Raw genomic sequence first — 109589 nt, forward strand, 5'->3', positions numbered from 1 at the left:
ATCACGCCCTTGGCTCCGGTTTCGACCACCATCTGACCCAGAAGTTCGCCCATCGCGTTTTCCTTGAACGGGTCTTTCCCGTCGGGAAGCGTATAGACGATGAAGTCCGCGACCGAGCGATAGTCGCCGTTGCGGTTCAGATGATCGCGCAGATAGTCCGCCGTGATGACCTTGGCCGGACCGGACGACGCTGGCTGCGGTGCGGGTGCGGGTGCGGGCGTGCGTGCCTTTTCAAGGTAGATCGCGGTACATTCATCCGCTGCCCCCTCGACATAGGAATAGAACGCATCCTGCCCGTGCGTATCCCGATATTCGTGCCAAGTGCGCTTCATTTCGGCCGTCACCTCTTCATCGGTGAAGCTGGAAAGGCGAAGCCGTGCTTCGTAATCGATGGCGATGGTGTCAGGATCGACGGCATAGGGAACGCCGGTCGTCTCGGTCATCAGCATCAGCGCCATATTGCATTCGAGCACGGTGACAAGCGTTGCCAGCTCCTCGTCCCGGTCGTTTGCCGCAAGAGGCTGACCGATCACGACCGCAAGGGCGGCAGCGGCGGCGATACGGCGTTTCATCGGCACATATCCGGCCCGAATCACAAAGCGGTCAGAGCTGCTGGTCACAATCCTGTGCGCGGGCGATCATGCGTTTGTAGGTCCAGTCCGCGCCCATCTTCTTGGCGCTGCGTTCGTACTTCGCCTTGGCCTGGTGCAGGAAGGGCAGCGGGTCGATACCGGCCTTCTGGCTGACTTCGGCAAGGACCGACTGCCATTGCTCGCTGCCATAACGGATGCCCGCTTTTTCGGCGCCGACCTCGTGGACGACGTATGCGCATTCGGACAGAAGCTCGACCAGCTTTTCCGGTTTCATGTCCTCTGCCTGCGCGGCGCACGGCATGGCAACCAGTGAAAGGGCGAGCGATGCGCCGACAAATTTGTTCATTCCGGTAATCCCCCATCGGTCGTCGGGCAGCAGCACCGCCCCCCTGTCGGCACCGGCAGTCCGCACGCAAAAATCCCGCGCACAGAAAAGCCGCCGGGACACCCAAGGATCAAGTTACAAAGGCGGTAATTTACCGAGCGTCAGGACAAACCGGATCGATTTCGAGCCACGGCCAGCGTTCGCGATAGCTTTCCGCCTTCTTTGCGAACAGGTCCGGTTTGTAGTTCACCGGATTGGGGCGCAGCAGCCCGCGCGCAGTCTCTTCAAGTCCGTATGGCGCGAACAGTTCGCCGCCGGGCACCGCGATCCCGATGCAGGTGCACGGGATCAGGTACCGCTCGATCGCCTCTTTCGAAGAGGCCAGCGGCGGGTATTCCCCGCCGAAACGGTCGGCGTACCACAAGTGGACCCGCGCCTGATTGCGCACTTCCACCTTTACCCCAATGTCGCGCGTTTCGGCATCGACCTTGCGGATCACCTTGTCCTCCGCCTCGTAACTGAGATCGCTGTCGTCGAAGTAGAACACGTCGTAATCGGCGATACCCCAGTGCGGATCGCGGCCCGACCTCACGTTCCAGACGGTCTGGAACAGGCAACCCGCCGTCAGGTAACATTGGGGCAGGCCTATCTCCCCCAGTCGGTCCAGCAGCACGCGATTCACGCGGTTGCGCAGGGCAAGGTCCAGAAATTCGGCAGGGGTCACTGCGCTTCTTCCGTCGATCCCGCCGGGCCTAGATACCGGCCCACCACTGGTATCCGGCTCGATCTTCCCAATAACCGCCCTTCCCGCCCGCGATGGTGCGAAAATCCTCGATCACCTCGATGCCGGTCACATATTTGGCGTGCTTGTAACCGAGCTGGCGCTCCACCCTCAGGCGCAAGGGTGCGCCGTGGCGTTCGGGCAAAGGCTGCCCGTTCATGCGCCAGGCCATGATCGTTTGCGGATGCATCGCCTCGATCATGTCGATCGATTCGTAATAGGGCGTATCCCCGAAACTGTCGGCACAGCGGAACAGCACGTAACGCGCCTTCTCGCTGATCCGCGCAAGGGTCAGCAGGTGCGACAGCCGCGTTCCGGTCCACTGCCCGATCGCGCTCCACCCCTCGACACAGTCGTGCCGCGTAATCTGGGTGCGCGTGGGCATGGCCTGCATGTCTGCGATGGACAGCGACAGCGGCCGCGCGACCATGCCGCCCACCGTCAGCCGCCAATCGGCAAAGCCGTTCGCCAGGTGTCGCCGATATTCGGGCGTATCCACCGTGCGCGAACCGTTGGCGCGGAAATCGGGGCTGCGGTCCTCGGGCGCATATTCGCGGGCCAGTGCGTCGGGGCCTGTCACCAGCCGCTGCGCATCGCGCGTGAACAGGTCGAGCGAGGAGGCCAGCCGATCCGCCGGTTCGGTCTCCAGTATCTTCTGGCACCCGCCCAGCGCGATCCCCGCGCCCAGCCCCGCGATCAGCTTGCGGCGTCCGATAATCATGCCGCATCTCCCTTCTCTGCCGGCAGGCGGAACCGGCCCGTGATCATCGACCGGATTTCGTTCACCGGCCCCGCGACAACGACCATGACAAGGTGGACGACGATAAACGCGACCAGCAGGAACGCGGCGATGAAATGCACCGATCGCGCCGACTGTCGCCCGCCGAACAGGTCGAGTATCCAGCCCCAGCTGCTGTTCATCATCGGGCTCATCCCCAGCCCCGTCAGCACCATCACCGGCAGGATCACGAACAGGACCGACAGGTAGGCCAGTTTCTGCAGCGGGTTGTACCTTGCCGCCGCCTCTCCGCGCGGCAGGCGCAGGCGGGCATGGTTCTTGATGTCCTGCCACAAGTGGCCGGGCGTGATTTCCGTTTGGCGTGGCACGAGATCGCGACAGACATGCCGGTTGACCAGCGACCACAACAGGTAAAGCACGCCCGCGATTGCCAGCATCCACGCGCCAAGGAAGTGATACTTTCGCCCTTCGGAAAGGCTGTAGTGCGACGGCAGGGTCATCCAGTGCGGAAAGGCCCGCGTACTCGTGCGTCCGTCCTTTTCCCACACGCCCAGCACGCCCGTCGTCTCGACCGTCAGCGAACCGATGCGCAGGAACCCGTCACCCCCGCGCGTCGCGCCGATACGCAGCCACGCATAGTCCGGATTTGCCCCGTACTGCCCCCAATAGAGGCGCGGATGCGCGTTGAAGATCGTCAACCCGCTCATCAGCAGAGTAAAAACGGCAACGACGTTCAGCCAGTGCCACGCCCGTGTCGACAGGCGATGACGTTTGACCGTGCGGGGCAGCGAGCCCTTATCCGGCGATGATTTCAAGTCGGTAATCGGCAGTCTCCTCGCGCCGCGCGGCGCTACGCATCATATAGACCCTTATGCGGTAGTCCCCTGCCAATTCGGTCATACCTTCATATTGGTTACCCGATGTCGAACCGACGAAGAAGGCGACGTCCTCCTCCCCCGGAGCGATCAGGTTGAAATAGGTCGCGGTATGCTGCGTCGCCATCGAAACGTTGAGCGGCACCCCTGCCGGAAGTTTCAGGACGTAGTCTACTGTCTCGTAACCGGTGATCGAATCGGCGATCGTGATCGCGTTCTCCCCGTCCGCGAATTCGACCCGTTCGATCGGGATGTCGGCAACCTGCTGCGCCGGGACATAGTCGGCGTCGGCAGCCTTGGTTTCGGCAGGCGCCGGGTCTTCGGCCTGTGTGGCAACTGCGGCCGGTTCGTCGGACGCGGAACAGCCCGAAAGCGCGAAAGTCGCACAGGCCGTGACCATTACGAATTTAAGCATGACGGCCCCCTTTTCCATCATGGCTGACGCGGGCACGGTGCCCGCGCGGCAGCTAGGGGCACAGTGCATCACGGACATGGCCATCGCAAGACACTGCCCGAAACCCTGTCAGACCATGTGCGAATTTGCGCAAAATCGCCCCTGTTTGTGCAATAATGGATCGCTCCGAAGGGACGAATCATTAAACCGGGGCGAGGTATAAGTGGGGCATGACTTTACGCCACGATCATCGTTCACGGGTCAGGATACCCGCCGGATACCGGACCGACGAAGGTGCCGAGTTCGCAACATCGGTCATCGACATTTCCGAAACCGGATGCCGCCTGCGTAGCGGGGTCGAACCGCTTTCCCCCGGCAAGGGCCTGTCGATCGCGATCGGCAACCTTGCTCCGGTCTCGGCGTGGGTACGCTGGCAGTACGGGTCGTTCTGCGGCCTGTCCTTCACTCGCCCGCTGCACAGCGCGCTGCTGGAACATCTCGAACACGCCCATGCTCGCGGGGCGCTTCAAAAGCCGGGGCAGGCAAGGCCCTAGCCCGCGTCGGAACGGCCGCCTTCGTCGACGTCATTGAACACGGTTGCCCGCGTCTGCGGCGCAGGTTCCCCGTATTGGCGCAGGATTACGAAAGCACGCGCGGCAATTTCCGACAGGTCGGCTTCGTCGCCCGAAATAGCCGCCTTCATCCGCGGGTCCCAGAACTGTACGATGTGATCGGCAGTCGCCGCAGCAGCGGCCTCGTGGTCCAGCGCGCAGAAATTGCGCGCAATCTGGTTCGCCATGTAGATCAGGCGGGCCTTGGTATCGGACCGGTGCGTCTCGCTCATTCCGCAGCCTCGTGACTGATGCGGCGGGAACGTTCGGACAGGTCGGCGTAGTTTTCCTGCCAGTCGGTCGGCCCGTTCGACGCGGTGACCTGCACCGCGGTCACCTTGTATTCGGGACAGTTCGTGGCCCAGTCGGAGAAGTCCGTGGTGACGACATTCGCCTGCGTTTCCGGGTGGTGGAACGTGGTATAGACCACGCCCGGCGCAACGCGGTCCGTCACCTTGATGCGAAGCGTGGTTTCACCCTTGCGGCTGGCCAGCTTTACCCAGTCACCTTCGTTCAGCCCGCGATTTTCCGCGTCTGTGGGATGCATTTCCAGCAGGTCTTCCGGATGCCACGCGGTATTGGCGGTGCGCCGCGTCTGCGCACCGACGTTGTAGTGGGACAGGATGCGACCCGTCGTCAGCAGGAGCGGGAAACGCGGGCCGGTTTTTTCATCGGTCGGCACATATTCGGTGACGACGAAATGCCCCTTGCCGCGCACGAAGCCATCGACATGCATGACCGGCGCGCCATCGGGGTTGGCCTCGTTGACCGGCCATTGCAGCGAACCTTCATCGCACAAACGTTCCCAGGTCACGCCCGCGAAAGTCGGCGTCAGGCGAGCGATCTCGGCCAGGATCTCGCTGGGGTGGCCATAGTCCCAGCCCAGCCCCATCGCGTTCGCCAGAAGCTGCGTGACCTGCCAGTCCTCGTACCCGTTCGCAGGGTCCATGACGCGGCGGACGGGCTGAATCCGGCGTTCTGCATTGGTGAACGTGCCGTCCTTTTCGAGGAACGTGCTACCCGGCAGGAAAACGTGCGCGTAGTTCGCGGTCTCGTTCAAAAACAGGTCGTGGACGATAACAAGGTCCATCGCCTCCAGCCCCGCGGCGACATGCTTGGTATCGGGGTCGGATTGAAGAATGTCCTCGCCCTGTATGTAGATCGCGCGGAAGGTGCCATCGACCGCAGCGTCGAGCATGTTGTTGATGCGCAGGCCCGGCTCTGCATCCAGCGTCACGCCCCAGTCGCTTTCGAACAGGGCGCGGGTTTCGGCATCGGAAATATGCCGATAACCCGACAATTCGTGCGGGAAAGACCCCATGTCGCAGGCGCCCTGCACGTTGTTCTGCCCGCGCAAGGGGTTCACGCCCACGCCGGGGCGGCCGATATTGCCGGTTGCCATGGCAAGGTTGGCGATGGCCATGACCGTGCTCGACCCTTGCGAGTGCTCGGTCACGCCAAGGCCGTAATAGATCGCCCCGTTACCGCCAGTGGCGAACAGCCGCGCCGCAGCGCGCAAGTCCTCTGCCGGGACGCGGGTGACGGGCTCCAGCCGCTCGGGGCTGTGGCTCTCGTCCGCAACGAAGCGGGCCCAGTCCTCGAACGCATCGATCTCGCAGCGTTCCTGCACAAATTGCGCATCGACCAGCCCCTCGGTCACGATCACGTGCGCCATCGCGGTCAGCACCGCAACGTTGGTGCCGGGTTGCAGCGGCAGGTGATGTTCCGCCTCGATATGGGGCGAGCGGACAAGGTCGATCCGGCGCGGATCGATCACGATCAGCTTGGCCCCTTCGCGCAGGCGCCGCTTCATGCGGCTGGCGAAAACAGGGTGTGCGTCGGTCGGGTTCGCACCGATGACAAGGATGACGTCGCTGTGCTCGACACTGTCGAAGTCCTGCGTCCCCGCGCTCGTCCCGAACGTGGTTTTCAGGCCGTAGCCGGTGGGCGAATGGCACACCCGCGCGCAAGTATCGACGTTGTTCGATCCGAACCCGCCGCGAACCAGTTTCTGGACGAGGAACGTCTCCTCGTTCGTGCAGCGGCTGGACGTGATGCCGCCCAGCGCCCGTGCGCCGTGCTGTGCGCGGATGTCCTGCAGACGACCGGCGGTATGGCTGATCGCCTCGGCCCAGCTGACTTCGCGCCATGGCTCGTCGATGGAATCGCGGATCATCGGGGTGGTGATCCGGTCCTTGTGGTTGGCATAGCCCCAGGCAAAGCGGCCCTTCACGCAGGAATGGCCGCGGTTCGCCTTGCCTTCCTTCCACGGCACCATGCGCACCAGTTGTTCACCGCGCATTTCCGCGCGGAAGGTGCAGCCGACACCGCAATAGGCACATGTCGTGACGACGGAACGTTCAGGCTTGCCGTGTTCCTTCACGCTCTTTTCCATGAGCGCGCTGGTCGGGCAGGCTTGCACACAGGCGCCGCAGGATACGCATTCGCTGGACAGGAAATCGTCCTCTTGCGTGCCCGCGCTGATCTTCGATGCAAAACCGCGCCCGTCGACCGTCAGGGCCAGCGTGCCCTGCACCTCGTCACACGCCCGCACGCAGCGCGAACAGACGATGCACTTGTCCGGCGCGAAGAGGAAATAGGGGTTCGACAGGTCAGGCGCCTGCCCAAGGTGGTGCGCGCCGTCATAGCCATAGCGCACATCGCGCAGCCCCACGTCGGCCGCCGCGTCCTGAAGCTCGCAATCGTTGTTGGCGCTGCACGTCAGGCAGTCCAGCGGGTGGTCGGAGATGTAAAGCTCCATCACGCCGCGCCGCAGTTTTTCCAGCCGCGGGGTCTGTGTTTTGACTACCATCCCGTCAGTGACCGGCGTGGTGCACGATGCGGGCGTGCCGCGCATCCCTTCGACTTCGACCAGGCAGAGGCGGCAGGAGCCGAAGCTTTTCACCATGTCGGTCGCGCACAGTTTCGGAATGTCGCCGCCGATCTCGGCCGCCGCGCGCATAACGCTGGTGCCTTCGGGCACGGTAACATCGCGCCCGTCGATGGAGAGCGTGACGGTCTTGTCGCTACGGACTTCTGGCGTGCCGAAGTCGGGCTGTTTCGCGTATCCCATCAGGCCTCTCCCTCAAGCTGCAGAATGCCCTGCGGATCGCCGAAAACAAGCGCGGAATCGCGCCGCGCCAGCGCGACCAGCGCAAGGCCGGATTGCGCCGCACGGTCGACCGCAAGGCTGGTCGGTGCCGATATGGTGACAAGCAGCGGGCAGCCCGCTCGCACCGTTTTTTCAACCAGTTCGAAACTGCACCGCGCCGACAGCAGGATGAACCCCTCGCCCGCATCGCGCCCTTCGCGCGCCATCGCGCCGATCAATTTGTCGAGCGCGTTGTGCCGCCCGACGTCTTCGGCGGCGAGGATGATCGTGCCGTCCGGCGCGCAGAAGGCGGCAACATGCATGGCCCCGGTACGCAGGCCCATCGGCTGGTGATGGTGCAACCGGCGTAGCGCATCGGCGATGGCTTCGCGGGTCGTTTCGATCCGGGCGGTGATGCGCGGCATCGGGCGCAGAACTTCGGCGATGTTGTCCATGCCGCAAAGCCCGCAGCTCGATTCCGAAACGCGGGTGCGCGCCCGTGCAATCACCGGCTCCATCGCCTCTGGCGGAAGCGCGATACGCACGATCCAGCCATCGACAGTTTCGTGGACGTCGATCGCCTCGATCTTCGATGCCGCATCGACCAGCCCTTCGGACAGGGTGAACCCGCGCGCAAAATCTTCCAGACGGTCGGGCGTTGCCATCATCACGGCATAGCCCAGCCCGTTGTATTCGATGGCGACCGGCGTTTCGATGGCCAGCGGGCGGACAAGTTCATCGTCGCCCGCCTGTTCCAGACCCAGCCGCCGGACGCGTGCCTGTTCGGTGCCGATCATGCCGCGACCGTTTGTTTCGAAAGGCCGAAATCCTCGGGCCAGTGGCGCAGCGCGGAAAGCACCGGATAGGGCGTGAAGCCGCCCAGCGCGCAGAGCGATCCGAACTTCATCGTCTCGCACAGGTCTTCCAGCAAGGCGACCTGCTCCTCAAGGCTGCGCTCTGCCACGCGGACATTGTGCATCTGGGGCAGCTTTTCGACCGCATCGGCGCTGCGCCCACCGGCCAGGATCCGTTCGATGATCTCCATGCCGCGCACCGATCCGATGCGGCACGGCGTGCATTTGCCGCACGATTCCGCCGCGCAGAACTTCATCGCGAAACGCGCCAGCGATGCCATGTCCCCCGTGTCATCGAACACCACGATGCCGCCATGGCCGATCAGCGCGTCGGCAGCGGTATAGGTTTCGTAATCGAAGGCGATGTCGAACTGGTCGGGATGAATATAGGCGCCCAGCGGCCCGCCGACCTGCACGGCCTTGACCGGGCGGCCGGAAGCAGTGCCGCCGCCGATATCATAGACCAGTTCGCGCAAGGTGACGCCGAACGCGGTTTCATAAAGCCCGCCATACTTCACGTTGCCCGCGATCTGGATCGGCATCGTGCCCTTGGACCGGCCCATGCCGAGGTTTTCATAACGCACCGCCCCGCCCGCGGTCAGGATGTGCGGCACGGCGGCAAGCGTCAGGACGTTATTCACCACCGTCGGGCACCCGAACAGGCCCTTCAACGCGGGCAGAGGCGGCTTGGCGCGCACTTCGCCGCGCTTGCCCTCGAGGCTGTTCAAGAGCGACGTTTCCTCGCCGCAGACGTAGGCGCCCGCGCCCACGCGCACTTCCATGCGGAACGGGGCGATGCGCGGCGCGGCAAGCTCAATCGCGGCGTTCAGCTTGGCGATGGCGTCGGGATATTCGCTGCGCAAGTAGACATAGCCCTGCCCCGCCCCGACGGCATGACCACAGATCGCCATGCCCTCGATCAGGGCGAAGGGATCGCCTTCCATGACCATGCGGTCTGCAAACGTGCCGCTGTCGCCTTCGTCGGCGTTGCAGACGACGTATTTGCGCGAACCTTCCGCTTTCGCCACCGTCTGCCACTTGATGCCGGCGGGAAAACCCGCCCCGCCGCGACCGCGAAGCCGCGACTGGACCATTTCGGCCAGCACCCGTTCGCTACCGATGGCGCGGGCACGGTCGAGCCCTGCCCAGCCGCCGGTTTCGGCATAATCGTCAAGGCTCAAGGGTCGGGTCCGCCCAGCGCGCGCGAAAGTCAGGCGCTGCTGGCTGGCGATGAAAGGGTGCGCCGCGACCGGGCCGATGCAGATGTCGTCCGCGCCGCCCCCGGCGATTTCGGCCACGCGATCGGCGGATACGGGGCCCCAGCCGACGCCATTGATCTCAACCAGCGGCTCCAGCCAGTGCATGCCCCAGCTCGACACGCGTTCGACCGTCCAGCCGAGCTTTTCGAAAGCGTCGACCACGCGGTCCGCCCCGCAGGCGCGGGCGACGGCATCGTCGGATATGCGAACCGTGTTCATGCCCGTTCCACCAGTTTGGTCAGCGCGCCTTCATCCAGCCGCGCGTGAAGATCGTCGCCGATCCGGGCATTGGGTCCGACGCTGCAAAGGCCAAGGCAATAGACTGTCTCGACCCTCACCCGGTCACCCGCCGCGGCGGTCACGGCGGGCATCATCCCCTCGATCCCGCGAGCCTGGCAGGCCTCTGCGCGGCAGACCTGCACCACGGGGCGCGGGTCGGGTTTCGCCTTGAAGTCGTGATAGAAGCTGACGACCCCGTGCACTTCGGCGCGGGTCAGGTTCAGGAGATGCGCGATGCGGGTTTCCGCCTCCGCGTCGATCGCGCCAAGCGCGGCCTGCACGTCATGCAGGACAGGAAGCAGCGCGCCTTCGCGCCCGGCATGCCGGGCGACGATCTCGTCTATGGTCTTCGTCAACTGACTCACTCCAACGTCAGCATATACCATGCCGGCCCGGCCGTCGCCCTATGCCTTCAATCGTTCGGCATGCCACGCGACGTGTTCGGCCATGAAGGTCGAGATGAAATAGTAGGAGTGGTCATAGCCTTCCTGCAAGCGGATCGTCGCCGTCATCCCCGCTTCACCGACCGCCTTTTCAAGCAGTCCGGTCTTGAGCTGTTCTTCAAAGAAGTTGTCGGCCAGCCCTTGGTCGACAAGCAAGTCGGGCAAGCGCGCACCGTCTTCGATCAGGGCGCAGGCATCGTATTCGCGCCATGCCGCCTTGTCGGAACCGACATAGCCGGTCAGCGCCTTTTCGCCCCATGGGCAGTTCAGCGGGCTGACAATCGGGGCAAAGGCGCTGGTCGAACAAAACCGCCCCGGATTGCGCAGCGAAATAGTCAGCGCGCCGTGACCGCCCATCGAATGGCCGGTAATGCCCTGCCGCTCCATATCGGCCGCGAAGTTCGCGGCGACGAGTTCGGGAAGCTCTTTCTCGATATAGGAGCGCATCTGGAAATGCTTCGCCCAGGGCTCTTCGGTCGCATCGACGTAGAAGCCCGCACCCTTGCCGAAATCATACCCTTCGTCATCGGGCACGTCGTCGCCGCGCGGGCTGGTATCGGGCGCGACGAAGATGATGCCGTGCTTTGCACAGGCCGCACGGTACTCGCCCTTTTCCGTCACGTTGGCATGGGTGCAGGTCAGCCCCGAAAGATACCAGAGAACCGGCAGCTTTTCGTCCGGCGCATGGTCCGGCACGAATACGGAAAAGGTCATTTCGGTCCCGGTGGCGGCAGAGACGTGCTTGTACACGCCCTGCACGCCGCCGTGGGCCTTGTTCGTCGAAACGGTTTCGATCGTCATTGTCATCCCATGAATTTCAGCGCGCACAGCTTGTTGCCGGAGGGGTCGCGGACATAGGCGAGGAACAGTTCGCCCACCGCCTTGGTGCGAACGCCGGGGGCTTCCTCGATCCCGGTGCCGCCATTGGCGCAGGCGGTTTCGTACCACTTGCGGCCCATGTCCTCGTCCGCGACCTTGAAGCCGATGGTCATGCCGTTGCCCGGCGTCGCTTCCTTACCGTCCAGCGGTTCGCCTACGATCAGCATCGCGCCGTCGTGGCTGTAGATGTAGCGATTGCGTTCGGCATCGTAGGTCCCCGGACCCGCACCCAGCGTTGCCATGAGCGCATCGTAGAACTTGCGCGATTCTTCGACATCGTTGGCGCCGAGGTGGACGTGACTGAACATGATCGCTCTCCTTTGGTTTCTTCGATCTGCCGGCAGCTAAGCCCACCGACAGATCGAATACCACCAATACTTTAGAACACGACGACCGATCGGATCGACTTGCCCTCGTGCATCAGGTCGAAGGCGGTGTTGATCTCTTCCAGGCCCATGACGTGGGTGATCATCGGATCGATTTCGATCTTGCCGGTCATGTACATGTCCACGATCTTGGGAACGTCGGTGCGGCCCTTGGCCCCGCCGAACGCCGTACCGCGCCAGTTGCGGCCCGTGACCAGCTGGAACGGACGGGTCTCGATGGTCTTGCCCGCTTCGGCGACGCCGATGATGATGCTGGTGCCCCAACCCTTGTGACACGCCTCGAGCGCGGTGCGCATGACTTCGGTGTTGCCGGTGGCGTCGAAGGTGTAATCGGCACCGCCGTCAGTCATCATCACGATTTTCGCGATGGTGTCCTCGCGGCTCATGCCCTTGGTGTTGAGGAAGTCGGTCATGCCGAACTTGCGCCCCCATTCCTCACGGTCAGGGTTGATGTCCACGCCGATGATCTTGTTCGCACCGGCCAGCCGCGCACCCTGAATGACGTTAAGGCCGATACCGCCCAGGCCGAAGACGACGACGTTGTCGCCAACCTGGACCTTGGCCGTGTTGGTCACCGCACCCACGCCCGTCGTGACACCGCAACCGATGTAGCAGCTGGTCTTGAACGGCGCGTCCTTGCGGATTTTGGCGACCGCGATTTCGGGCAGCACGGTGAAGTTCGAAAAGGTCGAGCAACCCATGTAGTGGAAGATCGTCTCGCCCTTGTAGGAAAAGCGGCTGGTGCCATCGGGCATCACGCCCTTGCCCTGCGTTTCGCGGATCGCGCTGCACAGGTTGGTCTTGCCCGACAGGCACATTTTGCACTGCCGGCATTCGGGCGTGTAGAGCGGGATGACGTGATCGTCGGGCTTCACGCTCGTCACGCCGGGGCCTACTTCGCGCACGATGCCTGCGCCTTCGTGGCCGAGGATCGAGGGGAAGATGCCTTCGCTGTCAAACCCGTCGAGGGTGTAGGCGTCGGTATGGCAGATGCCGGTCGCCATAATCTCGACCAGGACTTCGCCTTCCTTGGGGCCTTCAAGATCGACTTCGACGATTTCGAGCGGCTTTTTCGCCTCGAAGGCGACGGCGGCGCGGGTTTTCATTTCGATTTGCTCCTTGATCGCGTGAATTGCTTTGACGACGCTCTAGCAATAGCACCATCCGGTGATAAACAGCGATTTTGGCAAAGCATTATCACTGTGAGGCAATAATCATGATCGGCGGTTGGGACGGGATCGAGGAATTCGTCGCCGTGGCGCGCGCGGGATCGTTCACAGCCGGCGCGCGGGCTTTCGGCGCCTCGGTCACGCATATGAGCCGCGCCGTCGCCCGGCTGGAAGCGCGGCTGGAAACGCAGCTTTTCAACCGGACCACCCGATCGCTTTTCCTGACCGACACGGGGCGCATCTTCATCGAACAGTGCCAGCGACTGGTGGACGAGCGCGAGGAGGCCATTGCCGCCATCGCATCGCAGGACCAGCCGCGCGGGGCGCTGCGCCTCACCTGCTCCTATTCGCTGGGCGAACGGTTCGTCGCCCCGCTCGTGCGTGAATTCGCGCAGGAGCACCCGGCGCTCGTCGTCACGCTCGATCTCGACAACGACGTGGTCGATATCGTCAGTCGCGGCTACGACCTTGCCGTGCGCACCGGGCATCTGGAAGACTCGCGCCTGATAGCCACCCGCGTGGCGCAGCGCGAGCTGGTGACGGTCGCCTCGCGCCACTACCTTTCGTCACACGGGGAACCGCGCGAGATCGGGGAACTGACCGCGCACGACTGCCTTGTCGGATCATCGTCGCAGTGGCACTTCCGGCGCGGCCAGACCTACCGCCCGCGCGGGCGCTGGAACTGCAACAGCGGGACCACCGTGCTCGAGGCCTGCCTTGCCGGAATGGGCGTGTGCCAGTTGCCCGCCTTCTACGTGCGCGAACATCTGGCCGCGGGGCGATTACAGGAAGTTCTGGAAGACGAACGGCCGGAGGACGAGCCGATCTGGGCGATCTATCCCACGCGGCGGCATCTTTCGCCCAAGGTCAGCGGACTGGTCACGCTGCTGCGCGCCAAGATGCAGGACAGGCTGGAAGCGGCCAAGTTCCAGTACGCCTAATCGGAGTCGGGCTGCCGGTCGGGATGCGCCGCCGCGATGGCGGGATGCAGCGCCGCCTTTTCATAAGCCGCCAGCAGGTTCGGATAGGTGGACAGGTCCGATCCGAACCGCTGCGCCGATTAGACTTGCGGCACGAGATAGCAGTCCACCAGCGTTGGCATATCGCCGTAGGCATAGCCCGCGCCATACTGCGCGATCATTGGCGTCCCTGGGCAGCAGCGGCGGTTCGGGATGCGTCTCTTCCATCCATTCGAGGATCGCCACGCTTTGCGGCAGGGCAACGCCCTCTCCGATCTCAAGCGCGGGCACCAACCCTTGAGGGGCAAGCGCGGTGTAGCTCGCCGTCTCATGCTCGCCCTTGCGCAAATCGTGCGTGATCTGCGCGTATTTCAGCCCTTTGAGGTTCAGCGCGATCCGCGTGCGATAGCTGGTGCCCGATCGCCAACAGCCATGCAGCGTGAGCGGCATCAGCCGACGACCCGGCCCCGGCACTCGCCAAACCCGATGGTGCGTGCGCCGTCTGCCTCGCCATGGGCACGCATGATGATCTCGTCCCCATCTTCAAGGAACGTGCGGGTTTCGCCATTGGGCAGTTCGATCGGCGTCTTGCCGCCGCCAGACAGTTCGATCAGCGAACCGAAACTCGAAGCATCCGGCCCCGACAGCGTGCCCGTGCCCAGAAGGTCGCCCGGTTGAAGGTTGCAGCCGTTCACCGTGTGGTGCGCGACAAGCTGCGCCGCGGTCCAGTACATGGCGGTCATCGGCCCCTTGCTGAGGCGGTGCGGCTCCTGCCCCGCCTCGCGCATCTTCGCGGTGGAAAGGAACACTTCCATCGAGATCGCATAGGCACCCGACTTCTGATCGCCATCATCCCAAAGGTAATCGAGCGGTTTGGGATCGCCTTCGGGCCGCTCCGGCTGTGCCGTTCGGAAGGGGGCAAGCGCCGCGCTCGTCACGATCCATGGCGACACGGTCGACAGGAAGTTCTTGGCAAGGAACGGCCCCAGCGGCTGGTACTCCCATGCCTGAAGGTCGCGCGCCGACCAGTCGTTCAGGATCGACAGACCCGCGATATGGCTTCCCGCCTCACCAATGGTGACCGGCTTGCCCAGGTCGTTCGACCCGCTGGTCCAGATCGCCATCTCCATTTCGTAATCCAGACGCGCGCTGGGCTGGAACGGCGGGGTTTCGCCGTCCGCAGGCTTCGTCTGGCCCGACGGACGGATGACGTCCGCGCCGCTTGCCCGGATGGAGGAACTCCGCCCGTGATAGCCGATGGGCACATATTTGTAGTTCGGCAAGAGCGGATTGTCGGGCCGGAACAGCGCGCCGATGTTCTTGGCGTGCTCGATCCCGGTGAAGAAATCGGTGTAGTCGCCGACATGGAACGGCACGAACAAGTCGCACTCGTCCGCCGCGAACAGCATCTTGCCCGCCTCTGCGGCCTTACCCTCGTCCGTCAGGAGTTCGAACAGGCCCAGCCGCAGCGCGTCGGCCATTTCGTTGCCATCTGCGAACAGCGCGTTGAGCGAAGTCGCATCGGCCAGCTTCGCCGCCTCTGCCGCCTTGCCGGAAAGCAGGCCTGCCGCACCGCGCAGGCACAGCACCTTGCTGCCGATCGCGACACCGCCGCGCCGGTCCCGCTCTCCCTTGGGCGAGAAAATGCCGAGCGGCAGGTTCTGAACCGGGAATTCGGGATGGTCGTTGACGTCTGCGACCCAGCTCCTGGCATGGGCGTCGTGAGTATGGTCGAGCATTTGTTTCCTTACCTTCCGGGGTCGGGCCCCGGATCAGCGCGGCAATTGCGCCTTCTTGAAACCCTTCCAGCAGGCGTCGTAATCGTCCTGCAGCGTCGGGCTGGTCAGCGCGAAAAGCGTGGGACGGATGACCCAGCGGCTTTCGAACATGAAAGCCATCGTATCGGCGATCTTCTGGGGCCGCAGCGCGGTCTGCATGGCCCGCTTCGTGCTTTCCGCATCGGGCCCGTGACCGTTCATCTGGTTGTGCAGGCTGGCGCCGCCGGGCACGAAGCCCCCGCCTTCCTTCGCGTCATAGACGCCCTGCACCAGTCCCATGAATTCGCTCATCACATTACGATGAAACCATGGGGGCCGAAAAGTATCCTCGGCAACCATCCAGCGCGGCGGGAAAATCACGAAATCGCAGTTCGCCGTGCCGGCCACTTCGCTGGGCGAGGTCAGCACGGTGAAGATCGAAGGATCGGGATGGTCGAAGCTGATCGTTCCGATCGTGTTGAAGCGCGACAGGTCGTAACGAAAGGGCGCGGTATTGCCGTGCCAGGCGACGACATCGAACGGCGAATGGTCAAGCATCGTGCGCCAGAGCTTGCCCTGAAACTTCTGCACCCATTCGGTGTCGCGGTCCGCGTCCTCGAACCAGGCGACCGGCGTTTCGAAATCGCGCGGATTGGCAAGGCCATTCGCGCCGATGGGGCCAAGGTCGGGCAGGCGGAAGGGCGATCCGTAATTTTCGCAGACATAACCGCGCGAAGGTTCGCTGAGCCGCACGGCAAAACGCAATCCGCGAGGGATCACAGCGACATGGCCGGGCGGCACGTCCATGCGGCCCATCTCGGTATCGATGTGCAGCGTGCCCAGTTGCGGGACGATCAGCAGTTCGCCGTCGCTCGACTGGAACACCCGCCGCTCCATCGAACGGTTCGCGGCATAGATGTGGACCGCGATCCCCGCACCCGTGCCAACGTCGCCATTGCCGCCATAGGTGACCAGCCCTTCAAGCCAGTCGGTCGGCCCCTCGGGCATCGGCAGCGGATCCCAGCGATAGCGGTTCGGGCTGGCATCGGGAAAAGGCGCACTGGCGAGACGCAGCTTCGCATCGAACGGCTCGAAAGGCCCATGCGCCGTCGTCGGACGCATCCGATAGAACCAGGCCCGCTTGTTCTCGGCCCGCGTCATGGTGAAGGCGCTGGTCGAAAACTGCTCTGCATAAAGGCCGAAAGCAGGCTTTTGCGGGCTGTTGCGCCCGACGGGCAAGGCACCTTTCACCGCCTCGGTCTGGAATTCGTTTCCGAACCCGGTCTGGTACTCGTTCATCGGTCCTCGCCTCCTGCGCACAGCCATGAATCGCGCGGCTGTTTCGAGCAGGAAGCTACTCTAGCAAGTTCACCAAGGCGTTTATCACCTTATCTGAACGTCAATCAGGTGAATTCCACCACACGAAAACCAATTGGCGCGAGATACAACCAGGATTGCACAATTCACGGCAGCTTTTAACGCACCGTCACAGCTCTCGCATCCAGTATTGCATCGTCTTCTCCGTTTCCCCGGTGTCGCGGTGATCCTTCCACGCAAGGCCGGTCTCCAATCCCGGCACCCTGCTATACCCCCGCGCCTGCCAGAACGTGTCGAGCGGCCGGTAATCGGACGGCCTGTCAGGATGATCGAGAGGCCGAACCACTGCCGCAAAGCAGGCCGTGCCCGCGCCGGATTTGCGCGCCTGCGCCTCGCGATGGTCGAAGAAGGCGTGGCCGATCCCTTGTCCCCGGTATTCGGGCAGAAGAACGGACTCCCCGAAATAGAACATGTCCTGCGTGGCGAGGCCGCGATCCTCGAAAGGTCGGCGGAACGCCTGCTTCTGCGCCAACATGGGCGATGCCGTGGCGGCACCCACCATCCGGTCCCCGTCCATCGCCGCCACCAGCACCGCAGCGGGCGCGGCGGCAAATTCGCGCAAGTACTCCTCCTCGTAAGCAAGGTCTCCATCATAGAGATAGGGCCACTCGGCAAACACGGCGATGCGCAAGGCGGCAAGCGCGGGGATCGCTGCCTCTATACCGTTTCCCGTCAGTGACCTGATCCTTACCGCCAAGGCGTGCGTCCTTCTTTGATCCCAACCGATACGCGAATTTATTTTCCTACTGCCTGCGCGCAATGCTCTTTCTGCGGCTCCCATACGAAAAACACTCGTCAAAACAGGAGATCGCCCCTTGCCCGTTCTCGATTCGCTCATCGTTCCGATCACCCGCATCATCGACAAGGTCATTCCCGACAAGGATGCCCGCGAAAAAGCCAAGCTCGAACTGCTGAAGCTGGAAGGCACGCACGAGATGCAGATGGTCGAAGCGCGCCTCGCCGCCATCGTGGCAGAGGCCAATTCCGCCGACCCATGGACCAGCCGGGCGCGACCCGGCTTTCTTTACGTCATGTACGCGATGATCCTTTTCGCCATCCCCATGGGCCTTGTCGCCGCATTCGATCCGACCGCCGCACTGGCCATTGCCGAGGGGATGACGCGCTATCTCAACGGGCTTCCCGAACCGCTCTACGCGCTCTTCGGCACCGGCTATCTGGGCTATACGGTGGCGCGCCAGTGGGGGAAGGCCAGGGGCACGGACCGCTAAGGCGCGAAAGTCCGCCGCTGGGGGTACTTGGCCCTTTGCTCTTGCGAAGCGTTCCGGCTGCGCGTAGCGCCGCCTGCAACCCGTAACTGCTTAGCCGAGGACTACATGGGCGAAGCCAAGACCCCCACCGGCCGCCGTACTGGCGGAATGAATGTCGACAGCGCACTCGTGCGCGAACTTGCCGAACTGCTCGGTGAAACCGGCCTGACCGAGATCGAGGTCGAGGACGGCGATCGCAAGATCAAGGTATCGCGCGCCGCGATTGCCGCCGCGCCCGTCGCGGCGTCGGTTGCCGCTGCGCCTGCTGCCGCACCGGCACCTGCGGCCGCACCCGCGGCGGACGCCGCCCCGGCGGTTCCGACCGATGCGGTGAAATCGCCGATGGTCGGCACCTGCTATCTCGCCCCCGAACCCGGCGCGCCCGACTACATCACGGTCGGCAAAACCGTGAAGGCAGGCGAAACGCTGCTCATCGTCGAGGCGATGAAGGTCATGAACGCGATCCCCGCGCCCAAGGCCGGCACGATCAGCCAGATCCTCGTCGGCAACGGTGAGCCGGTCGAATTCGACCAGCCGCTCGTCGTCATCGACTGAACGGGGACAAGCCATGGCAATTTCGCGCATTCTCATCGCCAACCGCGGCGAGATCGCGCTGCGTGTCCATCGCGCCGCGCATGAAATGGGCATCGAGACGGTGGCGGTCCATTCCACCGCCGACGCCGACGCCATGCACGTGCGGCTGGCCGATCAGGCCGTCTGCATCGGCCCGCCTTCGGCGACCGACAGTTACCTGAACATGGCTGCGATCATTTCGGCGGCGGAAATTTCGGGCGCCGATGCGATCCACCCCGGCTACGGCTTCCTTTCCGAAAACGCGAAGTTTGCCGAAATCGTCGAGGCGCACGGCCTGAAATGGATCGGGCCCAAGCCCGAACACATCCGCACCATGGGGGACAAGGTCGCGGCCAAGAAATCGGCCGGCGATCTGGGCCTGCCGCTGGTGCCCGGTTCGGACGGTGCGGTTTCGGATTACGACGAAGCCCGCAAGATCGCGGCCGAAATCGGTTATCCCGTCATCATCAAGGCGGCATCGGGCGGCGGCGGCCGCGGCATGAAGGTGTGCGAGGCCGAAGAAAGCCTCGAAACCCTGATGAAGCAGGCCGGCAGCGAGGCGAAATCCGCGTTCGGCGACGCCACGGTCTATATCGAGAAGTATCTCGGCAACCCGCGCCACATCGAATTCCAGATTTTCGGCGACGGCGAAGGCACTGCCATTCACCTGGGCGAACGCGACTGTTCGCTTCAGCGTCGCCACCAGAAAGTGCTCGAAGAAGCGCCCTCGCCCGTCATCAGCGCCGACGAACGCGCCCGCATGGGCAAGGTCTGCGCCGATGCGATGGCCGCAATGGGCTATCGCGGTGCGGGCACGATCGAGTTCCTTTGGGAAGGTGGCGAGTTCTACTTCATCGAGATGAACACCCGCCTTCAGGTGGAGCATCCGGTGACCGAGGCGATCACCGGCGTCGACCTTGTGCGCGAACAGATCCGTATCGCCGATGGCAAGCCGCTATCGGTGACGCAGGACGAACTGCGCTTCACCGGCCACGCGATCGAGTGCCGCATCAACGCGGAAAACCCCTTCACTTTCGCGCCCAGCCCGGGCGAGGTGAAGAACTATCACGCTGCGGGCGGCATGCACGTGCGCGTCGATTCGGGGCTCTACGCGGGTTACCGCATTCCGCCCTACTACGATTCGATGATCGCCAAGCTGATCGTCTATGGCCGCACGCGCGAAGGTTGCATCATGCGGCTGAAGCGCGCGTTGGAGGAAATGGTGATCGAAGGGGTGCATACCTCGATCCCGCTGCATCAGGAACTGATCCGTCAGACCGATTTCCTGAACGGCGACTACACGATCAAGTGGCTCGAGGAGTGGCTGGCCGAGCGGGACTGATCTCCCACACGGAGCCACTCACTCGGGGGCTTTCACGCATTGCTCACGCCGCCTCGTCGTAGGCGCGCACTTCGGTCACGAGGATGATCTCGCACGCCCCTGCCCCGCTGTCGTTGCGGGTGCGCGACGTGCGCCACCGGCCGCCATCGGGTCCGTCGATGTCGACGAGATAGCCCTTGAGGCCCACGATTTCGTTTTCGTCGATGTCGTCAATCCGCTCGGCAATTGCCTCGTTCGCCGGGATCAGGTGCCAGTTGGCCGAATTCTTGCCGAACCGGCGGACACGTGGGTCCTGCCAGGCATCCGGCCCCGCGCGCCAGTAATAGAACCGGCCCGACTGGCGAATGTCGATCTGGGAATGCACCTCGGCCCGCGCGCCCTCGCTCCACGCGACGGCAAGGTCGACGGGCGAGTATTCGGACAACTTGTCCCCGAACAGCCCGCCATAATTGCGGCGCTTGAGGACCAGCACGTCGGCATCGAAAGTCGCGACCTTGCGCATGCCGCGCGCATCGGCTGGCATTCCGTCCATCATGCCCTGGCGCGGCGCGGCAACTTGCGCATCGCGCGGCTCCTCGCTGCACGCCGACACGGCGAACGCGATGACGAACGGTAAAAGCGCGCGGCTCCGCACCGGGATCCGCCCGCCGCTCAGCCCAGCGGGACGCCGGGTTCGTTCTTGGAACGGCGGATGACGAGCGAAGTCTTGACGCTGGCCACGTTGGGCGCGGGCGTGAGGCTGCTCGTCAGGAATTCCTGGAAGCTCTGCAGGTCCTTGCTCACGATTTTCAGGATGAAGTCGATCTCACCGTTGAGCATGTGACATTCGCGCACTTCGGGAAGCTTCAACACGTGCTCCTCGAATGAGCGCAGCGCGTCCTCTGCCTGGCTCTTCAGGCTGACCATCGCGAAAACGGTGATGGTAAAACCCAGCGTCGCGGGATCGAGATCGGCGTGATAGCCCTGAATCGCGCCGCTTTCCTCAAGCGCGCGTACGCGTCTCAGGCATGGCGGCGCCGTCAGACCTACCCGGTTGGCCAGTTCCACATTGGTGATCCGCCCCTCTGCCTGTAGTTCGGCAAGAAGCCGGCGGTCGATCTCGTCAAAAATCATGCTCGTCAAATCCTGTTCGCGGCGAATCGTGCCGCGCTCCTGATCTGGGGAAACGGAAAATACCTGATACCGCAACTTGCGGATAACAAGAGGCCCCCACTACGCAATAAATGAACTATGACGATGCCTGTTCCACTTTGCAACGCACAGATCGTGCCCCTTCCCCGAAGTTAAGGCGTTGTTTACCTCCAGCAGAGGGGCGGAATCACTGGCTGCATCACTCCTGTCGATGCGACCATGCCGCCCCGCCCCGGGGGATTTGATGACACTCGACGACCGCTTGCGTACCGTGCTCGAAGTCGCTGCCGACAGCGACGTTTCGGCACGTGCGCAATACCAGCAGCTCGTCGACCTTCTGGGCAGCGGACGCACGGTGGCCGACGGCGCGCTCGTCGCGGCATCGTTTCTTCGCCTTGCTGCCCTTGCCCGCCGCATCCCCGCCGACGAACGCGCACAGATCCTGGCCGATCCGGCCCTGCGCCTGCGCTCCGCCCCCCTCGTCGCACAACTTTGCGAGGGCGAGGAGGCCGTAGCTGCCGCCGCGATCGACGCCGCCGACCTGGACGAGGCAGGCTGGACCGTACTGATCAGCGTTCTGGACGAAAGCCTGCAGAACCGGGTGCGCAGCGCGCGCACTACGGGTCGGGCCCGCAATGTGGAGGCACCTCCACCACTCCTTGTGGAACGCAAGGAACAGCGTTCCTCAGCCGTCGACGGCCTCACGCCCAGTGCCCCTGTCCCCACCCGCGCACCGCGCCCGCAGGTTGCTGCACCGAGAAAGCGGGCCGCGGAAACCGTTGAGCCCAGCTCCGACATCGGTGAGATCGTCGCGCGCATCGAACGTTTCCGTCTGAAGCGGCGCGAGCAGGTGACCGACGAAATCGTCGCCAGCGGCCGCAAGTCGGCATCGGACGAAAATGAAATTCTGCTTGATGACGAGGTCGCGGACAGCGCTTCGCCGCCGCCGATCGCCACGACACGCGAAATCGACTGCATGATATCGCCCGAAGGCCGCGTCGAATGGGCCGCACGCCTTTCGCCGATGCTGACGGGGTTAATCCTCTCGGCGTCCGACACGGCAACCGCGCGCGTCGACGAATCGACCTCCACCGCGCTACGCCGTCAGCAGGCCGTGCGTTCGGGACGTGTTACCATCGGCGCATCGCCCGCGATTTCCGGGCAGTGGCGGCTCGATGCCGCACCGCACTTCGATCCGGTGGGCCGGTTCCTCGGCCACCACGCGCGGCTCACCCGTGACCTCGGCTCCGTGCCCGACCGGCGCGGCGACCTTGTCCGCCAGGCGCTGCATGAACTGCGCACGCCGATCAACGCGCTTCAGGGTTTTGCGGAGATCATCCAGCAGCAGCTGTTCGGCCCCGTACCGCACCAGTACCGCTCTCTGGCGGCCGGCATTGCCGGAGAGACCGCATCGCTGCTCGCCGGACTGGAAGAGGTCGATCGCCTCGTCCGCCTGCGCCACGGCACCCGGACGATGAGCGAGGGCGAAACCGCGATAGGGCCGCTGGTCGAATCGCTGGTCAGGCAGGCCGTGCCCATGCTCGATGCCCGCAGCGCCCGCATGGACGTGCGGCTCACCGATCCCGGCATGACCGTGCCGATCGAGGAAGGCGAGCTGGAACGTAGCCTCTGGCGCCTTATCGCCGCTGTCGCAGGGTCGGCGGGCGCAGGGGATGTGCTGCCCTTCTCGCTTCAGCCTGGTCGGGATGCCGTCACCATAACGATGGGCCTGCCGCCTTCGCTTGCGGCTCTTGACGATGAAGACCTGTTCGGCGCCTCGCCGGCCAGCGACAGCGACGGGGAACTGGCAACGGGAATGCTGGGCCGCGGCTTTGCCCTGCGCCTTGCCGGTGCAGAGGCGAAAGCGGCGGGCGGAAGCCTTGACCGCGATGCCGCCGCGCTCGTCCTCACTCTTCCGGCAAGGGCCGACGAAGTCGAAAGCGAACGCGAAGCCGTCGCGTGATGCAAGTGTGCTTGCCAAGCCCTGCGCACCCGGCTAGTCGCCTGCCCCACGGGCCTGTAGCTCAGCGGTTAGAGCTGGCCGCTCATAACGGCTAGGTCGCGGGTTCGAATCCTGCCGGGCCCACCGTTTTTCCATCGCTTCGGCTTCGAAGCGATGCCAAGGGTCGGGGAGTAGCGCAGCCCGGTAGCGCGCCTGCTTTGGGAGCAGGATGTCGCAGGTTCGAATCCTGTCTCCCCGACCATTTTGGCCCTTGGCTCACCCTGCAGCGCAGAGGCGATGCCGGTCAGAGCCCGTCGAGACCCTTGCTGACGAGGATGTTGACCGCCACGCGGCGGTTCTGGGCCTTGCCTGCCTCGGTCTCATTGTCGGCTGCCGGATCGGCCTCTGCCATGCCGGTCGGGGTGAGCATGCGATAGGGTTTCCAGCCGCAAGCCTGCTGCAGGTAATTGACCACCCGCGCCGCGCGCTTTTCGCTCAGGGCCTGATTGACCTCGTAACTGCCGGTGGAATCGGTGTAGCCGACGACGAGAAGCAGCGCGTTGTCCATCGCGTCGGCCTCGCTGGCGGCCGTGCAAAGATCGCGCTCGGCCTCGGCGGACAGCTTGTACTTGCCGGAATCGAAATAGACGTTGGTGGTGCCCTTGACGTTGTATTTGTCGATGTCGCCCATGCGGCTGCGCAGCGCCTCGGTCGCAGCCGCCTGTTTAAGGAAGCGCTGGTCGGTGCCGTTGTGGATCATCGCCGCCGTCTTGAGATCGTCGTTCTTGAAGCGGATCTTGTCGGCGAAAAGGCCGTTTTCATAACGCAGCGTCTTGATGCTGACCGGAAGACCGTTGAACAGCGAGGACGCGGCCCGTTCCTTGCTCTTCATACCGAGGAAGCCGCCCTTGCCGCGAATTTCGGTACGATCATCGATCATGATGACCGCACGAGCGCCTTCGGCCGTCGTGATCTGCAGCTTGTCGCCACTGCGCGCGGAAATGATGCCTTCGATCTCCGGCCCTTCGATCGCGCGGTTGCCCAGCACCGTCAGGACATCGCCTTCGGGCTGGATTTCCTGGGCGGACAGGCTGGTGGCGGCGCCAAGCATGGCGAGGAGGAGGATGGCCCTAGGGCCCTTGGAAACGATGGTCACTGAACTGCTCCTTCGGCCGCCACGGACGGCATGATTTTCGATGAACGCGGCAAATCCTCGCAAGGAGCGGTAACCACCGGCTTAAGGAATATGCTTACCGTGCTGGCGCGTGCAGGACGGCTGCCTCGCCTGCATAAGGCGCCAAAAATCGCGGAGTTCGGCGCAGCGAACCGTCGGCGCGCATCTAGGACGCCAAGCGCTCGCCTTTTACCACAGAGATTTCGGAAAAAATTGCGCGGATGAGCACCCATCCGGTGCATAGCGCCCGATCACGCGGCGATGTTGCTTGATAAAAAGAGCAACGTGGTGAGCCCTGCTGGGTTCGAACCAGCGACCTACTGATTAAAAGTCAGTTGCTCTACCGACTGAGCTAAGGGCCCCGACCACGGAGCGGTCACCTAAGGAGGGGCGGCGGCGCGGTCAAGCGCCTTGGTGACGATTGCGGAAAAGGAGTTGTTGAATGGTGCGCCCGCTGAGCGGGTCGCGCCACTGTGCGGCGATGTCCGCGGCGGGCCTCAGGACGAAACCCCGCTCGCGGAACAGGGGGTGCGGGATGACCAGATCATCGTCCCCCCAGGTCCCGCCGGACCAGAGCACGATGTCGCAATCGAGCGTGCGGGCCGACCAGCGCCGCCCCCCGCTGCGCCGCCCGAAATCGGCTTCCAGCCGCTTCAAGCCGGCCAACATTTCGCGCGGTTCGAGCTTGCTTTCAACCAGGATCGCCGAGTTTGCGTATCGGCGGGCGGAAGGGCCAACGGGCGCACTGCGGATCACGGTCGAGCGCGCGACGACTTTGCCCATGCCGTCGTCGATCGCTTCGGTCGCGGCGACAAGGACGCTTTCCGGGGGGCCGTACCGGTGGTGCCGGACATTGCCGCCCAGCGCGATCAGATAGCGATGGGGTTCAGACATCCTCGGCAAGGCGGCCGTAAAGCTGCGGGCGGCGGTCGCGGAAGAAGCCCATACCCGCCCGGTGCGTCGCCGCGCGCGCAAGGTCCAGCGTCGCCACCAGCACGCCGCTTTCGTCGCGACCGTATTCGGCAACCAGATCGCCCCATTCGTCGCTGATGAAGCTGTGCCCGTAGAACGTCTGGCACGCGCCTTCCTTGCCAATGCGGTTCGAGGCGATGACCGGCATGCAGTTCGATACCGAGTGGCCGATCATGGCGCGGCGCCACATGCGGCTGGTGTCGAGGTCGGCGTCATAAGGCTCTGACCCGATGGCCGTGGGATAGAACAGCAATTCGGCCCCCATCAGCGCCATGGCGCGCGCGGTTTCGGGATACCACTGGTCCCAGCAGATGCCGACGCCGATGCGCGTGCCGAACACGTCCCAGACCTTGAAACCGGTATTGCCGGGGCGGAAGTAGTATTTTTCCTCGTAACCCGGGCCGTCGGGAATGTGGCTCTTGCGGTAAGTGCCCATGATCTCGCCGTCCGCGTCGATCATGGCCAGCGTGTTGTAATAATGGTGTCCGTCCCGCTCAAAAAAGCTGGTCGGGATCGCCACGCCCAGCTTCTTCGCCAGGGCCTGCATCGCGATGACAGAGGGGTGCTCCGCCGTCGGGCGGGCCAGTGCGAAAAGCGCCTCGTCTTCCTCGCGGCAGAAGTATGGGCCGGAAAACAGCTCGGGCGGCAGGATGACTTGCGCCCCCTGCCCCGCGGCTTCGGCCACGAGGTCACTGATCCTGACGATGTTTTCCTGCTCGTCATCCGAGCCGAGCGCGCATTGCAGCGCCGCGACGGTAATACTGGTCATGCCCACCAGATATGGCGCGCGAGGGGCCAAGTCCACCGTAACGCGCGCACTTGCAGGACCGAATGCCCCTGCCGGTGGTTAATGCACCGAACGAGATGGAAAACGACGCTGCCCCTCCCCATCTGTGCGGCAGCAAGGAGAAGACGGACACATGGAACAGGTTATCGTGGCAGGCGGCTGCTTCTGGTGCACCGAGGCGGTGTACCGCGACGTGCTGGGCGTCAGCGATGTGGAAAGCGGCTATATCGGCGGCCAGACCGAAAATCCGACATATCGCGAGGTCTGTTCGGGCAGCACCGGCCATGCAGAGGCCGTGCGCGTGACCTTCAACCCCGAGATCGTCCGGCTGGGCGACATTCTCGATATCTTCTTTGCCACGCACGATCCGACGCAATTGAACCGCCAGGGCAACGACGTCGGCACGCAGTACCGCTCCGCGATCTTCCCGATCGACGACAAGCAGAAGGCCGAGGCCGAAGCCGCGATCCAGCGTGCGCAGGAAAATCACGACCAGCCCGTCGTAACCACGATCGAAGGGCTGGCAACGTGGTATCCGGCAGAGGACTATCACCAGGAATACTGGGAAGGCGACGGGCAGCGGAATCCCTACTGCGTCGCGACGATCCCGCCCAAGCTGCAGAAGCTGCGCAAGAGCTTTGCCGACCGCGTGAAGCCGCAATAACCGCGCGGCCTCACCAGTCAGCCCTGCTTGCGGAAGCGGGCGACGAAGAACCCGTCCAGCCCGCCCGCATCGGGCAACATGCCCGGATCGGTCCTGAGCCAGCCTTGTGAGGTCGGCTCCAGACCGGCGGGCAGTTCGTCCTGCGCGATCGGCGCGGGCGACAGCGTGACGCGGTCCATCTGGTCCTCGCCCTCCTCACGTTCCAGCGAACAGACCGCATAGACCAGCACGCCGCCGGGTTTCAGCCAGTCGCTGGCTTTCGCGATCAGGGCCGCCTGCAGTTTCGCAAGATCGTCGATCTGCGCCTGAGAGACGCGGTGCAAGACGTCGGGATGGCGGCGGCACGTGCCCGTGGCGCTGCACGGCGCGTCGAGCAGGATGGCGTCGAAACCCTCTTCCGGCTCCCACTTTAGCGCGTCTGCCTCCACCACTTCGGCGCAAAGGCCGGTACGTTGCAGGTTCTGGTGCAGCCGCTTCAACCGGCGCTTGGCGATATCCAGCGCGGTCACGTTCCATCCGGCCGCAGCCAGCTGCAGCGTTTTCCCGCCCGGCGCGGCGCAAAGGTCCAGCGCCCTGCCCGCCTCTGGGCCCGCCCCCCGGCCCAGCAGGCTGGCGGGGATGGACGCGGCAAGATCCTGTACCCACCATGCCCCTTCGCCGAAACCGGGCAGCGCATCGACGGCCTGGCCGCGCGACAGGCGCAGCTGGCCCGGCGCCATGATGCGCGCCTCCAGCCGCTCAGCCCACGCATCGGTCTCACCCGCATCGCGCAAGCTGATGTCGAGCGGCGGAGGATGGGCAAGGCCAGCCGCGATCGCGGGCAGGCGCTCGGAGTACTGTTCGCCCCATCTCGAGGTAACGGCATCGGGAAGCGTCGGCGCATCAGGAAGGCTGCCGCCGCGCTTGTCGAGGGTGGAGAACACCCCGTGCGCCAGGCGGCGCGGGCCGCCGGTCAGAAGCGGCAGGCCCGTGGCGATCACGGCATGGGGCGCGGTTTCCAGCGTCAGGGCCTGTGCCAGCATCATGCGCAGCACGGTGCGCGCCTTGGCATCGTCAGGCAGGCGCTGGCGAGTGGCGGAATCGATCAGGCGGTCAAGGTCGACCTGCCAGCGCAGAACCTCGCTCGCGATGGCGCGAGCCAGCGCCGCGTCAGAAGGCGACAGACCCTTGGCAGCGCCGGCTGCGGTGTCGATGGTGTCGCCGCGGCGAAGCACCGCGTCGAGCATTTTGAGCGCCGCGTTGCGCGCGGGAAGTCCGGCAATATCGTTCATCGCTCGCGCCTATCGGACTTCGCCCGCCGCTTGGCAACACGAACAAGGCAAAGCGCGGCGTTGCAACTGCGCGCAGGCTGCCCCATCTTGGCGACATGACCGAAGAAACGAAGCGAGCCACGAAGCGCCCCGCAGGCTTCAAGAAGCCCGCGCACTGGACCAACGACCCTGCGCCCGTGCCCGGCCCCGGCAGCCGTCACGAAGACGAAGAACGGCCCGATCCGACGCGTTTCGGCGACTGGGAAAAGAACGGGATCGCGATCGATTTCTGATCGCGGGGTCGTTCAACCCTCGATAACGCGCGACTCCGGGTGGTGCTTGTCGAGGTGTTTCTTGATGATCTTCAGGTTCTTGGTGTTCGATCGGAACAGGAAGTCGAACGCATCGCCCACGAGCGGTATCGCGCCGACGGCGGTATCGAAACCGATGTTCGCCGCCATGCGCCACAGCTTCCACTTCGGAATACCAAGGTTGCGCGCTTCCCAGACGATGTAGGCGCCCATCGCGGCGGTGATGAAATCGCCGACCACGGGGACGAGGCCGACAATCGAATCGAGCCCCACGCGGTAATTCACGCCCGGTATGACGAAGGCGCGTTCCAGCACCGCTTCCATCGCCTCGATCCGTTTGCGGATAGAGGCCGGGTCATTACCCACCGGCATGTTGTCCCGAAAATCCATGCGCCGTGCGCGGCCCGTTTCGAAACCGCCCGCGCCGGGCATCGAGTCAGTGCGATTGCCTTCTTCCATGCCCCCTAGGTGGGGTCGGCAAACAGCTGCGACAAGGGATGGAACCCCCAGCGGTTCACCGCAAATCCGTCGACACCCCCGCGCACCAGCGAAAAGCGGATCGGCGGGCCGAAGGATATGAAACTGTCGAGATCGGTCAGCGCCGCCGTTGCCTCTGCCAGCAATTGCTGGCGGGTTGCCGGATCGGGTTCGGCAATCGCCTGCGCGACCAGCGCGTCCGCCTCTTGGCTGCACAGGCCCTTCGTTACCTTACAATCCAGCCGGTGCAGATACCACTCGGGCCGGTCCATCCAGGCCACTTTGTCGACCAGCGTCAGGTCCGCGTCCTCGTCCAGCTTCACACGGCGCGCGCCGAGCCCGATGCGCGACAGGTCGGCCGACAGGCGGCGGAACAGGATGTCGCCGCCCGTACCCGTCGGCAGGGCGATCGAAAGCGGGGCAATGGCGCCCTCGCTTGCCACCCAGCCCGCAACGCGCTGCGCGGCAAGGTTCTGCCGCTCTTCCATGGTGAGCGCCGCCCAGCGCCCGGCAGGCTGCTGCGTACCCAGCGGGCCTTCCGGCACCAGACGGGTACGCGGCGACCAGCCGCCGATCCCGAACGGAGCGATAAGCGCCTGACGGTCGACCGCCATCGAAATCGCCTCGCGGTTGGAGGGGCGCGACAGGAAACCCTCGCGGTCAGCAATGGCAAGGCCGAACAGGCCGGTCACCGGGTCGAGGCGGATGGCACCGCGCAGAAGGCCGCCTTTCTCCACATGCGGCAAGGCATCGATGCCGCCGGCGAGCAGGAGCCGCGCCTCACCCCGCTGAAAACGTTGCACCGCTTCCTTGGGGCCAGCGATACGCAGATCCATCGTCTCGGCATCGCGCGGATTTTCGGTGTAAGTGGACAGGGTCAGCGCGCTACCGTCCGCCTCGAGATCCAGAACGCGGTCCTGACGCGCCTCCAGCCTGAGTGCGAGCGCAGGGTCGGCCAGCAATTGCAGGAATTCAGGCATCGCGGTCTTCAACCGGATCTCGATGACTTGGTTGGTACGCGCATAGATCCCGTCGATCACGGTCAGGTCGAGACCCAGTCCCGTCCCGTCCAGAGCCTCGATCGCTTCGCGCAAGGCGGCGCGAACCTCGCGCGCGGTAAGCGGCTCGCTGCCGGGCATCGCGGCGTTCTCGAAGCGGAAAATGTAACTGAGGCCATCGTCGGTGACGATCCAGCGATCGGCAAGATCGGGCCGGACGCGTCCTTCAGCGTCCAGACCGACGAGCCCGCTTGCCGTCGCCTCTCGCAAGAGGTCGGCTGCCGGAGAGAACGGCGGTTCAGGTGACAGGGCGGCCTTTTCATCACCGACGAGGATCACGTCGAAACGACCGCTGCCCCCGCCGTCGCAGGCGGCAAGCAGCGCGAATGTCAGGCAGGCAAGAGAACGAAGAAAGGGCCGCATCGCCCCTTCCCTAACAGCGCAATCGTGCGCGGTCAGCAGCTATGATCGCAAGTCTGGAAAGTTCAGGCGCCGCGGTCGACGTTGGTGTCGCTTCGTTCGGCATGTCCCGATGCGTTTTCGTCATCGGGCAGGTCGACGTCAGTCACCGGAAACCGCACCTTTGCCGATTCCACCGCCTGGTTGAAGGCTATGCCGCAGCGGTCACCGGCGGCCCAGGCCACTTTGCCCGCCACAAGGCCGATGTTGCACAAGTCGACCCACACCTCGCTGCCGCGGATGACGCGCATCGATCCTTCGGCCATCAGGCCCGAGTCGGAGATGTTGCGAAGCTTGACCGCGTATGGCGCGCCATCCCGTTCCAGCCGGAGTTCGGCCATGAGAAACAGCGAATCGCGTTCGTGCTTGCGGTTGTCCTGATCCCGCATGACTTACCCCCGATGACCTGCCGCGCGCCGAGAGAGATTGGTTGCGCGCCTGTTAACCTCGATGACGAAGGATTAACCCGACAGGGATAACGAAGTGTAAACAAGCAGGCAGGTTTACCCACCGCAGCCGCATGCCTGTACCCGTTCGGGACACTTGCCGCAGGCGGTGAAAATCCCGCCCGATCAATCGTCGCGAGAAATCTTTTCGCGGCGTTCGTGCGCTTCCTGCGCCTCTACGGTCATGGTCGCGATCGGGCGGGCGATCAGGCGGCCAATGCCGATCGGTTCGCCCGTCACTTCGCAATAGCCGTATTCGCCTTCATCGATGCGGCGCAGGGCCGAATCGATCTTGGCAATCAGCTTGCGCTGACGGTCGCGCGTGCGCAGTTCGATGCCCCAGTCGGTTTCGCTGGATGCACGGTCGTTGAGGTCGGGTTCGCGGATCGGGCCATCCTGCAACGATTGCAGAGTGCCGGCCGATGCGTCGAGGATGGTATGTTTCCACTCAACCAGCAGCTTGCGGAAAAATTCCATCTGCTGCGCATTCATGTAGGGCTCTGACGCGTCGGGCGTATAATCGCCCACGTTGCGACGAGCAGTTGCGAGTACGTCAATTTCCGTAGCAGCCGCGAGGCCCATGCGTCACACTCCGCACTTGCCGGCGACATGAGCCACCGGCCCTTCCGATCCCTGGGCTGGCCCTATAGGTGCCCGCCGATTCGCAAACAAGCGCAATTTCGTCGAATGCTGTAATCACCCACAGATTAAGCTCTGCCGAACGGTGAGGCATAAAGCGTATTTACACGAAATGCCTGTTTCTGTTCGCTTATTTGGCAATTAACCATTTGTTGACCACGATCACCCACCTTGTTCCTTGCCGCAGGGGATTTGGAGCGGCGTAAGACAGGGGTGATCGAAATGGCATACGCCGAACATCTGTACCTTGTGGAAACCGGCCCGGCGATCGACCCGGCCGCTCTCAAGACGACTGAAGCGCTCGTCTGCCGTTGCCTTTCGCAGCACGAAGACGGGGACGACAACGCCCTGTTCGAACTGGGCTGCGCCTTTTCGACCGGCAGCCGTGGCGCGATTTGCGATCTGGTCGAGGCGCACAAGTGGTTCAACCTGGCCGCATCACGCGGTCATGAAGAGGCGCAGAACTGCCGCGCCGAAGTGGCCGAGGAAATGAGCGCCCGCGAAATCGTGGAAGCCCAACGGCGCGCCCGCGCGTTCCTGGCCGCCGTCGCGACACGCCGCGTCGCCTGAACCACCGGCCCCGCGCTAGGGGCCTTTGCGGAACGGGGCCAGCTCTTGCAGGGCGGCCTGTTCCATGCCGACGCCCATTTTTTCGCGTTCGAGGAAGTCGGCCACCGCTTCGCGAAAACCGGGATGCGGAATGAAATGGGCAGAGCGCGTGCGCACCGGTTCGTACCCACGGGCCAGCTTGTGCGATCCTTGCGCGCCAGCCTCGACCCGTGACAGCCCGCGCGCGATCGCTTCATCGATGGCGCGGTAATAACACAGCTCGAAGTGCAGGAACGGCTTGTCCACCAATGCGCCCCAGTACCGACCATAAAGCGCCTGCGGCCCGATGAAGTTCAGGGCACCTGCAACCGCGACATCGTCATCATAGGCCAGCATCAGGAGGATATCGTCCGCCATTTCCTGCCCGAACAGGTCGAACGCCTCGCGCGTCAGGTATGGCTGCCCCCACTTCCTTGCGCCGGTGTCCTGATAGAACAGCCAGAATGCATCCCAGTGTTCGGGCCGGATCATGTCCCCGCTCAGCGTCTCGATCCGGATGTCTTCCTGCGCCCTTACCCGTTCCTTGCGGATAGCCTTGCGCTTGCGCGAGGCCAACGTGGCGAGGAAATCGTCGAAAGTCTCGAAATCGCGGTTGAACCAGTGGAACTGGATATCCTCGCGCAGCATCCAGCCCGCATCCTCGAAGATCGGCACCTGTTCTTCGGCGATGAAGGTCGCGTGAGCGGATGACAGCCCCTCGTTCTCGCACAGCATTTCCGCCGCGCGCAGCATGGTCCGCGCCGTCGCCTCGTCGGGCGCGAGAACGCGCGGGCCGGTAGCGGGGGTGAAGGGAACCGAGATCTGGAGCTTGGGATAATAGCTGCCCCCGGCGCGCTGCCATGCATCGGCCCAGCCATGGTCGAAGACGTATTCGCCCTGGCTGTGTCCCTTGAGGTAGGCCGGAAGCGCGGCGAGGATTTCGCCGTCCTTCGCGCCCAGCGTCAGCGGCGCGGGCGACCAGCCGGTGCCGGGACCGACGCTGCCCGATTCCTCAAGTAGCGCGAGGAAACGGTGGCTGGTGAACGGATTGCCCGTCGGATCGAGTGCGTCCCATTGTGCAGCGTCCAATGCGCCGACGGACGGATTGAGGCGCACGGCAAGGCCGCCGTCGCCGATCGCTCCTGCACCCTCGCTCACGACAGCCCTGCCCCTTCGGCAATCGCGGCGTCGGCGTGAAGCCGGGCGCGTGCCATCAGTTCGCGGCTGCGCACCGTCCACGTCAGAAGCGGCATGCCCCGCCGCCGATAGCGGTCTAGCGCCGGCTCGGGCAGGTCGCGAATGTCGCAGGCGATGAAGGTCGGGCGCGCATGGACCACCGCCATCGCCCGTTCGACTGCAAAGGCCAGCCGCTGTTTCTCTCCCCTGCCCGTCACCAGCCCGCGCGGGCGCATCGGCAAAGTCTTGCTGAACCAGCGCACGATGCGAGGGTCGAAGCTCATCACGGCGGCGGGGCCGTTGTAGCGGGACAGCGCATTGGCAACCGATCGCGCCAGCGGCTTCCATTCCGCGTCCTTCTTCGATTTCACTTCGATCAGCACGGGCACGCGGCCACCGACCAGCGCGAGAAATTCGGAAAGGCGCGGAATAGTCCCGCCCGATTTCAGCGCAACCTGCGCCAGTTCGTCCGCGCTGCGTTCCCGCAAGGCGCCGGTTTCGGCCGTCAGCCGGTCCAGCACCCAGTCGTGGAAGACCATCGCCTCGCCATCGCCGCTGGCCTGCACGTCGCATTCGATGCCAAGGCCGGCCGCGATTGCGCCGCGAAAGGCCGCGGGCGAATTTTCGCAGGTATCTTTATCGTGCAGGCCGCGGTGGGCGTAAGTCCAGTCGGCCAACCACGCCTGATCGAGTGGCCACGCCTGTCGGGCCATCATGGCCATCCGGGGAGTGTTCGCGCTCAGGCGCTCACCTGCAGGATCGCATCGACCTCTACCGCAGCGCCAAGCGGCAGGACCGGCACGCCGACCGCACTGCGCGCATGGCGGCCCGCCTCGCCAAACACCGCCATCATCAGGTCCGATGCGCCGTTCACGACTTTGGGCTGGTCGGTGAAATCGCCGGTCGAGTTGACGAAACCGCCCAGCTTCACGACCCGCGTCACGCGGTCGAGCGAGCCGAGCGCAGCCTTGGCCTGTGCCAGGATCATGACGCCGCAGGCCTGCGCCGCCTCGATCCCCTGTTCCAGCGAAACATCCTCGCCCAGCCGCCCCGTGACGAGCGTGCCGTTCACGAAAGGAAGCTGGCCCGAAATGTGGAGCATTCCGCCAACCTCGACGGCCGGAACATAGCTAGCCACCGGCGCTGCCGGTTCGGGCAGGGTCAGCCCCAGTTCGGCAAGGCGGGCTTCGATATTAACGCTCACGCGTGGTCTCCTTCGATCTGCTTCAACAGCCAGGGCAATGCTTCGTCCCAGGCATCGATACGGGCATGGGCATCGCCCGCGGTATAGGCGCACGTCGCATGGGTCGCGACATCCGGTTCGCCCACGAAATGGAGGCGCGTCACGTGCGGCGCAACCCCCGCGACCGAACCGTGGTGCACGGCCAGATCGTCGATGAAGAACGCAGGCCGATCACCGCCATGTTCGTCGAGGATTTTCTGCAGCGCCGGCCCCTTGGGCCCCTGGTTGGTATAAACCTTCAGATCGATGCCCAGCGTCTGTAACTGTTTGGTTCGCGCGTCGCGGCGGTGGTCCTGCAGGTTGGTCAGGACGACGACATCGGCTTTTTCCGAAAGCGCGCCCATCGCCACGTCCGCACCGGGGATCAGGTCCTGCCGGTGCATCTGCGTGTCGAAGAACCCGCCCAGCAGCGTCCAGATGTCGTCGCGCTCGACCGGCTCTCCGCTATCGCGATAGCGCAGTGCGTTTTCGAAACCCTGCGCAAGGCTCATGTCGACGCCATGCTCCTCGCCCAGCCAATCCCGGAAATGGGTGACCATGTAGAGCAGGACCTCGTCGCAGTCCGTGATAACGAGGGGGCGTTTCATTCTTCGTATCTCCTGCCCGAAAGGGCGCCGTGTGCCTGGACGATGCGTTCCGGCGTAAGGCCCAGCGCGTCTGCGGCCGCGATCATGTCGCCTTCGTTCCCGGCAAGGAATTCAAGCACGGCGCATTGCACCTCTCGCGTCCCTATCCCTTCGCGCAGATTGTCGGGCGACAAACCGGTCAGGCCAAGGAAACGGTCGGCAAGACGCGGGTCCTGCAGCAACCACGACAGTGCCATCAAAGCCACGGTCGCATCGTCTGCTGAAGCTGGGGACTGCATCGGGATTGTCAAACTCCGCGTATATATATTACACATACGGTTAGTGGTGGGACTTTGGGCAAGACCTACCGGGGGTAAATCGCAGTGGCTGAACGTGTGATCGTTGTCGAGGACAACGACCTGAATCGGAAACTATTTTGCGATCTGCTACGGGCAAACGGCTTCGTTGTGGAACCCTTTGCCGATGGCGACGATTTTGTCGCGCGCGCCGCGAACTTCGGCCCCGACCTCGTCATCATGGACATTCAGCTTCCGAACGTTTCGGGTATCTCCTTGATAGAGGCGATGAAGGACGATTTCCGCCTGCGCGACGTGCCGGTGCTGGCCGTCACCGCCTATGCGGGCAAGGGTGACGAGGAAAAGATCCGCGCTGCAGGCGCCGAAGGCTACTTGTCGAAGCCGGTGTCGATCCATCCGTTCATGTCGGCCGTGAACGCCCTGATCGACCGCCGCGCCGCGGCCTAGTTCAGAACGAACCGTTCCAGCAGGAATACGGCGAACGTCGTGCACAGTCCCGCGATGAACAAGCGGTAGGCATAGCCCAGGAACCGGTACTTCTTGCGCGCCATGACCTGGCCGTTCTGGTAGATATCGCGCAGCATCGCTCGATAGATCGCCTCGTCACTGCCCAGCGTGTCGAGCATGTCCTCGACCCACTCTTCCTCCGAAGCTTGCGAGAATACGCCGAAGAACAGGCGGTTCGATTTCGAATCGGCCCGCTGGTGCTTGCCCCGTGTCGAAGGCAGCACCGCCATGACCGCGCAGATCGCCGATGCGAACGCGAATATCGCAAGAACCGAAAGCGAGATCGGCATGATACCTTGGCTCGCCTGCCCGACGGCGATACTGAACACCACGAACGTCGCGCCCATCAGGATCGATGCCTTCTGGTCCGCCATCTGCGACAGCGCCAGATTGTTGGTCTGTGACGTGCGAACCAGATGGATCGCCTGCTGCGAAAAACGGCGAACCGCGGGCCTGTCACTGGCCCCTTGCGTTTCCGGTTCCGGCGTGGTCCCTCTTTCCATCGGGGCAGAGGGATGACAGCTATCCCCCCCGCTGGCAAGCATGCGCAGCGGCCGGCAGGCCGTCTGCAAAGCACCTCGGCCCGCCGACCATGCACAGGCGCAGATCACCTCGCCGCTTGACACCGGGGCCGTGTCCCGCTTTGCCCGACGGTTGAAAAGTCACTCCTTCATCAGAAAGCCAATTCCACCATGGACCGCGAAGATACCAAGGCCCGGATCGACACCCTGATCGAACCCTTCAACAAGAAGGGCGTCGCGATTACGGAGGACACGACGTTCGCTGGCGATCTCGAATGGGACAGCCTGACCGTCATGGATTTCGTCGCCGCGATCGAGGACGAATTCGACATCATCATCTCGATGAACCAGCAGGCCGAGATCGAAACCTACGGCCAGCTGATCGACGCGGTCACCAAGCTGCGCGGCGCCTGACATGAGCGAGAGCATCTCCACGCCCGACAAGCCCGAGCCCCTGCCCGAGGTTGAGGACGCCAAGGACCTGTTCAGCAAGTTCGACCCGCTGATCAAGCAGCGGCAGGACCTGCTCGACAGCGGCCTCGAAGATCCCTTCGGCCTGGTGATGGAACGCGTGCTTTCGCCCGTGACCGCCGTTTGCAACGGGCGCGAGACGATCCTGCTGGGCACTTACAACTACATGGGCATGACCTTCGATCCCGAAGTGATCGAGGCGGGCAAGAGCGCGCTTGAAAACTTCGGTTCGGGCACGACCGGCAGCCGCGTGCTGAACGGCACTTATGTCGGCCACAAGGAAGTCGAGAACGCGCTTTGCGAATTCTATGGCATGGAACACGCCATGGTCTTCTCGACCGGGTACCAGGCCAATCTCGGCATTATTTCCACCATCGCCGGCAAGGGCGATTACATCGTGCTCGACATCGACAGCCACGCGTCCATCTGGGACGGGTGCGCGATGGGCAATGCCGAAGTCGTGCCGTTCAAGCACAACGACCTTGAAGCGATGGAAAAGCGCCTGAAGCGCATTCCCGAGGGTGCGGGCAAGCTGGTCGTCCTAGAAGGCGTCTACTCGATGCTGGGCGACATCGCCCCGCTCAAGGAGATGGTCGCCGTCGCCAAGAAACATGGCGCGATGGTCCTGGTCGACGAAGCGCACTCGATGGGCTTCATCGGCCCCAACGGTCGCGGCGTGGCCGAGGACCAGGGCGTTCTGGACGATGTCGATTTCGTGATCGGCACGTTCTCGAAGTCGGTCGGCACGGTCGGCGGCTTCTGCGTGTCGAACCATCCGAAGTTCGAAATCATGCGCCTCGTCTGCCGTCCCTATGTCTTCACCGCCTCGCTTCCGCCCAGCGTCGTGGCCACTGCCGCAACCTCGATCCGCAAGCTGATGGATGCAGGCGACAAGCGTGCGCATCTGTGGGAAAATTCCAAGCGCCTGCACAAGGGCCTGCGCGATCTCGGCTTTGAGCTGGGAACCGACGAACCGCAGAGCGCGATCATCGCGGTCATCATGCCCGACCTCGAACGCGGCGCGGGCATGTGGGAAGCGCTGCTCAAGGAAGGCCTCTACGTGAATCTGGCCCGCCCGCCGGCAACGCCCGCGGGCATGACGCTGCTGCGCTGCTCGCTCTGCGCGGAGCACAGCGAAGAACAGGTCGGCCAGATCCTCACCATGTTCGAAGCGGCCGGCAAGGCAGTCGGCATCATCTGACCATTGCGATAGGCGCATACGCGTGAGACAGTCCCCTCTGGAACAAGGGGGACTGTCCATGCGCGCGCTCATCGCTTTCACTTCGCTCCTGCTCGCAGGCGCGGCTTGCCCTGCCTTTGCGCAGGATGCGGAACCGTCCGGCCTCCCCGATGGCTCTCATTCCGAAACTGCGGTCAGCGCCTCGGAAGAGAATGCCCCGTCCGATAACGCCGAAATGGCGCATGGCGAAAAGCCGGTGACACTGATCGCGAATGTCGGCAACGGCGGCTTTCCAATCAGCACCGACAACGCTCAGGCGCAGGCCTTCTTCGACAATGGCATCGAACTGATGATGGCCTTCGCCCACGACGAAGCGACCGCTGCGATGGCAGAGGCGGTTCGTCTCGCCCCCGAATGCGCGATGTGCCGATGGGGTCACGCGCTCTCGATGGGGCCGTCGCTGAACTACGGCCGCGATGCCGAGGAGCGGAAAGAGGCCTATGCCGAAGTGATGGAGGCGCGGCGACTGGCCAAGGGCACCGTCACCGACCGCGAAAATGCGCTTATCGACGCACTGGCCCTGCGCTACCGCCCCAAGGGCGAGGTCGAGGCAAGGGACAAGGCCTATGCCGAGCGGATGGCGGAGCTTGCCGCGCGCTGGCCGGATGACGACCGGGTGCAAGTGCTGGCCGCCGATGCGTTGATGGTCGCGTCCGACTGGGACGCGCCGGACATGAGCAGGCCCATCGCGCTGCTGGAACCCGTGCTGGCGCGCAATCCCGACGATACCGGGGCGATCCACTTCTACATCCATGCCACCGAAATCGCAGGAGAGCCGGGCAAGGCCGAGGCCCATGCCGACAGGCTGGACGCGATGCGGGTTCAGGCCAGCCACCTCGTCCACATGCCATCGCATACCTGGTACTGGGTTGGGCGATACGCCGATGCCGCCGCCGCCAACAAACGCGCCGTGCAGATCGGCGAACATCAGGCGATGTTGCTGCCGCCCGATGCCGAAGGCGGGGTCTGGAAAATCCCCTATCACGCCCACAACGTCATTTTCGGCCTTGGCGGCGCGCTTATGTCGAACGACTCCCGCACCGCGCTGATGCTGGGCCGACCGCTCGTCGAATATTCGCAGGACCAGACCGATGGCAGTCCGATCCGCCAATTGCTCTCGGCGGCCGGCTATTTCGCGCTCGCCCGGTTCGAAGACCCGAAGGTCGTCCTGGCGCTACCCGAACCCAAGCTGCCCTACCTCGCCGCCGCGCGGCACTACGCTCGCGGAGAGGCGCTGGCCTTCCTCGGCGATGCCGACGGCGTGCGGGCCGAGATCGAGGCGATCCCCGCCAGTATCGAGCCGCAAGGCGAAGGCAGCTACAAGAACGCGCCCGAACAGATGTTGGCGATCACCCGCGCGGTGCTGACTGGGCGCGTCGCGATGATGGAAGACCGGCCGCGCGATGCCGCCGCGGCCTTCGCCGAAGCAGCGATGATCGAGGAAACGGAGGACTTTGGCCAGTTCTCCGACCCGCCCGCCTTCTGGTATCCGGTGCGGCGCGACTATGCCCTGGCCCTACAGGCCGCGGGCGACAGCGAAGGTGCCCTGCGCGAAGCCCGCAAGACGCTGGAAATCAGGCCGCTGGATCCGGTGGCGAGCAAGCTGAGCGCGGATATCGAAGCAGGCGGCTGACGCCCCGGATCAGTTGATCGTAATGACCCCGTCTACGGCCTGCCATTCGGCTGGCCCCATCAGGTGCTTGTGCGCGACGGCGACCGAATGCAGCACCGCCTCTATGTCGGTGCGCCAATAATCGAGAAACTTGCCAAGGCGGGGAAAATTCGGGGCGACGTCGTATTGCTGGAATACGAACTGCTGCAAGAGTGATCGGTGGTCGGGCATCCAGAAATGCACCTGCACCGTCGTCAGGCCGTAGCCCTGAACCTGAAGCTCGAAATCCCGGTCCGCCATCGCTCCTCCTGCGTGCCGCGTATCATGCGATCACTGGAAAACAACGATGACATGATCCGGTAAAGATCCGGTTGCGTCAATGACAAATTGTGCAGTGCAGCAATCAGGCTGGTCGTACCGAAGTGGCGAGATCGCATGCCGTCTTCGCCCCCTCGCTGCCTCCGCCAAGGAACGACAACGCGACGAAACCGGCAACGACTAGCACGATGAAAGCAGCCGTCACCCAGCCGAGGTACTTGTCGATAAACGTCTTGATCGGCGCGCCGAAGACACGGAACAGGATGCCGCAGCTCATGAAGATCAGGCCGCGTCCGGCGATGCTGGCCAGGATGAACGGCAAAAGCGCCATCTGGATGAAGCCGGCGGTGATCGTCAGCAGCTTGAACGGCACCGGGGTCGATCCGGCAAGCAGGATCACCTCGACATCATATTCGCGCAAGTAACAGGCCGCCTTGGGGAACGCCTCCTGCAGGCCGAGTGTGGCAATAAGCCATTGGCCAAGCGTGTCGTAGAGGAAATATCCGATCGCATAGCCGAACAGGCCGCCCAGCACCGATGCGATGGTGGTGATCAGCGCATAGCGCACCGCCTTCTTCGGATTGGCCAGGCACATGAGGCCGAGCAGCGGGTGCGGCGGAATCGGAAAGAAGCTCGATTCGACGAAAGCGAACCCGGCCAGCCAGCGTTCGGCATGGCGATGTTGCGCCTTTTCCATCGTCCATTCGTAAAGCTTGCGAAGCACGCGACCCGATCCTTCGATTGCTGCGATCGCCCGGCAGCGATCCGACCCGAAGGTGTTGTTTAGCCGAACCAATCGAAATGGACAGGGGCAAAGGTCGAAACCCAGAAATAACCCATTTGGTACTTTTATATTGACATTGTCACGCTCTTTGGTTAGACAAATTGAACATCGCGATAGAGCGAGTCGCCAGGAGCGTGGCGACGGGCTCTCGCGGTCAGCCAACAGGGAGGTCTACATGGCTCAGGGTTCCACCCCGGCGGGTCGCCGCGCGCCTGCAGACTGGAAGCAGGTCTTTCTCGACACGCTTTCGGGCACATCGAACATCAAGGCCGCCGCCCGCGCCGCAAAGATCGACACCGGCACGGTCTATCGCCAGCGCCGCACCGATCCTGCCTTTGCCAAGGCCTGGTTCCAGGCGCTGTGCGATGGATACGATATTCTTGAACTGGAGCTGCTGCGCCGCCTGCGCATGGGTGAATGCGAAAGCGCGGCAACCAAACGAAAGCGCAAGTTCGACAATGCCAATTCGCTACGCCTGCTGATCGCCCACAGGGAGACGGTCAGCAAGATGCGGGCCAACGAACAACAAATGGACGAGGAGGAGATCATCGCCTCGATCAATGCCAAGCTCGACCTCATGCGCGAAAGGATGCGGGAGGCCGCCGAAAGCGAGGCAGCCACTGCCCTGCCCGCCCTCAATGCCGATAGCGACGCGGATAAGTGAGCGGGCAATCCCGCCTCGCCTGGCTGCTTACGCTGGGCGAGGAAGAACGCACTCTCATGCTCGGCACGTTGAGCGAGGCCGAGCGTGAGGAATTGAAACATCACTGGGAACTTTGGGCACGGCCCGAACAGCTGCCGCCGCAGGCCGACTGGCGCATCTGGCTCATCTGCGCGGGACGCGGTTTTGGCAAGACGCGCGCCGGGGCCGAATGGATACGATCCGTCGCGCGGCGCGATCCCGATGCACGCATTGCCCTGGTCGGCGCATCGCTCAGCGAAACGAGGGCAGTCATGGTCGAAGGCGAAAGCGGCATTATCGCGTGCTGCACGCCGCGCTTTCGCCCTGTGTTCGAACCCTCGCTCAGGAAACTGACATTCCCCAATGGCGCGACGGCCACGATGTTTTCCGCCGCGGAGCCGGAGAGCCTGCGTGGGCCACAACATTCGCACGCATGGTGCGACGAGATTGCAAAATGGGAGACCGCCGGAAACCGGGCCGACAAGGCATGGGACAACCTGATGCTGGGCCTGAGGCTTGGTGAAAAACCGTCGGTGCTGGCGACGACCACGCCGCGCGCGGTGCCGCTGATGCAAAGGATCGCGAATGGTTCGGCCGGGGGCCGCACCGTCATGGTCACGGGCCGCAGCCGGGAAAACGCCGCGAACCTGCCCTCACGGTTTCTTCGCGACATCGAGGCCGCGCTCGGCGGATCAGCGCTCGGCAGGCAGGAGCTTGGCGGCGAACTGCTGACCGATCTCGAAGGCGCGCTTTGGACCCGAGCCCTGCTGGAAAAGTGCCGTGGCAAGCCAGCCGCCCTGTCGCGCATCGTGGTCGGCGTCGACCCGCCCGCCAGCAGCAACGGCGACGCCTGCGGCATCATCGTGGCGGGCCTTGGCCAGGACGGCCACGCGCGCGTCCTGGCCGATTGCTCGGTTACAAGGCCAAGCCCCGAGCGATGGGCCCGTGCCGTCGCGGGGGCCGCGGCGATCTGGAACGCGGACCGCGTGATTGCAGAGGCGAACCAGGGCGGTGCCATGGTCGAAAGCGTGCTGCGTGCAGCGGAAGTGAACCTGCCGATCCGGCTCGTCCACGCCAGCCGCGGCAAAGTCGCCCGCGCCGAACCCGTCGCCGCGCTCTACGAAGCGGGGCGCGTTTTCCATGTCGGGGTCTTTCCCGAACTGGAGGACGAGATGTGCGCACTGGACATCGGCGGCGAATACCATGGCCCCGGCCGTTCGCCCGACCGGGCCGACGCGCTCGTCTGGGCGCTGACCGAACTGATGCTGGGTGCCCGCGGGCGCCCCCGGGTCTGGGCGCAATAGCCCGACCTTTCACGGATTTTCGCGTGTAACAGGAGACACCGCAATGTCGTTTCTCGAAACGCTGGGTGCTGCCTTCAAAGGCAGCGCCCCGGCGGAGCGACCGCCACTGGCGCGCCCCTTCGCTTCCCCCTGGCTGTTCGCCGATGGCGGTAACGGCGCCCTGCCCTATGAATACCGCAGTGCGGTCGGGCGGGCCTATCTGGACAACCCCGTCGCCCAGCGCGCCATCCGCATGGTGTCAGAAGGCGTGGCAGGTGCGCCGCTGAAGCAGGCCGATCCCGAACTGATCAAGCTCGTCACCGCGACCAGCGCGGGGCAGTCCCTGCTGGAAACGATCGCGGCACAGGTCCTGCTTCACGGCAACGGCTACGTTCAGGTCATCAAGGACGCTTCAGGCCGCCCGGTCGAGCTTTTCGCGCTTCGCCCCGAACGCATCAGTGTCGAATCCGGCCCCGACGGATGGCCTGCCGCCTATCGGTATCGCGTGGGCGAAAACGCGATGACGATCCCGGTGGAGGACGATGCGCAATATCCCAATGTCGTCCACATCCGCTGTTTCCACCCCGGCGACGACCATTACGGCGCAGGCTGCCTGACCGCCGCGAACGAAGCGGTTGCGATCCACAACGCCGCCGCGCGCTGGAACCGCGTGCTGCTGGAAAACGCGGCCCGTCCTTCGGGCGCTCTCGTCTATGAAACCGGCGATGGCGCGACGCTGACGTCGGACCAGTTCGAAAGGCTTAAGGCGGAACTTGCGAACGCCTTCCAGGGCTCCGGCAATGCCGGCCGCCCGATGCTGCTCGAAGGCGGGCTCAAGTGGCAGTCGATGTCGATGTCGCCTGCCGACATGGATTTTGCCACGCTGAAAAGTGCAGCGGCGCGCGATATCGCACTGGCCTTCGGCGTTCCGCCGATGCTGCTCGGCCTGCCGGGCGACAATACCTATTCGAACTACCGCGAGGCGAACCGTGCGCTGTGGCGGCTGACGCTGCTTCCGCTGGCGAGCAAGATCCTCGACGCTCTGGCCGAAACGCTGGCGCCGTGGTTCCCCGATACCGGGCTCGCCATCGACCTCGACCGGGTTCCCGCCCTGTCAGAGGACCGCGAGAAGCTGTGGTCACAAGTCGCCGATGCGGACTTCCTCAGCGACGATGAGAAGCGAGCGATGCTTGGCCTTCCTCCACGCACGGATAAGCCTGAGGAGCCGAAGGAATGAACCGGCAGGACCTTCTGGCCCGCCTCATCGCGCAGGCGGAAGACGCGGGCGGCGACTTCGTAACGCTGCGCGCCATGGTCGAGGAAGCGAGCGAACTGGGCGCGTCCCGCGTGCTTGCCCGCATGGGCCTCGACGACGCAACCGCGCACGAGGACCTAGCCGAGCTGCGCGAACTGCTCGCCGCATGGCGCGATGCGAAACGCAGTGCATGGCGCGCGGCGGTCGAGTGGGTCGTGCGCGGCGTTCTTGCCCTCCTCCTCTTTGCGATTGCCGTCCGCCTGGGCCTTGGAGATCTCGTCCGATGAAACACGACACCCCACAATTATTGGAAACAAAGTTCACAACCGGCTTCGATGCCGTCCGCTTTGCCGGATACGCCGCCTTGTTCGACCGGATCGACGCAGGCCGCGACCTCATCCGTCCCGGCGCATTCACGGCCAGCTTGGAAGCGCGCAGGCTTTCGGGCGATCCGATCCCCCTGCTCTGGCAGCACCGCCCCGACCAGCAGATCGGCTGGGTCGAACGCATCGGCGAGGACGAACGCGGCCTGCGCGTCGTTGCCCGTATCGACAATCCCGACAGCGCGGCAGCCCGTCTGCTGAAAGACGGCAAGCTGTCCGGCCTGTCGTTCGGATACCGCGCCAAGGCATCGAAATCGGTCACTCACGCCGATGGCCGTCAGGGCCGCGAACTGGCGCAAGTCGACATCTTCGAAGTGAGCCTCGTCCACCGCCCGATGCAGCACAGCGCGCGCGTCCACTTCGTTAACTGATCCCCCCGAATTTCCGCCCGCCAGAACCGGCGCGCGGATCGAAGGCTGCCCCCTGGCAGCAACCCGAACGGTCGCCCGCAGATGGCGGCCTTTTTCATGTGCGAAAGGTGAATTGCCCCATGAATATGGAAACCAAGATGGAAGGCCTCGATGCCTCCTTCGATATTGTTGCGCGCCAGGACGCCGCCGACGAGGCCATCAAAGGCCTGCGCCGCGACGTCGATGAAGTCAAAGGCCGCCTCGAAAAGGTGAGCCGCGCCGCGGCCCGCCCGATGATCGAGGGCGGTCAGTCTGCCATGCCTGCGATGCAGAGCGCCGAAGTGAAGGGCTTCGTGAACAACTATCTGCGTCAGGGCCGCGAGGCCGAACTGAAATCGATCTCGGGCACTGTGCAGAGCGACGGCGGCTATGCCGTGCCGCGTGAACTGGATGCGATGATCGCCCGTTCGCTGAAGGAGATCAGCCCGATCCGCCAGATCGCGCAGGTCGTCCAGGTCGGAAGCGCCGGTTATCGCAAGCTGGTGACCGGTTCGGGCACGTCCTCGGGCTGGGTCAGCGAAGCGGCGGCACGTCCCGAAACCGCAACGCCGACCTTCCACGAAATCGCCCCGCCGACCGGCGAACTTTACGCCAATCCGGCGGCCAGCCAGTCCATGCTGGACGATGCCGGTTTCGACCTTGAAGCATGGCTTGCCGACGAGATCGCGACCGAGTTCGCCCGCGCCGAAGGGGCCGCCTTCGTGAACGGCACCGGCGTCGATCAGCCGCTCGGCTTCCTGATGTCGAACCAGTCGACCGCCGATGACGCGGCCCGCACTTTCGGTTCGCTGCAGTACGTCGGGTCGGGCAATGCCAGCGGTTTCGACACCGCGCCCGAGGCAAAACTGATCGATCTGGTCCACACGCTGAAGGCATCGCATCGCCAGGGCGCGAGCTGGGTCATGAACTCGGCCACCATGGCTTCGGTTCGCAAGCTCAAGACTTCGGACGGCGCATTCCTGTGGCAGCCGGGCCTGATCGAAGGGCAGCCCGATCGCCTGCTCGGCTATCCGATCATCGAGGCCGAGGACATGCCCGACATCGCGGCGGGCACCACGCCCATCGCATTCGGCAACTTCCGCGCCGGTTACCTGATCGCCGAACGGACGGCGACCTCGATCCTGCGCGATCCGTTTTCGAACAAGCCCTTCGTCCACTTCTACGCGACGAAGCGGATCGGCGGGCAGGTGCTCGACAGCGATGCGATCAAGCTCCTCAAGATCGAGGCCTGATCCCCTCCAGGCCCCGATGCAGGTCACGCGGTGTCCCCTTCCCGCGTGACCTGCGCCCCCTGGGCGCCCGCACCGGCCATAATCGCCGGTGCGGGCGCCTTTTTTCTGAACAGTTTTCGACAGGAAAGGCTGGACCGCTATGAAGCGCGCCATTCTTGCCCCAGTCCCCCTTCCCCCCTCGGCCCTGACCGAGCTGAAGGAGTGGCTGGGCATCAATTCCACGCGCGAAGACGCGCTGCTCGGCAATCTCCTGAACGCCTCGCTCGACATTTGCGAAGCCTATACCGGATCGCGCCCGATCGAGACGACCTGCGAGGAAGTCTGGCCAGTTCGCCCGCTGGTCTCGATCAGTGGCTGGCAGGCGCTTGCGACCAAGCCGGTGACCAGCATCGTCGGCATCGACAGGATCGCGCTGGACGGAACGCGGATCACGCTCGATCCCGCCACTTTCGAAATCGACATCGACGCAGACGGCACGGGCCGCTTCCGCGTGATCACCAGCGTGCCTGACAAGCGTCTGGCCGTGCGGTTCACTGCCGGTCTGGCCGTCGACTGGACGGGCCTGCCCGAAGCCTTGCGGCAAGGCACGATCCGCCTGGCAGCGCATCACCACCGCACACGCGACACCGGTAATGCCAGCGTCGCCCCGCCGCGCGCCGTGGCCGCGCTGTGGCAGCCGTGGCGCAAGGTCCGCCTCGGATGATCGAGGCATCGCTTCGTGGTGGCGGGTTCCGTGCACTGCTCAACACGCTGAACCGACGGGCCTTGCGCAAGACCGAACGCGACGCGCGCGACGCTCACTGGCGCCGGGCCGATCTGCTCTGGCCCGACTTCGCGCCACGCTGGAAGGACTGATCCATCATGGAAATCGCACTGCGCTCTGCGCTGATCGAACACCTCAAAGCCCAGCCCACGCTATCGCAGGAGCTGGCCGCGATCAGCGAGGAGGCACCGGTCCGGTCCAGCCTGCCCTGGCTCGCCATCGTCGCCAGCGCCAGCGCGGACTGGAGCCACAAGACCGGGACGGGCCGTGAGATCCGCGTCGCCATCGAATTGCAGACGCGCGGCGACGATGCTGCAACGGCGGGATCACTGGTCGAGGCGATCGAAGGCGCGATCGGCGCCTTCCCGGCAGATCAGCCCACGCTCGTCATTGTCAGCCGCCAGTTCCTGCGCGCCCGCACTGAGCAGCGCGGCGGAACGATCCGCGCCGTCCTGCTCGAATACCGCTTCCGCGTCCTCGCGAAGTGATCCCCTCATTGCCTAACCGGAGAACAGCCCCATGAGTGCCCAGAAAGGCAGCGCCTTCCTTCTCAAGATAAGCGACGGTGCATCGCCCGCGACTTACGAAACGGTCGCCGGTCTTCGCACCACCAACATGTCGATCACCGGCGATGCAGTGAACGTGACGACCAACGAATCCGGCGGCTGGCGCGAGCTGCTGTCGGGCGCCGGTGTGCGGCAGGTCTCTGTCAGCGCGGCGGGGATCTTCCTCGGCTCGTCGGCAGAGAACGCCATTCGCGGCCATGCCCTGGCAGGGACCATCGCCGACTATGAGCTGAGTTTCGAGGATGGCGAGCGCATGCAGGGACGCTTCCTGGTGCAGCGGCTCGACTACGCTGGCGATTTCAATGGTGAGCGCAACTACACGCTCACTCTCGAAAGCTCCGGCCCCGTGCTTCCGGTGGCGGCATGAGCGTTGACGAGCCGGTGAACACGGCGCGCGGCGAGGCCGCGATCGAGATCATGGGCCGCAAGCGTCGCCTGCGCCCAAGCTTTGCCGCCCTTGTCGCGGCAGAGGACGAACTCGGCCCTCTGTTCGCGCTGGTCGAACGGGCGAGCGAAGGCCGCCTGAAGTTAAGCGAGATGACCTCGCTGTTCTGGCACTGCCTTGCAGACCGCGCCGACCTGACCCGCGACGACGTGGGCGAGGCGATCGCGGCGCAGGGCCTTGCGGCAAGCGCGCCAGCGCTGCGCGCCGTGCTGAAGCAGGTGCTGCAGGGGGCCTGATGACAGCCCCCGCAGCCCGCTTCGCCGACGCGGCAGCGCGGCTTTGCGGCCAGTGCGCGCTGATGGTGGGGTGGCGACCGGACGAGTTCTGGCTCGCCACCCCGGCGGAAGTCGCCGCCATCTTCACGGCCATGCACGAACCGCAGGCAAACGGCAGCGTCACGAGAAACGACATCCAGCGCATGATGGAGCAGGACCATGGATAGCGAGATCGAAACCCTGATGATCGACGTCAGGGCCAGCACCGACGGCTTTGCAGCCGATATCGGGCGGATGCGTGAACAGTTCGACACCACGCTGGTCGACGGCTTTGCAAGAGCGGGCAACGTCCTCGAAACCAGCTTGCTCGGCGCAGTGCGCCGGGGCAGCCTGGGGTTCGACGACCTCAAACGCACGGCCCTGCGTGCGCTTGACGAGATCGCGGCGGCGGCGCTGCGAAGCGGCATTTCCTCTCTGGGTGGGTCGCTCTCGGGTGGTCTTGGCGGACTGGTCGGCGGTCTGCTCGGCCTGCCCGGCCGCGCCACGGGCGGCAATGTCTCGCCGGGATCGGCCTACGTGGTTGGCGAAAAAGGGCCCGAGCTTTTCGTACCGACCAGTTCGGGACGCATCGACAACGGTTTGGCCATGTCCGCCGGGCGCGATGTCCGCATTTCCATCAACGTGGCCGGTCAGCCCGGAAGCTCGTCGGCGCAAAGCCTCGAACGCTCCGGCCGCCAGGTCGCCAGCGCCGTTCGCCGCGCGCTCTCCTCATATTGAACCGCACCATCGGAGCAGACGATCATGCCCTACTGGTTGGCCAAGAATCGCAACGGACAGCACAGCGACTGGATCGCGCGCTTCGATCCGCGGTTCTGGACCGTGAACTTCCCGCGCCCGATGATGGCCGCCGTCACCACGACCGCTGCCGACGCCCTGCGTGTCGATTGCGTATTCTATCGCAGCAACGATCTGGCCGGGCTCATCTGGGACAGCGTCGACACCATCGATCACCCCCTGACCTCTTACATCACCAACCGGGACTATACCGGCCTGCAACTTTCGTTTCGGTGGCGTTCGGGAGGCATAGTACAACTGGACGCGCTGAACGGCCCGACGCTGACGGTAGAGGGCCGCGATGCGAACGGGGCGGCGCGAACCTGGTATGTCCGGCTGTGGAACTATGCCGAAGGGGCGCCTGATGACGCCCTGATCCGCATCGATTTTTCCATGCTCGACGGCGGCTTCCTGCTGCCCGCAGAGGCCGATCCCGTGCACTGCGCCGACATCGACCGGATGTTCATCTCCCTCGCCCCGCCGGGATACAGTGCGGCGGGCGGTGACCTTGCTGCGCCCGTCGAAGGTTGGGCTGAAATCAGCGATTTGCGTACCGACGGCAAGAGCGCCCTGCTGGAAACCGGCGACGTGATGACGCCCGAACACGGTGTCGGCATGTGCACCGCGTTCGACGATTGCGGCACGCAGACGCCTGAACGGCTTTTGCGCAACCTCCGCGCGCTCGGATACCGCGGTGAGATCGTCCACTATCTTGGCATGAGCCACTTTTTCAGGCTCAAGGCCGATGGCATTGGCGGCTTCGTCATCGACACCGAGGCTCCGCCATTCAACGCCGCCGCACAGGCCTGGCACGCGGACTTTTTCACTCGCGCAAAGGCCATGGGTTTTGCCCCGATTGCCTCGCTTTCATACGAACTACTAGCGATGCATTGCCCGCAAAGCTGGGTCCAGCGCGATCTGGACGGCAATCCCGCACTGACAGGATGGTCGCCACCTTCGAACATTGTTTCGCCTGCCAACGACGATGCGATGGCCTATCTCCAGCAGGTCGCGCGAGCAGCCTTAGCTCTCATGATGTCAAGCGGAGCCGAGCCGAAGTTCCAGATCGGTGAGCCTTGGTGGTGGACTTATGCCGATGGCCGCATCTGCCTTTACGACGATGACGCTCGCGAAGCGTTCGGCGGCTCCCCAGTTGCGATCCCATCGATGCGTGGCGATCTGGACGCAGCACAATTGCAGCTTCTGGATCAGGCCGGCGCACTTCTTGCCGCATCGACCGCCGCGCTGACCGACGCGGTCAAGGACGAAGCTGGAGGCAGCGCCGAGGTCAGGTTGCTCGCCTTCCTGCCGACCATTCTCGACCCGCTGACACCCGGTTCGGCGAGAGCGAACCTGCCGACCGGCTGGGCCTACCCGGCGTTCGATCGGCTTCAGCTTGAAGACTACGATTGGTTGACCGCAGGCCGGCGAGGCGATCGCCTCAAGGCCTATGCCTCGGTCGATGAGCGGCTGGGCTATCCAAAAGATCTGCAGGACTATCTCTCAGGCTTCGTGCTTTTGCGCGAAGACGCGTCTGCGTTCTGGCAGCTTATCGATACGGGCCTCGACGAAGCGGGCGAACGCGGCATCGCCCGACGGTTCGTCTGGGCCAGCCCCCAGGTCATGCGCGACGGATACGTCCGTCTCCCCACGCCCAGCAATGAGGACGCCATGCAGGCTTTCGACGACATTCCCTACCCGCTCGCACTCGGCAGAGGCGCTGCGGTCAGCCCCGAGTTCTCGACCACGATCGTGATCACCGCATCGGGCCACGAACATCGCAATTCGATCTGGTCGGATGCAAGGCTCCGCTACGATGTAGGGCCCGGCATCCGTTCCGAGGCCGAACTGGGCACGCTGCTATCCTTCTTCCGCGCTCGCCGGGGTGCTGCACGCGGCTTCCGCCTGCGCGATCCGAACGATTTCAGCTCCAACGGGATGGCCGGCACGCCATCTGCCTTCGACCAGCTTCTGGGCGTCGGTGACGGGATCGAAACGCTGTTCCCGATCATCAAGAGCTACGGCAACATCGATGCGCAGGAACGCCGGATAACGAGGCCTGTCGTCGGAACGATCCGTGTCAGTGTGGATGGGGTCGAAACATCGGCCTGGTCGATCGAGGAACGTGGCGTGATCCGCCTGCACGATGCAGCGCCCGAAGGCGCAGACGTCCGCGCAGGATATCTGTTCGACGTGCCCGTGCGGTTCGCCGAAGACCGGCTGGAAGTGTCCAATGCCGTTTTCGCCGCGGGCGAAGCGCCCAGCGTGCCGCTCGTCGAAGTCAGGGAGGCGGCATGAGCAGGGTGTGGTTCGAAGGAGAGCTCGAAACCGTAGCCACATGGTGGCGCATCTTTCGCAAAGACGGGGTCGCGATCGGCTTTACCAGCCACGACCGCGATCTGTTCTTCGATGATATCCACCACCTGACCGCGCCCGGCATGGTTCCGTCCGCCATCCGGTTCAGCGCGGATCTCGAGCCCGACAGTGCGGAGATGAGCGGCGGCCTCTCGCACGCAGCCGTCACGACTGAAGACCTTGCCCTTGGCCGGTTCGATGAAGCGCGCATCGAAATGGGCCTGGTGGATTGGCAGACGCTTGAACGCGAGACCATTTTCAGCGGGGAGATCGGCACTGTTGACGAAGACGGCGGCAGCTTCACCGCAGAACTTCTATCGGAAAAGGCCAGATTAGACCTCGATAGGATCCCGCGTACCAGTCCTACGTGCCGGGCGCGCTTTTGCGGACCTGGCTGCAATCTGCCCGCGTCTCGTTTCACGTTGGAAACCACCGTTGACGCGACAAGCCACGACGGCGCGCGCCTGTCGGTCTTGGCGGAAATCGACAATGCCGACTTCCTGGACGGCGAATTGCGCGTGATCAGCGGCAGCGCGACCGGCCTCGTCCACGAGATTACCGCGATCGCCAATGGGATGTTGGTCGTCTCTCCCGCTCTTGCCGGTACGGTTACCGCCGGGACACGCATCGAACTGCGAGAAGGCTGCGACCACCGCTGGGCAACTTGCCGCAACAGGTTCGGCAATGCCGTCAACTTTCGGGGCGAACCTTTCCTGCCGGGCAACGATCTTCTTGCCCGCTATCCGACCGCCCGATGACCGATCCCGCCGCAGCTACAGCGGCACTCGAACTGGTCGGCGCTCCGTTCCGGTTGCGTGGGCGAGATCCGGCGACCGGGCTGGATTGCCTCGGTGTCGTCGTTCACGTTCTGGGCCGTATTGGTGGAAACGCGTGCATCGCCAAGGCCTACGGTCTGCGAAACAGCGACATCAAAGGGTTGCTCGAAGATGCAGAGGCATCGGGCCTTGTCCCGACGCGAGGCCGCGCGGCACCGGGCACAGTAGTGCTCTTCGATCTCGGTGCCGGGCAGCATCATCTGGCCATCGCCGCCGGAAACGAATGCTTCGTCCACGCTCATGCCGGGCTTCGCAAGGTCGTCTACGGGAAGATCGATCCTTCCTGGAAAACCGTGGCGACCTGGCGCTTCCCCACAAGATTGAAGGATTGAACGATGGCAACTCTGGTCCTGACGACGGTCGGCACTGCGCTGGGTGGGCCGCTTGGAGGCGCACTGGGCACATTGGCCGGTCGCGCGATCGACGGTGCCGTATTCGGATCGCCCAGCCATGAAGGCCCGCGGCTGAAGGAACTGTCCGTCACAACATCGACTTACGGCAGCCCCATTTCGAGGCATTTCGGAACCGTTCGCGCGGCAGGCAGCATCATCTGGGCAACCGATCTTGTCGAACACAAGGACAAGAGCGGCGGCGGCAAGAACAAGCCCAAGGTCACCACCTATAGCTACACCATGTCTTTCGCCGTCGCGCTGGCAAGCCGCCCGATCAAGTCCGTGGGACGCATCTGGGCCGACGGCAATCTCCTGCGCGGATCAAGGGGCGACCTCAAGGTCGGAGGCACCTTGCGCATCTATTACGGCAGCGAGGATCAGGCCGTCGATCCCCTGATCGCATCGGACGTCGGCACGGGCGCACCGGCATTCCGCGGCATTTCGTACATCGTATTCGAAGATCTGGAGCTGGCGGATTTCGGCAATCGCATTCCTGCGCTGACTTTCGAAGTCATCGCGGGTGAAAGCTCTCCCCAAATCGTCACACTTTTGGGTCACGATCGGGAATTGCAGTCCGTAATGCAGCTGGAAGGCGTGACGGGCATCAGCCACGAAACCGGCAGCGACACCTCTCTGCTTGCCATGATCGACACCGGCTACCCGCTGGCCATCGACGCGTCGCGTGGTTCGCTGTCGATTTTCGGCGCGGACAGCGTGACGCCGTCGGACGCAATCGAACTACCTCCTGCGATTGCCGACAGCCGGGGCGAATTCGGGCAGGCCACCGGCTCGAAACGGTCACGCAAGGCTGGCAGCAAGCAAAAGGCGATGTGTCTTCGCTATTACGACAAGGATCGGGACTTTCAGCCCGGCCTGCAGCGAAGCCGCGGCGTGGTCGGCAACGGCGCTATCGAGACCGTTGAATTTCCGGCCGGCCTGACGGCGGATGCTGCCCACCGGATAGCGCAGGAAATGGCTGAACGTGCTCTCGGCGGCCGCGAAAGGATGGCCTACCGCGTAGCTGCTATCGATCCGGCGATCCGTCCAGGCGCATACGTCAGGCCGAAGGACTCAAATACCGTATGGCAGGTTGCAGGATGGGAATGGCGCTCGTCAGGCGTCGAACTCGAACTACGCTCGGTGCAGCAGTCCGCGGTCGATGGCATAAGTTCGGCAGGCGACGCGGGAACCGACCGCAAGCCTCGCGATCTCACGAATGGCCCCACGCTTCTCGAAGCTTTCGAACTTCCCTGGGACGGAACCGGCAGCAGCAACGAACGCAGGGTCTATGCTGCGCTGTCCTCGGTCCATGCTGGCTGGACGGGTGCGGCGTTGCATGTCGATGTCGGTGACGGGATTCTCTTGCCGGTCGGTTCGGCGCAAAGGGGACGGGCGATCATGGGATCGGTCCAGTCCCCGCTGCCCGCTGCCCCCGCCTATCTGATCGACCGGTCGAGCAGACCGCTGGTTCAACTTGCCGACGCGCAATTCGCGCTCACGCCGATCAGCGTCGACGAGATGGCGCAGGGAAGAAACCGGGCGAGACTGGGTAACGAAATCATCCAGTTCGCCTCGGCAGTGCCGCGCGGCGAAGGACTTTGGGAGCTTGCCACGCTGCTGAGAGGCCGCGGCGGTACGGAGCACGAGATCGCGAACCACGTCGACGACGAACCATTCGTTCTCCTAGATGACGACTTGACCGCTATCGACGCGGACGTCGCCGGATCGGTCACGGACTTCGATGTCGTTGCACTCGGTCATGCGGACCCTCAACCGGTGCGAAGCCCTCTGGCCTCAAGCGGCCTGAGCCTGCGTCCGCTCTCGCCCATCCGTCCGATACTCGTCACAAGCGGTGGGTCGATTTCGATCACCTGGACCCGCCGCGCGCGAGGGTTCTGGTCCTGGCCGGACGAGGTCGGCATTCCACTCGTTGAAAGCAGCGAAAGATACGAGGTGCGGTTCATCGATGCAGAAGGCGATGCGCTTGTCTGGGAAGTCACCGTCCCCGGCCTCGACCTCGACGGCCCGACGTCTGCTGCTCTTTCGGGACGGCCAGGACCGGCTCGGTTCGAAATCAGGCAGATCGGCGATCACGCCCGATCGCTGCCCGTCCAGATTACGTTCTAACCAACAAGAGTGGAGATACCCATGGCAGATCCTATCGGTTTCAGTGCAACCACCGCGCGGTTCAACCTCCCCTTTCTGCACGCGGCGCAAACGCAAAAAGAATTTTTCGTCAACGAAGCGCATGTCGTGCTCGATGCCCTTCTGCATCCCGTTGCTCAGGGCGTCGCAAGCCAGCCTCCCCAGGCCCCTGCTTCTGGCGAATGCTGGATCGTGGCGACAGGGGGGCAAAATGCCTTTGAAGGTTATGACGAGAAGATCGCCTGCTATCACGAGGGGCAGTGGTTGTTCAGCGCGCCGGTTCCGGGCATGCGAGTTTTCAACCTCGCCACGGCGACATTTCTGCATTTTACGAACGGCTGGGACGCCATAGGTGCTATCGACGCCCCCGCCGGCGGATCGAATGTCGATGGTGAAGCACGGGACGCGATCGCGAACATTATCGACGCACTGAAACGTTCAGGAATAACGGCTTAGGCGGCATCGCTTCCCCTTTCGCGATGCAACATCGCCGCTTGCACGCCCCGATTGCTGCCGATAGAGCTTCGGGACGCAGCCTCGGGCGACGTCGCCCAGGAACAAGGGGAAACGCGAATGCGTAAACTGATTACCGGCCTGGCAATGGCCTCGACGGCGCTCGCAACGCCAGCGCTGGCGCGCGATGATGCATGGTACATCGAACTCGACGGCGGCATGACGCTGACCGAAGATACGGACGTCGACATCGGCGCGGTGGACAACGCCGCGACGATCGACTGGGACTACGGCTACGATTTCGGCGGCCTTGTCGGCTACGATTTCGGCGCGTTCCGGCTCGAAGCGGAAGCGGCCTACAAGGGCACCGACGATGACGGCGCCAATATCGCAGGTACGCTGATTGCCGACGAAGACCTGCACATCACGTACGATTCCCTGAGCTTCATGGTGAACGGCCTTCTGGATTTCGGTCCCGATGAAGGTCTTCAGGGCTTCGTCGGCGGCGGTGTCGGCGTTGCCCGCACCAATGTCGATGGCACCGGAATCGTCGACGATTCGGATACCGGCTTTGCCTGGCAGGCCATCGCCGGCGTTCGCGCGCCGCTAACCGACAACTGGGATGTTGGCCTGAAGTATCGCTACTTCCGTCACGACGACATCGGGCTGGTCGATCTGAGCGGCGCCGATTTCCAGCATGACATCCGCTCGCACTCGCTGCTGGGCACGCTGACCTATAATTTCGGAATGGCTCCGCCGCCTCCCCCGCCGCCTCCGCCCCCGCCGCCGCCCCCGCCGCCCCCGCCCCCGCCGCCACCGCCGCCGCCGGCAGCAGTCTGCAACACGGGCCCCTACATCGTGTTCTTCGATTGGGATTCGGCTGAGATCACCCCTGAGGCTGCAGGCATCCTCGACAGCGCCGTTGCGGCTTATGCCGATTGCGACAGCGTTCCGATCATGCTCGCAGGCTACACCGACCGTTCGGGTTCGGTGCAGTACAACATGGGTCTGTCCGAGCGTCGTAACGACTCGGTCCAGTCCTACCTCACGGCACGCAGCATCCCGGCATCGGCCATCACGAGCGAAGCTTTCGGTGAAAGCAACCCGCGCGTGCCGACCGCCGACGGGGTTCGCGAACTCCAGAACCGCCGCGTGGAAATCACGTACGGTCCGGGTTCGGGCATGTAATCTTTCCGATCACTCGGAAACGAAACACAAGAAAGGGGTCGGCTCACGCCGGCCCCTTTTTTCGTTGGCCGAGCGGAAGTTCCACAACTCTCAGGCGTAGGAAATCGGATCCTTGCGGCCAGCCTTTTCGAAGCCTTCGAGCCTCAACCGGCAGCTGTCACATTTGCCGCATGCAGTGCCATCGGGCATCGGGTCGTAGCAGGACCAGCTTGCAGCGGGATCGAGTCCCAGCCGGTACGCTTCCGAAACGATCTCCGCCTTGCCAAGATACTGCAAGGGAGCGTGGATCGTGAACTGCCCTCCTTCGGCACCCGCCTTGGTTGCCAGACGGGCAAGATCGGCAAAGCCCTGGATGAATTCCGGGCGACAATCGGGATATCCCGAATAGTCGAGCGCATTGACGCCGATGAAAATGTCCCGTGCGCCAATCGCCTCGGCCCAGGCCAGTGTCAGTGACAGGAAGACGAGGTTCCTCGCCGGAACGTAGGTCACGGGAATATCATCGCCAACGCCGTCCTTGGGCACATCGATATCGGCCGTCAGCGCAGACCCGCCAAAGGCACGCAGGTCGAGCGGCAGTATGACATGCCTGTCCGCGCCAAGGTCGGTGGCGATGTGCGTCGCGCTCTCAAGCTCGCGCCGATGCCTTTGGTTATAATCGATGGTCAGGGCATTCAGGCGAAAGCCTTGCTCCCGCGCGATACCGGCGGTCACCATCGAATCCAGCCCACCCGACAAAAGCACGACGGCAGGCGCATCATTTCGCTGATCAGTCATGTCGTGCAGCTAGGACGCGGCCACGCCCGGTGCAAGGGCGCAAACGGCCTCACAAGTCGAGGGTGAAGACCTTCGAGCAGAACGCGCAGTCGACGTGGATCAATCCGTCGGCCTCCCGCATCTCGGCAAGGTCATCCGCGGAAAACCGCGAAAGCACGTCGCTGTAGTGCTCGACCGTACAGCGACAGCCGCGCGTGATATGGTCCAGCGGTTCGACGCGCACGGTGTCTTCCTCGTGGAACAGACGCCAGACGATGGCTTCCATCGACAAGGCCGGATCGACCAGTTCCGCATGCCGGACGCTTCCCCCGATCACTGCGACATGCTCCCAATCGGGATCGTCGTAGCGGACATGCAGCCTTTCGCGGCCTTCCTCGCCATCGGGCAGGTGCTGGATCAGCACGCCGCCGGCAATCGTGTGCTCGCCTTCGGAACTGATCGCCACGCGCAGGACCGATGGCACCTGCTCCGACTGCCTGAAATACAGCTCGCAAGCCTCGCTCAGCGTTGCACCGTCAAGCGGTACGACACCCTGATACCGGCCGCCAGTTGCAAGATCGAAAGTGATCGCGAGAAACGATTGCTCGCCGAAAAGCGCCTTTAGGCCCGGATTTGCGCCCAGGTCTTCAAGCGCTTGCTTATCGTGCTGCAAATATCCGCGAAGCTCTCCCCCGCGATAATCGCACACCAGGAGGGACACTGCGCCCTGCGGTGCCTGTGCCTGCATCGTCAGCTGCCCGCCGTCCTTCACCAGCGAACCGATGAGCGCGCAAAGCACCAGCGCTTCCGACAGGAGGTTTCGCGCCGCCGCCGGATAATCGTGTGCCGACAGAATCAGGTCGAGCGAGGGGCCCAACCGGATAGCACGCCCACGCGCATCCCTCGAAGGAAGGGTGAAGGCCAGGACGCGGTCAAATCCGGTTTCGCCCTGCATCGATGATGCCGGATCGCTCATAATTGGCCGAAGGCCCATCGCAGGACGGATTTCTGGGCGTGGATGCGGTTCTCCGCCTCGTCCCAGACCACCGAGTGCTTGCCCTCAAACACGTCCTTGCTGACCTCGTCCCCGACATGCGCGGGCAGGCAGTGAAGGAAGACCGCGTCGTCCTTGGCGTGGGCCATCAGATCCGCATTGACCTGGTAGGGACGCATGGCGGCCAGCTTTTCGGCGGCTTCGGCCTGCCCCATCGAAACCCAGGTATCGGTGACGAGGACATCGGCCCCTGCCGCCGCCTCGGCCGCGTCGCGGCACAGCGTGACCTTCGACCCCTGCTGGCGCGCCATTTCCACGAACTCGCTCTCGGGCTCATAGCCTTCGGGCACGCCATAGCGGACGTTGAACTTCATCAGCGCGGCCGCTTCGAGGATCGAGTGCAGAACGTTGTTTCCGTCCCCGAACCAGGCGACCTCAAGACCCGGCAACGCCTTGCCATGTTCGACCAGCGTGAGCAGATCGGCCACGATCTGGCATGGGTGCGAACGATCGGTCAGGCCATTGATCACAGGGACCGTCGCATGGCGGGCCAGTTCCTCGATCTTGGCGTGATCGTCCGTGCGGATCATGATGGCGTCGACCATGCGCGAAAGCACGCGCGCGGTATCGGCCACGGTTTCCCCGCGGCCTAGTTGCATGCTGCCGGCTTCCATGATGATCGAACTGCCGCCCAACTGGCGGATAGCCATGTCAAACGAAACCCGCGTGCGGGTCGAGTTCTTCTCGAAGATCATCGCCAGCACGCGGCCCTTCAGCGGCGCATCCGCATCGATCGCGCCCTTGGGCAGGTCGACCCGCGCAGCCTTGCGATCGATGGCGTCGTTGATCATCGCCGCGACCGCATCTCCCCCCGCATCGGAAAGGTCGAGAAAGTGCCGCACGCTCATGGCTTGTAGTCAGCGGCCCCGGCGGACAGCTTCTCCATGAATTCGTCGATGTGCGCGTCTTCGATGACGAGCGGCGGAAGGACGCGGACTACGTTGTCGCCCGCAGCCACGGTCAGCAGACCGTGATGATCGCGCAAATGCGCCACGAAAGGCCGGCTTTCGACCTTCATCTTGACCCCCAGCATCAGGCCCATGCCCCGCACGCTTTCGAAAAGTTCGGGATAATTCCCGATGAACTGTTCGAGCCTGCCACGCAGTTTTTCGCCCATCGAGCGGACATGTGCGAGGAATTCGTCGTTCGCCACGGCGTCGAGCACGGCCTCGCCGGCCGCCATGGCAAGCGGGTTGCCGCCATAAGTGCTGCCGTGCGTACCGAAGACCATGCCGCGTGCGGCTTTTTCGGTGGCGAGGCAGGCACCCATCGGGAAGCCGCCGCCGATGCCCTTGGCGGTTGCGAGGATGTCCGGCTCCACGCCAAGCTGTTCATAGGCGTAAAGAGTGCCCGTACGCGCAACGCCGCACTGGACCTCGTCGAAGATCAGCATCAGGTCATTGGCGTCGCACAGTTCGCGAAGGCCCTTGATGAAGGCGTCGTCCGCAACGCGAATGCCGCCCTCGCCCTGAACGGGTTCGACCATGATCGCTGCCGTGTGCGGACCTACCGCGGCCTTGGCACCTTCCAGATCGTTGAACTCGACGTACTTGAAACCGGGAAGCAACGGCATGAAGCCCTTGTGCATCTTTTCCTGGTTCGAGGCGCTGATCGTCGCCATCGTCCGCCCGTGGAAGGCGTTCTTGAAGGTGATGATCTCGTAGCGTTCGTCATTGCCTTCGTGCTGGTGATAGGCACGCGCGGTCTTCATCGCGGTTTCGACCGCCTCCGCGCCCGAATTGGTGAAGAACACGGTATCGGCAAAGGTCAGGTCGACGAGCCGCTTCGCCAGCGATTCACCCTGCGGACTGCCGTAGAGGTTCGACACGTGCATCAGCGTTTCGGCCTGCTTCTGGATCGCGCCGATCAGGCCGGGATGCGAATGGCCAAGCAGGTTCACCGCGATACCGCTCGCAAAGTCGAGGAATCGCCGACCATCCTCGGAAACGAGGTGGCAGTTCTCGCCTCGCACCGGCCGTACGTCACAGCGCGGGTACACGGGCATCAGGGGCGTAATCGACATTTCAGCGGATCCTCTTGACGATTTGCAAAAGAGAAATGGCGGCCCCCGATGGGAACCGCCATTTTTCTGCATCTAGGAAATCCGGACTGCTCGGTCAATCAACCGTCGCGCCGGATTTCGCCGTTGGCTTCAGCCCTGCACGGGCACCAGGTTCACGGCCGAGTACTTGCCCCGGCGGTCCACCTCGAGATCGAACTCGACCCGGTCGCCTTCGTTCAGCTGCGAAAGCCCCGAACGTTCGACCGCACTGATGTGGACGAAAGCATCCTGCTCGCCGTCATCGCGGGTGATGAAGCCGAAGCCCTTCACCGAATTGAAGAACTTGACCGTGCCGACAGCCTTGTCGCCAGTCAGCTCGCGCTGCGGCGCTGCGGGCTTTGCCTCGACCGGGATGACATCGCCCACGACCTGCAGGTCGCTGGCCGAAATTTTGCCACCGCGATCGACGAGGTTGAATTCCAGTTCCTGCCCTTCGGCCAGACCTTCAAGGCCCGCACGTTCGACCGCGCTGATGTGGACGAACACGTCCTCACCGCCGTCATCGCGCTGGATGAAGCCGAAGCCCTTGCCCGAATTGAAGAACTTTACAGTACCCTTGCCGGTGCCGACGACCTGCGGGGGCATACGGCCACCGCCGCCACCAGCGCCGCCGCCGCGGAAACCACCGCCGCCGCCGCCGCCCGGACCGCCGCGGAAACCGCCACGGTCACCGCCGCCGAAGCCGCCACGGTCACCGCCACCAGCGTAACCACCGCGGTCGTTGCCAAATCCGCCGCGATCGCGGTTGTAACCACCGCCACCGCCACGATTGTCGAAGCCCTGATCGCCTCCGAACCCGCCCTGCGAGAACGGATCGAAATTGTCTTCGCCGAAACCATCGCGTTTGTCGCGGCCACGACCGCGCCGACCTCTGTCATAACCCATAAATCTAAGCGTACCTTAACTCTCGCCCTTCCCTCGATCGCCATGGCCTGCGGACGGACAGTAACCGACGACGTCGGACCGAAACCTCGTGCAACGGCCCCTGACGGACCGGCGTTATAAGGCATTTGGGAACCATTGGCGAACAATTTACGCCCTCGTCGCCATTTTCCGGATACGATGGTACGAAAAACACACGTCTGGGTTCATCGAGATTGCTTGCTAAGATGCCTGACGGGCGGCAGAAACCCGCCGCATGGGTATCCTCGCACCTATTCACAGGCCCGGCGCCACGGGCTTTTCCGTCGGCGTGGAGCTTCCCCACATGATCCAGCGCAATCGCCGTACCAAGGCCAATCCCCTGAAGGACGTTACCGCATGAGCCAGTTCCGCCAGATCGACGACACGATCTATGCCAGCCCCCAGATCACCACCAACGACGTTGCCGAAGCAAAGGCGCTGGGCGTCTCGCTCATCGTCAACAATCGGCCCGAAGACGAATCGCCCGACCAGACGCCGGGCGCCGAGATCGAGGCAGCAGCCAGGGCCGCCGGGATCGATTACGTCGCGATCCCGATTACCCACGCCGGTTTCGGACAAGGACAGGTCGACGCCATGCGCGATGCACTGGACAAGGCGGACGGCCCGGTTCTCGCCTATTGCCGGTCGGGCACGCGTTCGACCCTTCTGTGGGCGCTGGCCGAGGCGAAGGCAGGCAAGAATCCGGCGGTGATCTCGTCGAAGGCATCCGGCGCGGGATACGACGTTTCGCCCATTCGCCAGCTGATCGACATGCTCAGCGCCGGAAGCTGACAACGCTTTCCCCAAACGAGAAAGGGCCGGAGGCGAACCTCCGGCCCTTTTTCTTTGAACCGATCCGGCGGGGGATCAGTCGTTGTAGGCGCGTTCGCCGTGCTCTCCGATGTCGAGACCCGAGAGCTCGATCTCTTCCGACACGCGCAGGCCGACAAGGGCCTTCACGATGAAAGCGGCGATCAGGGTGCCGACGGTGGCCCAAACGATCGTCACCACGACGCTGAAGACCTGAACGCCCAGCTGATCGAACACGCTGACCGAACCGTCGCCAGGGCCGCCAAGGAACGGCTGGTAGACGACCGCCGTACCGATCGCGCCGACGATGCCGCCCACGCCGTGGATGCCGAAGGCGTCGAGCGAATCGTCATAACCGAACTTCACCTTCACCTTGGCGACGAAGAAGTAGCAGACCGCCGATGCGACGATGCCCAGCAGGATCGCGCCGAAGGGGCCGGAATTACCGGCCGCCGGCGTAACCGCGACAAGACCGGCGATCACGCCCGAACAGAAGCCCAGCGCCGACCCCTTGTGACCGGCAAGACGTTCGATCACCATCCAGGCGAGCGCACCCGCCGCCGTTGCGACGAAAGTGTTGATCATGGCAAGACCGGCAGAGCCATCAGCCTCGAGCGCAGACCCGGCGTTGAAGCCGAACCAGCCCACCCAGAGCAGGCCCGTTCCGACCATCGTCAGCGTCATCGAATGGGGCGGCATCGGCTCACTGGGAAAACCGCGGCGCTTGCCGAGGAGATAGGCCAGGATCAGGCCCGAAACGCCCGCATTGATGTGCACCACGGTCCCGCCCGCAAAGTCGAGAGCGCCGTCTTCGAACAGCAGGCCGCCGCCCGCCCAGACCATGTGCGCGATCGGGAAATAGACGATCGTCAGCCAGATCGGCACGAACAGCATGACCGCGTTGAACTTCAGGCGTTCCGCCGTCGCGCCCAGGATCAGCGACGCGGTGATGGCCGCAAAGGTCATCTGGAAGCTGATGAAGACGTACTTGCTGATCACCTCGTCCGTAAAGGTGGGTGCGACACTGCTCGCATCGGTGCCGGACAGGAAATAGCTGCCGCCCGAAATGAACAGGCCCAGGGTGCCTTCATAGCTCGTGTCGCCGAAGGCCAGCGAATAGCCCCACATGACCCAGACGAGCATGGCAAGAGATGCCGTGGCGCCGATCTGCGTCATAGTCGAAAGCATGTTCTTCGAACGGGTCAGGCCGCCGTAGAACAAGGCAAGGCCGGGCAGGATCATGAGCAGGACCAGCAGGGTCGAGGTCATCATCCAGGCGTTGTTGCCGGGGTTGGGTACAGGGTCGGCCGCGGCCACATCCTGTGCGAAGGCGGTTGTGGTGAGCAGCAGCGATCCCGCAGCCGCCCCCGCACCGCAAAGCATCTTGCGGATCATAAGTGTCCCTCCGTCTGAAGCGCTAGAGCGCGGTGTCGCCGGTTTCGCCGGTGCGGATACGCACAGCCGAAGCCAGGTCGAGCACGAATACCTTGCCGTCGCCGATAGCGTCGGAATTGGCCGTTCCCTGGATCGTTTCGACGATCTGGAGGGCGAGCGCGTCCGAGGTGGCGATCTCGATCTTCACCTTGGGCACCATGTTCACCGAGTATTCGGCGCCGCGATAGATTTCCGTCTGGCCCTTCTGACGACCGAAGCCCTTGACCTCGGAAACCGTCATACCGGCCACGCCAAGCGATCCGAGCGCTTCGCGTACTTCCTCAAGCTTGTGCGGCTTGATGATGGCGATGATATATTTCATCGAAATTGCCCCTCCTGTTGCAATTTCCGGCAAGCTGCCGGGCGGAACACTGATGCATGACTTTTGCCAATAGGCAAGCGGCCCGTGCCGATTTCGCTGCATTGCATCATAAAAAAGGGTCGGAAAGCGGCTGGCTTTCCGACCCTAGAAGTTACGTTCGCAGGAGGAACGTTGTTATTGGCGGGGTGGGGAGAGGAGAGGAGGAACCACCCCGCCAAAACATGTGTTCGAAAATCGTCAGCCGTTGACGAATTCCGGGTAGGCTTCGACGCCGACCTCGACCTTGTCCAGACCGAGCAGTTCTTCTTCGGCGGTCGGGCGCAGACCCATGACCAGCTTCAGGATGAACCACACGATACCGGCAGCGATCGAGACGAAGACGCCCGTGGCGATAACGCCGGTAAGCTGGGCGATGAACGGAACGTCACCGTTGGTGAGGCAGACCGCCAGCGTGCCCCAGATACCTGCCATGAGGTGAACCGGGATGGCGCCGACGACGTCGTCGATCTTCAGCTTGTCGAGCATCGGGACCGCGAAGACCACGATCGCGCCGCCGATACCGCCGATGAGCAGCGCCATCGGGACGGACGGGGTGAGCGGTTCCGCAGTGATCGAGACCAGGCCAGCCAGTGCGCCGTTGAGCGCCATGGTGACGTCGACCTTCTTGTACATGATCTGCGTCAGGATGATCGCGACGACCACGCCGGCACATGCGGCCATGTTGGTGTTCACGAAGATCTTCGACACGTCCGAAACGTCGCCAACGGTGCCCATGGCAAGCTGCGAAGCGCCGTTGAAGCCGAACCAGCCGAGCCACAGGATGAACGTACCCAGCGTTGCGAGCGGGATGTTCGTGCCCGGGAAGACGTTGACGCGGCCATCGGGACCATAGCGGCCGGTACGGGCGCCAAGGATGATCGCACCGACAAGAGCCGCCCAGCCACCGGTCGAGTGGACCAGCGTCGAACCTGCGAAGTCGGAGAAGCCCATCTGGTCAAGGAAGCCACCGCCCCATTCCCAGGAAACGACGGTCGGGTAGATCACGCCGGTCAGGATCACGGTGAAGATCAGGAACGGCCAGAGCTTGATGCGTTCAGCCAGCGTACCCGAAACGATCGAGGCCGTGGTGGCGCAGAAAACCATCTGGAAGAACCAGTCCGAAGCAACCGAGTAGCCGGTGTCCACGTCGGCTTCACCAACGCCCTGCATGGCGTAGGGGATCGAACCGAACGAGAAGTAGCCGTTGAAGTCGCCCGGATAGGCGATGCCGTAACCGATGATCCAGAACATGATGCCCGCGATCGAGTAGAGCGCGATGTTCTTGAGGCACTGCATCGAGACGTTCTTCGAACGCACGAGGCCGGCTTCGAGCATGGCGAAGCCGGCGGCCATCCACATGACGAGGAAGCCGCCGATGAGGAACAGGAGGGTGTTGAGGATGTAGGCAGTGCCGCCGCCGACCATTTCGGCAGCCGGTACGGCCTCTTCCTGTGCGAAAGCCGCGACGGGCGCGACCAGGGCAGCAGCAGCAACCGCGCGCATGCCCCATTTGATGGTGTTACGATCCATTGGGATTCCCCTTCGTATCAAAGCGCGGTGTCGCCGGATTCGCCGGTACGGATACGCACGGCGCTGGCAAGGTCGAGCACGAAGATCTTGCCATCACCGATGGCCTCGGTGCTGGCGGTCTGCTGGATGGATTCGATGATCTGCGGCGCAAGCGCGTCGCTTGCGGCGATCTCGATCTTCACCTTGGGCAGCATGTTCGTGGAATATTCCGCACCGCGGTAGATCTCGGTCTGCCCCTTCTGACGTCCGAAACCCTTAACCTCGGTAACCGTCATCCCTGCGACGCCCAGCGAGCCAAGTGCCTCGCGTACTTCGTCCAGTTTGAACGGCTTGATGATGGCGATGATGAATTTCATCTCAGCCCCCTTGTTGCCTGCCGGCCCGTCTGCCGGTGCCAGCTGTTCTGCAAGGTGCGTGCCAATTTGCCGAGGACGCGAAAACCGGCGGTTGTGCGCCGTTTCTACGAGGTAACGTTCCGTTCACATTTGCGCACGGATTCCGTGCATGCGAAGAAACATGCCCATTTTTTGTGCAGGTGCGCGCTCAGGCTTTGAGCGAAAGCGTCGCCCATACGGGAAGGTGATCCGATGCACGCGAAGCCAATAGGCTGTGATGCACGCCGCTGTCGACCATGTCCCATTGGTGGCTGGCGAAGATACGGTCGAGCCGCGCCAGCGGGCGACGCGTAGGGAAGCTGGGCCCGCAGTCGGGGGAATGCCAACGGTCGCGGAACAGGCGCAGCATCCCGCCGGTGCTGGACCATTCGTTGGTATCGCCCATGACGACCGTGGGGCAGTCGTGCTCGCAATCGTCGAGATGCGCGAGAACCGCCTCGACCTGGTGGCGGCGGCGGAATCCGGAAAGGTCGAGATGCATGCCGATGGCGCGCACGCGCTTGCCGCCAAATTCGATGTCTACACGGACGGCCCCGCGCGGCTCCAGAGTGGGCAGGATCAGCGGATCGGTCTCAACCACGCTGATGTCCTTCTTCAGCAGGAACGTATTGCCGTGCCAGCCGAGGCTGCCGGGCCGGATGCCCAGCGATATCGGGCGGTAGGGCGAATCCTCGATCCGCGCCCGTGGCAGCACGCTTTCGCGCCGGCCGAAGCGCCGGTCGCATTCCTGCAAGGCGACCACGTCGGCATCGATTTCGTGAAGGACCGAGAGGATGCGATCGGGATCGCGCTTGCGGTCGAGGCCGACGGCCTTGTGGATGTTGTAGCTGGCAAACTTGAGCTTCATGACCCTGCTAACGATCGAAAAAGGCTTCGGGTTCATTCGCCCCGAAGCCTTTTCACCTAGCAGCCCTGAAAGGCCGCTGCCAGCAATGTACGGGCAGCCCGCCGCTCAATCGCGGCGCTTGATCCAGCCGATGCCCCGGCGCAGCAGGTCGTAATAGACCGGAAGCTCCCAGGCGCAGCGGTCGACCGTGGGCCACCATTCGGCCAGCGGTTGCAGATCGTAATGCCCGCGGCAGTGACCCAGCGTGTTGTAAAGGACCGCGCCCTTGCCGCGCTGCTTGATGTACATGACCGGGTGTACGCCCGGTGCATCGGCGGCCTCGGCAAAGCCGGTGCCTTCCTCGGTGCATTCGGTTTCCAGAAGGACATGCAGGTCGCCGTGCGTTTCGAGGTGGTAGAGCTCGTCCGTCGTCTCGAATGCCTCCACCCCGGTGACGAGTTCGTGATCCGGGTCCGCCACCGTCACGGTGTAGGGCGCGATGGGCGGGTGCGTGATGAACTGGCTGCCCAGCACTTCCATGAAGATCTGTGCCTCACGCGGGGCGTGGAACAGGCCGTCGTCCATCAGCTTCAGGATCGAATTCGTGCCGTGCAGCGCGTACCAGCGTCCGCCCGCCTCGATCCAGTCGCGCAGCGTTTCCTGCGCCGCGTCCGACGGCTTCACGTTGCAGGTATAGCTGATGAGGATGTCGGCTTCGCGGATGGCTTCGACGTTTTCGAAGTCCTCGAACACGCGAGTGCGAACGCGGGGATCTTCGGCCAGCAGCTTCAGCAGTTCCAGCCGCGCGAAATCGATGTCATGCCAGACCCCGCCCGCGATCAGCACGCAGTCGATCCGCGCGGGGTGGTCCTTCGCGGTGCAATCGGCGAGCGGGTCGGCCCCGTGGTCGATCTTCTCCATCAGGCCTTGAACCCTCCAAGTTCGCCGTTGATGTACTTCATCATCGTATCCTGGAACTGGCGAATGCGAATTTCCTGGTAATTGCCCAGCTGGACCTCACCGGTCTTCGATGCGTGGAGACCTTCCTGCACATAAGGCAGGTTGTCCATGTCCTGTTCGAAGACGTCGGCCAAAATGCCCAGTTCCGGCGCCTCGGTCCACTTCTGGTCCAGCGTCAGGAACTTGCGCGGTGCGGCGGCGGGCTTGGGATCGCCCTTCTTGACGCGGGCAAGAATGCGCACGTCCATCACGCTGGTGTCGGGCGTCGAACCGGGGAACCAGCTGTAGACGATATTGGGCATGAAACCGCCCCACGGCCCGAAGTTGGGAAAGACGTTGTAGACCAGCGCGTCGAGCACTTCGGCATCGGTTGCATCGGAATGGTCGTAGCCGGTCGTCTGGGTATAGACCTCGCGCATCTTGTCGCCCAGCGCCTCGCGCGCGGTCTTGCCTTCGGGAACGGCGATGGCCATCGGATCGCCGTCGCTTTCATAATTGTCGGAAGAGCGGCCGTTGTACTTGATGAACTCGTCGACGATCCACTGCTCGCCCTGCCCTTCCTGGATATGCGGGCTCATGATGCCGAAGGGCACCAGGTTCACGTTGATGTTGTCGCCCCACGTCCGGTAGGCGGCATTGGAATCGCCCGTGAACGGCAGCAGCTGCGGGTGCGTGACGATCGTGTGCCAGGCCTCCATGAACGCTTCCATCACGACCTTCCAGTTGGCCGGGACTTCCTTTGCGACGTGCAGAACGGTCGCGCACTCGTCATGGCGCCAGCGCTTGAAGTGATCGGGCAGCGGGGCGAGAAATTCCTCAAGGCTCGGCCCGCCCTTTTCCTCGCGCAGGAAGACATAACCCTGCCACGTGGCCACTTCGGCATCGGGCAGGTCCATGTTCTTGTTCTGCAGGTGGGGGAAATCCCACTGGCACGGCGCGTGGTTGAACGACCCGTCCTTGTTCCAGGTAAAGGCGTGGAACGGGCAGGTGAACTTGTCCGCCGAACCGTCTTCGGTGCGCAGTTTGCGCCCGCGGTGAAGGCAGACATTGTGCATCGCACGGATCGAGCCGTCATCCTGGCGAACGACGAGATAGCTGCGACCGGCATTTTCATAGACGACGAAATCGCCCGGCTCGTTCAGCTCTTCCTCGCGCGCGCAGAACTGCCAGACGTATGGCCACATGCGTTCGCGCTCCAGCCGGGCGAATTCCTCGGTCGTGTAACGCTCTGCCGGGATCGGGTCGGACCCGCGATACTGGTATGCGTCTTCGGTCAGGATATCGGGTGCAGGGCGTGAATCGCGTTCCATCAGCTCGTTCCAGCTGATGCCTTCGCTGCGGTCCTCGCCGAACTTTTCCGTGACGTCGATGTCGGACATGCCTTCGATCCTCTAGATTCTTGTTCGCCGGACGAAATCTCCGGCATTTGCCTTACATTGGCCATTGGCAAGGCATGCGTCACCTTGCCGAAGTCATAGGTTGCCATTCGCCACCAGTCCGCCAAATCTGGAAGCAGGATAAGATTGGAGCAGGATAATGTCCCAGAGGCTTGCAGGCAAAGTGGCGCTCGTGACGGGCGGCACGGCGGGTATCGGTGCTGGCGCCGTCAGGCGGCTGTCCGCCGATGGCGCCAAGGTCGTCTTCACGGGTTCACGCGAAGAAGTGGCACGGCCGCTTTGCGAAGAGACCGGCGCGACCTTCTTCTCGCACCGCGTGCAGGACGCCGAGGGGTGGAACGAACTGTCCGCGATGATCCGCAAGGATTTCGGCCGGCTGGACATCGCCTTTGCCAACGCGGGCACCGAAAAGGGCGATGGCAGCGTTGAGAACATCGATCTCGACAACTGGAACTTCATCATCGACGTCAACCAGACCGGCGCGATGCTGACGACGCAGCACGCGATCCGCATCATGAAGGACAATCCGGGCGGGCCGACGGGGTCGGTCATCATCAACAGTTCGATGAACGCGCATCGCGCCATGGGCAACTACATGGGCTATTCGGTCACCAAGGCCGCCGTCGTCGCGCTTGCCAAGTCTGCGGCGAATTACTGCGGGCTTGCCGGATACAAGATCCGCGTCAACGCCATCCTGCCCGGCGTGGTCGAAACCGAAATGATCACCGGCATCATGAACGCGCAGGAAGATCCCGCCGCCGCCCGTGCCATGTACGAGGGGATGGCTCCCTTGAACCGAATGGCCACGGTTGAGGAAGTCGCCGCGCTGGTGGCCTTCCTCGGGTCCGACGAGGCGGCATTCATCTCCGGCGGCGAATACACGATCGACGGTGCCACCACGGCCGGGATGTCGGGCGTATGAGCGAGGAACTTTCCGGGCGCGTCGCGCTCGTCACCGGGGGTGTTCGCGGGATCGGGCTTGCCGCGGCGCAGAAGCTTGCCGCCAAGGGCGCGAAAGTATGGATCGGCGATCTGACGCCCGAAACCGACGATGCGGTTGCCGCCGCCCTTGAAACGATCGACGGCGGGGCGGCCTATGTCCACCTCGACGTAACCGAAGAGCAGTCGTGGATCGACGCGATGGCCAGGATCGAGGCGGATGATGGCCGTCTCGACGTGCTGGTCAACAATGCCGGGATCGACGGCACGGGCCGTATCCAGGACATGAGCCTTGAGCTTTGGCGCAAGGTTCAGGCCGTCAACAACGACGGCGCGTTCCTGGGCGTGAAGCATGGTTTCAAGCTGCTGGAAAAGAGCGGCAAGGACCGCAAGGGCGGGTCTTCGGTCATCAACGTGAGTTCGGTCATGGGCTTCGTCGCCTTCCCCGAAAGCGCGGCCTATTGCGCGTCGAAAGGTGCGATCCGGCTTTTCACGAAAGCCTGCGCCGTCGAATTCGCCGCCTATGGCGTTCCGATCCGGGCGAACTCGGTCCATCCCGGCTTCGTCCAGACGCCGCTGCTGGACGAAGGGTTTCAGCGCATGGTGACGCGCGGGGTCGCGGAGAAGGCGCAGGACCTGAAAGACCAGGTCGCAGCGTCCACGCCGGTCAATCGACTTGCCGAACCGGATGAAATCGCTGCAGCGGTCGCTTTCCTCGCGACCGAAGAAGCAAGCTACATGACCGGGTCCGAAGTCGTCGTCGACGGCGGCTATCTGGCTCGCTGACGTTATAAGGGAGGGGCAAATGACGATTGCACTGGAAAATTGTATCGCCCTCGTCACCGGGGCGACGGGCGGGATCGGCCGCGAGATCGTGAAAGCCATGAAGGCTGCCGGGGCGACGGTTATCGCCACCGACCTTGGCAAGGGCGGCGATCACGGCGGGGCGGACCATTATTTCGCGCACGATGTCACGCGCGAGGATGACTGGGACGAAATCGGCGCTTTCATTTCCGAAACCTACGGGCGGCTGGACGTGCTGGTAAACAATGCCGGCATTTCGATCGTCACCAAGATCGAGGATACGCCGCTTTCCGAATTCCACCGGGTCAACGCTGTAAACGTCGATGCCGTGGTGCTCAGCGCACAAGTCCTGCTGCCCCTTCTCAAGGAAGGCGGCAAGGCCCGTGGGGGCGGCGCCTCGATCATCAACTTTTCCAGCGTGGGCGGCCTGCGCGGTGCGGCCTTCAACGCGGCCTACTGCACCAGCAAGGCGGCTGTGAAGATGTTGAGCAAGTGCATGGGCGCGGAATTCGCGGCGCTGGGCTACAACATCCGCGTGAACAGCGTTCACCCCGGCGGGATCGAAACACCGATGCTTCGCGGCATCATGGAACGCTATGTCGAATTGGGCGCGGTGCCCGATGTCGACACGGCAGTTTCGGCAACGACCGCTCGTCACCCGATCGGGCGCATGGGCCGACCGGACGAGATGGCAGGCGGTGTCGTGTTCCTGGCATCCGAGGCATCGAGCTTCATGACCTGCGACGAACTGGTCATGGACGGCGGGTTCAGCCAGGTCTGAACCCGTCGCCAGGGCGCGAACTCAGGGTTGCGCGCCCCGGCGATCCACTGGCGGATAAAGTCGACTTGCCGATGGCGCAGCGGTGATGCGCCATCGGCAATCGCGCCTTAACGACGCCCTTCCAGGTAGTCGTTGATGACCTCGTGAAACCGGCGAACGCGGGTTTCCTGGTTGGCGAGATAGGCATCGGTAAAGCCCATCGAGCGCAGACCGCGTTGCTGCGTGACGGCGAGCGACAGGTCCTGAGTCAGGAAGTCGCCCTGCGGAATGTCCGCTTCGTAGTCGGCATAGCTGTCGCTTTCGAACTCGGCCTCCTTGTAGGGCCGCATGCCGTAAAGCGTCGCCACTTGCGTCGCGCCTTCGACTTTGGGCACCAGGTACCAGTAATCGAAAGTCGACCAGTTCGGATCGTCCTTGTCAGGCTCGGTGCGGAAAACGTGCAGGCCTTCCGGCGTTCCCGTCAGCGTCAGGTTCGGGAACAGCGTGTGGTGCATCTGATCGGTCAGTTCATCGTCGGTGAACTTTTCGAAATAGGTGTACCCACGCTCCGGCCCCAGACGGCGGCGTGCTTCCTGAAGCGCGATACGCCCTTCCTGTGCCCTGCCGTCGAAATCGTCGGGGTCGATGTCCCATTCCTTGAGCACTTCGGCCCAGAGCGGTTTCATCTGCTGCGCGTCCTCATAGCGCGATGACGGCTGCAGCTTCTCGATCATGCGATTGTGGCCGGTGGGATACATCTCGAACACCGAAGTCGAATAGTGATCGTCGATCATCGGTTCGAACTGCGGGTGGACGGCCGGGATGTGATAGGCCTCGTTGAAGTTGTCGGAGGCGAACTTCCAGTTCGTGTTGACGCGCAGGCGGCGCCACACGACGCGGGTCCAATCCTCGATGTCGCGATTGCCCAGAAGGGTCGGCACGGGATCGAGATAGTCCAGCAGCGGGACCGGATCGGGATTGAAGCTGAAGAAGATGAACCCGCCCCATGTATCACACTTCACCTCGTGCAGCTTCAGCTTGCCGCACGGATTGCCTTGCGGGAAATCTTCCGGGTCCTGCACTTCGTCCAGCATGCCGTCGATGCGCCACTTCCAGTTGTGGTAGGGGCACACGAAGTGGCTCATCACGCCGCCCTCGCTGGTGTTCACCAGCAGGTTGCCGCGATGCTGGCACACGTTGAGGAAGGCCTTGATAGAACCATCCTCCTGGCGAACCATCAGGACCGATTCATGCTTGAAGTCGTGGACGATGAAGTCTCCGGCTTCTTCCAGTTGGGCCGTGCGCCCGCCGACGTGCCAGATCTTCTTCCACATGTGCTCCCATTCGCGTTCGGCGAACTCCTTCGACCAGTAACGGTCGCCGGTGATCTTGTCGCCGCGCGCAGCCGGAACCTCGGCATCGGGATGCGTGGGATAGCCCGGCTTGCCGGAGGGCTTGTCTAGAATGGTCGCCATTGTCGTATCCCCTTCACTTCCTTCCAGTTTGATCAGCGGTCGCCGTGGATTTCCTCAAGCGAACCGGGCATCGGCATCATCGGAGTGATCGTATAGTGGCGGCACTTCCAAGCGCCGCTGTCGTTCTTCACGCATTCCATGCGATACCGGACCTGCACCTCGACCCTGTTGCCGTCCCGCGATGCGCCCATGCCGATCACGTAGGCCGTCATCACGCCCACCGATCCGTCCCAGCTTTCGGGGCGGAAATTGCTGATGAAGTGGAAATGGTGGGTCATGTCGGCAAAGACCGGCTCGAAGAACCCGCGCAGCCCTTCGTGCCCGTGCATCAGCGGCAGGCCGATCGCGGACAGGTCGGCCACGCAATCGTCGGTAAAGACCGAAAGGAAACGGTCCATGTCTTCAAGCGCATCGACGTTGTAGCAATATTCGACCATCAACCGCTCAATCGCGGTGCGGACGTCTTCGGGCATCTGGGCCATCGGAATTTCCTTTCTTTTGCTGCCTGCGTTCAGGCAGGCAGCGGCATCATGTTCTTCAGCGAGAAATGGCGGCATTTCCATGCGCCATCCACGCGCACGCATTCCATCCGGTAACGCACCTGCACGTTGACGGCCGTGCCATCTTTCGCGCGGCCCATGCCCATGACGTAGGCGGTGATCGCGCCGACCGACCCGTCCCAGCTGTCCGCGCGGAAATTGGCGGGCATGTGGAATTCGTGCGCCATGTTCTCGGTCAGACCGGTGTAGAAGGCGCGAATGGCGTCCTTGCCTTCCATCTTCGGGAACGCGACGTCGGAAAAATCGATCACCGCATCGTCGGTGAACAGGTTGACCACGTTCTCGGGCGCGGCAATCGCGTCGACCGCGTAAGTATACTCGGTCATCAGGTTGCAAAGCGCCTTGAAGACGTCTTCGGGCATGTTCGTTGCCATGACGGCTTACCCCTCGCCCGCCGTCGGCGCCTGTTCGGTCGGATGACCCAGAACGGCGTCGTTCAGCAGTTCGTGGAAACGCTGGATTCGCTTTTCCTGATAGGTGAGAAGGCATCCCTTGAACCCGCGCGAGTTCAGTCCCTGCTGCTGCGTCGTGCCGATGGACAGGTCCTGGTCGGCCACGAAGCCCAGCGAAACGCCGTCGCCATAGACCGAGTGGCGCTGAACTGCGTCGTGCTTTAGCGGAGCGTTGCCAACCGGCGTCACGACTTCCTTCATGCCTTCGACCGGCGGATAGAGGCACCAGTGCTGGAACACGCACTTGGCGGGATCCGTCGGATGCGGTTCGGTGCGCAGGATCTGGCACTGTTCCGGGCTCATCGTAATGGTGAGATTGGGGAACAGGGTGCAGTGGAAATAGTCGACCAGCTGCTGATCGGTCATTTCCGAATAGTCGTAGCCGCGTTCCGCCCCGTGCTCGCGCTTGGCGTCGATCACGGCCTGGCGCACTTCCTGCGTGCGGCCGCGATATTCCTTGGGATCGATGCCCCATGCCTCTGCCGCTTCGTAAAGGCCCGGCGGCACGTCGCCACTGACGTAGTCCTTGCGGCTGGTCGCCTGATGGCCGATCATCCACATCGAATTGTGGCCGTTCCCGTACATTTCGAACAGCGTGGTCGGCAGGCCGTCGTTGATGAAGGTCGCCAGCTCCGGGTGGATCGTCGGGAGGTGATAGCTCTCGTTGAAATTGTCGCGGATGATCTTCCAGTTGAATTCGCAATCCGCCGACAGGTTCAGGACGCGAACCCAGTTTTCCAGGTGATAACCCTTGAGCCGCTCGGGGAACGGGGCGAGCCACTCCTCGAGCGGAGCGACATCGTCGTTCATCGCCCAGAACACGAACGGGCCCCAGGTATCGCACTGGATCTCGGTCAGCTTGACTTTGCCGCACGGGTTGCCGCCGGGAAAATCGTCAGGATCCTGCACGTCGACCAACGTGCCAGAGGCATCGAATTGCCAGCCGTGATAGCCGCAGGTGATGCGCGGGGTGGCCGAAACGTCACCAAGGACGAGCCGGTTCCCACGGTGCGGACAGACGTTGTAGAACGCCTTCACCGAACCATCGGCCTGCTTCACCATGATGATGGATTCGCGGCCGAAGTTGTGGCGGATCGTATCACCCTCTTCCTCAAGGTCGGCCAGCATGCCGCCAAGGTGCCACACGCTGGGCCAGAGGTTGTCGTATTCGCCCTCCATCCACTCCCGCGAGGTGTAGCGGTCGGCGGTGATCACGTCGCCGCGCACGGGCTGGTCGAATTCGGCCGAATAGCGGGCGGAACCGGACTGAACGTTCATGGGAAATGCCTCTCTTGGGTGTGTCTCTGCGGCGATGGTTGTTTCTAAGCCGACCAGTTTCGCGTCTGGCTGAAATCGGCGCCGTGCCTGTGCCCTCGTCCCGCCTGGGGATTGTCATTAAAGAAGGCCCGGCTGCCGGGGTGTTCGGCGACCCAATCGGTGATGAGCGCGCGCTTCGCGATGCGCCACTCGCCATTCCTGCGGGTATATTCGTCGATATAGCGACCGGCGATGAACAGGTCGCGCGGATCGCCCGCTTCGTCGCTGACATCGTGGAACGCCTGAAAATAGCATTCGCCCTGCGCACTGTCAGCACCGGTCATCTCGATGCGCACCTGGCCCAGGAAATGATGGGTCGCGTTCATGTCGCCCAGAAAGCCCAGCGCGAAATCGGCAAAGGCGTTCGGGTCACCTTGCATCAACCCGCAATCGACAAGGGCATCGGGGTGAAACGCGCTGAGCAGCAAGTCGCGGTCGATCCGGTCCAGCCCGCGCATGTAGCGTTGCGCGGCATCGGCAATGTCGCGCCGGGCGGCAAGATCGCGGATTTCCGCTTCGATATCGAGGGGCGCTGCGTCCATTACACGTCCCATTCCAGACACAGCCTTTTCACGCTGGCGACGATACCGCCGACGTTTTCCAGATCGCTATCGGAAGAGATGCGAAAGTCGGGAATGCGCTTCAACCACTCCTCGATCGTGATCGCGACTTCGGCGCGGGCCAGTTCCTGTCCCGGACACATGTGCGGGCCGCTGCCGAAAGTGGAATGGGCCGCGCGGCGGCGCTGCAGGTCGATCTTCATCGGGTCCTCGTTCGCCGATGGATCGATGCCGTGGACCACCGTGGGGATGGCGACCATGTCGCCTGCCTTCATCGTGACCCCGCGAAACGTGATGTCCTCACGCACTTCGCGAGCGATGGCGACAAGGCCGAAACGGCGGAACAGTTCGTTGACCGCCGCGATCGTGCCGCCCGGATGGGTTTCCATGTCGCGGCGAAGCTGCGGGTCGGCGGCCAGCGCCAGCAAGGCGTAGCCGAGGAAGTTCACGACCGTGTCGACCCCCGCGATCAGCAGCTGGGTGACCAGCGACAGCGCTTCGTCATGCGTCAGCTGGCGGCCGCCCATGTCGGAATGCAGCATGTTGCTGATCATGTCGTCGCCCGGATTGGCGAACCGTTCGCGCACCAGCGGATCGACATATTCGTAGAAGGCGGCCTTCGCCTCTTCGAACGTCATATCCTGATCGGGCCGGGTCATGCACAGCGCCCAGTGCCGGATCTTCTCGGCATCGGACTGCGGCACGCCGACCAGCGCCAGGAAAATGCGGATCGGGAAAATCTTGGCGTATTCCTCGGTGAAGTCGCAGTGGCCCCTTGCCGCGAATGCATCGATCAGGTCGGCGGCGACTTCGCGGATCGAATCCTTCAAGCCGCGCACGGCGGCAGGCTTCAGGTTGTCGTTCAGCAACTTGCGATAGGGCCGGTGGACCGGCGGATCGATGGTCGTCGGCAAAAGCCCGTGCTGCTCCCCGATCGACTTGGGCAATACGATGACCCGGCTGCTGAACCGTTCCCAGTCGGCCTGCACTTCGGCCAGCGCCTCTCCGCCCAGCGCGATCCAGTGCCCTTCGTTGCGCGGGGTCCACACGATTTCGGGATTGTCCGCCTGAAGCCGGGCCCAGGCGGTGTGGTAATCCTCGGCAAGGCCTTCGGGCGCATAGATGTCGATATCGGTCACCCGCTCAGGGTCGACGTGCGCGGGGGCCTTATCGCTGGCGAGTATCGTCATCTTCCTTCTCCCGTTTCTTTTTGGCTTCGGGCGCACCGGTTGCCGGATGCTATCATGCGATCGGTCATGTCAGCCTCCTTTCATCCCGGTTTCGCGCCGGACGGTGGCGGAGCCGCGAGCAAACGGCCCCGCCCGCGCCGGATCAGAAGTTGTACTGCACCGATGCACCGTACTGGCGCGGCGGAGCATAGCCCACGATGCCCATGTAACCGGGCGAGTCGAAGACGGTCGAAATGTAGCGCTTGTCCAGCAGGTTCTTGCCCCACAGCCCGGCAGACCACTGGTCGTCGGGCGAGTGGTAGGTCAGCAATGCGTCGACCAGGTAAGTCGGCTGCACCTTCGAACGCGGCGTATTGACGACCGCCGTGTAGTACTTGGACGAGGTGTACATCCACGACACGTCCGCCACGATGCGCGAACCGCCAGCCATTTCGTAGTCGTAATTGACGCCGAGCATCGTCTGCCACTTCGGCGCGTTCTGCAGCCGGAAACCGGTCAGGTCGAGGATCTGGGTCGAAAGCGGATCGAGGTAGTCGAATTCCTTGTACGACGCATCGAGATAAGCCAGCGAACCGCGCAGCGTGAGCCCCCAGACCGGCACGGCCTGCGCCTCCAGTTCGAAGCCCTTGATCTCGGACTTCGCGGCGTTGAGGATGCGGTTGCCCTGCACGTTGGTTTCCTGATCGAAGTAGATCTGGGCCAGCTGCATGTCGCGGTAGTTGGTGTAGAACGCGGCAAAGTTGGTGCGGATCGTGCGGTTCAGGAAATCAGCCTTCAGGCCGACTTCGAACGTGTCGACCTTTTCCGGATCGAACGGCGTGTCGCCGTCGGCCGCGACACCGATGCGGCCGGTGAAACCGCCCGACTTGAAGCCGCGCGACCAGCTGGCATAAGTCAGGGCATCGTCCCCCAGTCGGTAATCGAGGCCGAGTTTCCAGCCCACGTTGTCCCAGCTTTCCTTGCCACCCACGTCGAGGCTTCCGGGGAAGATCACGTCGAACTTGGCCCAGTCCGGCGACGTTAGCGCCTCGCTGCCCAGCCCGGTATCGAGCGTGGATCGTGCATCGATCTTGTCATGCGTAAAGCGGATACCGGCCTGCAGCTTCAGGCGGTCGGTGACTTGCGCATAAGTCTGCAGGAAGGCCGAGTAGCTTTCGGTCGTCTGCTCCTGCTCGTTGTACTGGAGCAGGCCCGGCAGGGCGAAGTCCAGGTGGTACATCTGGTAGTGGTCGTAATTGGTCTTCATGAAGAAGACGCCCGCCACGCCCGAGAAGATGCCGCTTTCGAACGCGGTGCGAAGCTCCTCGCTCAGCTGCCAGCCCTTGGTCCTGCGGCGGGTGGAATTGTTCGTTTTCGCCGTACCGTCCTGGTCGGTATATTCGAACTGCGTGAATTCCTTGTACCCGGTGATCGAAGTGATGTCGCCAATGGCGGTATTGGCCAGTTCGATCGTCGCGATGCCGAAATAGGTATCGATGTTGGAGGTATCGGGCACCTCATTGTTGCCCGAAAAGAACTTGTCCGGCGCCTCGCACGGCTGACCGGCCACGGCACAGGGGCTGACGTACTGCGGCAGCTCCGAACCATTCCAGAACGTGCCTTCGGGGACGTAGTTCGCCTCGCCCGGCAGGCCGCCGTTGACCACGACCGGCGCACCGTTGCGTGCCGCCACGTATTCGCCCTGAAGCGTGATCGAAAGGTCCAGCGACGGGGTCAGGTAAAGCTGCCCGCGGATCGCATCAACATTCTTGCTGCCCATGTCCGAACCGTCGAAGACGTTCGTGACCCAGCCATCCCGCTCGGTATGAATCCCGGCAAGCTTGAACGATGCCACGTCCTCGGCCAGCGGAATTTCGATGGCGCCGGAAACGTCGAAGCGGTTCCAGTTGCCGTAAACACCCTTGATATAGCCGCCGAATTCGCCCGTCGGCTGGTTGGTGACCACGCTGACGACGCCGCCCGTGGTGTTCGCGCCGAACAAGGTGCCCTGCGGCCCGCGCAAGATTTCCACGCGCTGCACGTCGTATGTGTCGAGAAGCGCGCCCATCGAGAAGAACTGCGGCACGCCATCGACGACGATCGACACGGTGTTACCGGCATAGGGATCAGGCTCGATCACGCCGATGCCGCGGATGGTGAAGACCGCGTTGTTCGGCGTATTGGCGAAGTTGTCGATCTGGACGTTGGGAACACTGCCCTGCAGCGCCTGAAGCGTCGTCACCTGCAAATCGGACAGGCGTTCACCGCCCACAGCGGTGATCGAAATCGGCACGTCCTGGATCGATTCCGACGTCTTCTGTGCGGTAACGACGATTTCGCCAAGGCCCGAATCGGCGGGCATAGGCGTGTCGTCCTGCGCAAAAGCGGGTGCCGCCGAAATGGCGAGCGCCGCGCTGGCGCCGCTGACGAGATACCTGTGAATACGTGTCATTGCTCTCCCTCCCTATCGCCCGCTTGTCACCCCTCGCGACCGGGCAATTTTCTCATCGATTTGCCATTTACCGGCAACCTTGTCGGTTTTCTTGTTGCATTGGGCGGAAATAGGCTACTGCATGAAGTGATAGGGTGCCCGAACGCCCATCCGTGGAGAGAAGCTGGATCGATGGTTGCTGCACGTAGAGACATGGCCCTTCGCAAGATCCGCCCGAGCGGCGGACCGGAAGATTTCGAACGCTGGCAGCAGCGCAAGAGTTCGCTGACGCGCGAATCCATCCTCGATGCCGCAGTCGATAGCCTGGTCGAAAGCGGATATGCTGGCCTTTCCACCAATGACGTCGCCCGGCGCGCCGGGGTTTCTCGCGGGGCGATGCATCACCATTTCCCCAACCGCATCGCGCTGGTGCGCGGCATGATCGAACATGTCTTCTATCGCCGGATGCGCCATTTCCTCGACGATTTCGTGGCCCAGCTGAAAGTCATCGACCCTGATGACGAGACCCTGCAACCCCATGTAATCGCGGTCGAATTGCACTGGCATTCGGTACAAAGCCGCGAGTTCGAAGCCTATTTGCGGCTGGCCGTGGCTGCGCGCAACGATGCCGAACTGGCCGAAGCGTTCGATCCGGCCGCCAGGCGCTATGACGAAGTGTGGCTGGAAGAGATGGACCACGCCTTCCCGCAATGGCGATCGGCCCCCGAACTGATGCGGCTGGCGAGCGACGTGACACAAGCGCTTCAACTCGGACTTCTGATCAACGGGTCGACCATCGGCGAAGAGCGTGTCCGCGCGATACAGGACGAGCTGGTCGGCGTGGTGAAGCGGCTGGCCGAGGCAGCGAAGCGATAAAACAGGACGATCGGCCTGTTTTCTAGCGCATGTGATAGTTGAGGGGTGCCCGCATCGCGCGCACGCTCGACGATATACAAGCTTCGTTTGGGAGAGGCCCGATGAACACGCAGACTGCCGTTCCGCCCCCGATGGACGGGCGGGACCCGTCCAACCTTCGCGGCGATCGGATCACCGGCGACCGTTACTTCTCCGCCGAATTCGCGCAGAAGGAATGGGACCACATGTGGACCAGGATCTGGCACATCGCCGGACGAACCGCAGACATTCCCGAGGCGGGTGACTTCCTCGTACACAACTTCATGAAGGAATCGGTGATCGCCGTGCGGCAGGAGGACGGCTCGGTCCGCGCCTTCTACAATTCCTGCGCCCATCGCGGGATGCGCATGGTCGACGATTCAAGTTCGGTCGCGGCGTTCCACTGCCCCTATCACGGCTGGCGCTATGGCCTGGATGGCAAGCTGATCCACGCGCAGGATGCCGACGTCGATTTCAGCCAGGGCAATCCCTGCGGCAAGCTGGGCCTCAACGAACTGCGCTGTGACACATGGGGTGGCTTCGTCTGGTATTCGATGGACCCTGACGGCGTCTCGCTTGCCGATTTCCTCGAACCCATGCCCGCGCTCTATCGCAACTACCCGATGGAAACGGCCGTTCGCGTCGCGTGGTACCGGATCGAGATCGACGCGAATTGGAAGTTCGTAACCGACAATTTCTCCGAAAGCTACCACACCCGCACAGCGCACCCGCAAGTGCCGCCCTGGATCGACCAGGACGTCGATTCCGCGCGGCACGAAATGTGGCCCAAGGGCCATGGCCGTACGGTTCAGCCGATGCGCCCGTCCCTTTCCGACCGGCCCGAAGGCGGCGGCAACGCGATGTTCGAGGCAGAGCTGAAGAAGTGGGATATCGATCCGGCGAAGTACGAAAGCTACGAAGAGTTCGCCATGCAGGGCTGGAAAGACCTCAAGGCGGCGAAGCAGAAGCTGTGGCGCGAAAAGGGTTACGTCCATTACGAAAAGATGGACGACGAGGAGATCACCGACAGCCCGCACACCGTCATGTTCCCGAACGTGACGATCAGCTTCCTGCCGGACAATCTGGTCTTCTTCCGCTCCGAACCGCATGCGACAGACCCTGAGAAGTGCTATTTCGACCTGTGGTGCATGGCCTTCCCGGTGGAGGGGCAGACCGAGGTCGAATCCATCATGGCCGGGCCCAAGCCGCTGAAGGAAGTAGCGGAATGCGAACACCGCGTATTCGATGGCGGGCGCGGCATTCCCGAACTGGCCGGGCAAATCGTCTATCAGGACATGGAACTGGCCGAAAACATGCAGGCCGGCATGCATTCGCGTGGATACAAGGACGCCTACCTCTCCGACCAGGAGACACGCATCCGGTTCTTCCACGAAGTGCTGAACGATTGGATCGAAGGAAGAAGACCCTGACATGGCAAATGTAATCATCACCGGCGCCGGTCGCGGCATCGGCCTCGAACTCGCGAAAAGTCATGCGGGGCGCGGCGACCGTGTCTTTGCACTGGTGCGCGACACGGCGAAATCGGAAGATCTGACGGCGTTGGCCGAAGGTTCGGGCGGCTCTGTCTCCGTTCACAAGCTGGATGCGGCCGATGTCGCCGGCATCCCCGCCGCCGCCGAAGCCGTGCCGTGCGACAGCGTGGACGTCCTCTACAACGTGGCCGGCAATCTAGGCCCGATCAGTGGTGAGCTTGAAAACCCCATCGACTGGGATGCCTGGGACGGATCGATCGACGTGATGCTGAAGGCACCCTTCGCCATCACAAAGGCTTTCCTTCCGAAGATGAGCAAGGGGTCAAGGGTTATCAACTTCTCCAGCCAGCTTGCCGCGTCAACGTGGCCCTATGGCGGGTTCTACGTTTATATCGCGACGAAGGCGGGGCTTGTCGCCCTGACCCGTGCGATGGCGATCGATCTGAAGGATCGGGGCATCACGCTGATCTCCTTGCACCCCGGCTGGGTTCAGACCGACATGGGCGGTCCCGATGCCGAGATCACCACGGAAGAAAGCGTCGCGGGCATCACCTCGCTGGTCGATCGCCTGACGGTCGAGGACAGCGGCGGCTTCTTCAAATGGAACGGCGAGCCGCACCCGCTTTGAGAAGGAATTGAAAATGGCATTTACCGGACCGCTCGAGGATCGGATCGCGATCCGCGAGACGATGGAGACTTACGCCTATGGCGTCATGACCAAGGACGCCGAAATCTGGGCCGCGACATGGGCGGACGACGCCTATTGGGCGCTGCCCGAATATCCCGATCTTGGCGGGTTCGACGGCAAGAAGGCGATTGTCGAGGCATGGGTCGGATCGATGGAGGTCTATGGCCTCGACGATATGACGCGTCCGATGGTCTATCTCGCCAATCCGGGCCGGATCGAGGTCGACGGCGACAAGGCGATTGCCACGACCTTCACGATCGAGATCTACCAGCATCCCGAAACGGGCGAGACCGTCCACACCAACGGTCACTACGAAGACCAACTGGCCAAGATCGACGGCAAGTGGGTTTTCACCCGCCGCGAATATCGCATCTTCCACGAACGCCGGGATTGACCTTCGGCAAAGACCGAAAGAACCGGTCCATCGGCGGGCGGGAGGCAATCTGCTTCCCGCCCGCCGTTGTTTTGGATCAGGCGACGGGCGGCATCTCGCTCATCCGTTCGTCAAGCCGGTAGACCTTCATCATCTCGCGGTCGAACAGCTTGTCTTCATCCACCCGGATCATTTCGGCCGTTTCCGGATCGTCGGCAAGCGAGGCGAAGAACGCCTGCATCGTCGCCTCGTCCGGAAAGTCGATTTCCATCACCACGTCGGGATCGTGCGGCCCTGCGTCGTGCGCAAACGGTGTCGTGAACCGGCGCACATAGCGGGTGGCATACCCGGTCAGGACCTTCTCCCCGATCCGGGCGTGGAAGGTTTCGTAATAGTCCACGAATTCATCGTGGCTCATGCCCTCGCGCCGCCGGAAGATCGAAAGAAGGGTCACGGTCATGTCCTGGCTCCCGGCCAATTGCGGGTTGATGCGAGCGCGATCGGGCTCACGTCACATCTGCGGTTCGGGCGCGGACGGGTCTTCGGCCAGGTACCAGGCCAGCCATTCGTGGAAATACTGGTTCCCACGCTCGTTCTTGCCGAAGATCAGTTCTTCGTGCGCGCCCGATTCCAGGCCCTTCTGGATTTCCATGCCGATGACGTAATCTTCCTCGTAAGTGACGTCGCGGAAGAAACTCGCCATGCCCTGCAGCTTTTCCTCTTCCTCGGGCGTCTTGGGCGCTTCGCGGCAGAGGTAGTTGAGCACGGTGCGGTTCTTGTCGGGCGTCGGCCCGGGGAAAAGCTGGGCGACTTGCGTGATTTCGGGCGCAACGAAGACCGACACGTTCGGGAAAAGGATACGCACGAAGTCGTAACCGTAATTCTCACGCGTCCCCCAATCCTTGCGCGCGACGTCTTTCAACAGGTCCTTGATCTCGTGCTGCGGGAATCCGATCCGCATCGACGGGCCGAACCCTTCGTAATGCATGGTGTTGGACGGTGTGCGCGGAAAGATCGTTTCGGGGTGCAGCGACTGGAAGTGATAGCCTTCGAGATAGCCGTCGAACGCGATCTTCCAGTTGGCACCGTGGATCGTGCGGTTGCCGACGTAGTGCCAGTCCTTGAAGTTCATGTCCTCGAAATCGCCGAGGTAGCCACGGAAATAATCGTCGAGGTCGAACGATCCTTCGGGGTCGAGGCAGACGAAGATCATGCCCGCACGTTCTTCGCACGGAAGCTGCCGCAAGCCCCGTTCCGACTTGTCGACGTCGCCGAACGTCTGCCGTTCGGAAATGCCGACCAGCTTGCCGTCACGGCCATAAGTCCACGCATGGTACTTGCAGGTAAAACGCGGGCAATTGCCATACCCTTCGTCGGCCACCGGCGCCCCGCGATGCGAACACACGTTGAGGAAGGCGCGCACGGTGCCGTCCTTGTCGCGAGTGATGAGCACCGGCATGCCGACCGCTTCCATCGCCTTGTAGTCGCCGGGGTTCGGCATTTCGGCGGTGAAGGCCAGCATCAGCGGCAGCTTCTTGAAGACGAGGTCGATTTCTTTCTGGAAGATTTCCGGGTCGCAATAGGACGCGGACGGCACGGTCAAGGTGTCCTCGCCCTGGAACGTGGTCTTGTTCTCGACATAGCCGAGCATGATTTCGGCGACTTCGCCAAGCTGTCCGATGCGCGCTGCGCGGTCCATCGCGGTTCTCTCCCAAGAAAGGTGTCGTCGCGCATGGGCGCGAAGCGATCTTTAACCGGTACACGCTGCATGGTTGATGTGACCTGCACAACCTGCCCAAGATGACAGGTGTCATTCCGTGCGCGTGCGCCTGCGGGATATCGGGCCTACTCTTTTCGCCAATGGAAGCGGCGGGGCGTTCCCGCGACAAGACGGGACGGGAACAGGAGCATGAAGATGGCCAAACTGGAAATGCCGTGGGACTGGCTGGACCTTCCGCCGCAGCATCTTGCGCGGTTTTCGGATCAGTGGGGCGGCAAGACGATTGCCGAGCTGGCCCGTGAACGCGCCGCCTCCGACCCCGATTTCGTGGCGCTGGTCGATGGCGTCCGTTCGCTCACGTTCGCACAGTGGCTTGCCGATGCACAGGCGCTGGCCAATGCGCTGGCCGCACGCGGGCTTGAAGTCGGCGATGTCGTCGCGTTCCAGACCCCCAACTGGCACGAGGCCGCCGTCCTGAACCTTGCCTGCGCGATCGCGGGGCTGGTCGTGAACCCGATCGTGCCGATCTACCGCGATGCCGAAGTCGAACTGATGCTGCGCGATTGCCGCGCGCGGGCGATCTTCACCTGCACCACGTTCCGCCGCTTCGATTTTGCCGAGATGGCAGAGCGGCTGAGCCCGAAACTCCCCGACTTGGGCCACGTGTTCACCGTGCGCGGCGACGGTGCGAACGACCTTGCCGCCCTTGTCGAAGAGGGCCGTGCGCTGGACGACGTCAATCCGAACGTCGATCCCGGGTCGGTCAAGATGGTGCTCTTCACCTCGGGCACCACGGGCCGCCCCAAGGGCGTGCTGCACAGCCACGAAACGCTCGAAAACATCGTGCGGAAAAGCTACGCGCACTGGGGCATCGGCGCGGGCGAAACGATGATCATGCCCTCCCCCGTCACGCATATTTCGGGCTATGCCAACGGCCTCGAATGCCAGCTGATCGTGGGCACGCGCGTCGTTCTGATGGAGGCGTGGAACGCGCAGGACGCGCTCTCGCTGATCCAGGAATACGAAGTCAGCGGCACGGTCGCGGCAACGCCGTTCCTTGTCGAACTGGCCGATGCCGCGCGCGCGGCCGGCACGCGGCTGCCGTCGATGAAAGTCTTTGCCTGCGGCGGCGCGGCGGTGCCGCCCGACCTGATCCCCGCGGCCAATTCGGCATTCGACAACCTTCAGGCCTTCCGCGTCTTCGGCGCAAGCGAGGTTCCGCTTGTCACGTTCGGCTGGCCGCAGGACGAGGCGCTTGCCGCGACGACCGATGGCGAAGTCGTCGACTACGAGGTCAAGATCGTCGACGACGACGGCAATCCGGTGCCCCGCGGGACCGAGGGTGAAATCCTCGCTCGCGGCCCTTCCATGATGCTCGGCTATGCCGATGAGGCGCAGAGCGCGGCGGCCTTCGATGCAGAGGGTTATTTCAGGACCGGCGACCTTGGCACGCTGGCCGACAATGGTGCGGTCACCATTACCGGGCGCAAGAAGGACCTGATCATTCGCGGCGGCGAAAACATCAGCGCGGTCGAGATCGAGGACGTCCTGCGAACGCACCCGCAAGTCCGCGATGCCAGCGTGGTCGCCATGCCGCACGAACGGCTGGGCGAAGGGGTCTGCGCCTACATCATTTCCATCGGCGAACCGGCCACGGTGGAGGCGCTGTGCGCTCACGTCCAGGCCAGCGGACTTGCGAAGCAGAAGACGCCCGAACGGTTCGAATTCGTGGACGATTTTCCGCGCACGGCATCGGGCAAGATCCGCAAGGACCAGCTGCGCGCCGACGTGAAGGCCAAGGTCGAAGGAGAACGCGCCGAAGCCTGACGCCGCGGCAAGTTCTCCGACCGCCTATCCCTGCCAGTTCGCACCAGCAGCGTGGCGGCCCGCGCGGCGGCCGAAGTAGCTGCCGGGCCCAAGGCTCATCCCGCTGGCATAGGCCTTGCCCGTGCGTGGGATATGCGCCGCGCTCGCCCCGACAACATAAAGACCGGCAATCGGTTCGGACCGCATGTTCAGGCATTCGCCGTTCGGCCCAGACTTCAAACCGCCCAGCGTGATGAACAGGTAAGTCGACCGGTCGAACGAGATATCGAACGCCGCCCACGGCCCCTGGTCCAGCGGCTTCAGCCACATGGGGTCCTTGTGCAGCAGGGGGTCGCGCCCCTCTGCCGCATGGCGGTTGTAATCGGCCATCGTCCTGACCAGTGAGCCGGTCGGCAGTTCAAGCCCCGCTTCCATTTCCTCGATCGTTTCCCACCCGTCGACCAACGTGTGATTGGCGGTTGGGATCTCGGGATAGGCGAATATCTCGCTGTCCACGATCAGGTAGGCCTTCTGGTCCGGCTGCTCCATCACGAAGTTCGCCGTGCGGCCGTGATAGCTGTCCTCGGCCACGAAACGCTCCCCCCGCTTGTTGACGACGATCCCCTTGATCAGCTGTCCGGGCGGATAGATCGAGGCGGTGGGGATCACCCCGTCCATTGCGCTCGTCGCCGCGCCTGCCGACAGGCCCAGCATCACGCCTGAACCATCGTTGCTGGGAATGCCCAGCGGCTGGCTCGTCTCACCCAGCAGGGGAATGTTCTCGGCGATCATGTCGTGGTTGAGGTTGAAGCTGCCCGCCGCGATGATCACCCCGCGCCGCGCCCTGGCATATATCGTCCCGCCCGACTGCTTTATCCGGACACCCACGATCCGGCCCGACGCGTCGCCGACCAGCGCGGTAACCCCGCTATCGTAGATTGCCGGAATGCCTTCATCGACGCACTTCTGCAGCAGCGGCGCCATGCCGACATGCCCTGCGTTCTCGCCCGTCCCGGCCACCTTGTGACCACGCGGGGCTGGCTTTGCGACCTTGTTGTAGGGCCACAGCTTCTCGTTGCCGGTGCCCATCAGGCACGTCGTATCATCAAGAAATACGGCCTTGCCCTTGAACTCGGTCCGCTCGAAAGGAACGCCCTGCGCTTCCAGCCATTCGAAGTGCGACGGGCCGTCGTCGCAGAAACTGCGAACCGCCACCGGGTCAAGCGGGTCGCAGCTGGCCATCATGTAGGCCGCCATCTCGTCAGGCGTGTCCTCGTACCCCATCGCCTTCTGCACGGCCGTCCCGCCGCCGACGTAATATATCCCCGATGACATCGCGCTGGCCCCGCCGCCGCCCGATGCGCGTTCGACGATCAGGACGTCGGCGCCCGCGCGGTGCGCCTCCAGTGCGGCGCAGGTGCCAGCGACACCCTGCCCGATGACGACGACGTCGCATTCGCGGTCCCATGCCGGAATCGCGTCGACGGACAGAAGCTGCGGAACTTCCTTCATGGTCAGTTGCCCCCCGTCGCAGCGGCGATGCTCGCTTCCATCTCGTCGGGCGTGGGATTGCCGCGAAGGCAGAGCCCGCCGTTCACCTGCAGGTTTTCGCCGGTCATGAAACACTCGTCGCTTGCCAGAAAGACGGCGGCCGCGGCGATGTCGTCGCTCGTGCCATAGCGGCCCAGTGGATAGCCTTTCACGAAGCTATCGAAGAGGCCCGGCACCTGCCCCGCGTCGGCGGTCATCGGCGTTTCGGTAAGACCGGGCGAGATCGAATTGGCGCGTATACCCTCGCAACCGAACTCGTTCGCGACGCAGCGGATGATGTGATCGGTGGCAGCCTTCGTGCCCATGTAGGCGGAATGATCCCACAGCATGATTTTAGCCGTTGCCGAACTGATCTGGATGATCGATCCGCCATTGCCGCCATGCAACCTGGCCATCTTGCGCACACAGGCCTGATAGAATTGAAACGGGCCGATAAGCTGCAGCGCGCTCATCTGTTCAAGCTGTTCACGCGTATTGTCGAGGAATGGGGTCAGCAGGCCCCATCCGGTCGCGTTGACGGCGATGTCGACACCGCCCATCTTTTCCGCCGCCGCGTCGAGCAGTTCGTTGACGCTCGCCTCCTCGGTCAGGTCGCATGGATGGGCGAGACAGCCGGTTTCGGCGGAGAATTCGTCAAGCACGGCCTTTTTACGGCCCGAGACCATCACCGTGGCGCCTTCGGCCATGAACCTCCTGGCCATGACCTGGCCCATGTTGCCCTTGCTGCTCGCGCCCAGGATCAGTGCGCGCTTGCCTTCAAGCCTGCCCATCGTAATCTCCCTCTCTCGTCCGAGAGGCCGTAACATCGCGCGCCCGCGCAAAGGGACTGCGCAAAACGTTAGTCGAACCGTGCGGCGCCTGTACCTACTATCGCGCCAAGCATTCAGTATTTCATGGGAAAGGATCGTCGTATGGACCTCGGCCTCAAGGGCAGGAAAGCCATTCTAGTTGGCGCCAACGGCGGCATCGGCCGCAAGGTGGCGCAGGCATTTGCGGCAGAAGGCTGCGATGTCGCGATCTGCGGCCGTACGCAGGACAAGGTCGACAAGGTCGTCGGCGAACTCAAGCCGTCGGGCGTGAACGTCTACTCCGAAGCTCTCGACGTGACCGACGCGGCGGCAGTGCCCGCCTTCGTCGAAAAGGCGGCGGCGGAACTGGGCGGCTGCGACATCTTCATCAGCTTCACTTCGGCCAATCCGGGCGAAGACACCGACGACTGCTGGGAAACGATCCTCAAGACCGACATCCTGCCGATGCGCCGCGGCATCGCGGCGGCCCTGCCCTTCCTTGAAAAGTCGGACGCAGGTTCGGTCTGCTGCATCAGCTCGACCGGCGCGGTCGAGGAATTCATGGGCGTACAGCCCTACAACGCGATCAAGGCGGCGGTGTCGAACTACGCCTCGGCGCAGGCACAGGCGCTGGCCCCCAAGGGCATTCGCGTCAATTGCATCACGCCCGGTCCGGTGTTCTGCGAAGACGGCCCCTGGGCCTACATCAAGGAAAACATGACCGAGTTCTACGACTCCATCGTCGCCCAGATCCCGACCGGCGATCTTGTCACCGGCGAAGAACTGGCCCGCACGATCGTGTTTGCCTCCTCCCCCGCCGCCGGCGGGATGATCGGCGCGAACCTCGTCATCGACAACGGCTTTACCAAGCGCGTGCAGTTCTGATCCATCACGGAAAAGACGGCCCTGTTTCGGGGCCGTCCATCCTCCAAACAACCACCCCTTTGCCTCGCGCTCAACGGCTAACCTAGCCAAAAGCGCAGGGGTCGAGGGGTGTTTTTGTTGACCCGCGTCAAACTGCCAGCCGCGCACTTCCGGTAATCTCCCTCTCGAAAGATACGAGGAGGATGCCGACATGGCAGAAGCAGATCCACGCGAACGCATGGACATCGCCCGCTGTCCGGGACCGGGCTGGGAAGACATCCTGGCCGCCGACGATATCCAGCCGCCAGCATTCATGGCGGAGGACCGGTACGAATACCTCGGCTCCGAGCCGATCGATGCATCGCGATATTATTCTCCCGAATTCTTCGCGGCCGAAAAAGCGAAAATGTGGCCCGCCGTCTGGCAATTCGCCACGCGCGAGGAAGACCTCCCCGAACCCGGCGATTACGTCACTTACGACAATGTCGGCCGGTCCTACCTGATCGTGCGGCAGGATGACGGATCGATCCGCGCCTTCCACAACGTGTGCCTGCACCGCGGACGCAAGCTGAAGACCGATTGCGGATCGGCCGAGAAGTTCGTCTGCCCGTTCCACGCCTTTACGTGGAACACCGACGGCTCGCTCAATTCCATACCCTGCCGCTGGGACTTCGGACACTTGTCCGATGAACAGATGAAGCTTCCCGAAGTGAGCGTTGCACGGTGGGGCGGATATGTCTTCGTGCGCGACGCAGACGAAGGGCCGGACATCGAGGAATTCCTCGCCCCCTTGCCCGAATTCTTCCGGCAGTGGCGGCACGAGGATTGCAGCACGATCGCCTGGGTCGGCAAAGTCGTGAAGGCGAACTGGAAGATCGTGATGGAAGCTTTCATGGAAAGCTATCACGCCTATGCCACGCACCCGCAACTGATGCCGTTCACCGGCGATGCGAACGCGGCCTATCACGTGCTGGGCGACCACGTGAACGTGAACTACACGCCGTTCGGCACGATCAGCCCCCACGTTCAGCAGCATGACCTGCCGCAGCAGTGGATCGTCGACGAATTCGTCAAATACAACGGCCGCAGCGCCGACAACTACGACCCCGAGGCGGACGACAGCGCGTTCCAGGTGCCCGAGGGCATGACCGCGCGCCAGATGCTGGGCGCGGCGATGCGCAAGACCAGCGCCCGCGCATTCGGCGGCGACTATTCCAACGTGTCGGAAAGCGAGCTGCTCGACGCGCTGGTCTACAACGTGTTCCCGAACTTCGCGCCGTGGGGCGGGTTCATGCCCAACATCGTCTATCGCTGGCGGCCATGGCCCGACGAAAACGCCTGCCTGATGGAAGTGCGCGTGCTGTCGCGCGTGCCCGAAGGCAAGCCGCGCCCGCCGTCGGTGCCGATGCACCTTCTGGGAGAGGACGAGAAGTGGTCCGACGCGCCGGAACTGGGCGTTCTGGGCGGCGTGGTCGATCAGGACATGGAGAACATGGAACTGTGCCACGAAGGGCTGAAGGCGTCGAAGAACCAGCGGGTCGAACTGGGCGATTACCAGGAAGTGCGCATCCGCCATTTCCACCAGGTGCTCGACCGCTACCTGAACGCTGCCGACTGACATTTTCCGACAAGGACAAGACCATGACCGAACTCTATGAAAAGTACGGCGACATCGCGGAACGCATGCTGCACTTCGTCGAAAGCCGCACCACCGATCAGGCCAGCACCACGATGCGCGTGCCGGTCGAAAACTACCTCGATCCCGCACGGTGGGAGCGTGAGAAGGAGCGCGTGTTCAAGCGCCTGCCCCTGATGCTGGCGCTGACCATCGAATTGCCCGAAAAGAACGATTACAAGGCGATGCAGATCATGGGCCTGCCGGTCGTGATCACGCGCGGCAAGGACATGAGGGCGCGCGCCTTCCTCAACGTGTGCAAGCACCGCGCCGCCCACCTCGCGCCCGAGGGCAAGGGCAACTGTTCGCGATTTTCGTGCCCCTATCACGGTTGGACTTATGCCAATGACGGCAAGCTTCTGGGCATAGCCGAGGCCAGCACATTCGGCGAAGTGGACCGCACCGATCTCAACATGACCGAACTGCCCTGCGACGAAGTGGCGGGCATGATCTTCGTCATCCTGACACCGGGGCTGGAGATCGATGCGAAATCATGGCTGGGCGGCATGTACGACGATTTCGCCGCGCTGAAGTTGGAAGACTGGTACTATCACAAGTCCAAAGAGATGCGCGGGGCGAACTGGAAGGTCGCCTACGACGGCTATCTCGAAGGCTATCACTTCGCCGCCGCGCACAAGGACACGGTCGCGCCAAGGTCGCCGTCGAACCGCGCGCATTACGAAGGGTTCGGCCCGCATATCCGACTGGGCTTTCCGCAAAAGTCGATCGTGGATCTGAAAGGCCTGCCGCGCGACGAATGGGGCCGCCGGGAGAACGACGGTTACGATTTCATCCGCATGCTGTTCCCGAACTTCGCACTCTTCCTCGCCCCCGAAATGTGCCAGTTCGCGCAGCTGTTTCCCGGCGATGCGCCGAACAAGAACGTGACGATCATGAACTACGTCTTCCCGACGAAGCCGGAAACGGAAGAGGAGATGCGCAAGCTCGATGAGATGTGCGACTTCTTCTACAACGTCGTGGAAGAAGAGGACTACTTCCTCGGAATGAAGGTGCAGAACGGGCTGGAGTCGGGTGCGATGACGCACCAGACCTTCGGCCGGAACGAGCCGGGCAACCAGTTCTTCCACAAGTGGATCGACTATTACCTCAACGAGAGCGGGCAGACGCCCATGCCGGTGATGAAAGACTGATGGCTTTGGGCGATGTTCCGCTCAGTGCCGGACCATCGCCCCGCCGTCGACCCAAAGGCCGTGGCCCGACATGAAACGGGCATCGTCGCTGCACAGGAATGCGACGACATCGGCAATGTCCTCCGCCCGCCCCAGTCGCCTGAGCGGAGCCTTGTTCTCCCAGAACGTGCGATATTCGGGCATTTCCTCGAACGCTGGCGCCGTCATCGGCGTGTCGATCGCGCCGGGCTGGACGCAGTTGACCGTCACGCCATGCGGGCCAAGCTCTGCCGCGGCGGACTTGGTAAAGCCCAGCACCGCATGCTTCGATGCCGAATAGGCGCAAAGCCCCTCGTCCCCGAAGGTCGAGGTCGTGGACCCGATCGTGACGATCCGCCCGTTGCCTGCCTTCTTCAGATGCTCCGCCGCATCCCTGACCAGCCGGAAAACCGCGACCAGGTTCACTTCCAGCACTTGCCGGAAATATTCGTCCGAATGCCCTTCCAGCGGCGCGAAGGCGGATATGCCGGCGCAGGGCACCAGGGTGTCGAGACCGCCCATCGCCTCCACCGCCGCCTTGACCAAGGCTTCGCTTGCCCCGTCCGCCGTGACGTCGGCGGCGTGATCGACCTCGCCCTTGAGGTCGCTGGTGAAGACCTGCGCTCCGTCTGCCGCCAGCCGCTTTGCAACCGCCGCACCAATGCCCGAACCCGCGCCCGTGACGATGGCGCGGCGGCCCTTCAACCGGTCGGTCATGCGATCTTCAGGATCAGCTTGCCGGTGTTCTTGCCCGAAAACAGCCGCATGAAGGCATCGTATGTATTCTCGATCCCTTCCTGCACGTCCTCGTCGATGCGGACCTTGCCCTCGGCCATCCACTGCGCGATCTGCGCGCCGCCTTCGGGGAAGCGGTCGGCGTAATCCATGATCAGGAAGCCGTGGATCGAGGCCTGATGCACGATCAGCTGCCAAAGGTTCTGAAGGCCATGCTTCTCGACCGAATTGTATTCACTGATCAAGCCGCACAGCACGATACGCGCATCCTTGGCGAGATTGAAGACTTCCGCCTCCAGTATGTCCCCGCCTACGTTTTCAAACACCATGTCCAGCCCGTCGGGAGCGGCCTTGCCGATCTCTTCGCGCAGTTCTTCCTGGCTCTTGCCGCGATAGTCGATGGCGACGTCGAAACCATAGTCGTCGATCAACCGGCGGCACTTTTCGGTTCCGCCCGCGATGCCGATCACGCGGCAGCCGTGGATCTTGCCAATCTGCCCGACGACGGAACCCACCGCCCCTGCCGCGCCGCTGACACACAGGGTTTCGCCTTGCTTCGGCTTGGCGACATCGAGCATCCCGAAATACGCGGTAAGGCCGACCGCGCCCATGGCCGAGAGAAACTTCGACGGGCTGTCGACGATGCCGACATCGATCGGCGCGGTGAAGTGGCCGGGCACGACCGGGGTAAATTCCTCGATCGCGTTGAGGTTCATGACCCAGCTGCCGACAGGAAAGTCCGCATTGTCGCTTGCGTGCACCTGCCCCACCGACGTCGCGCGCACCGCATCGCCTAACGGGATCGGCGGCATATAGCTGGGCTCGTCCGCCATCCAGCCGCGCTGTGCCGGATCGAGCGAGCAGTAATGGTTGCGCATGACGAACCCGCCCTCAGGCACGTGGGGGATCGGTTCGCTGACAAGTTCGAAATCGTCCGGCACCGGGTCGCCGTGCGGACGGCGGCGAAGTAGGAATCTGCGGTTCTGGGTCACATGCATGCCTCTCGAAATGGTCTTCTACGGCCAAATTGCATTCTAGGGTAAAGCCATCGGGCGGGCCGGCCAAACCTGTATAAAGTGCGAGTTGGTGACGGTCCGAATGGTCCCGACCGCTCAACCCTGCTGCGCGGTCCAGCGGATCGCGTTTTCCACCAACCGGCGGTAGTGCGGGTTTTCATAAGCGCCCGGACCGTCACCGGGCTGAAGGTAGACCAGCCGCCCCTTGCCCACCTCTTTCGCCCAGCCGACAAGGTTCGAGCCCGCGGGATGGTCCCAGCCATCGCGCGCATACATCTCGCCCCTTACGGCGAGCGAGGCTGAGAAGAAGTGATCGCGGTCGAACTTCGCATCCGATCGCAGCAGCGGGGTCACGCCGTCCTCGAATATCTCCGCCAGATAGGGTTCGTCGGTAAGGTCGAAGCTGGCCGGAAGGCCGTCCGTCACGGGATGGCCGGGTATGGGCGTGAACGTCTGGGCCACGTCATGGGCATAGCCGCTGTCCAGCCGCTCGCTCCCCCGCACCACGCCCGGCTTGTAGAGGAACCTGCCGCCGATGATCTCGCCATATTCGGGCCATGTCGGCCACCCCGCCAGCGCGTGATGCAGCGCGACGACGCCCTTGCCTTGTTCCAGCATCGCGGGGAAACCGCGGCGCATAACATCGGGCGGATCGACGTAGGTGGGTGCATCTTCGGGCGCATCGAAGTCGAGCCCGGGCATGTCGTAAAGAACCGCCACGTCGAAATCGCGCATCCCTTCGGAGTTGAGCAATAATGCGGCGGCAGGCTGATCGACCATCGTGGCCGAGATGCCGTGCATGTCCTCGAAAACCGAGGCGAAAGCATCCCGCCCGAAAGGATGCCCCCGCACCGCGACGAGGCAGCGCAGGGGCGACCGGTAATCGATAGTGGGCACGCGCGATCAGTCCGTCAGGTCGACGATGACCTTGCCGGTGTTCTTGCCCGTCATCATGCGGCTATAAGCGACGAGCGTGTTTTCCAGCCCCTTGGTCACGTCAAACGGCAGTGTGATCTTGCCGTTCGCCAGCCAGTCTTTCAGCGTCGCGTGATATTCCGGGCCACGCTCTGGCACATCGGGCAGCAGGAAGCCCTGGATACGCAGCCGGCGCATCAGGACCTGGTCGTAGTTCTTCGGCCCCGGCACGCTTTCGTCGCTTTGATAGTTTGCGATCATGCCGCAAACCGCGATGCGGCCGAACATGGCCATATTGGCAAGAACCGCGTCGAGGATCGGGCCGCCGACGTTTTCGAAATAACCATCGATGCCGCCGTCGATCTTCTTCAGCTCTGCTGCGACGTCCTCGTTCTTGTAATCGATGCAGCGTTCCGCGCCCAGTTCCTCGACCACGAAGCGGCACTTGTCCGGTCCGCCCGCAATCCCTGTGACTTTCGCGCCAAGGTTGCGGCCGATCTGGCAGGCAAGACTACCGGTCGCGCCCGCAGCTGCCGAGACAACGAGGTCCTCACCTTCCTTGATGCCGAGAATGTCCTTCGTGCCGTAAAGCGCGGTCCAGCCGTTGAGGCCGAGCACGCCGAAGTGCTGGCGAGGATCGTCGATGTCTTCGTCGAGCAGCACGGCCCAGGCATCGTCGGGCCGCACGGTCGAATAATCGGCCCACTGCCCGAACACGCGCACCAGCCGGCCGACCGGGTAACGGTCATCCCGGCTTTCGACGATGCGGCCCAGCGCCTGTCCGGCCATCGGGATGCCCATCGGCAGCGGCGGCTGATACCCGTCTTCGCGCGGGCCCATCCACATGCGGGTGCCCGCGTCCATGGACAGGTAGTCGGCCTTGAGCCGGATCTCGCCATCCTCAAGCGGGGCGAGTTCGGTTTCCTGAAGGCTGAGGGCGGAGCTGAAATCGTCGCCTTCCGGGTGATTGTCGAGGCGCCAGAAACGGTTCTTGGTCATGATCAGACGCCCTTCGGTCCATGCTGACGGTGGATGTTGCGGAAAGAGCGCAGCGAGAAATACCACTTGCCGTCGATCTTTACGAGTTCGTCGCGATATTCGCCGCGATCGCGCATGGTCTTGCCGTCCTGGTCATAGACCTCGGCGGTATAGCTGCGCATCTTTGCGGTATTGCCATCGATCTCGATCGAACCGGGCCAGGCGTGGAACATGATGCCGGGATACTGCTTCATCGCCTCGACCCAAAGGTTCACGATGTTCTCGCGCCCTTCCTGCGGCGGGAATTCGGGATAGTCGGGCATTTCCCAACGGGCATCCTCGGCCCATGTCGCGCCCCAGGCATCGGCGTCGCGCTGGGTAACCGCGTCGGCATAGATGTCGAGGAGGTCGCGGATCGCAAGGCGATCGGCATCCGGTCCGGTAAAGGGCATCGTTCTCTCTCCCAATGGTTTAGTTGGCCAGAGGGTAGAGCGTCACGGACGAGCCGAAAGCTATCCGTTCTGGCAGGTAGGCCGCGAAACGAGCGTCGCGCGCGGCCAGCCGATCGGGGCGCCGCCCGGCTTCACTGGCCGACGGGCAATTCCTCCATCGAAGGTGCCTCGTCCGGGACGCAGACTTCGACCTGTCCGTCTTCGACGCGGATCGGGAACGTGCGAAGGTCCTTGTAGGCCCCGCCGATGCAGCGGCCCGTTTCCAGTTCGAACCGCGCGCCGTGAAGCGGGCACATGACCGCACCCCGGCGAATGCGGCCACCCGAAAGCAACGCGGCCTGGTGGGTACAGCGATCGTTGACCGCGTAAAAACCGTCATCCGTTTTCGCGGCAAGGACAAACCAACCAGCCACCTTGGTCGCCAGTTTGCCTTCCTCGGGAAAATCGCTTTCGGCGATCAGGGGATGCCAGGTCTCGCTCACGGTAATTCGATCCTCTCTTCCGGTCATCTGCCCCTAACGACTTGGGGCCGCGCTTTCACGCTAACAATTCCGATAGCTATCGCCTGCGGAGCCGATTGGCGACAACATGGCACTTCAAAATCATGGGAGAGACTTAGGATGACACCTCAGGAAGTGGAAACACTTATCGACGATCTCTACGCCGCAAGCGCCGAAGGCGACTGGGACAAAGTCGCGTCGATGGTCACCGACGACCTGCTCATCACCGAGGCTCCGGGCCTGCCGATGGCTGGCACCTATCAGGGCAAGAACGCCCTGCGCGACCTGTTCATCGACGTTTTTGCCATGCTGAAAGTGGAATCTCTCGACGTACTGGGATCGACTTATGGCGGCGAATGGGCGGTCAAGATCATCCGCATGAACTTCGGCGAAGGGCTGGAACCTGCCGAACTGACCGAAGCCTTCCGCATCCGCGACGGCAAGGTCTGCGAAATCAAGCCGTACTACTTCGATCCGGCCCCCGTGAAAGCGGCTGCAGCAGCGATGCAGAAAGCCTGATCCCCGAATATACTGTTCCCGACCGCGCGCTCGAAATCGGCGCGCGGGCCGAGAAATTGTCTGCAAAGTCGTAATCCCGTATTAAAAGAACGACCGGCGCGACCATCGCGGCGCGCCGCTCGATGACGTTCGCGCCACCGCCGCCAACGCTCTGGGCAGGCAACGCGCCGAAGCCTTCCACCACCCTGCCCGATCCTATCGTTACACATTTCCCGCCGGGTCGTGCGTTCGGCTGCCTACTGCAATGGCGTTTTGAAAGGCTCGGGTGCGGATGTGGCCGGTCCTCGAGCTGGTGCGTCTGCTATTCGAGCAAACGTTGACAGGAAACGTACAATAGACAAATACACTGGTGAGTGCATATTCCTCTGATGGGTTTTACAAAATCGATTCCGCCATGGTCAACGAATTGAACTGACAAGGAATACTTCATGGATATCAAGGGACTGCCCGCCATTGTGACCGGCGGCGCTTCGGGGCTTGGCAAGGCAACTGCGACAATGCTGGCCGATGCAGGCGCCAAAGTGGCGCTATTCGATCTGAACGAAGAGGCAGGCCAGGCGGCCGCGCGGGAAATCGGCGGGATTTTCGCAAGCGTCAACGTGGCCGACGAGGCCAGCGTAACGGCCGGGCTCGACACCGCCGAAGCGGCGCACGGCGTGGCCCGCATCCTGGTCAACTGTGCAGGCATCGCCCCGGCGATCAAGACAGTCGGCAAGGAGAACGTGCCTCATTCTCTGGACGTCTATCGCAAGACGATCGAGGTGAACCTGATCGGCACTTTCAACGTCATCTCGAAGTTCGCGGCCCGCGCCGTGACCGCTGACGAGATTGACGGTGAGCGCGGTGTCATCGTCAATACCGCATCGGTCGCCGCCTACGACGGGCAGATCGGACAGGCCGCCTATGCCTCGTCCAAGGGTGGCGTTGTCGGCATGACCCTGCCGGTCGCCCGCGATCTGGCGCAGCACAAGATCCGGGTAATGACTGTGGCTCCGGGCATTTTCCTGACGCCAATGCTCGAAGGCTTTCCCCAACAGGTCCAGGACGCCCTTGGCGCGCAGGTTCCGCATCCCAGTCGCCTGGGAAAGCCGGCAGAATATGCCCAGCTCGTCGAATCGATCATCCGCAACCCGATGCTCAACGGCGAAGTCATCCGCCTCGACGGCGCAATCCGCATGGCGCCGAGGTAGGACACACCGTCCCGGCGCGCAGTTGTTTCATCCCCGCACAGGATCCGGGATCGTGCGAAAACGATTTGTTAAAGCAGGTTGGTTACTAGCAAAGTAACGCTATGGAACAACTGCGCGCCATATTATGCATTTTGGGCAGTGGCCTCGCCTTGGCGGGCCTGCCCGGCATGGCCCGCGCGCAAAGCGAATCAACGACCATGACGATCGGTGCCGAAGTGGCCGAATCCTGTTCGATCGCGGCGACGACGATGGCTTTTCCCATCACAACGCCCGGCGGCGGGGGTAATGCGACGGCAACGGCAGATATCACGCTGAACTGTTCGCCCGGCGTCGATTACGACATCGCAATGGACAACGGGCTTCACCCACAGGGCCAGACGCGCAACATGTTCGACCCCGTTCTGGGCACTTACCTGCCTTACGAGGTCTATCGCAATGCGAAGATGACGGCGCAATGGGGCGACCGCACGGGCATCAACACCGTCGCGGGCCGATCCCGTCGGGGCGGCGCGACCGTCATCACTGCCTATGGCAAGATCAAGTCCACGACGCAGACCGCGCGCAGCGGCAAGTACTCCGACTACGTCGTCGTCACCGTCAATTTCTGACAGTTTTCGCTCTGCTTTCGCGCGCCCTGATGGCTGCGGCGGCTCTGAATGCGACTGTCTGCAACTGCCGGTCTTACCCACGAACAGGCCTGCGTAGACTTACCGAAAGGTAAACGCCCAATTTACGAACATTACAGATTTCTCCCCTAGACGGCTGTTTACCCTTTTCGGGCCAGCACAACAGGGAGACCACCCCATGAAGACCATTCTGAAGATCGGCGGCGTTGCTGCGGCGTTGATCGCGGCCCCGGCATATGCCGGCACCGCAGACACCACGATGCCGGTTACGGCAGAAGTTCTCGACGCCTGCACCGTCAGCGCAACTCCCATGGCATTCGGCACGATCCCCGTGCTTGGTTCGCAGGACATCGACGCACAGGCCACCGTTTCGCTGCTTTGCACCGTCGGTGCGAGCTACGACGTCGCGATGGATGTCGGTCTCAACTCCTCGGGCGGCGGACAGCGCTATCTCGGCAACTCGGGCGGCGCGGCAGACGTGATCCCGTATGACATCTACACCGACTCGGCCCGCAGCGCGGTCTGGGGCAACACGGTCGGCAACACCGTGGGCGGCGTCGCCACCACCGGTATCGTCGACATCACGGCCTATGGCCGGATCCCGGTTTCGGCCACTCCGGTCGTTGCCGGCTCCTACGAAGATACCGTGACCGTCACGGTCACCTTCTGATCGGAGCGATCTGACATGCGCACCGGTGCCATCGCCTTGATCGCCCTTCTCGCCGCGGCCAGCCCCCTGGCTGCGGAAACGTCCGACACGCCCGCAAACTCCGCGGGTGCGGCACTGGACAGGGGGGCGAACATCTCGGTGGCACCGCTGCGTCTCGAACTTGGCGGTGCACAGACCGCCGAAACCCTGCGCCTTCGCAATCCCGCCGCCCGCAAGATCGGCGTACAGGTACGCGTTTTCGCATGGGACCAGGTCGACGGCGAGGACGTCTACACGCCCACGACCGACGTTTCGATCTCACCCGCGATCATCCAGATCAAGCCGGGCGACACCCAGATTTTCCGCGTGGTCCGCACCACGCAGGCAGGCGAGAGCGAAAAGCGTTATCGCGTCGCGATCGACCAGCTTCCCGACCCCTCGCTCAACCGGCACGGCGAGTTCACACCGCGCCTGCGCTTTACCCTTCCGCTGTTCGTAGACCGTCAGACCGCCCAGCCCGCCCAACTGGCCTGGCAAGTCGCGGGCGACAAGCTCCTGCTCGACAATGCAGGCGGCCAGACCGTGCGGATTGCAGCGGTCGCCATGAACGATGCCAGTGGCGAGGCGCTTCCGCTCAATCGCAGCGGCCTGCGCTATGTCATGGGCAGCAAGAAAGCCGAATGGACGATCCGCAGCGGCTGTCCGAGCGGCCCTATCGAGATCGCGGCTCTCGTCGACGGGGAAGAAACCCGTGTCCAGGCGCAGCCGAACTGCGGTTGACCTATTCGCCGCGACGTTCCTGCTGATCGCGGCACTGGTCGGTGCGAATGCCCCGGCAGCGGCGCAATCGGCCGATCCCTTCGCCCTGCCCGGCGATGTCACGATTGCCGATGCCGTCGACTTGTCCGGCCCCGGCCTGTCCACTATTCGTATCGACGGCATCGATCAGGATGACCTTGTCCGCCTCGCGTGGATCGACGGCGTGCTCAACATCGATGCCGACGACGCGCGCATGGTCGGCCTGCCGGTCGCGGAGGACGCTATCGATAGCGAGGCCAGCGGCTATGTCCCGCTCGACACCTTCGTCCTTGCCACCTGGGATTTCAGCCAGCTCGACCAGACGCTGATCGTCAAGAAATTCCGCAAGAGCGACGGCGTCAACTACAAGGACCTGTCCCGCCCGACGCGCGATCCGGCGCAATTCCGCCCGATGACCGCCTTCCTCATGGATTATGACCTGACCGCCTCGGCCGGGGCCAGTGGAAGCTACGCCGCCGGCGCATTCGACGCCCGCGTCGCCCGCGGGGACGAGCGGATCGGCACGAATTTCCGCGTTCTGTCGGACCCTGCAAAGGGTTACAACACGGTCACCCGCCTCAACTCTGCGCTGCAGATGGCGGACCGGGCGCAGGGCGTGACGATCACCGTCGGCGATCATATCTCGGTCGGCAGCAACAGCCAGCGTCCGCTGCGATTCGGCGGCATCCAGATCGCCAGCGATTTCGCGCTGCGCCCAGGCATCGTGTCCTACCCCCTCCCCGCATTCGACGGACAGGTCGCGGTTCCGACCGGCATCGATCTGGTCATCAATGACAAACGCTTTTCGGCAGGCGAACTGGAGGCAGGTGAGTTCGCGGTGCGCAACGTGCCGGTCAGTCCGGGGCGCGGCGAAGTTTCCGTTGTCCTGAGGGACGAACTCGGCCGTGAAGTCGTGCAGACGACAAAGCTCTATGTCTCACGCGATTTGCTGCGCAAGGGGCTATGGGAAGGCGGCGTCAACATCGGCGCGATCCGCCGCAACTTTGGCAAGCGCAATGCCGATTACCGCGACCTTTCGATGACGTTTCTGGCCCGGCGCGGGTTGTCCGACACGCTTTCGCTCGGCGCGTCGGGCGAAGTCGGCGCGGGCATCGCAAACCTTGGCGCGCATGGCGAAGTCGCGCTTGGCGGTGTCGCGCTGGTGACGGGGGAACTGCGCGGCAGCACGGGCACGGGATCGTCGGGCGCGCTCGTCCGGCTTGGCGTGGAATCCTTTGGAAGCGGTCTTTCGGGCCGGATCGAGGGGATTTTCCCGACCAAGGGCTACCGCGATCTGGCGGCGGCCTCGGGCGATGCCCTGCCGGTATCGCAGATCAATGCGATGGTTAATTTCGACCTAAGACAGTACGACGCCCGCTTCCTCGTCAGCGCCAGCCGCATCATTCGCCGCAATGATCCGCGCTATCCCACGTCGAACGGCAGCACCACGATCCTGCGCGCCAACGCCCGAAAATCGCTGGCCGACCGGCTTGACGTCGGGCTCGACCTGGCCTGGCGCAAGAGCGACAATTCACGCATCAGCGCCATGGTCGGGATCATGTACCGGTTCGGCGAACGCACGCAGGCGATGGGCAATATCGCGCGCAACGGCAGCCGGACATCGATGCAGGCCAGCATCCAGCGCCCCGACATTCTGCCCGGCGATTTCGGCTATGGCGTCGAAGCGACCCGCGCGATCAGCGAGCGGCTAAGCGGGCGCGGAAGCTATCGCACGCCAAACACCCGCGCCGAGGCACAGGCCGAATACGTATCGGGGCGTTTCGCGGCCCGGACCGGCCTTCGCGGCACGCTGATCGCGACGGGCGGCACCGTCTTTGCCCGGAACCAGACCGGCGGTGCCTATGCCTTTGTACAGACCGGCAATGTCGGCGGGGTCACGGTGATGCGCGAAAACCGGCTGGCCGGCGTGTCGGACGACAAAGGGCGCGTGCTGGTCGAACAGGTAACGCCCCTCGTCCCGACACAGTTCGACATCGACCCCGACGAACTGCCCGCCGATGTCGTCACCGGTTCGACCTATCGCCGCGTTGCCGTGGCGCGCGGTTCGGTGGGCCGGGTGGAAATGGACATCAGCGCATTCCGCTCGCTGCCCGTGCGCGTGATCGACGCAAACGGCCAGCCGCTGCCGCTTGGCATGATGCTGGCATCGGAAAAGGGCGAAAGCTACATGGTCGGTTACGACGGCCTTATCGATTACAACGCGCTTTCACCGGCAAAGACCCTGCACGGCGAATTGCGGCAAGGACAGGCCTGCACGCTCACCATTCCCGGCACTGTCGCGGCGATCGAGGGGATAGCGCAATTGCAGGCCGAATGCAGCACGACGGTCATCGCGCTGGCACACTGACGCGCATCGATCGCCACCACGGCAGGACAGGCTCGCGCCGACTGCCCTCAGACGGTGATGACCTGCATTCCCATCGTGTCCCCTGCAAAGCGCGCGATGACCTTGGGTGCCGCGTCAAAGGCGTGGCAGCCCTCGACCGGTACGGTGAGCCTCCCGTCGCGGACCATCGCGTCCAGATCCCTGATCGCCTCTTCACGCTCGGCTTCGGTGCGATTGGGAAAGGCGGCTCCCATCGCGGCATAAGTTCGCCCGATCATGTCGAGCGGGTTCAGGTTGGGCAGGCCTGCCGCATTTCCAACCAGGACCAGCCGCCCCCCGAACGCTATGCCTTCAACCGCCTGATCGCTGGGTTCGCCGCCGACAGGATCGAAGATCACGTCGGCGCCATGCCCGCCGGTCAGTTCGCGCAAGGACTCTCCGATGTTCGCGCGCGTCGTATCGATGACGTGGTCGGCACCTTGGGCACGACAGAAATCGATCTTTGCCTTCCCTCGTGCGGCGGCAATGACCTTTGCGCCCAGCGCCTTGCCGAGTTCTATCGCGGCCGATCCCGTGGCACCCGAACCGCCAAGAACCAGCAGCGTCTCTCCCTCAGCCAGTCGTGCCCGGCTGACCAGCCCGACGTAAGCGGTGTGATAGGAAAGTACGAACGCCGCCGCTTGGATATCATCCAGCTCGTCCGGTGCGGCGAATGTATGGAATTCCTTCGCCAGCGCATATTCGGCAAGTGCGCCCGCATGGCTTTCATAAAGCGTGCGCGCCATGACTCGGGTGCCCGGTGACAGGGTGCTGCCGGGTCCGACCTGAGCGATCGTGCCGCAGAAAGAATGGCCCGGTATCGCAGGTGGGCTTTTGACGAAAGGATAACGCCCCTGCACCGATCGCAGATCAGGCAGCCCAAGTCCCACGGCCCGCACCTTGATCAGCACTTCGCCGGGGCCGGGTACGGGCTTTTCGATGTCCTTCAACGTCAGGACATCGAGCGGTTCGCCAAACGTGTCCGCCTGCCATGCCAGCATCTTGCGCCCCTCTGTTCATTTCTGCCCCCTCACCAACACGCATCGCGTCCGAAAACTAAGGGGCAATCGCCTGGCGAGTGGCCGTCGGCGCAAGGTTATACCTGCGCCGACGACCATTCCGGCCCTAGAAGTCGTAACCGAACGTCACGCCATAGGTGCGCGGTGCGGTCGGAACGGCGAAGTCGTTCCCTCCGCCCACGGCGACCAGGTTCGTGTAGAAGTACGAATTGGTCAGGTTGTTGCCCCACACCGAAAGGCGCAGACCATTGTTGCCTTCCCATCCCAGCGACGCGGAGAGCATTTCGTACGATCCGCGAACCTGACGGTTATCCAGCTCGCTGAAGCTCTTGCCGTTGTATGACAGGTTGCTGCTGAGCGTGACGTCACCGCTGTTCATCGGCAGGCGATATTCAAAGCCGACGTTGCCGGTCCACTTCGGTGCATAGGGCAGACGATTGCCCTTGGCGTTGAAGTTGGGGTCGCCAAAATCGTTTCTGCCGTTGGGCAGGCGGTTCACATTGGGCGCATTGGGGAAGTCGCCAATCTGCGTGTGCAGGTAAGCCCCGTTCGCACGCAGGGTGAGGTTCGGCGTGACCCTGCCGTTCAGTTCCGCTTCGGCGCCGTAGATCTTTGCAGACGGGCCGTTGATTGTGAACACGCTGCCGGCGACCACTCTCTGGAACTGGATGTTCTGGAAATCATAGTAGAACGCCGCAGTGTTGAAGTTGACCGCACTTTCGAACAACTGCGTCTTCAGGCCGACTTCGAAAGCATCGATCTTTTCCGTGTCGAAAGCCTCGTTCACCGCAACCACGGTGCCAAGCGAGAAACCGCCCGACTTCACACCGCGGTTATAGGAAACATAGCCCATGACATCCGGCGTGAACTTGTAGTCCAGCGAAAGCCGCCAGGTGGGGCTTTCGTCGGAATACTTCTTGGTCTGTTCCGGCTGAAGCACGAAAGGCGTACCGGCGGCGTTGACCGAACCGGTATAGGTCACCTTGTCCTTCGTGTACCGGATGCCTGCCGTCAGGTTCATCCTGTCTGTCAGGGGATAAGTGCCCTGGGCAAAACCGGAAATCGACCGCGTGGCGGTTTTCCCGTAGACGGCCACGCCAATGGTGGGGTCAGAGAAGGTCGGATCGAAAACGAGACCGGTGATGTCGACCGGATCGCTGTACCCGTTGAAGTTGAAATAATAGACGCCCGCCAACCACTGGAACTTGGCGTCCGACGGCGCGAGGACGTGGAATTCCTCGCTGATCATGCGGGACCGGAAATAGAAATCGCCCCTCACGAGCGGCAGGGCGCTGGCATCCTGATCGAGCCCCTGGAAGATCGTGACTTTCTGATAGGCGGCGATATTCCTGATCTGCAGGCCTCCGAAATCATGCGTTACCGTAAGCGAGCCGCCATAGCTTTCGCCGGTCGCTTCGGTGTTGGAATCGCCCGCGACCTGATAGCGCCCAAGAAAGCCCTGCCCGGTGGCAAGCACTGCCCCCGGCGGATTCTGGGGATCGAGATCCTGTCGATCGAAGTCTGTGTAGTTGCCGGACAGCACGACCTCTGTCGCGTCCGATGGCGTGAGCAGGAGTTTGCCGCGTGCGCTGAAATCGCGCGAGTAGAAACGCTCTTCGCCCGTCGTGATGTTCCTGCCCCAGCCATCGCCCTGGTCCTGATACTGGACAGCGAGGTTCGCCGCGATGTTGTCAGTCAGTCCGCTGGAAACATAGACCGACGCGCTGACCGTGTCGTAGTTGGCATAGCCGACATCGAACTTCATCTGGGGATCGAAGGACGGGTTCTTGGTGATGACCTGCACGACGCCGCCGGTCGCATTGCGGCCGAACAGGGTTCCCTGCGGACCCTTGAGCACTTCGACGCGCTCAACCCCGTTGAATTCGAAAATGTTGGCAACGGCATTCGCCTGGTAGACGCCATCGACATAGACCGCGACCGACGTCTCTGCGAGGAGGTCGCCGGATTTGAACCCGACACCGCGCATAAAGATGTTGGCAGGCCCGAAGCTCTGGTTGATCTGCAGGCTGGGAGCCACCGCCTGAAGCTGCGTCATGCCGGTGACCCCGGCGTTGTCCAGTGTCGATTCGCCGATCGCGCTGATCGTGATCGGCACGTCCTGCAGGCGCTGTTCACGCCGCTGTGCCGTGACGATGATTTCCTGAATGCCGCGATCGGAACGCTCAACCGATTCCTCGGAAGGCTGCGACGGATCAGTCGTTTGCGCCTGCGCGGATTGCGCAAGGACGGTGAACGCCGAGATGCCACTCAGCAGGATCACTTTTACACTCATGTTACACCTCTCCACTTCCATCATTATTTTATTGATACAGAGGATAATAAACTCAGGGCCCGTTTTCTCCAACCACTTTCGGATGCCCTGGTAACTCGGGGACGGATCGCGGCTTTCATTGGCCGCTCTCCTGCGCCATGGCCTGTTCAGGCTGTTGCCCGGAGCCTGCCGTGTCCGAACGTTGCGGATCTTTTGCCGACAGTTCGGCAAAGGCCTTGGTGGCGAATTGTTCGAAAGTCGTGGCCTTGCGCCCCAGCAGCCATTCCAGGGTTCGCGGATTGCCGACGAAGTCGTAGCGCGCATACCAGGCCTGGATAGAGCGGACGATATCGGCCTGGTGCGTGAAGTCCTCGCCGGGATCGCGCGATCCCCACAAGGCGTCGATCAGGTCTTCGGGCGACCGTGCGACAGGTTCGATCTCTCGCCCCATCACGCGCGACAGGATCCGCGCCATGCCATGCGGGGTGATCTTGTCCGGACCGGCAAGTTCATAAGTCGCGAAATAGTGCGCCGAGCCTTCGACCAGCACTTTGACCGCCACGTCGGTCAGGTCTTCCAGCGCGATATAGCTGTGCTTGCAGTGTGCCCGGCTGCCGGCGGCGTCGCCCGAATAGAACGGCATCGAACCCGTCTTCATCGCCGGGGCGACGTAGGCTTCCTGCAACATGTAGTCGCAAGGCCGCAGCGCGGTGAAATTGAGACCCGATTTCACCAGCGCCAGCTCATGTTCCAGCTTGTAGCGATGCTGGATGATGTCGATGAACGGCTGCAGCAGGGACAGGAACAGGACGTGGCGCACGCCGACCTTTTTTGCTGCCTCGACCATGGCAAAACCCATGTCGTATTCGCGCGGATGGGCACCGGGACTGATATGATAGACCGCCTCGCACCCGTCGAGCGCCTCGGCATAAACGGCCGGATCGGCAAGGTCGCCGACAAACACCTCGCTTGCGCCCAGCCCCAGCACTTCATCGTCCCGGCCCGGTGTGCCGCGCGCGGCACGGACGTCGAAACCCGCTGCGGCAAGCTTCGGGATGACGAACTTGCCCTGATGGCCGAACGCTGCGGTAACGAGGATTTTCACTCTGCCGGTCTCCCAATCTGCATCGTCATTTCATCTCGAAGTAACCGGACTCGCCGGACACGATGTCGTCCTGCGACTGGATCGAAATCGGGCGGATGAGCGATCCGGAAATCTGGTGCGTCAGGTTCATCGAAAGGTCCCGGCTGAGCAGGGTCTTCCAGCGTTGCCGCGCGACCGCTGCCGTCAGGCCGCGCACTTCACGCGGGCGTGCCATCAGGTGCCGCGCCATGGCCCAGCTTTGCGCCGCAAGGTCGTCTCTGGGCACGATGTCGTTGACCAGTCCCCAGTCCAGCGCCTGCTGCGCGGAAATCGGCTGGCCCAGGTACATCGCCTTGTTCGCCCGCTTTATGCCGATCAGTTCCTGCAAAATCAGGAAATTCCCGTCGCCGGGAACGATGCCCAGGGTGAAATGCGGTTCGACGAAACGCGCGTCGGGCGTGCAAAGCGTGAGATCGGCCATGAAGGCGGTTTCGGTGTGAAACCCCGGCCCGTTCACCGCGGCGATCACGGGAATGTTCACGGCCCAGATCATCTCTTCCATGAGCTTGATCCCGTCGGTGTAGGTCCGGTCGTAAGGACCGTAGGCCGGGTCGAAGGCCGTCTTTGCGGCAGAGGCCCGCCCTGCGCTTTCGCGTGCGAGGACTTCGGCGCTGGGCGGCTTCATCGGCAGCGCCCAGTGATCGCCCGTGCCCGTCAGGATCATGACCTCGTTCTCGCGATCGGCGCCGACCGCGCGGAACATCTGTCCAAAGGCGCGGTGCAGTTCGAACCCGAACAGCACCGGGCCGCCATCGGTGTGCATCCGCACTTCGATGATGCCGTCCTCGCGCCTCATCGCGAAAAAGTCGGAAAAGCGCTGCGAGTAACTCTCGAACGGTTCTTCCGGCGGGAATGTCAGCGTCATCTCAGCATCCTCTTCGGCAGGGCATCAAGCCGACATTTCGGGTTCGGACACGGTCGCCCCGTGCTCGGCATCGATCAACTTGGTCAGGATCTGCCGGGCTTTCCCAGCGGCCCGGTCGGTCGTCAGGAAGACGGGATTGAGACTGTCGAAATCGTTGTCGCCCATCCTTTCCTGAACCAGTGCGATCATCGGTTCGTCTTCGTGGCGAAAGGCCTTGTCGGTGCTCTCCCGGAACATCTCGGTCAGCTTTTCATCGTCGATCCGGCAGTTGCGCGCATTCATCCAGAAATAGTGTGCGGTCTTGCCCGTTTCGGGGGTGAGGAAGTGGGTGGACGGGATCAGCAGGGCGTTCTCGTCGCGCGGTTGTCCGCACTCTGTCGTGGCGACCTCGAGATAGAGGTTCGAAGGCGCTTCCCACCGCATGTCCGCCGCCCGGTCGCAAGTTTCGGAAGGGCTGTCCCAGACCATCTTCTTGAAGGGCGTCACCGGCTCTCCATCGAAGAAATAGCTCGCCCAGACGGTTGAGCTGTCGCTCTTCATCTTGAACGTGACGTGTTCGCTGGAATCGGGATTGCCCAGGGCTGGATGCAGGAACTGCGCATGCGTGAGGTCCAGCAGGTTGTCGACCGCGAGCTGGTAGTTGCCCTTGACGTGCAGATAGCCGCGCGCGACCGCAAAGCGTTCGTTCCCGTAGAAGCCGCCGAAATCGGGCAGACGGTCTTCGTGCGCCTGTTCAGCGTCGCCCATCCAGATCCACGTGACGCCATACCGCTCCATCAAGGGATAACGGCGAACCGAGGCCGCCTTCGGCACCGGGCCGTGGTAATTGTGGATGCAGGCGCCATCGCTGCCGAAGCGAAGCCCGTGATAGGGGCACTGGATGGCATCGCCGACCAGCGCACCTTCCGAAAGGGGTGCGAAGCGGTGCGGGCAACGATCGGCAAGGGCGACGGGCGTATCGTCCGTCTCACGAAACAGCACGACCGGTTCGTCAAGAAACGTGCGGGCCAGCTGCGTGCGGCCGATCTCGTCGCTCCACGCGGCGGCATACCACGCGTTTCTCAGATATCTCGTCCTTGCCTCACCCATCTCGCTCTTTTCCGTTTCCTTGCGTTCTCAGCCCGTGCCGGTCATTCCAGATCCGCGCCGATCCTGTCCGCGCTTATCGGCGGCGTCCCGATCAAGGCGTTGTGCTCTCCCATTGCCGGGGCGGGGACGGTGAATTCCGGGCGCTGGCCGTCGAAGCTCAGCGGCAGGCCCATGATGCGCAGTTTCTCGTCAGGCGATGTCTGCAGCATGCCCAGCGCCGCGATCTGCGGATGGGCGAGCACTTGGTCGAAAGTCTGGATCGGGGAATGCGGCACCCCTGCCTTGAGCAGCAGGCCTTCCCAATGGGCGACGTCCTGCGTGCCCAGGATTTCCTGAAGAATGGGCAGCAGCACCGCCCTGTTCTTCACGCGATCGGCATTGGTGGCAAAGCGCGGGTCGGCGGGAAGGTCCGGCCTTTCGATGGCCGCGGCCAGCTTGCGAAACAGCCCGTCGTTGCCGGCCAGGATCATGATCTC

The 109589-nt window shown here is 63.3% G+C and carries 122 protein-coding genes and 3 tRNA genes (2 of these 125 cut by a window edge); 53 read left to right on the forward strand and 72 right to left on the reverse strand.

The genetic code is table 11. The annotated features are described in order from the left end of the window. The 6 genes from FAX90_RS03920 to FAX90_RS03945 form a co-directional block, all read right to left on the reverse strand. A protein-coding gene (locus FAX90_RS03920; RefSeq protein ID WP_144095703.1) for a hypothetical protein crosses the window boundary here: on the reverse strand, positions 1-572 show its 5' portion. It extends 286 nt beyond the left edge of the window; 572 of the gene's 858 nt are visible here — the first part of the coding sequence; the start codon lies at positions 570-572; the stop codon falls past the left edge of the window. 31 nt (positions 573-603) lie between these two features. Continuing rightward, the gene (locus tag FAX90_RS03925) at positions 604-939 is read right to left on the reverse strand and encodes a hypothetical protein (protein WP_144095705.1); all 336 of its coding nucleotides are present in this window, start codon (positions 937-939) and stop codon (positions 604-606) included. A gap of 130 nt (positions 940-1069) precedes the next feature. Next, positions 1070-1642: a nucleotidyltransferase family protein gene (locus tag FAX90_RS03930; protein ID WP_144095707.1), complete on the reverse strand. Its 573-nt coding sequence runs from the start codon at positions 1640-1642 to the stop codon at positions 1070-1072. 28 nt (positions 1643-1670) lie between these two features. Beyond that, complete coding sequence (locus FAX90_RS03935) at positions 1671-2420, reverse strand: molybdopterin-dependent oxidoreductase (protein ID WP_144095708.1); 750 nt, start codon at positions 2418-2420, stop codon at positions 1671-1673. Further along, entirely contained in the window at positions 2417-3253 is an 837-nt protein-coding gene (locus FAX90_RS03940; protein ID WP_144095710.1) for a cytochrome b/b6 domain-containing protein, read from the reverse strand. The genes FAX90_RS03935 and FAX90_RS03940 overlap by 4 nt, the downstream gene beginning before the upstream one ends. Continuing rightward, entirely contained in the window at positions 3234-3728 is a 495-nt protein-coding gene (locus FAX90_RS03945) for a hypothetical protein (protein WP_144095713.1), read from the reverse strand. The genes FAX90_RS03940 and FAX90_RS03945 overlap by 20 nt, the downstream gene beginning before the upstream one ends. A gap of 209 nt (positions 3729-3937) precedes the next feature. On the opposite strand from FAX90_RS03945, the gene FAX90_RS03950 reads away from it, so the two are divergent. Then, on the forward strand, positions 3938-4261 hold the full coding sequence (locus FAX90_RS03950) for a PilZ domain-containing protein (RefSeq protein WP_144095715.1): 324 nt from the start codon (positions 3938-3940) through the stop codon (positions 4259-4261). Here the strand turns inward: FAX90_RS03950 and FAX90_RS03955 are convergent. The 8 genes from FAX90_RS03955 to FAX90_RS03990 form a co-directional block, all read right to left on the reverse strand. Beyond that, on the reverse strand, positions 4258-4551 hold the full coding sequence (locus FAX90_RS03955; RefSeq protein ID WP_240704703.1) for a formate dehydrogenase subunit delta: 294 nt from the start codon (positions 4549-4551) through the stop codon (positions 4258-4260). The genes FAX90_RS03950 and FAX90_RS03955 overlap by 4 nt on opposite strands. Further along, positions 4548-7391, reverse strand: coding sequence for a formate dehydrogenase subunit alpha (gene fdhF, locus FAX90_RS03960; RefSeq protein ID WP_144095717.1), 2844 nt, complete (start codon positions 7389-7391; stop codon positions 4548-4550). Before fdhF ends, FAX90_RS03955 begins: the two co-directional genes overlap by 4 nt. Further along, entirely contained in the window at positions 7391-8206 is an 816-nt protein-coding gene (gene fdhD, locus FAX90_RS03965; protein ID WP_144095719.1) for a formate dehydrogenase accessory sulfurtransferase FdhD, read from the reverse strand. The genes fdhF and fdhD overlap by 1 nt, the downstream gene beginning before the upstream one ends. Next, positions 8203-9741: an NADH-ubiquinone oxidoreductase-F iron-sulfur binding region domain-containing protein gene (locus tag FAX90_RS03970; protein ID WP_144095721.1), complete on the reverse strand. Its 1539-nt coding sequence runs from the start codon at positions 9739-9741 to the stop codon at positions 8203-8205. The genes fdhD and FAX90_RS03970 overlap by 4 nt, the downstream gene beginning before the upstream one ends. Next, positions 9738-10157: an NAD(P)H-dependent oxidoreductase subunit E gene (locus FAX90_RS03975; RefSeq protein WP_240704704.1), complete on the reverse strand. Its 420-nt coding sequence runs from the start codon at positions 10155-10157 to the stop codon at positions 9738-9740. The genes FAX90_RS03970 and FAX90_RS03975 overlap by 4 nt, the downstream gene beginning before the upstream one ends. Positions 10158-10205: 48 nt before the next feature. Then, the gene (gene fghA / locus FAX90_RS03980) at positions 10206-11045 is read right to left on the reverse strand and encodes an S-formylglutathione hydrolase (RefSeq protein ID WP_144095726.1); all 840 of its coding nucleotides are present in this window, start codon (positions 11043-11045) and stop codon (positions 10206-10208) included. Positions 11046-11047: 2 nt separating this feature from the next. Then, positions 11048-11431 carry a VOC family protein gene (locus FAX90_RS03985; protein WP_144095728.1) on the reverse strand — a complete coding sequence of 128 codons (384 nt, stop codon included), beginning with the start codon at positions 11429-11431 and terminating at the stop codon, positions 11048-11050. Positions 11432-11502: 71 nt separating this feature from the next. Then, positions 11503-12615, reverse strand: coding sequence for an S-(hydroxymethyl)glutathione dehydrogenase/class III alcohol dehydrogenase (locus FAX90_RS03990; protein ID WP_144095729.1), 1113 nt, complete (start codon positions 12613-12615; stop codon positions 11503-11505). A 110-nt stretch (positions 12616-12725) separates the two neighbouring features. Here FAX90_RS03990 and FAX90_RS03995 point away from each other — a divergent pair, with 110 nt between their 5' ends. Beyond that, positions 12726-13619 carry a LysR family transcriptional regulator gene (locus FAX90_RS03995; protein WP_205700613.1) on the forward strand — a complete coding sequence of 298 codons (894 nt, stop codon included), beginning with the start codon at positions 12726-12728 and terminating at the stop codon, positions 13617-13619. A gap of 60 nt (positions 13620-13679) precedes the next feature. Here the strand turns inward: FAX90_RS03995 and FAX90_RS04000 are convergent, their stop codons facing one another. From FAX90_RS04000 to FAX90_RS04015, 4 genes are all read right to left on the reverse strand, one after another. Then, positions 13680-14087, reverse strand: a complete 408-nt coding sequence (locus tag FAX90_RS04000; protein ID WP_170234853.1) for a glutathione S-transferase N-terminal domain-containing protein — start codon at positions 14085-14087, stop codon at positions 13680-13682. After that, complete coding sequence (fahA, locus tag FAX90_RS04005; RefSeq protein ID WP_144095731.1) at positions 14087-15376, reverse strand: fumarylacetoacetase; 1290 nt, start codon at positions 15374-15376, stop codon at positions 14087-14089. The genes FAX90_RS04000 and fahA overlap by 1 nt, the downstream gene beginning before the upstream one ends. A 33-nt stretch (positions 15377-15409) precedes the next feature. Next, positions 15410-16693, reverse strand: coding sequence for a homogentisate 1,2-dioxygenase (hmgA, locus tag FAX90_RS04010; protein WP_144095733.1), 1284 nt, complete (start codon positions 16691-16693; stop codon positions 15410-15412). 187 nt (positions 16694-16880) lie between these two features. Continuing rightward, positions 16881-17468 carry a GNAT family N-acetyltransferase gene (locus tag FAX90_RS04015; RefSeq protein ID WP_240704705.1) on the reverse strand — a complete coding sequence of 196 codons (588 nt, stop codon included), beginning with the start codon at positions 17466-17468 and terminating at the stop codon, positions 16881-16883. A gap of 118 nt (positions 17469-17586) precedes the next feature. Between FAX90_RS04015 and FAX90_RS04020 the strand changes: the two genes are divergently transcribed. From FAX90_RS04020 to accC, 3 genes are all read left to right on the forward strand, one after another. Beyond that, the gene (locus FAX90_RS04020; RefSeq protein ID WP_144095737.1) at positions 17587-18000 is read left to right on the forward strand and encodes a holin family protein; all 414 of its coding nucleotides are present in this window, start codon (positions 17587-17589) and stop codon (positions 17998-18000) included. A 147-nt stretch (positions 18001-18147) separates the two neighbouring features. Beyond that, positions 18148-18594 (forward strand): acetyl-CoA carboxylase biotin carboxyl carrier protein, encoded by a 447-nt coding sequence (gene accB / locus FAX90_RS04025; RefSeq protein WP_144096829.1) that lies wholly within the window; start codon positions 18148-18150, stop codon positions 18592-18594. Positions 18595-18607: 13 nt separating this feature from the next. Further along, on the forward strand, positions 18608-19954 hold the full coding sequence (accC, locus tag FAX90_RS04030) for an acetyl-CoA carboxylase biotin carboxylase subunit (RefSeq protein ID WP_144095739.1): 1347 nt from the start codon (positions 18608-18610) through the stop codon (positions 19952-19954). A 43-nt stretch (positions 19955-19997) separates the two neighbouring features. Here accC and FAX90_RS04035 read toward each other — a convergent pair whose 3' ends face one another. Both FAX90_RS04035 and FAX90_RS04040 read right to left on the reverse strand, forming a co-directional pair. After that, complete coding sequence (locus FAX90_RS04035) at positions 19998-20588, reverse strand: hypothetical protein (protein ID WP_144095741.1); 591 nt, start codon at positions 20586-20588, stop codon at positions 19998-20000. Positions 20589-20605: 17 nt separating this feature from the next. Continuing rightward, positions 20606-21067: an Lrp/AsnC family transcriptional regulator gene (locus FAX90_RS04040; RefSeq protein WP_144095743.1), complete on the reverse strand. Its 462-nt coding sequence runs from the start codon at positions 21065-21067 to the stop codon at positions 20606-20608. Positions 21068-21329: 262 nt separating this feature from the next. Here FAX90_RS04040 and FAX90_RS04045 point away from each other — a divergent pair, with 262 nt between their 5' ends. The 3 genes from FAX90_RS04045 to FAX90_RS04055 all read left to right on the forward strand — a co-directional run bounded on the left by FAX90_RS04045 (position 21330) and on the right by FAX90_RS04055 (position 23289). Beyond that, complete coding sequence (locus tag FAX90_RS04045; protein WP_170234854.1) at positions 21330-23048, forward strand: sensor histidine kinase; 1719 nt, start codon at positions 21330-21332, stop codon at positions 23046-23048. Between the two features lie 50 nt (positions 23049-23098). Beyond that, positions 23099-23171, forward strand: a tRNA-Ile gene (locus FAX90_RS04050). A 41-nt stretch (positions 23172-23212) separates the two neighbouring features. Further along, a tRNA-Pro gene (locus FAX90_RS04055) sits at positions 23213-23289 on the forward strand. A gap of 42 nt (positions 23290-23331) precedes the next feature. On the opposite strand, the gene FAX90_RS04060 is transcribed toward FAX90_RS04055, so the two are convergent. From FAX90_RS04060 to aguB, 4 genes are all read right to left on the reverse strand, one after another. Then, positions 23332-24183 (reverse strand): OmpA family protein, encoded by an 852-nt coding sequence (locus tag FAX90_RS04060; RefSeq protein WP_144095747.1) that lies wholly within the window; start codon positions 24181-24183, stop codon positions 23332-23334. Positions 24184-24487: 304 nt separating this feature from the next. Then, positions 24488-24563: transfer RNA gene (locus tag FAX90_RS04065), tRNA-Lys, on the reverse strand. Positions 24564-24603: 40 nt separating this feature from the next. Further along, a complete protein-coding gene (gene folK / locus FAX90_RS04070; protein ID WP_144095749.1) occupies positions 24604-25095 on the reverse strand; it encodes a 2-amino-4-hydroxy-6-hydroxymethyldihydropteridine diphosphokinase in 492 nt (163 codons plus the stop codon). Next, entirely contained in the window at positions 25088-25942 is an 855-nt protein-coding gene (gene aguB / locus FAX90_RS04075; RefSeq protein WP_144095764.1) for an N-carbamoylputrescine amidase, read from the reverse strand. The genes folK and aguB overlap by 8 nt, the downstream gene beginning before the upstream one ends. A 151-nt stretch (positions 25943-26093) precedes the next feature. On the opposite strand from aguB, the gene msrA reads away from it, so the two are divergent. After that, the gene (gene msrA / locus FAX90_RS04080) at positions 26094-26624 is read left to right on the forward strand and encodes a peptide-methionine (S)-S-oxide reductase MsrA (protein WP_144095766.1); all 531 of its coding nucleotides are present in this window, start codon (positions 26094-26096) and stop codon (positions 26622-26624) included. Positions 26625-26641: 17 nt separating this feature from the next. Here the strand turns inward: msrA and FAX90_RS04085 are convergent, their stop codons facing one another. Continuing rightward, on the reverse strand, positions 26642-27895 hold the full coding sequence (locus FAX90_RS04085; protein ID WP_144095768.1) for an RsmB/NOP family class I SAM-dependent RNA methyltransferase: 1254 nt from the start codon (positions 27893-27895) through the stop codon (positions 26642-26644). A 95-nt stretch (positions 27896-27990) separates the two neighbouring features. Between FAX90_RS04085 and FAX90_RS04090 the strand changes: the two genes are divergently transcribed. Then, positions 27991-28167: a DUF1674 domain-containing protein gene (locus FAX90_RS04090; RefSeq protein ID WP_144095770.1), complete on the forward strand. Its 177-nt coding sequence runs from the start codon at positions 27991-27993 to the stop codon at positions 28165-28167. Positions 28168-28179: 12 nt separating this feature from the next. Here the strand turns inward: FAX90_RS04090 and FAX90_RS04095 are convergent, their stop codons facing one another. The 4 genes from FAX90_RS04095 to dksA all read right to left on the reverse strand — a co-directional run bounded on the left by FAX90_RS04095 (position 28180) and on the right by dksA (position 31147). Beyond that, positions 28180-28575, reverse strand: a complete 396-nt coding sequence (locus FAX90_RS04095) for a DUF4112 domain-containing protein (protein ID WP_144096830.1) — start codon at positions 28573-28575, stop codon at positions 28180-28182. Between the two features lie 74 nt (positions 28576-28649). Then, complete coding sequence (locus FAX90_RS04100) at positions 28650-30083, reverse strand: ABC transporter substrate-binding protein (protein WP_144095772.1); 1434 nt, start codon at positions 30081-30083, stop codon at positions 28650-28652. A gap of 62 nt (positions 30084-30145) precedes the next feature. After that, positions 30146-30508: a PilZ domain-containing protein gene (locus FAX90_RS04105; protein WP_144095774.1), complete on the reverse strand. Its 363-nt coding sequence runs from the start codon at positions 30506-30508 to the stop codon at positions 30146-30148. Positions 30509-30691: 183 nt separating this feature from the next. Next, a complete protein-coding gene (gene dksA, locus FAX90_RS04110) occupies positions 30692-31147 on the reverse strand; it encodes an RNA polymerase-binding protein DksA (RefSeq protein ID WP_144095776.1) in 456 nt (151 codons plus the stop codon). 279 nt (positions 31148-31426) lie between these two features. On the opposite strand from dksA, the gene FAX90_RS04115 reads away from it, so the two are divergent. Beyond that, on the forward strand, positions 31427-31774 hold the full coding sequence (locus tag FAX90_RS04115; protein ID WP_144096831.1) for a hypothetical protein: 348 nt from the start codon (positions 31427-31429) through the stop codon (positions 31772-31774). A 15-nt stretch (positions 31775-31789) separates the two neighbouring features. On the opposite strand, the gene FAX90_RS04120 is transcribed toward FAX90_RS04115, so the two are convergent. Genes FAX90_RS04120 through FAX90_RS04140 form a run of 5 tightly spaced genes read right to left on the reverse strand, consistent with a single transcriptional unit; the run spans position 31790 to position 35076 of the window. Beyond that, positions 31790-32950 carry a GNAT family N-acetyltransferase gene (locus FAX90_RS04120; RefSeq protein ID WP_240704706.1) on the reverse strand — a complete coding sequence of 387 codons (1161 nt, stop codon included), beginning with the start codon at positions 32948-32950 and terminating at the stop codon, positions 31790-31792. Continuing rightward, complete coding sequence (locus FAX90_RS04125; RefSeq protein WP_144095778.1) at positions 32947-33690, reverse strand: glycerophosphodiester phosphodiesterase family protein; 744 nt, start codon at positions 33688-33690, stop codon at positions 32947-32949. The genes FAX90_RS04120 and FAX90_RS04125 overlap by 4 nt, the downstream gene beginning before the upstream one ends. A gap of 17 nt (positions 33691-33707) precedes the next feature. Further along, positions 33708-34172 (reverse strand): RidA family protein, encoded by a 465-nt coding sequence (locus tag FAX90_RS04130; protein WP_144095780.1) that lies wholly within the window; start codon positions 34170-34172, stop codon positions 33708-33710. Further along, complete coding sequence (locus tag FAX90_RS04135) at positions 34169-34798, reverse strand: HAD family hydrolase (RefSeq protein ID WP_144095782.1); 630 nt, start codon at positions 34796-34798, stop codon at positions 34169-34171. Before FAX90_RS04135 ends, FAX90_RS04130 begins: the two co-directional genes overlap by 4 nt. Then, positions 34795-35076 (reverse strand): DUF3572 domain-containing protein, encoded by a 282-nt coding sequence (locus FAX90_RS04140; protein WP_144095784.1) that lies wholly within the window; start codon positions 35074-35076, stop codon positions 34795-34797. The genes FAX90_RS04135 and FAX90_RS04140 overlap by 4 nt, the downstream gene beginning before the upstream one ends. 84 nt (positions 35077-35160) lie before the next feature. Between FAX90_RS04140 and FAX90_RS04145 the strand changes: the two genes are divergently transcribed. Beyond that, a complete protein-coding gene (locus tag FAX90_RS04145) occupies positions 35161-35541 on the forward strand; it encodes a response regulator (protein ID WP_144095786.1) in 381 nt (126 codons plus the stop codon). Here FAX90_RS04145 and FAX90_RS04150 read toward each other — a convergent pair. Further along, positions 35538-36104, reverse strand: a complete 567-nt coding sequence (locus FAX90_RS04150; protein WP_240704707.1) for a Pycsar system effector family protein — start codon at positions 36102-36104, stop codon at positions 35538-35540. The genes FAX90_RS04145 and FAX90_RS04150 overlap by 4 nt on opposite strands. 189 nt (positions 36105-36293) lie before the next feature. Here FAX90_RS04150 and FAX90_RS04155 point away from each other — a divergent pair, with 189 nt between their 5' ends. The 3 genes from FAX90_RS04155 to FAX90_RS04165 are packed head-to-tail and all read left to right on the forward strand — an operon-like array spanning position 36294 to position 39466. Continuing rightward, positions 36294-36536, forward strand: coding sequence for an acyl carrier protein (locus tag FAX90_RS04155; RefSeq protein ID WP_144095788.1), 243 nt, complete (start codon positions 36294-36296; stop codon positions 36534-36536). Between the two features lies 1 nt (position 36537). Further along, positions 36538-37794, forward strand: a complete 1257-nt coding sequence (gene spt / locus FAX90_RS04160) for a serine palmitoyltransferase (RefSeq protein ID WP_144095790.1) — start codon at positions 36538-36540, stop codon at positions 37792-37794. A gap of 58 nt (positions 37795-37852) precedes the next feature. Continuing rightward, the gene (locus tag FAX90_RS04165; protein WP_144095792.1) at positions 37853-39466 is read left to right on the forward strand and encodes a hypothetical protein; all 1614 of its coding nucleotides are present in this window, start codon (positions 37853-37855) and stop codon (positions 39464-39466) included. 9 nt (positions 39467-39475) lie between these two features. Here the strand turns inward: FAX90_RS04165 and FAX90_RS04170 are convergent, their stop codons facing one another. Both FAX90_RS04170 and FAX90_RS04175 read right to left on the reverse strand, forming a co-directional pair. Beyond that, entirely contained in the window at positions 39476-39745 is a 270-nt protein-coding gene (locus FAX90_RS04170) for an usg protein (RefSeq protein ID WP_144095794.1), read from the reverse strand. 103 nt (positions 39746-39848) lie between these two features. Further along, positions 39849-40487 carry a YqaA family protein gene (locus FAX90_RS04175; protein WP_144095796.1) on the reverse strand — a complete coding sequence of 213 codons (639 nt, stop codon included), beginning with the start codon at positions 40485-40487 and terminating at the stop codon, positions 39849-39851. Between the two features lie 235 nt (positions 40488-40722). Here FAX90_RS04175 and FAX90_RS04180 point away from each other — a divergent pair, with 235 nt between their 5' ends. The 19 genes from FAX90_RS04180 (at position 40723) to FAX90_RS04265 (ending at position 55984) form a co-directional block, all read left to right on the forward strand. Continuing rightward, entirely contained in the window at positions 40723-41211 is a 489-nt protein-coding gene (locus FAX90_RS04180) for a hypothetical protein (RefSeq protein ID WP_144095798.1), read from the forward strand. A 56-nt stretch (positions 41212-41267) separates the two neighbouring features. Continuing rightward, positions 41268-42533 (forward strand): DNA-packaging protein, encoded by a 1266-nt coding sequence (locus FAX90_RS04185; protein WP_144096834.1) that lies wholly within the window; start codon positions 41268-41270, stop codon positions 42531-42533. A 43-nt stretch (positions 42534-42576) separates the two neighbouring features. Then, positions 42577-43749, forward strand: coding sequence for a phage portal protein (locus tag FAX90_RS04190; protein WP_144095800.1), 1173 nt, complete (start codon positions 42577-42579; stop codon positions 43747-43749). Then, entirely contained in the window at positions 43746-44054 is a 309-nt protein-coding gene (locus FAX90_RS04195; protein WP_144095801.1) for a DUF6127 family protein, read from the forward strand. The genes FAX90_RS04190 and FAX90_RS04195 overlap by 4 nt, the downstream gene beginning before the upstream one ends. Beyond that, positions 44051-44521, forward strand: a complete 471-nt coding sequence (locus tag FAX90_RS04200) for an HK97 family phage prohead protease (RefSeq protein ID WP_144095803.1) — start codon at positions 44051-44053, stop codon at positions 44519-44521. The genes FAX90_RS04195 and FAX90_RS04200 overlap by 4 nt, the downstream gene beginning before the upstream one ends. Positions 44522-44640: 119 nt before the next feature. After that, a complete protein-coding gene (locus FAX90_RS04205) occupies positions 44641-45792 on the forward strand; it encodes a phage major capsid protein (RefSeq protein WP_420810956.1) in 1152 nt (383 codons plus the stop codon). Between the two features lie 139 nt (positions 45793-45931). Beyond that, on the forward strand, positions 45932-46495 hold the full coding sequence (locus FAX90_RS04210) for a head-tail connector protein (protein ID WP_144095805.1): 564 nt from the start codon (positions 45932-45934) through the stop codon (positions 46493-46495). After that, the gene (locus tag FAX90_RS16515) at positions 46492-46647 is read left to right on the forward strand and encodes a hypothetical protein (protein WP_170234855.1); all 156 of its coding nucleotides are present in this window, start codon (positions 46492-46494) and stop codon (positions 46645-46647) included. Before FAX90_RS04210 ends, FAX90_RS16515 begins: the two co-directional genes overlap by 4 nt. 6 nt (positions 46648-46653) lie before the next feature. Then, entirely contained in the window at positions 46654-47043 is a 390-nt protein-coding gene (locus FAX90_RS04215) for a DUF3168 domain-containing protein (protein WP_144095807.1), read from the forward strand. Between the two features lie 31 nt (positions 47044-47074). After that, positions 47075-47488: a phage major tail protein, TP901-1 family gene (locus FAX90_RS04220; RefSeq protein WP_144095808.1), complete on the forward strand. Its 414-nt coding sequence runs from the start codon at positions 47075-47077 to the stop codon at positions 47486-47488. Next, a complete protein-coding gene (locus FAX90_RS04225) occupies positions 47485-47802 on the forward strand; it encodes a gene transfer agent family protein (RefSeq protein WP_144095810.1) in 318 nt (105 codons plus the stop codon). The genes FAX90_RS04220 and FAX90_RS04225 overlap by 4 nt, the downstream gene beginning before the upstream one ends. Beyond that, on the forward strand, positions 47802-48008 hold the full coding sequence (locus tag FAX90_RS04230) for a phage tail assembly chaperone (RefSeq protein ID WP_144095812.1): 207 nt from the start codon (positions 47802-47804) through the stop codon (positions 48006-48008). Before FAX90_RS04225 ends, FAX90_RS04230 begins: the two co-directional genes overlap by 1 nt. After that, positions 48001-48558 carry a tail tape measure protein gene (locus FAX90_RS04235; protein WP_144095814.1) on the forward strand — a complete coding sequence of 186 codons (558 nt, stop codon included), beginning with the start codon at positions 48001-48003 and terminating at the stop codon, positions 48556-48558. The genes FAX90_RS04230 and FAX90_RS04235 overlap by 8 nt, the downstream gene beginning before the upstream one ends. Before the next feature lie 24 nt (positions 48559-48582). After that, a complete protein-coding gene (locus FAX90_RS04240; protein ID WP_144095816.1) occupies positions 48583-50913 on the forward strand; it encodes a DUF2460 domain-containing protein in 2331 nt (776 codons plus the stop codon). Next, positions 50910-51728: a DUF2163 domain-containing protein gene (locus FAX90_RS04245; RefSeq protein ID WP_144095818.1), complete on the forward strand. Its 819-nt coding sequence runs from the start codon at positions 50910-50912 to the stop codon at positions 51726-51728. Before FAX90_RS04240 ends, FAX90_RS04245 begins: the two co-directional genes overlap by 4 nt. Next, positions 51725-52138, forward strand: coding sequence for an NlpC/P60 family protein (locus FAX90_RS04250; RefSeq protein WP_144095820.1), 414 nt, complete (start codon positions 51725-51727; stop codon positions 52136-52138). The genes FAX90_RS04245 and FAX90_RS04250 overlap by 4 nt, the downstream gene beginning before the upstream one ends. 3 nt (positions 52139-52141) lie before the next feature. Next, entirely contained in the window at positions 52142-54325 is a 2184-nt protein-coding gene (locus FAX90_RS04255) for a phage tail protein (protein WP_144095822.1), read from the forward strand. A 21-nt stretch (positions 54326-54346) separates the two neighbouring features. Beyond that, a complete protein-coding gene (locus tag FAX90_RS04260; protein ID WP_144095824.1) occupies positions 54347-54799 on the forward strand; it encodes a DUF2793 domain-containing protein in 453 nt (150 codons plus the stop codon). A gap of 117 nt (positions 54800-54916) precedes the next feature. After that, positions 54917-55984: an OmpA family protein gene (locus FAX90_RS04265; RefSeq protein ID WP_144095826.1), complete on the forward strand. Its 1068-nt coding sequence runs from the start codon at positions 54917-54919 to the stop codon at positions 55982-55984. 90 nt (positions 55985-56074) lie between these two features. On the opposite strand, the gene queC is transcribed toward FAX90_RS04265, so the two are convergent. The 5 genes from queC to FAX90_RS16875 all read right to left on the reverse strand — a co-directional run bounded on the left by queC (position 56075) and on the right by FAX90_RS16875 (position 60741). Beyond that, positions 56075-56761 carry a 7-cyano-7-deazaguanine synthase QueC gene (gene queC, locus FAX90_RS04270; protein ID WP_144095828.1) on the reverse strand — a complete coding sequence of 229 codons (687 nt, stop codon included), beginning with the start codon at positions 56759-56761 and terminating at the stop codon, positions 56075-56077. A 49-nt stretch (positions 56762-56810) separates the two neighbouring features. Continuing rightward, positions 56811-57716, reverse strand: coding sequence for an Hsp33 family molecular chaperone HslO (gene hslO / locus FAX90_RS04275; protein ID WP_144095830.1), 906 nt, complete (start codon positions 57714-57716; stop codon positions 56811-56813). Beyond that, positions 57713-58642, reverse strand: coding sequence for an ornithine carbamoyltransferase (argF, locus tag FAX90_RS04280; RefSeq protein ID WP_144095831.1), 930 nt, complete (start codon positions 58640-58642; stop codon positions 57713-57715). Before argF ends, hslO begins: the two co-directional genes overlap by 4 nt. Continuing rightward, positions 58639-59817, reverse strand: a complete 1179-nt coding sequence (locus tag FAX90_RS04285; protein ID WP_144095833.1) for an aspartate aminotransferase family protein — start codon at positions 59815-59817, stop codon at positions 58639-58641. The genes argF and FAX90_RS04285 overlap by 4 nt, the downstream gene beginning before the upstream one ends. A 129-nt stretch (positions 59818-59946) precedes the next feature. Then, the gene (locus FAX90_RS16875) at positions 59947-60741 is read right to left on the reverse strand and encodes a cold-shock protein (protein ID WP_144095835.1); all 795 of its coding nucleotides are present in this window, start codon (positions 60739-60741) and stop codon (positions 59947-59949) included. A gap of 253 nt (positions 60742-60994) precedes the next feature. Here FAX90_RS16875 and FAX90_RS16880 point away from each other — a divergent pair, with 253 nt between their 5' ends. Beyond that, positions 60995-61120 (forward strand): hypothetical protein, encoded by a 126-nt coding sequence (locus FAX90_RS16880; RefSeq protein WP_276612165.1) that lies wholly within the window; start codon positions 60995-60997, stop codon positions 61118-61120. Beyond that, on the forward strand, positions 61117-61551 hold the full coding sequence (locus tag FAX90_RS04295) for a protein tyrosine phosphatase family protein (protein WP_144095837.1): 435 nt from the start codon (positions 61117-61119) through the stop codon (positions 61549-61551). Before FAX90_RS16880 ends, FAX90_RS04295 begins: the two co-directional genes overlap by 4 nt. Positions 61552-61626: 75 nt before the next feature. Here the strand turns inward: FAX90_RS04295 and FAX90_RS04300 are convergent, their stop codons facing one another. From FAX90_RS04300 to FAX90_RS04330, 7 genes are all read right to left on the reverse strand, one after another. Next, entirely contained in the window at positions 61627-62964 is a 1338-nt protein-coding gene (locus tag FAX90_RS04300) for an ammonium transporter (RefSeq protein WP_144095839.1), read from the reverse strand. 22 nt (positions 62965-62986) lie between these two features. Then, complete coding sequence (locus tag FAX90_RS04305) at positions 62987-63325, reverse strand: P-II family nitrogen regulator (protein WP_144095841.1); 339 nt, start codon at positions 63323-63325, stop codon at positions 62987-62989. 237 nt (positions 63326-63562) lie between these two features. Beyond that, the gene (locus FAX90_RS04310; protein ID WP_240704708.1) at positions 63563-64894 is read right to left on the reverse strand and encodes an ammonium transporter; all 1332 of its coding nucleotides are present in this window, start codon (positions 64892-64894) and stop codon (positions 63563-63565) included. 17 nt (positions 64895-64911) lie between these two features. Next, positions 64912-65250, reverse strand: a complete 339-nt coding sequence (locus tag FAX90_RS04315) for a P-II family nitrogen regulator (RefSeq protein WP_066765395.1) — start codon at positions 65248-65250, stop codon at positions 64912-64914. A gap of 187 nt (positions 65251-65437) precedes the next feature. Next, positions 65438-66136 carry an endonuclease/exonuclease/phosphatase family protein gene (locus FAX90_RS04320; protein WP_144095843.1) on the reverse strand — a complete coding sequence of 233 codons (699 nt, stop codon included), beginning with the start codon at positions 66134-66136 and terminating at the stop codon, positions 65438-65440. Between the two features lie 105 nt (positions 66137-66241). After that, positions 66242-67036, reverse strand: coding sequence for a ThuA domain-containing protein (locus tag FAX90_RS04325; protein ID WP_144095844.1), 795 nt, complete (start codon positions 67034-67036; stop codon positions 66242-66244). After that, the gene (locus tag FAX90_RS04330; RefSeq protein ID WP_144095847.1) at positions 67036-68454 is read right to left on the reverse strand and encodes an aromatic ring-hydroxylating oxygenase subunit alpha; all 1419 of its coding nucleotides are present in this window, start codon (positions 68452-68454) and stop codon (positions 67036-67038) included. Before FAX90_RS04330 ends, FAX90_RS04325 begins: the two co-directional genes overlap by 1 nt. Before the next feature lie 157 nt (positions 68455-68611). On the opposite strand from FAX90_RS04330, the gene FAX90_RS04335 reads away from it, so the two are divergent. From FAX90_RS04335 to FAX90_RS04345, 3 genes are read left to right on the forward strand one after another with little or no spacing between them, the layout of a single operon-like run. After that, positions 68612-69394, forward strand: a complete 783-nt coding sequence (locus FAX90_RS04335; RefSeq protein ID WP_144095849.1) for an SDR family oxidoreductase — start codon at positions 68612-68614, stop codon at positions 69392-69394. Further along, positions 69391-70197 (forward strand): SDR family NAD(P)-dependent oxidoreductase, encoded by an 807-nt coding sequence (locus tag FAX90_RS04340; RefSeq protein WP_144095851.1) that lies wholly within the window; start codon positions 69391-69393, stop codon positions 70195-70197. Before FAX90_RS04335 ends, FAX90_RS04340 begins: the two co-directional genes overlap by 4 nt. 19 nt (positions 70198-70216) lie before the next feature. Further along, positions 70217-70996: an SDR family NAD(P)-dependent oxidoreductase gene (locus FAX90_RS04345; protein ID WP_144095853.1), complete on the forward strand. Its 780-nt coding sequence runs from the start codon at positions 70217-70219 to the stop codon at positions 70994-70996. Positions 70997-71103: 107 nt separating this feature from the next. Here the strand turns inward: FAX90_RS04345 and FAX90_RS04350 are convergent, their stop codons facing one another. The 7 genes from FAX90_RS04350 to FAX90_RS04380 form a co-directional block, all read right to left on the reverse strand. Then, positions 71104-72450 carry an aromatic ring-hydroxylating oxygenase subunit alpha gene (locus FAX90_RS04350; RefSeq protein ID WP_144095855.1) on the reverse strand — a complete coding sequence of 449 codons (1347 nt, stop codon included), beginning with the start codon at positions 72448-72450 and terminating at the stop codon, positions 71104-71106. A 32-nt stretch (positions 72451-72482) separates the two neighbouring features. After that, positions 72483-72932: a nuclear transport factor 2 family protein gene (locus tag FAX90_RS04355; protein ID WP_170234856.1), complete on the reverse strand. Its 450-nt coding sequence runs from the start codon at positions 72930-72932 to the stop codon at positions 72483-72485. 29 nt (positions 72933-72961) lie between these two features. Further along, positions 72962-73384 (reverse strand): nuclear transport factor 2 family protein, encoded by a 423-nt coding sequence (locus FAX90_RS04360; RefSeq protein ID WP_144095859.1) that lies wholly within the window; start codon positions 73382-73384, stop codon positions 72962-72964. Positions 73385-73390: 6 nt separating this feature from the next. Then, positions 73391-74740: an aromatic ring-hydroxylating oxygenase subunit alpha gene (locus FAX90_RS04365; protein WP_144095861.1), complete on the reverse strand. Its 1350-nt coding sequence runs from the start codon at positions 74738-74740 to the stop codon at positions 73391-73393. 44 nt (positions 74741-74784) lie between these two features. Beyond that, a complete protein-coding gene (locus FAX90_RS04370; RefSeq protein ID WP_144095863.1) occupies positions 74785-75321 on the reverse strand; it encodes a nuclear transport factor 2 family protein in 537 nt (178 codons plus the stop codon). After that, the gene (locus FAX90_RS04375; protein ID WP_144095865.1) at positions 75321-76529 is read right to left on the reverse strand and encodes a cytochrome P450; all 1209 of its coding nucleotides are present in this window, start codon (positions 76527-76529) and stop codon (positions 75321-75323) included. The genes FAX90_RS04370 and FAX90_RS04375 overlap by 1 nt, the downstream gene beginning before the upstream one ends. A gap of 142 nt (positions 76530-76671) precedes the next feature. Continuing rightward, a complete protein-coding gene (locus tag FAX90_RS04380; protein ID WP_144095867.1) occupies positions 76672-78960 on the reverse strand; it encodes a TonB-dependent receptor in 2289 nt (762 codons plus the stop codon). A 192-nt stretch (positions 78961-79152) separates the two neighbouring features. Between FAX90_RS04380 and FAX90_RS04385 the strand changes: the two genes are divergently transcribed. From FAX90_RS04385 to FAX90_RS04400, 4 genes are all read left to right on the forward strand, one after another. Next, entirely contained in the window at positions 79153-79815 is a 663-nt protein-coding gene (locus FAX90_RS04385) for a TetR/AcrR family transcriptional regulator (RefSeq protein WP_240704709.1), read from the forward strand. A gap of 101 nt (positions 79816-79916) precedes the next feature. Beyond that, complete coding sequence (locus tag FAX90_RS04390; protein WP_144095871.1) at positions 79917-81263, forward strand: aromatic ring-hydroxylating oxygenase subunit alpha; 1347 nt, start codon at positions 79917-79919, stop codon at positions 81261-81263. 1 nt (position 81264) lies between these two features. Further along, positions 81265-81954, forward strand: a complete 690-nt coding sequence (locus FAX90_RS04395; protein ID WP_144095873.1) for an SDR family NAD(P)-dependent oxidoreductase — start codon at positions 81265-81267, stop codon at positions 81952-81954. Positions 81955-81967: 13 nt separating this feature from the next. Further along, the gene (locus FAX90_RS04400) at positions 81968-82408 is read left to right on the forward strand and encodes a nuclear transport factor 2 family protein (protein ID WP_144095875.1); all 441 of its coding nucleotides are present in this window, start codon (positions 81968-81970) and stop codon (positions 82406-82408) included. 76 nt (positions 82409-82484) lie between these two features. Here FAX90_RS04400 and FAX90_RS04405 read toward each other — a convergent pair whose 3' ends face one another. Then, the gene (locus tag FAX90_RS04405; RefSeq protein WP_144095877.1) at positions 82485-82847 is read right to left on the reverse strand and encodes an EthD domain-containing protein; all 363 of its coding nucleotides are present in this window, start codon (positions 82845-82847) and stop codon (positions 82485-82487) included. A 51-nt stretch (positions 82848-82898) separates the two neighbouring features. Next, the gene (locus FAX90_RS04410; protein ID WP_144095879.1) at positions 82899-84086 is read right to left on the reverse strand and encodes an aromatic ring-hydroxylating oxygenase subunit alpha; all 1188 of its coding nucleotides are present in this window, start codon (positions 84084-84086) and stop codon (positions 82899-82901) included. Between the two features lie 210 nt (positions 84087-84296). Between FAX90_RS04410 and FAX90_RS04415 the strand changes: the two genes are divergently transcribed. Next, positions 84297-85934 carry an AMP-binding protein gene (locus FAX90_RS04415; protein ID WP_240704710.1) on the forward strand — a complete coding sequence of 546 codons (1638 nt, stop codon included), beginning with the start codon at positions 84297-84299 and terminating at the stop codon, positions 85932-85934. Positions 85935-85958: 24 nt separating this feature from the next. Here FAX90_RS04415 and FAX90_RS04420 read toward each other — a convergent pair whose 3' ends face one another. Both FAX90_RS04420 and FAX90_RS04425 read right to left on the reverse strand, forming a co-directional pair. Beyond that, on the reverse strand, positions 85959-87425 hold the full coding sequence (locus FAX90_RS04420) for an FAD-dependent oxidoreductase (RefSeq protein WP_240704711.1): 1467 nt from the start codon (positions 87423-87425) through the stop codon (positions 85959-85961). Positions 87426-87427: 2 nt separating this feature from the next. Continuing rightward, complete coding sequence (locus FAX90_RS04425) at positions 87428-88234, reverse strand: SDR family NAD(P)-dependent oxidoreductase (RefSeq protein WP_144095881.1); 807 nt, start codon at positions 88232-88234, stop codon at positions 87428-87430. 141 nt (positions 88235-88375) lie between these two features. Between FAX90_RS04425 and FAX90_RS04430 the strand changes: the two genes are divergently transcribed. From FAX90_RS04430 to FAX90_RS04440, 3 genes are all read left to right on the forward strand, one after another. Further along, a complete protein-coding gene (locus FAX90_RS04430) occupies positions 88376-89137 on the forward strand; it encodes an SDR family NAD(P)-dependent oxidoreductase (protein WP_144095883.1) in 762 nt (253 codons plus the stop codon). Positions 89138-89327: 190 nt separating this feature from the next. Next, entirely contained in the window at positions 89328-90734 is a 1407-nt protein-coding gene (locus FAX90_RS04435) for an aromatic ring-hydroxylating oxygenase subunit alpha (RefSeq protein ID WP_144095885.1), read from the forward strand. 23 nt (positions 90735-90757) lie between these two features. Continuing rightward, positions 90758-91942 (forward strand): aromatic ring-hydroxylating oxygenase subunit alpha, encoded by a 1185-nt coding sequence (locus FAX90_RS04440; protein WP_144095887.1) that lies wholly within the window; start codon positions 90758-90760, stop codon positions 91940-91942. 21 nt (positions 91943-91963) lie between these two features. On the opposite strand, the gene FAX90_RS04445 is transcribed toward FAX90_RS04440, so the two are convergent. From FAX90_RS04445 to FAX90_RS04470, 6 genes are all read right to left on the reverse strand, one after another. After that, positions 91964-92677, reverse strand: a complete 714-nt coding sequence (locus FAX90_RS04445; protein WP_144095889.1) for an SDR family NAD(P)-dependent oxidoreductase — start codon at positions 92675-92677, stop codon at positions 91964-91966. Next, positions 92674-93687, reverse strand: coding sequence for an NADP-dependent oxidoreductase (locus tag FAX90_RS04450; RefSeq protein WP_144095890.1), 1014 nt, complete (start codon positions 93685-93687; stop codon positions 92674-92676). Before FAX90_RS04450 ends, FAX90_RS04445 begins: the two co-directional genes overlap by 4 nt. 120 nt (positions 93688-93807) lie before the next feature. Next, on the reverse strand, positions 93808-94608 hold the full coding sequence (locus tag FAX90_RS04455) for a ThuA domain-containing protein (RefSeq protein ID WP_144095892.1): 801 nt from the start codon (positions 94606-94608) through the stop codon (positions 93808-93810). Positions 94609-94614: 6 nt separating this feature from the next. Continuing rightward, positions 94615-95625: an NADP-dependent oxidoreductase gene (locus tag FAX90_RS04460; protein ID WP_144095894.1), complete on the reverse strand. Its 1011-nt coding sequence runs from the start codon at positions 95623-95625 to the stop codon at positions 94615-94617. A 2-nt stretch (positions 95626-95627) separates the two neighbouring features. Further along, positions 95628-96056 carry a nuclear transport factor 2 family protein gene (locus FAX90_RS04465; RefSeq protein ID WP_144095896.1) on the reverse strand — a complete coding sequence of 143 codons (429 nt, stop codon included), beginning with the start codon at positions 96054-96056 and terminating at the stop codon, positions 95628-95630. A gap of 131 nt (positions 96057-96187) precedes the next feature. Further along, positions 96188-96538: a Rieske (2Fe-2S) protein gene (locus FAX90_RS04470; protein ID WP_144095898.1), complete on the reverse strand. Its 351-nt coding sequence runs from the start codon at positions 96536-96538 to the stop codon at positions 96188-96190. Between the two features lie 138 nt (positions 96539-96676). Here FAX90_RS04470 and FAX90_RS04475 point away from each other — a divergent pair, with 138 nt between their 5' ends. The 6 genes from FAX90_RS04475 (at position 96677) to FAX90_RS04500 (ending at position 102706) form a co-directional block, all read left to right on the forward strand. Next, positions 96677-97075 (forward strand): nuclear transport factor 2 family protein, encoded by a 399-nt coding sequence (locus tag FAX90_RS04475; protein WP_144095900.1) that lies wholly within the window; start codon positions 96677-96679, stop codon positions 97073-97075. Positions 97076-97503: 428 nt separating this feature from the next. Then, positions 97504-98265 carry a 3-hydroxyacyl-CoA dehydrogenase gene (locus tag FAX90_RS04480; protein ID WP_144095902.1) on the forward strand — a complete coding sequence of 254 codons (762 nt, stop codon included), beginning with the start codon at positions 97504-97506 and terminating at the stop codon, positions 98263-98265. A gap of 197 nt (positions 98266-98462) precedes the next feature. Further along, a complete protein-coding gene (locus FAX90_RS04485) occupies positions 98463-98873 on the forward strand; it encodes a Csu type fimbrial protein (RefSeq protein WP_170234857.1) in 411 nt (136 codons plus the stop codon). 196 nt (positions 98874-99069) lie between these two features. Beyond that, entirely contained in the window at positions 99070-99561 is a 492-nt protein-coding gene (locus tag FAX90_RS04490) for a Csu type fimbrial protein (protein ID WP_144095905.1), read from the forward strand. 15 nt (positions 99562-99576) lie between these two features. Continuing rightward, positions 99577-100320 carry a fimbrial biogenesis chaperone gene (locus tag FAX90_RS04495; RefSeq protein WP_144095907.1) on the forward strand — a complete coding sequence of 248 codons (744 nt, stop codon included), beginning with the start codon at positions 99577-99579 and terminating at the stop codon, positions 100318-100320. Beyond that, entirely contained in the window at positions 100292-102706 is a 2415-nt protein-coding gene (locus FAX90_RS04500; protein ID WP_170234858.1) for a fimbria/pilus outer membrane usher protein, read from the forward strand. The genes FAX90_RS04495 and FAX90_RS04500 overlap by 29 nt, the downstream gene beginning before the upstream one ends. A 47-nt stretch (positions 102707-102753) precedes the next feature. Here FAX90_RS04500 and FAX90_RS04505 read toward each other — a convergent pair whose 3' ends face one another. The 6 genes from FAX90_RS04505 to FAX90_RS04530 all read right to left on the reverse strand — a co-directional run. Then, positions 102754-103725 (reverse strand): quinone oxidoreductase family protein, encoded by a 972-nt coding sequence (locus tag FAX90_RS04505; protein WP_144095911.1) that lies wholly within the window; start codon positions 103723-103725, stop codon positions 102754-102756. Between the two features lie 124 nt (positions 103726-103849). Then, complete coding sequence (locus tag FAX90_RS04510) at positions 103850-106036, reverse strand: TonB-dependent receptor (RefSeq protein WP_170234860.1); 2187 nt, start codon at positions 106034-106036, stop codon at positions 103850-103852. A gap of 115 nt (positions 106037-106151) precedes the next feature. Then, on the reverse strand, positions 106152-107120 hold the full coding sequence (locus tag FAX90_RS04515; protein WP_144095915.1) for an SDR family oxidoreductase: 969 nt from the start codon (positions 107118-107120) through the stop codon (positions 106152-106154). A gap of 25 nt (positions 107121-107145) precedes the next feature. Continuing rightward, positions 107146-108024, reverse strand: a complete 879-nt coding sequence (locus FAX90_RS04520; RefSeq protein WP_144095917.1) for an enoyl-CoA hydratase/isomerase family protein — start codon at positions 108022-108024, stop codon at positions 107146-107148. Positions 108025-108048: 24 nt separating this feature from the next. Then, on the reverse strand, positions 108049-109113 hold the full coding sequence (locus tag FAX90_RS04525) for an aromatic ring-hydroxylating oxygenase subunit alpha (RefSeq protein ID WP_144095919.1): 1065 nt from the start codon (positions 109111-109113) through the stop codon (positions 108049-108051). 41 nt (positions 109114-109154) lie between these two features. Next, on the reverse strand, positions 109155-109589 hold the 3' portion of the coding sequence (locus tag FAX90_RS04530; protein WP_144095921.1) for a CaiB/BaiF CoA transferase family protein. Its footprint extends 738 nt past the window's final position; only the last 435 of its 1173 coding nucleotides appear in the window; the start codon falls outside the window, past its right edge — the gene reads right to left on this strand; the stop codon is at positions 109155-109157.

Origin of the sequence: Croceicoccus sediminis, from assembly GCF_007570835.1 — a bacterium.
In the GTDB taxonomy this organism is placed as follows: Bacteria; Pseudomonadota; Alphaproteobacteria; order Sphingomonadales; family Sphingomonadaceae; genus Croceicoccus; species Croceicoccus sediminis.

Excerpts from the sequence above, each read along its gene's own strand:
- FAX90_RS03925 (WP_144095705.1), bottom strand. The coding sequence starts at position 939 with ATGAACAAATTTGTCGGCGCATCGCTCGCCCTTTCACTGGTTGCCATG.
- FAX90_RS03935 (WP_144095708.1), bottom strand. The coding sequence starts at position 2,420 with ATGATTATCGGACGCCGCAAGCTGATCGCGGGGCTGGGCGCGGGGATC.
- FAX90_RS03945 (WP_144095713.1), bottom strand. The coding sequence starts at position 3,728 with ATGCTTAAATTCGTAATGGTCACGGCCTGTGCGACTTTCGCGCTTTCG.
- FAX90_RS03950 (WP_144095715.1), top strand. The coding sequence starts at position 3,938 with ATGACTTTACGCCACGATCATCGTTCACGGGTCAGGATACCCGCCGGA.
- FAX90_RS03955 (WP_240704703.1), bottom strand. The coding sequence starts at position 4,551 with ATGAGCGAGACGCACCGGTCCGATACCAAGGCCCGCCTGATCTACATG.
- fdhF (WP_144095717.1), bottom strand. The coding sequence starts at position 7,391 with ATGGGATACGCGAAACAGCCCGACTTCGGCACGCCAGAAGTCCGTAGC.
- fdhD (WP_144095719.1), bottom strand. The coding sequence starts at position 8,206 with ATGATCGGCACCGAACAGGCACGCGTCCGGCGGCTGGGTCTGGAACAG.
- FAX90_RS03970 (WP_144095721.1), bottom strand. The coding sequence starts at position 9,741 with ATGAACACGGTTCGCATATCCGACGATGCCGTCGCCCGCGCCTGCGGG.
- fghA (WP_144095726.1), bottom strand. The coding sequence starts at position 11,045 with ATGACGATCGAAACCGTTTCGACGAACAAGGCCCACGGCGGCGTGCAG.
- FAX90_RS03985 (WP_144095728.1), bottom strand. The coding sequence starts at position 11,431 with ATGTTCAGTCACGTCCACCTCGGCGCCAACGATGTCGAAGAATCGCGC.
- FAX90_RS03990 (WP_144095729.1), bottom strand. The coding sequence starts at position 12,615 with ATGAAAACCCGCGCCGCCGTCGCCTTCGAGGCGAAAAAGCCGCTCGAA.
- FAX90_RS03995 (WP_205700613.1), top strand. The coding sequence starts at position 12,726 with ATGATCGGCGGTTGGGACGGGATCGAGGAATTCGTCGCCGTGGCGCGC.
- FAX90_RS04000 (WP_170234853.1), bottom strand. The coding sequence starts at position 14,087 with ATGCCGCTCACGCTGCATGGCTGTTGGCGATCGGGCACCAGCTATCGC.
- fahA (WP_144095731.1), bottom strand. The coding sequence starts at position 15,376 with ATGCTCGACCATACTCACGACGCCCATGCCAGGAGCTGGGTCGCAGAC.
- hmgA (WP_144095733.1), bottom strand. The coding sequence starts at position 16,693 with ATGAACGAGTACCAGACCGGGTTCGGAAACGAATTCCAGACCGAGGCG.
- accB (WP_144096829.1), top strand. The coding sequence starts at position 18,148 with ATGAATGTCGACAGCGCACTCGTGCGCGAACTTGCCGAACTGCTCGGT.
- accC (WP_144095739.1), top strand. The coding sequence starts at position 18,608 with ATGGCAATTTCGCGCATTCTCATCGCCAACCGCGGCGAGATCGCGCTG.
- FAX90_RS04040 (WP_144095743.1), bottom strand. The coding sequence starts at position 21,067 with ATGATTTTTGACGAGATCGACCGCCGGCTTCTTGCCGAACTACAGGCA.
- FAX90_RS04045 (WP_170234854.1), top strand. The coding sequence starts at position 21,330 with ATGACACTCGACGACCGCTTGCGTACCGTGCTCGAAGTCGCTGCCGAC.
- folK (WP_144095749.1), bottom strand. The coding sequence starts at position 25,095 with ATGTCTGAACCCCATCGCTATCTGATCGCGCTGGGCGGCAATGTCCGG.
- aguB (WP_144095764.1), bottom strand. The coding sequence starts at position 25,942 with ATGACCAGTATTACCGTCGCGGCGCTGCAATGCGCGCTCGGCTCGGAT.
- msrA (WP_144095766.1), top strand. The coding sequence starts at position 26,094 with ATGGAACAGGTTATCGTGGCAGGCGGCTGCTTCTGGTGCACCGAGGCG.
- FAX90_RS04085 (WP_144095768.1), bottom strand. The coding sequence starts at position 27,895 with ATGAACGATATTGCCGGACTTCCCGCGCGCAACGCGGCGCTCAAAATG.
- FAX90_RS04090 (WP_144095770.1), top strand. The coding sequence starts at position 27,991 with ATGACCGAAGAAACGAAGCGAGCCACGAAGCGCCCCGCAGGCTTCAAG.
- FAX90_RS04095 (WP_144096830.1), bottom strand. The coding sequence starts at position 28,575 with ATGGATTTTCGGGACAACATGCCGGTGGGTAATGACCCGGCCTCTATC.
- FAX90_RS04100 (WP_144095772.1), bottom strand. The coding sequence starts at position 30,083 with ATGCGGCCCTTTCTTCGTTCTCTTGCCTGCCTGACATTCGCGCTGCTT.
- FAX90_RS04105 (WP_144095774.1), bottom strand. The coding sequence starts at position 30,508 with ATGCGGGATCAGGACAACCGCAAGCACGAACGCGATTCGCTGTTTCTC.
- dksA (WP_144095776.1), bottom strand. The coding sequence starts at position 31,147 with ATGGGCCTCGCGGCTGCTACGGAAATTGACGTACTCGCAACTGCTCGT.
- FAX90_RS04115 (WP_144096831.1), top strand. The coding sequence starts at position 31,427 with ATGGCATACGCCGAACATCTGTACCTTGTGGAAACCGGCCCGGCGATC.
- FAX90_RS04125 (WP_144095778.1), bottom strand. The coding sequence starts at position 33,690 with ATGGCCATGATGGCCCGACAGGCGTGGCCACTCGATCAGGCGTGGTTG.
- FAX90_RS04135 (WP_144095782.1), bottom strand. The coding sequence starts at position 34,798 with ATGAAACGCCCCCTCGTTATCACGGACTGCGACGAGGTCCTGCTCTAC.
- FAX90_RS04140 (WP_144095784.1), bottom strand. The coding sequence starts at position 35,076 with ATGCAGTCCCCAGCTTCAGCAGACGATGCGACCGTGGCTTTGATGGCA.
- FAX90_RS04150 (WP_240704707.1), bottom strand. The coding sequence starts at position 36,104 with ATGGAAAGAGGGACCACGCCGGAACCGGAAACGCAAGGGGCCAGTGAC.
- FAX90_RS04155 (WP_144095788.1), top strand. The coding sequence starts at position 36,294 with ATGGACCGCGAAGATACCAAGGCCCGGATCGACACCCTGATCGAACCC.
- spt (WP_144095790.1), top strand. The coding sequence starts at position 36,538 with ATGAGCGAGAGCATCTCCACGCCCGACAAGCCCGAGCCCCTGCCCGAG.
- FAX90_RS04165 (WP_144095792.1), top strand. The coding sequence starts at position 37,853 with ATGCGCGCGCTCATCGCTTTCACTTCGCTCCTGCTCGCAGGCGCGGCT.
- FAX90_RS04170 (WP_144095794.1), bottom strand. The coding sequence starts at position 39,745 with ATGGCGGACCGGGATTTCGAGCTTCAGGTTCAGGGCTACGGCCTGACG.
- FAX90_RS04180 (WP_144095798.1), top strand. The coding sequence starts at position 40,723 with ATGGCTCAGGGTTCCACCCCGGCGGGTCGCCGCGCGCCTGCAGACTGG.
- FAX90_RS04185 (WP_144096834.1), top strand. The coding sequence starts at position 41,268 with ATGCTCGGCACGTTGAGCGAGGCCGAGCGTGAGGAATTGAAACATCAC.
- FAX90_RS04190 (WP_144095800.1), top strand. The coding sequence starts at position 42,577 with ATGTCGTTTCTCGAAACGCTGGGTGCTGCCTTCAAAGGCAGCGCCCCG.
- FAX90_RS04195 (WP_144095801.1), top strand. The coding sequence starts at position 43,746 with ATGAACCGGCAGGACCTTCTGGCCCGCCTCATCGCGCAGGCGGAAGAC.
- FAX90_RS04200 (WP_144095803.1), top strand. The coding sequence starts at position 44,051 with ATGAAACACGACACCCCACAATTATTGGAAACAAAGTTCACAACCGGC.
- FAX90_RS04205 (WP_420810956.1), top strand. The coding sequence starts at position 44,641 with ATGAATATGGAAACCAAGATGGAAGGCCTCGATGCCTCCTTCGATATT.
- FAX90_RS04210 (WP_144095805.1), top strand. The coding sequence starts at position 45,932 with ATGAAGCGCGCCATTCTTGCCCCAGTCCCCCTTCCCCCCTCGGCCCTG.
- FAX90_RS16515 (WP_170234855.1), top strand. The coding sequence starts at position 46,492 with ATGATCGAGGCATCGCTTCGTGGTGGCGGGTTCCGTGCACTGCTCAAC.
- FAX90_RS04215 (WP_144095807.1), top strand. The coding sequence starts at position 46,654 with ATGGAAATCGCACTGCGCTCTGCGCTGATCGAACACCTCAAAGCCCAG.
- FAX90_RS04220 (WP_144095808.1), top strand. The coding sequence starts at position 47,075 with ATGAGTGCCCAGAAAGGCAGCGCCTTCCTTCTCAAGATAAGCGACGGT.
- FAX90_RS04225 (WP_144095810.1), top strand. The coding sequence starts at position 47,485 with ATGAGCGTTGACGAGCCGGTGAACACGGCGCGCGGCGAGGCCGCGATC.
- FAX90_RS04230 (WP_144095812.1), top strand. The coding sequence starts at position 47,802 with ATGACAGCCCCCGCAGCCCGCTTCGCCGACGCGGCAGCGCGGCTTTGC.
- FAX90_RS04235 (WP_144095814.1), top strand. The coding sequence starts at position 48,001 with ATGGATAGCGAGATCGAAACCCTGATGATCGACGTCAGGGCCAGCACC.
- FAX90_RS04240 (WP_144095816.1), top strand. The coding sequence starts at position 48,583 with ATGCCCTACTGGTTGGCCAAGAATCGCAACGGACAGCACAGCGACTGG.
- FAX90_RS04245 (WP_144095818.1), top strand. The coding sequence starts at position 50,910 with ATGAGCAGGGTGTGGTTCGAAGGAGAGCTCGAAACCGTAGCCACATGG.
- FAX90_RS04250 (WP_144095820.1), top strand. The coding sequence starts at position 51,725 with ATGACCGATCCCGCCGCAGCTACAGCGGCACTCGAACTGGTCGGCGCT.
- FAX90_RS04255 (WP_144095822.1), top strand. The coding sequence starts at position 52,142 with ATGGCAACTCTGGTCCTGACGACGGTCGGCACTGCGCTGGGTGGGCCG.
- FAX90_RS04260 (WP_144095824.1), top strand. The coding sequence starts at position 54,347 with ATGGCAGATCCTATCGGTTTCAGTGCAACCACCGCGCGGTTCAACCTC.
- FAX90_RS04265 (WP_144095826.1), top strand. The coding sequence starts at position 54,917 with ATGCGTAAACTGATTACCGGCCTGGCAATGGCCTCGACGGCGCTCGCA.
- queC (WP_144095828.1), bottom strand. The coding sequence starts at position 56,761 with ATGACTGATCAGCGAAATGATGCGCCTGCCGTCGTGCTTTTGTCGGGT.
- hslO (WP_144095830.1), bottom strand. The coding sequence starts at position 57,716 with ATGAGCGATCCGGCATCATCGATGCAGGGCGAAACCGGATTTGACCGC.
- argF (WP_144095831.1), bottom strand. The coding sequence starts at position 58,642 with ATGAGCGTGCGGCACTTTCTCGACCTTTCCGATGCGGGGGGAGATGCG.
- FAX90_RS04285 (WP_144095833.1), bottom strand. The coding sequence starts at position 59,817 with ATGTCGATTACGCCCCTGATGCCCGTGTACCCGCGCTGTGACGTACGG.
- FAX90_RS16875 (WP_144095835.1), bottom strand. The coding sequence starts at position 60,741 with ATGGGTTATGACAGAGGTCGGCGCGGTCGTGGCCGCGACAAACGCGAT.
- FAX90_RS16880 (WP_276612165.1), top strand. The coding sequence starts at position 60,995 with ATGGGTATCCTCGCACCTATTCACAGGCCCGGCGCCACGGGCTTTTCC.
- FAX90_RS04295 (WP_144095837.1), top strand. The coding sequence starts at position 61,117 with ATGAGCCAGTTCCGCCAGATCGACGACACGATCTATGCCAGCCCCCAG.
- FAX90_RS04300 (WP_144095839.1), bottom strand. The coding sequence starts at position 62,964 with ATGATCCGCAAGATGCTTTGCGGTGCGGGGGCGGCTGCGGGATCGCTG.
- FAX90_RS04305 (WP_144095841.1), bottom strand. The coding sequence starts at position 63,325 with ATGAAATATATCATCGCCATCATCAAGCCGCACAAGCTTGAGGAAGTA.
- FAX90_RS04310 (WP_240704708.1), bottom strand. The coding sequence starts at position 64,894 with ATGGATCGTAACACCATCAAATGGGGCATGCGCGCGGTTGCTGCTGCT.
- FAX90_RS04315 (WP_066765395.1), bottom strand. The coding sequence starts at position 65,250 with ATGAAATTCATCATCGCCATCATCAAGCCGTTCAAACTGGACGAAGTA.
- FAX90_RS04320 (WP_144095843.1), bottom strand. The coding sequence starts at position 66,136 with ATGAAGCTCAAGTTTGCCAGCTACAACATCCACAAGGCCGTCGGCCTC.
- FAX90_RS04325 (WP_144095844.1), bottom strand. The coding sequence starts at position 67,036 with ATGGAGAAGATCGACCACGGGGCCGACCCGCTCGCCGATTGCACCGCG.
- FAX90_RS04330 (WP_144095847.1), bottom strand. The coding sequence starts at position 68,454 with ATGTCCGACATCGACGTCACGGAAAAGTTCGGCGAGGACCGCAGCGAA.
- FAX90_RS04335 (WP_144095849.1), top strand. The coding sequence starts at position 68,612 with ATGTCCCAGAGGCTTGCAGGCAAAGTGGCGCTCGTGACGGGCGGCACG.
- FAX90_RS04340 (WP_144095851.1), top strand. The coding sequence starts at position 69,391 with ATGAGCGAGGAACTTTCCGGGCGCGTCGCGCTCGTCACCGGGGGTGTT.
- FAX90_RS04345 (WP_144095853.1), top strand. The coding sequence starts at position 70,217 with ATGACGATTGCACTGGAAAATTGTATCGCCCTCGTCACCGGGGCGACG.
- FAX90_RS04350 (WP_144095855.1), bottom strand. The coding sequence starts at position 72,450 with ATGGCGACCATTCTAGACAAGCCCTCCGGCAAGCCGGGCTATCCCACG.
- FAX90_RS04355 (WP_170234856.1), bottom strand. The coding sequence starts at position 72,932 with ATGGCCCAGATGCCCGAAGACGTCCGCACCGCGATTGAGCGGTTGATG.
- FAX90_RS04360 (WP_144095859.1), bottom strand. The coding sequence starts at position 73,384 with ATGGCAACGAACATGCCCGAAGACGTCTTCAAGGCGCTTTGCAACCTG.
- FAX90_RS04365 (WP_144095861.1), bottom strand. The coding sequence starts at position 74,740 with ATGAACGTTCAGTCCGGTTCCGCCCGCTATTCGGCCGAATTCGACCAG.
- FAX90_RS04370 (WP_144095863.1), bottom strand. The coding sequence starts at position 75,321 with ATGGACGCAGCGCCCCTCGATATCGAAGCGGAAATCCGCGATCTTGCC.
- FAX90_RS04375 (WP_144095865.1), bottom strand. The coding sequence starts at position 76,529 with ATGACGATACTCGCCAGCGATAAGGCCCCCGCGCACGTCGACCCTGAG.
- FAX90_RS04380 (WP_144095867.1), bottom strand. The coding sequence starts at position 78,960 with ATGACACGTATTCACAGGTATCTCGTCAGCGGCGCCAGCGCGGCGCTC.
- FAX90_RS04385 (WP_240704709.1), top strand. The coding sequence starts at position 79,153 with ATGGCCCTTCGCAAGATCCGCCCGAGCGGCGGACCGGAAGATTTCGAA.
- FAX90_RS04390 (WP_144095871.1), top strand. The coding sequence starts at position 79,917 with ATGAACACGCAGACTGCCGTTCCGCCCCCGATGGACGGGCGGGACCCG.
- FAX90_RS04395 (WP_144095873.1), top strand. The coding sequence starts at position 81,265 with ATGGCAAATGTAATCATCACCGGCGCCGGTCGCGGCATCGGCCTCGAA.
- FAX90_RS04400 (WP_144095875.1), top strand. The coding sequence starts at position 81,968 with ATGGCATTTACCGGACCGCTCGAGGATCGGATCGCGATCCGCGAGACG.
- FAX90_RS04405 (WP_144095877.1), bottom strand. The coding sequence starts at position 82,847 with ATGACCGTGACCCTTCTTTCGATCTTCCGGCGGCGCGAGGGCATGAGC.
- FAX90_RS04410 (WP_144095879.1), bottom strand. The coding sequence starts at position 84,086 with ATGGACCGCGCAGCGCGCATCGGACAGCTTGGCGAAGTCGCCGAAATC.
- FAX90_RS04415 (WP_240704710.1), top strand. The coding sequence starts at position 84,297 with ATGAAGATGGCCAAACTGGAAATGCCGTGGGACTGGCTGGACCTTCCG.
- FAX90_RS04420 (WP_240704711.1), bottom strand. The coding sequence starts at position 87,425 with ATGAAGGAAGTTCCGCAGCTTCTGTCCGTCGACGCGATTCCGGCATGG.
- FAX90_RS04425 (WP_144095881.1), bottom strand. The coding sequence starts at position 88,234 with ATGGGCAGGCTTGAAGGCAAGCGCGCACTGATCCTGGGCGCGAGCAGC.
- FAX90_RS04430 (WP_144095883.1), top strand. The coding sequence starts at position 88,376 with ATGGACCTCGGCCTCAAGGGCAGGAAAGCCATTCTAGTTGGCGCCAAC.
- FAX90_RS04435 (WP_144095885.1), top strand. The coding sequence starts at position 89,328 with ATGGCAGAAGCAGATCCACGCGAACGCATGGACATCGCCCGCTGTCCG.
- FAX90_RS04440 (WP_144095887.1), top strand. The coding sequence starts at position 90,758 with ATGACCGAACTCTATGAAAAGTACGGCGACATCGCGGAACGCATGCTG.
- FAX90_RS04445 (WP_144095889.1), bottom strand. The coding sequence starts at position 92,677 with ATGACCGACCGGTTGAAGGGCCGCCGCGCCATCGTCACGGGCGCGGGT.
- FAX90_RS04460 (WP_144095894.1), bottom strand. The coding sequence starts at position 95,625 with ATGACCAAGAACCGTTTCTGGCGCCTCGACAATCACCCGGAAGGCGAC.
- FAX90_RS04465 (WP_144095896.1), bottom strand. The coding sequence starts at position 96,056 with ATGCCCTTTACCGGACCGGATGCCGATCGCCTTGCGATCCGCGACCTC.
- FAX90_RS04475 (WP_144095900.1), top strand. The coding sequence starts at position 96,677 with ATGACACCTCAGGAAGTGGAAACACTTATCGACGATCTCTACGCCGCA.
- FAX90_RS04480 (WP_144095902.1), top strand. The coding sequence starts at position 97,504 with ATGGATATCAAGGGACTGCCCGCCATTGTGACCGGCGGCGCTTCGGGG.
- FAX90_RS04485 (WP_170234857.1), top strand. The coding sequence starts at position 98,463 with ATGACGATCGGTGCCGAAGTGGCCGAATCCTGTTCGATCGCGGCGACG.
- FAX90_RS04490 (WP_144095905.1), top strand. The coding sequence starts at position 99,070 with ATGAAGACCATTCTGAAGATCGGCGGCGTTGCTGCGGCGTTGATCGCG.
- FAX90_RS04495 (WP_144095907.1), top strand. The coding sequence starts at position 99,577 with ATGCGCACCGGTGCCATCGCCTTGATCGCCCTTCTCGCCGCGGCCAGC.
- FAX90_RS04505 (WP_144095911.1), bottom strand. The coding sequence starts at position 103,725 with ATGCTGGCATGGCAGGCGGACACGTTTGGCGAACCGCTCGATGTCCTG.
- FAX90_RS04510 (WP_170234860.1), bottom strand. The coding sequence starts at position 106,036 with ATGAGTGTAAAAGTGATCCTGCTGAGTGGCATCTCGGCGTTCACCGTC.
- FAX90_RS04520 (WP_144095917.1), bottom strand. The coding sequence starts at position 108,024 with ATGACGCTGACATTCCCGCCGGAAGAACCGTTCGAGAGTTACTCGCAG.
- FAX90_RS04525 (WP_144095919.1), bottom strand. The coding sequence starts at position 109,113 with ATGGGTGAGGCAAGGACGAGATATCTGAGAAACGCGTGGTATGCCGCC.